This is a genomic window from Sheuella amnicola (assembly GCF_010499255.1).
Lineage (GTDB): Bacteria > Pseudomonadota > Gammaproteobacteria > Burkholderiales > Burkholderiaceae_B > Zwartia > Zwartia amnicola.
On record NZ_JAAGRN010000006.1, the window covers coordinates 57,672 to 172,667 of the forward strand.

Below are 114,996 nucleotides of genomic sequence, written 5' to 3' on the forward strand. Positions count from 1 at the left end.
TCATCAACCGTGCGATGCACATCATGAGTGAAGTCGCGTGGATTCCATGCATGCATGGACCACAGCTTTTGCGTATGCGCACGCCCGGTCACGCCAGAGTCGCGAACGATTCCGAACATATCGGGAAACAATGTCATGGCGTCGATACGCATGAGTTCAGGCCAGGAAAAGCTTAGTAATCCAGGGGCCAATTCGTTTCTATACGTCGTGCCGCGATATCAACATTGGGCACATGAGCTGAAACGAAAGGAATCAGAATATCCACAGGTCTACCCTTTGCGTCCAGCACTTCAGTGGCGGCAGCATCCTGATCAGGTTGCTTGAGCAGGTTGACCCGCAATAAAGCGTGGGCACCGTTGTCGACGACCTCAGACACCTGACCGTAAAGAATCAGGGAAGAATCGCTGGGAGAATCAGCAACGTCGTCGGAAATCATACCTGGGCCAAAAACCATGCAGCCCACCAGATCGATCCAATAGAACTCGTCCGACTTGGCTGCCGGAAAATCTTTGCGAGAGACATGTACTGTGAAGCCTCGCATGGCTTCAGCAATATCACGATCATCTACGCCGGACAGGCAGGCAACAACAGTCGCACCTTGGGGGCGAACCTGCTTAACAGGATATGCGTGGATGGTAGAAGCTCGTCCCGAAGACTTCCCGATTGAGGGAGGTGGCGCAGACGAGCAAAGCCACCATACGGGTGCAGCCCTTAAAACTTCAGCTTGAGCAGAATGAGGCTGCACCTTGATCCAACCCTTGACACCATAGGCTGATACGACACGACCCAGTTCAACCAGGTCATCAGGCGCTTTGTTCGCGCCAGCATCAGCCATGGATATCGGCCGGATCAATTAGGCTGCAACAGCAGCTTTTGCAGAGAACTCTTTAACCAGGCGAGCAACTGCTGGTGACAGTTGAGCACCAACACCAGTCCAGTAGCTAACTCGGTCAAGAGCGATACGCAGACCTTCTTCTTTTTCATTGGCGACAGGGTTGTAAAAACCAACTCGCTCGATGAAACGACCATCACGACGATCACGGGAATCGGTCGCAACGAGGTTGTAGAAAGGACGCTTTTTAGAGCCACCGCGGGCCAGGCGAATCACCACCATAATAGGTAATCCCTTGAAAATGTTCAGTAAAGCCGATGATTATAGCATCGTTTAAGAATATGGTCACATAGCCACTGCAAATCTTATGAAAAGCGGTTTAAAAAACGACAAACCGCGATCCTAAAGACGCTCTTCAGTAAGCACGACTCGCAAAAAAGTCGACTAAGAAATGCGAATGAACGAGAATGCGAATTAACGACGTCTCAGGTAGTGAAAAACCTTACCTTCTTGTTCTATCTGAGTTAAAAGCTCGTTACCGGTTTGCCGGCAAAACGCCTGAAAATCCCTGATCGCACCCCGATCAGTGGTGATAACCTGCAAAACCTCACCACTCTGTATAACGGCCAAGGCTTTTTTTGCACGCAAAATCGGCAACGGACACGCTAGTCCCGTTGCATCGACGGTATGATTGGACTCAGGATGGGTTTGGGCAGTCGAATCCATCTGTGCATCCGACTCCATATCAGGCTCGCCCTTCAACCCAGCTCTGAACACTAGCCAAAGCAGCCGGCAGCGCGGCAACATCCGTTCCGCCTCCCATGGCCATATCGGGACGACCGCCACCTTTGCCGCCAACCTGTCCTGCGACGAAACCAACCAGATCACCCGCCTTGACTTTAGCAGTCACGTCCGAAGTCACCCCGGCGACCAAGCTGATTTTTCCATCTGCAGCCTGCGCTGCCAGCAACACCACAGCAGACTTAAGACGATCTTTCAATTGATCCACCATGGAGCGCAAATCCTTGGGATCCACGCCTTTTACTTCAGTCACAAGCAGCTTGAAACCGGCCGATACCGCCACAGCCTGATCCGTAAGCGCTTGACCCGCACTCGAAGCAAGCTTGGCGCGCGCTTGCTCAAGTTCTTTTTCGAGTGACTTCATCTGCTCTTGCATTAAAGCAATACGTTCGGGCAACTCCGCAGGCAGGGTTTTCAATGCCGCAGCGGCGCGCTGAGCAGTCGCATTCAAGTTCTGCACCCAGGCCAAAGCATTTGTGCCGGTGACGGCCTCGATACGACGAACCCCTGCAGCCACGCCGCCCTCGGAAACCACTTTGAACAATCCGATATCCCCGGTGCGTGCAACGTGTGTACCACCGCACAACTCGCGAGAAAACCCGATGTCCAGCACACGAACCGTATCGCCATACTTTTCGCCGAATAACGCCATCGCCCCGCCCTTGACCGCATCGTCATAGGACATCACTTGAGCCTGTGTGGCGTGATTGGCGAGAATTTCTTCATTGACGATTTGCTCGACCTGCGCGATTTCCTGAGCCGAGAGCTGTGAATCATGGGCAAAGTCAAAACGGGTCTTATCCGGATCTACCAGCGATCCGCGCTGTTGTACATGACTGCCCAGCACCTGGCGCAATGCCTTGTGCATCAAGTGCGTAGCCGAATGATTCCGAATCGTGCGGGCGCGCAACCCGATATCGACAGCAGCTTTGACATGATCTCCCACGGACAGGGAGCCGGACTCAAGTTTGCCATGATGGCCAAACACGCCCGGTTGAATTTTCTGCGTATCCTGGACAACGAATTGGCCGGTCGATGCGGTTAATAAGCCCTGATCGCCAACCTGGCCACCGGATTCGGCATAAAAAGGAGTGACATCGAGAACAACAATGCCGTCCTGACCGGCTTGTAATCGATCAACCTGGCTACCCCCAACATACAGAGCAATAACTTTACCCTCGGCCTGCAGATGGTCGTAACCTTCAAATACGGTCTGGGGGCCGGAATAGGTCAAGCCTTCTGCCATCTTGAACTTGCCTGCCGCACGCGCCTGATCACGTTGCTTTTCCATTGCGGAATCGAATCCGGCCAGATCGACATCAACGTTGCGCTCCCGACAAATATCGGCAGTCAAGTCAACAGGGAATCCATAAGTGTCATACAGCGTGAACAGTGTCTGTCCGTCAAGAATCTGGCCCGAGCCGTCGGTCGACTTGGCGGCGGGTAACGCGGCAATCGCCGCATCCAGAATTTTCATGCCATGTTCGAGTGTTTCTCCAAAACGTTCTTCTTCCTGGCGCAGCACTTGTTCGACGCGCGCTGACGCTTTGACGAGCTCGGGATAGGCGTCACCCATTTCTTTCACCAGGTCGGCGACCAGGCGGTGAAAGAATGGCTTGGTCTGACCCAACTGGTAGCCGTGACGCAAGGCACGACGAATGATCCGGCGCAGCACATATCCCCTGCCCTCATTACTTGGAATCACGCCATCGACAATCAGGAAGCAGCAAGCGCGGATGTGGTCCGCGATCACTTTTAGCGAGTTGTTGCTCAGATCCTTGCATCCGGTTTCACGGGCAGCGGCTGCAATCAACGCTACAAACAAATCGATCTCGTAATTCGAATGAACGTGCTGCAAAACTGCAGCAATCCGCTCAAGTCCCATGCCGGTGTCAACGCAGGGCTTGGGTAGCGGTGTCATGTTGCCGGCTGCATCGCGCTCGAACTGCATGAACACGAGATTCCAGATCTCGATATAGCGATCACCATCTTCTTCTGGCGATCCGGGAGGGCCACCCCAGATATCGGGGCCATGGTCATAGAAAATCTCTGTACACGGGCCGCACGGACCGGTGTCGGCCATTTGCCAGAAGTTGTCGGATGCGTACCGGGCACCTTTATTGTCACCAATACGAATGATTCGTTCGGCCGGCACACCGATTTCGTTTTGCCAAATGCCATAGGCTTCGTCGTCTTCCTGGTAGACAGTAACCCAAAGCTTTTCTTTGGGAAGTCCGTACACTTCAGTCAGCAATGTCCAGGCAAAAGCAATGGCATCACGCTTGAAATAATCTCCGAAGCTGAAATTACCCAGCATTTCGAAAAAAGTATGGTGGCGCGCGGTATAGCCTACGTTCTCAAGATCGTTGTGTTTGCCGCCCGCGCGCACGCTGCGCTGGGAAGAAGTTGCCCGCGTATAGGGCCGGTTATCCTTGCCTGTAAAGACATCCTTGAACTGCACCATGCCAGAATTGGTAAACAGCAGCGTCGGATCGTTGGCGGGCACCAGCGACGACGAAGGCACGACGGTGTGCCCCTTGGACTGAAAATACTGCAGAAATTTCTGACGGATCTCGGACGTTTTCATCGTACTTTTCTTCGAGCGGTTAAATGGGCTTGTTAAGCAAGCCGATTAAATATGACTGGTTATCGGATTTGATCGAAACCCAGGCGAATTGCCGATTATAGTGTCTACGATGCCTTTGACGAGTCAGGTTCACTTCAGGCAGATAAACGTATGGACACGGTCATAGTCATCCATATATTGCTGCCAGCTTGAAACCTGCATGGGGCTATACCCCCTGGGGCAACTGCACCACCCGGTCAAGGGGTTAATCATTGCCACCTCTGTGCCCGAGTTCATGCAACCGTACATACCGTGCAGGATATAAGCGCCGCCGAAGCGTCCGCCCGGTGCGCTCCATCGCCCCTGGTTGCAGACGAGTAACTCTCCGTCCTCAGCCCGGGCGACCAATCCATCAGGCTGACATGCCGAAAATTCGCTCGCCTGCCCTTGAATTTGCAAATATTCGCCCGCCGATAAACGCCCCTTGACCGTTACCGATGTATCCAACTCGGTATGTCGCTTTTCATTTCGACGAACAAATTCGGTCGACACAGTTGAATCGTAAAAACTCTGCGTCACGATGCTCCCTGGCATTAAGGCAGGCATATCCGGCAAAGGCGGATTCGACACATCGATCTGCGCCCCCTTGATTCGTGAAGGCACAAGAGGATGGACGCTTGCACCCTGACCGTCCATCGCCATCAGAATCTTGCCAATCCTATTGAGATCCTGCGCATGCTCGGGCTTCATTCCGATCGGTTGCGCCAAAATCAAGGCTTCGAGTTTGCATCCATGGTCACGACACCCCTCTTGCGCCGGCAAGACGCGAATTCCGATTTCGAACTTTAATGGTGGTTGAAGCGTGAAATTTTTAGGTAAATGACCTGCTTCGATCAATTCGCCTACAGATGGTCGTCGCAAGTCTTGATAACGCGAACCGTCCGGACCGATATCGACAATGCCAGTCAACACATCAGCCTGTCCCTTCAGCATTTGATCCACAGCTTTTTTGACTGCATGGAGCCAAACGCCTGTTGCCTGGGCTGCCGCCTCGTCGATTTGCCGCATCCAGGTCGATGCACCCCAAATACCAATTAATGTAGTGATCATGATGACCAGCACAAGTTCGAATATGGCAAAACCACATTGCTGCTTAAATTGCTTCTTGCCCGACCTGTCGTGCAGCCTCTGAGGGCAACCCGGATTGTTTCGCATCCGATATCAGCGAATCGTAAAAACGAATGTATTGCGATCGCCCGAAGCACATTGCGCGTCAGCCAGAATCGAGTTGTAGGGCATAGGTGGTTCACTCGTTACGTTTTTGACTGTTGCCGGTCCAGACTGCCCCGATATCGTTACCGTTTCAGCGATACGTTGCAAGATGGAAGCCAATGCCGGACATGCGGCATGATTCACATCGTTGAAGGTCAGAGAAAAAGCAGATCCAATCGGTGCACCCAATGTTGATGAAGGTGAGGCTTCGATTACTCCGCGGCCATTTGTACCTATTCCTCCAAGCCCGTGAGCAACGCTTGCATCAGCCCCCTTCCCCGTCACAGACACCACACTCGAAGATCTCAGCGTGTTCACCAAGGTCGACGAATCAATTCCCGCATAGGGCATGGATCCAAATCCGTGGGTACTGGCTTTCAGCCTTGCGACAACGCGCTGAATTTCTTCAGCCACGCGAGGAACTTTGCTTTCGATCACATAGCCCTGAATTGCCGGAATTCCTACAATGGCTATCAACATCATGATAGTAGTAACGATTGATATTTCTATTAAAGAAAACCCGCGCTGGTTTGCGTACTGACATGCCTGCATAACAACTCCTTTGTGATTAACCGGCGTAATAAAGACTTAATCCCTGCCTGAGCTCTTCAAATACTCGGTAATGCCAAAAAGCAATCCCGAGCACGATTGCGATCGAAATGAACAGCATGCTCCATTGCAAAATCTGTGCTTGAGCGGCAAGCTTCTTGACGGTATGCACGGCCACCCTTTCGGCAGTGCGTTGCAATCCCACATCCAGGCCCAGCGTGCTGACCATATCGGTGAAGTACCACCAGAGTTGCGCATCCACCAATCCGGTATCCAGCGATTCTGTGACCCCCAATCCGAGATCGATGCGTTCCATCATGCAAGAGATGTGGTCGTTCATCCAGGGCGTTGATCCCACTTGCTGGATCAATAACGCGTCACGCAACCGTGCAGTCACATTGCCTCGAGGCTGAAGCAGGATCGCCAGCAAAGATAAAAATCTGATCGACTGAACAATCCGATACAAGCGCCAAATTCCCCATGTATCCAACCAGTTTCGTAATGGCCCGATCAGATTCGGCAATGACCAGAATCCGGACCAGGCAATGCCTGCCACCGCCGGCAACGCCATCCACCAAACATTTCGCAACACTGCAGCCGTCTTAAATAACCACTGAGACATCGGACCGTAATAATCCGGCGGCAATGAGGAAAACGCGCGTGTCAGTTGGTCGGCAGTAAAAAAGGGAATCAATAAAATCGCAACCAGTGCCACAAGCAGGCTCAGACCACCGGTCAGAACAGTTCGTAAAAATGTCCGCTGCGCCAGATCGGTTGCCCGGACCACTGCGGATAACTGCCGAAGGGTCTGCACCAGTGCGCCTGCGCCGGCATACTGTGCTGCCTGAATCGCAACCAGATCTTCCGTGGGAATGGTGCCGAACCACGTCGCGAATAAATCTCCCCCGGTTTGAGGAAACCTTTGCGCCCAGTGCCTGGATAAAACGCCTCTATTGTTGCTCGCGCCATACCGATCGGCATCGTCCTGAAATATCTGCAATAAGGTCTTTGCGCCACCGGTCACTGCAATGAGATCGGCAAGATAATCATAAAAATCGGCCCGTTGCGCCTTGAATCCCCGTGCAGCGACTGTCAACCTGAATTGATCAAACACTCGCACCACATCCTTGTCCGGAATTCAAGAATGAGCCGAATCTAATTTCCAGCTCGCGAGGATCAATCTGACCAATCAGCATTTTATAAATTGCAGCCTGGTGAACGGATTTTCCAGTCATGAGGGGATGGGACAAGGCGGTGCATTGCCTGGTGTTGAACCACCTGAGCAATCCCAAACCATTGTGTTTTTTAACGCCATCAAGGAATTCCATCTCCCGTTGCGGCTCGATCATTTCCGCCACCACCGTTCGACCGATTGTTCCGGGCAAAGCAAGCAATGATCGCGATTGACATGTATTGCAACCACTTGGGGAACGAAACCTCAATACCTGACGATCCGTCTGTGTCAAGGATTCGATTGCATCAAGCCAGCGATCAAGCCAATCCGCATCGCGTGTAAACCCCTCGAAGTCCCTTAGCTGTTGATGTGATTTCAAGCCTGAATAATCGATAGAACACATCGAACACAAGCGGGGCAGCAACATTTGATAAACCAGCAGCTTGAGAATGCCGGGCGTGGCGAGCAAATCGCGCGCGACTCCGATGAAGCTAGATGCCAGACGATCCGGAATCAACAAGACAGAACCAGCGTGCACCGTGGTGTACAAATTGACTCCGCATCCTGCAAGATCCATTAGCGCGCGTCCGCCCGCGGAGTCTCGGATTTCTCCAATCAGCAAATCATTCATTGCTGATCGCTTGATTGTCTTGAGCTTGATATCGAACGAGTTTCCGTCCCGATCGTCAAGCGTGCGACTAATCGTATTTTGCAACGCGTTGGGGATAGGATATTCGACCGGATCCTCGATCGTGATGACCTTACGGTCCGCTGGAATGTCGCGCATCAGCGTAGCGATTGTGGTTGACTTACCGGATCCGACCACCCCCGCCAAAATGACTGCACCACCTTGCAATGATCTTGCGCGATGCAAAGCATTTATCTGACAATCCAAATAACCTAGCGTGCGTAAATCGGGCGTCAACTCCAGTTGTTGGGACGCAAGCAAACGCAAACAAACAGAGGGTCCTGAATCAGTCGCCAATGAGGCCCAACGCAATGCTATCGATCGAGTGACGCCTGAAGATTCAACTAAATTCAGATTAAGCCTGCCCTGTTGCTCGATCATTGGATCGAAAACCGCCCCGTTACCACCTTGTACGCCCATCCAGGCAACGGATAACATTTCAAGCATGGTCGCAGTCGGAATATATCGATAGCGTTCCGGACATAGGTAGCGACCGCCAATCGTGAAATAAACCGATGAGTCCTGCTTGAACTTGTCGACATTTAAATGAACATCGCTTGCGGCATGCCGCACCGCCCAGGTGATCATTTCTTTAAACAATTCGCCAAGCGAGGAGCGTTGCGCAGGCGTATCCGACTGAACTGCGTATGAAGCGCCCTGTCGCTCCACATGATCGGTTCGATCAATTGCAATCAGAAGAGCCGAAGCAAGTACAAAAATGCTTGGCTCAACCAGTCGAAATCCCTTTTGCTCCAAAAGCTTCAATACGGCCTGCGTTTGATCGTCCTGACAATATTCAGCCACAACAAACACGCCTGCTCGACCATCCTCGAACAGAACGGGACAAACGCGTCCGGATAATGCCATCACGCCTAGCGAACGACTCAGGGTTCGGACAAAAGCAGGGTTCAAACGAGACAACTGCTCATGCGTATCGATCACTTGATGTGCGCGGGCGCGCCAACTCTGGTCGAGCGGCATGCGTTCGTACGCTGTCAGCTTCATGGGCGCACCTGCTGCAAACACAGAATTTCTTTTTGTTGATCTCTCTTGATATGCACGCAAGGGGGATCGATACGTTCCAACGTCAACGAATCATTTCCGCCACCTGATACGCGATGGTTGCGCTGACCAAGAACATGGACTTCTTGACCAAGCTGAACTTCCGCAGTCAGTGCGCGCCCTATTCCATAAATAGCTTGAACGACAGGCTTTGCGGATTGAGCCGAGGAATTGCTTGACGACATTTCGGCAGATGCACGAGAAGACATGCCTGGCGGGTTATCGAACTGATGCCGCCTGGCAAGACGTAATGCTGCCTGAGCGTCAAGCTGCATCAACTCCTCGACAGTCACGAGTCTGGGGTCCTGTTTGGTCATTTCGTTCTTGAGTTCCGATCCCGTTGCGAAAGTCGTGCAAAAAAACAGAATCAGACCCGAGAGCGATCTTGCGAGAATGCATGCATCAAGGTTTGGACGTTTCAAAAAGCTCCCCCGTCAATTCAAGATTCAATGCGGAATGACTTGCCGGTCCCTGACCTGAAAACGACCCGATCTCCAATCTGGCTCGTCGCCACCGAACAGGCACCTTTAACCCTTCAAGCATCACGACTGAACGCATAGGCCCTTTCACTGCAAAAGAGCGATAACGCCAGATCGGCAACTCTGTAGGCATGGGAATAACTCGTCCCTGAGAGTCCAAGGGAGCTTGAACGCCGAGCACGGCTCCGGTGCCGATACGAATATGATCAAAAGCCAAACTGATGCGCTGCAGATATGACATCCAGTCTTCTGGTTCGGATGCAACGACCCAATCATGAGGCGCTTGGCGATGCGGAACCTGCCAAATCCAGGAGGCACTTTCCAATGGCGAGGCATGCATAATCCACTGCGCGGGCAGATGACGTTCAAGGTCGCTGTTTAGGGAAAATTTATGCTGTCTGTCGAAATGGGCCGCACACTTCCAGCCCGGCATGGCCGCTTCGCATTCGATATTCCGAAGTTTCCAGCCTGCCGGATGCACCGGGACGTCATGCCATGTTCGAGTCAATTCAAGCAAACTTTGATAGTGATGGATCGGGATCTGTGAATCCAGTCGTCGCAAAGCTCTCTGCCACTCATGCCGAGCATCGGGCGCTTCCTGACGAGTCATGTCCGATGTATGGATTAAATATTTTTGCGAATAAATGCCTATGCATCCAAGTATCGAAAACAAAAAGATAGGGATAAAAAAATATTTTCGTAAGCGCTTGACCGGTTGCAATCGCGACAAAGGGGATAACTGTTCCAGCAACCAGGATGGCATCGCCTGATCTGTGAGAGTCGGCTCGGTTTGAATCTGTAGAAATGGAAATCGAGTTTGGATAGGCTCAATTGCCTCGTAGGCTGCGTTCAAGTCCGAAAACCAGCGATCCGTATTGGATAAAACCGCACCCGCATGACTTGCCACCATCCAGCATCCGTGACCTTCAAAAGGAATCAGACAGGCGAAAGCGCCTGCCGAATGCTTTTGCGCATAATGCGCAGCGGCTGAATGCATGCGCGACTTGCGCCCGGCCTGCTTCGATTTCAACCGAGTCATTCCCAGGGATCGCGCACCGACACCCGCAATGACGAAATGTGTCGCCCGCAACGCACGAGATTGTTTGATGCCTTGCTTATGCGGATTGATCCCCACCAATGGCGTCCAATCCAAACCGAACACAAGTTGTTGGCCTCCCGGATGAGTCAAAATCATTGCCGTTCTTGAATGATCCGGATGCAAACTTTGTTTTTTAACCGTGCCCATCGCGCGCTCAGAATCCATCTTCAGCTTGGGCAGTAATCATGATTAGCGTCGCGAGACGTGACTGGCCGGATTGATCCGATCCACCTAGCGCCAGAGGTAAATCAGGTGCCAGACGAGCTTTCCCCACTTCATCCTGTTTTCGTTCAAACCCCGAAATCAACATGGGCTGTCCGGGCTTGAGCGCGACTTGCTGAACCGAGCCATTTCCGTCAATCGTGATCTGCTGGATCTGAACACGTTGTCCCTGATCACCGAGCGTAATTGACTTGAGAGGCTGCGCAACTGTGTTGTCATACGCAATCGATAGCAAGATTTGTCCATCTTCTTGCGCATCCGGAACAAGAGTCAGAAAGGTTCCAACCGTCTCCTCCTTCTGACTCACCGACGAGGAGGCGAGTGATGAATTTGCATGTTTGGTCGAACCCGGCTCAAGCGCAGTCTTGATTTGATCGATATAGGTAAAAGTCGTACGCACCGCATGCGTGACAGGCCTTCGATTCAACGTCATGACAGGAACACTTGTGTGGCGCAAAACCGTACCGTATTGGGAAAGCGCTTTAAGAACGGCCTGACTGCCTTGGACTGCGCCATGCGATCCCGTCAGATTGATTCGGGCTGCATCCACCCCGACCCCAATCGCCGGACTCGCCAGGGATGCGGCTAGCGCCCCTTGATTCAAGACCGTTTCCCAATTTAGTCCGAGCTCGAGATTTTCTTTTGTTGCGAGCGTGATTTCCTCAAAAAGCAAGCGTACTCGCCTGGACATGATTCGATTTTCCTGCGCCAGGTATTGCGCAATCGCATTAAGTGCCTCCGGTGTATCGGTCACGACAATAGAAGTTAAGGCACCCGGCTGTGCAGCCACAATTGCCGCACGAGTCAGAAAGGGTTCGAGCCTGGCGCGAATGGCTTCGATTGAATGTTGCTGCGTCGAACTAAGCGAGGTACGTGAAGCATGATCGAATCCTCCCGCTTTATTTCCGGGAGATCTACCTAAATGCGCATCGGTCTGTGCCGTCAGCGTCAATACTTTGACATCGTAGATGCGAGTCTGCGTTCTGAAAAACTCGATGGCTTCATTGTGATAGCGCCAATAAATTCCCAGCCGTCTGGACAACGCATCAAGAACCTTGGACAAAGGTTGTGGTCCCTGAGCAAATGCCGCGGTCTGAGGCATGCTCGCAACGACCGCTTGACTGGAAACTGTCAATCTGGGCATGAAATTTTCAGCCGGCAATAATGCCTCGGGTTTGATGACTACCGGAATGCCTGTTGCCTGCGTAATGCGTTCAGCCAGAACAACAAGAGATTCCTTTGGTCCCCGGTACATCATTGTGGTGTCGACGTTTTTACGCAATGCCTGCGGCAATGTCGCCTCGCGCGCCAGCGGAACGGCGCGTCCTGCAAGCCACGGTTTGTTGACTCTTTGCGCATTACGTCTTACCTGGTCCCCGGTGATCGCTTGCCTGAAACCATGACGCGTGTCTTGAATGGCCTGATGTGTCCGCGATGCTTGATCCGACTGTTGCAACAAGCGGTCACGCAAGGAGCATCCATTCAGAAACGGCGCCGACAATGCCAGGAATAGGAACAAGACTCGCGACATCACGCCGGTGCTCCTGCCACTGCAGGTGTTGTCGTTCGGTCACAAGGCTCTGAAAGGGCAATAACGCGCAAAACCTGGTTAGCATAAAAGCACGGTTGCAAGGGCCGATCGGACAACTCGGTCGAACCGACCAGGCTCTGGACCGAAGTAATGAAGTCATCTCCGAACTTGGCACCACCGGCCAAAGGAATATCGACATCCACACCCCAATGCTCAGTCTGGAAATGCCAACCACTGATGCCTGCCCAACGCACCAATGTCTGACGTAAATTCTGATCTTCAGGCGTCACCGAGAATGTCACTGAACCGGATGTAAGACTGGCAGAATTCGCTTGATCAGTTTTCGGATTTTGATCAGCTGTCAATGTTGCAGCAATGGACTTTGAGTTCTGTGAAGCTGATGATGCTTTCACGCTTTCTTGCCCGGAGTCTTGTGTAGACTGGATATGTCGCGCCTGCGCTTTGAGCTGACCATGTCGAAAGGTCAGTCTGGGCCAGTGCCCGGCAATGATTGTGTATGGATTCTGTTGCGTGTAAGGCAGGACATGTTCACCTTCTTCATCTGTCGCCAGAATGATCGGTATAGTCTGCTGAGGTGACCATTGCAACCAAATCCGTGATGCGTCCGAAAACATCTGAACTGGTCCGATCGAACGTGCGCCGGATAGTTTCCAGCCGAAATCAAGCTTGCCGCTTGGACTCAATACGTTCGATTCATGCTCTCCGATTTTGGGGCGGCTCGATCCCGCGCATCCCTGAATCATCAGTCCACACAAAAGCAACCACGACACCCGTACGATCAACATAGATCATCAACCAAAAATCAAACGGCGATCATGTTGACGCGTGATCGTAGAGCAAACAATTGTGCCTACCACGCATGGATAAATCGGAAGCAAAAAAAACGGAGCCCGCTTGGGCTCCGTTATGTACTACGATCAAACTTCAATTCGATGCTTTGTCATTCGCATCGGATAATGAAAACTACTTCTTTCTGGCTGCGGGTGCGCTTTTTGCAGGAGCAGGATTCACCGGTGCCTTCGGATCTGTCATCAATGGCTTGGACTCTTCCATCGAAATGTTGAGTGCGGCAACCGGAGGCGTATTACCCTTGAGCGCAGAATTCAATTCACGATCCAGAATCGCCTCGACCTTCGGATAATTATTGATGCGGAAGCCTCGGCTATTTTTTTCAGTACCCGTGCTGAGGTCCTGGACAAGCTTGCGTGCCCCCGGAACACGATCATAGAAAGCCACATCGGCCGTGCGGAATGCCGCATCCGTCAAAGGTAGAAATCCTGTCTTCTGATGCCAGGCTGAAGCGATGACAGGCTTGGCAAGATAAGCCAGGAATGCAACCGTAGCTTTATTTTGCTCTTTGGAATGACCAGAGGCTGCCCACAAAGCCGAACCACTGACAAAAGGCTTACCCGGAACGCGGCTGACCTGCTCATAATGCGGCAGGCTTGCTACGGCAAATTTCAGGTCCCTTGTATTGAGCAACTGCCCGATCGAACCGGAGCCGGTGGTCAAAACAGCGCATTTTTTCTTGGCAAACATATCGTCGGCCGCATTGTCATTGGTATGGAATGTCAGCAGGTTCGATCGTGTCCAGCTCACCATGATCGACAAGTGGCGCATGTAGGTCGAATCAAAGTTCAACATAGGCTGCCTGACACTCACAAGGCCATTATCGGGCGTGACATATTGCGTGTCGTTCAGGGGAGCCAGGTTTTCGAGGTGAATCGTCACTTGCTGGCTAGTGGCATAAGGACAATCGAAAAAATCGGCCTTGTCGCGCACAGCGATCAGATCACCCTGAAGCGCAATCCACGTCACCGGGGGCTTGGCAGGATCAAGGCCTGCTTTTTTATATGCATCGGTGTTGTAAACCATCACCGGGATTTCGGCCATGAAGGGAAACGCCAAAAGACGCTGATTGCTGTCGCGCACGAAACCGGTTGCTGAAGGAAGGAACCACTTCTGGTCTGCGATCGGATATTGCTTCAACAGTTCATGCATTGGCATGAGCTCTTTATGTTGAGCCGTGTGTTCGGGTGAGCGGTTATCTTGCAACTGAATCAAATTAGGCTTGCGCGAGGCGGCTTGCGCACGGCCTTTCGGACCCGTCATGGCCTCTTGATTTTCGAATCGCTTCAAAACGACCCTGGTTTCATTTTGCTCATTGTTGAATTGTTTGGCGATCGATTCGAATTCTTTTGTATTCGAATCGTTCAATGTGTGCCAAACCTCGATTTCGACGGGATTGGCATGCGCCATGCCGGCCGCCATCAACGTTGAGGCCAATGCTGCGGAAATGCGATTGAAGTGTGACAAGCTGGCAGTCCTTTTAAAAATAGACATCATGAATTTTTTTGACCAAGAAAGGGAAATTCGGGCTCGGGTCGCACGCCGGAAATCAGGTCAGCCAGTGCTCTGGAAGAGCCGACTCCCATCGTCCAGCCAAGAGTGCCGTGACCGCTATTGAGATACAAATTCGAAATGGATGTTTGTCCGATCAGAGGAACGTTTGATGGCGTCGATGGGCGCAGCCCGGACCAGTACTGAACATTGTCAAAATCGAGGATATTGCCAAAAAGTTCACGTGCCTGCATCGTCATTGCTTCGCAGCGCGTGCGATTCAAGTCTCTGGAATATCCGGATAGCTCGGCAGTGCCCGCCATGCGAAGTACATTGCCAAGGCGAGTGTAAACAACCTTATGTCCACTGTCGGTGAGACTAACCGTTGGCGCGTCATCGGGATGCAAAATAGGGAAAGAAGCCGAATACCCTTTGGTCGGATAGATCAGGCAAGAAACACCCAGAGGATTCAGCAGCTTTGGAGAAAAACTTCCAAGTGCGACCACCACCGCATCGGCACGCATATTTCTATAGGCACCAGTCGGATCAATGACCTCCACACCCTTAGCCCGACCGGATTCAGTCAAGATCCTTGTAGCTTGACTTGAATACCTGAACTCGACGCCCGAAGATGCGGCCAACTTGGCAAGCTCGACGGTAAAGACATGTGCGTCACCGCTTTCGTCGTCAACAGTGTAGTCGCCTCCAACGATCGAAGATCGATGTGCGGCCAAAGCAGGTTCGATCGCGATGACTTCATCTGCCGAAACAATGCGACGATCAACACCAAAATCCCTCATCACATCAGCCGAGACCTGGGATGAGTCAAACTCTGCGTGATCGCGATAAAAATTCAAAATGCCGCGCTCGAGATGGTTATATTGAATGCCCAAATCCCGCCGCATCTGACGCAAAGTCGAATGGCTGTACTGCGCCATTCTGACCATCGCGCGAATGTTAGTCGTTAAGCGACCGGGCAAACATTCGCGCAGAAAAGCCGCGCCCCAGATCCATTGCCTCCAATCGAGCTGAGGCCTGAAGAGCAAAGGCGCGTCATCCTTGAACAACCATTTGAGAAGCTTGAGCGGGGCTTGCGGGTTGGCCCACGGCTCGGCGTAAGATACGGAAATCTGTCCACCATTGGCGAAACTGGTTTCCTGCGCCGGTCCGGTTGAGCGCTCGATCACAATCACCTCGTGCCCGGCCTGACTCAACCACCAAGCTGTCGAGACACCAATGACTCCTGCGCCGAGAACAATGATCTTCATGGTTAGGAAGTCCTATTCCATTATCCTTTGACCGCCACCGCATCTGCTTCGGATGTAAAGGAATCCGCAAAAAAAGCATCCGCAGGCAACTTGCATGATGCCGTGAATTCACGACGAGCGGAGTCGACCACAATCGGAGCTCCACATGCATAAACCTGATAACCGCTCAGGTCGCCATGATCTTGCATCACCGCTTTATGAACAAAGCCTGTTCGACCGGACCAACCATCCTCCGGTAACGCATCCGATATGACAGGTATGTATTTAAATCCGGACACAGTTTGCGACCATGACTGCGCCAGCTCGTGCATGTATAAATCCGCTGGCCTACGTCCGCCCCAGTAAAGCGTCACAGGGCGCTGGATACCCTGATGAATCATATGCTCAACGATTGACTTGATGGGAGCAAAACCGGTTCCGCTTGCCAGCATGATGATTGGCAAATCGCTGTCTTCCCTTAGATAGAAAGAGCCGTGTGGACCTTCGAGGCGAAGAATTTCCCGCTCTTTCATTTGCGTTGCACCGACCCCAAACACATGATCAGTGAACAAACCACCCGGTAAATGGCGAATATGCAATTCGAGCGCTTCGGCTGCGTGAGGCGGATTGGCCATCGAATAACTGCGGCGCTTGCCATCCTTCAGAAGAAGCTCGACGTACTGTCCGGCGTAAAAACGAAACGTTTCGGTGGCGGGCAATTGCAGTTTGAGCACGGCCACATCCGACGAAGGGCGTGTAATAGAGGTCACTCTTGAAGGCAGTTTCCGGATTTGGATGTCAGTAGCCAATCGCACGTCACGCGACTCAATCACCAGATCGGATGCCGCGTGCGCCTGGCAAAGAAGAGCGTAGCCCTGCTCGATTTCTTCAGGTGACAAGATTTGGGATGGCGCAGCACCTTCCTCAAGCTGACCCGATACGACTTTTGCCTTGCAAGTCGAGCAAGCTCCACTGCGGCAACTGTATGGCAACACGATTCCTGCTGCCAAAGCCGCATCCAGAACCGATTGATCCGGATTAGCCTGAAATTGATGCTGACTGGGTAAAACCGTGACCTGAAAAGACATGAAAACTGCCTGAAAAGAGTTAAAAATCAAGTAACTTCAACATTTTAACGTCAAAGTACGGGAGATAGAACGGGTTGTTTGGAGCGAACCGAAAGTTGTTTACCCTTGCGCGCGCGCTTGGAGATATAACCGGCCAGTTCGGAGCCGAACAAAATGTCTTCCACTTGCTTGTTGCGATAAGTTCCAGTCACACGCAGCCCTGCAACGGTAACCGGAACAGTCTGGGCCAGAACATCCGGAGGATCAATGCCCATCAGAATGGTGCCTCGTCCACCACCGGCCAGACTCTTGATCTCTTCGACCGGAATCACAAGAATGCGCTCTTTCGTTGTCAGGAAAGCAACATGTTTGGCATGATCGAACAAGGGTACCGGCCTGAGCAATCCGTCTTTATCTTCGATGGTTACAAACTGTTTACCAGCACGCTGACGGCTAGTCATATCGGAAATGCGGGCGGAGAAGCCGAATCCCTGACGCGTCGAAAGTAACCAGCGCGACGCCGGCGCCGCTGCAATCATGTGCTCGATACGCGAGCCCGGAGTCAGATCGATCATGGAAGTAATCGGTGCGCCATCCCCACGCGCAGAGGGCAATGAGGAAACCGCCACGGAGTAGACGCGACCGTTATCCCCGAATGCAATCAGGGTATCCGTGCTGCGGCATTCGAAAACGCCATAGCAGCCATCGCCCGCCTTGAACGAAAACTGGGTGGCATCATGTCCATGACCCTGTCTGGCACGCAGCCAACCCTTTTCCGAAACGATGACTGTCACAGGCTCATCAACTACGCGGACCTCCAGAACTGCGCGCTCTGCAGACTTGATCAACGTACGGCGATCATCGCCATATTGCTTGGCATCCGCTTCGATTTCCTTGACGATCAGGCGCTTGAGGGCGGCCGGCTGGTCGATCAGCTCTTGCAACTTGATCTGCTCTTGACGCTTGTCCGACAATTCCTGCTCGATTTTGATTCCTTCGAGTCGAGCCAGCTGGCGCAAACGCATTTCGAGGATATCGTCTGCCTGGCGCTCTGTCAGTTTGAAACGCTGCATTAAAGCTGCACGCGGTTCATCCGATTCGCGAATGGTGCGGATGACTTCGTCCACATTCAGATAGACCAGCATCCGGCCTTCGAGCACATGAATCCGGTCCGAAACCTTTTCGTGGCGATAGCGCGTACGACGCAACACCGTATCGGCCCTGAAACCGATCCACTCGATCAGGACATCGCGCAATCCTTTCTGACGCGGACGACTATCGGTTCCGATACACACCAGATTGATCGGAACACTGGTTTCCATGCTTGTTTGGGCCAACAGTGTGTTGACGAACTCATCACGGTCGATCTTGGATGTTTTCGGCTCGAACACCAATCGAACAGCAGCGTCCTTGCCCGACTCGTCCCGCACTGCATCAAGCAAAGCCAGCATCTGCGCTTTGGTTTGCTGCTGTTCGGGTGACAAACTTTTTTTGCCCGTCTTGATTTTGGGATTGGTCAAATCCTCGATTTCTTCAAGTACTTTTTGACAGGATGCTCCCGGGGGCAGCTCGTGCACCACCAGTTGCCACTGGCCTCGGGCCAACTCTTCGAATTGCCAGCGCGCGCGCGCTTTGAGTGAACCGCGACCTGACTGGTAAATATTCGCGATCTCTTCAGATGGGGTGATGATCTGGCCGCCACCGGCAAAATCCGGGCCCGGCACCATTGCATACAACTCTTCATCAGCCAAATTGGGCTGCTTGATCAGTGCGACACACGCGGCGGCAACTTCCCTGAGATTATGCGCGGGGATTTCAGTTGCCATGCCGACCGCGATTCCCGATGCACCATTGAGCAACATGACAGGCAGGCGCGCCGGCAGCATAGATGGCTCTTGGTGGCTGCCATCGTAATTAGGAATGAAATCGACCGTACCTTCATCCAGCTCATCAAGCAACAGACGCGCAAACGGTGTCAGGCGCGCTTCGGTGTAACGCATTGCAGCCGCATTATCGCCATCCCTGGATCCGAAGTTGCCTTGTCCGTCTATCAAGGGATAACGCAAACTAAACTGCTGAGCCATGCGAACCAATGCATCGTAGGCTGCCTGGTCTCCGTGAGGGTGATATTTACCGAGAACATCGCCGACCACCCGGGCCGACTTGACTGGTTTGGCCCCCGACTGCAGGCCCATCGCCTGCATCGCATAAAGAATGCGTCGTTGAACGGGTTTTTGACCATCGCCTACATCGGGAAGCGCACGACCACGCACCACCGAAACGGCATAATCAAGATAAGCCTGCTCGGCATAAAGCCCCAAAGTCAGCGAGGCATCACCGTCGCCTTGATCGAAAAGTCCCGGTTGTGAACTGTCAGACATATACTTTCACTTAAAAAATTATTTAGATATCGACTTCGGCAAGATTGCCCTTTTCTTCAAGCCATGTGCGACGCTGTCCGGACTCACCCTTACCCATCAGCATGTCGAACATTCGATTCGTCTGATCGGGATCCAGTTCTCCATACCCGACCGGCAACATCCTGCGCGTATCCGGATTCATGGTGGTTTCCCACAACTGCTCTGGACTCATTTCACCCAGACCTTTGAAACGGCTAATGTCCCACGATCCCTCCCGCACGCCTTCCTTGCGCAACTTATCCTGAATGACTTCAAGCTCCGCAGCATCCAGGCAGTAGATCTTGCGGGCAGGACGCTTGCCCAACGCAGGCACATCCACCCTGAATAAAGGTGGACGCGCGATATAAACATGACCGGATTCGACCAGCTTGGGGAAATGGCGGTAAAACAAGGTCAGCAATAGAACCTGGATGTGCGAGCCGTCCACATCCGCATCGGACAGGATACAGATTCGGCCATATCGCAGATTGGATAGGTCGGGTGCGTCATTCGGGCCATGTGGATCGACACCGATAGCGACCGAAATATCGTGAATCTCGTTATTGGCGAAAAGGCGGTCGCGATCGACTTCCCAAGAGTTGAGCACCTTGCCCCGCAAGGGTAAAACAGCCTGAAACTCTTTATCGCGCCCCATTTTGGCCGAACCACCGGCCGAATCGCCCTCAACCAGAAACACCTCGGTTCTGGCAGCGTCCGAAGACTCGCAATCGGTCAATTTGCCCGGCAAAACGGCGACGCCTGAGCTTTTACGCTTTTCGACCTTCTGGGCCGACCTTGCGCGCGCCTGAGCTTGCCGAATCGCAAGCTCGGCAAGTTTTTTACCGTACTCGACATGGGAGTTAAGCCAAAGATCAAGGGCCGACTTTACAAAACCACCCACCAAACGCACTGCATCGCGACTATTCAAACGCTCTTTGATCTGTCCCTGAAATTGGGGATCGAGCACTTTTGCCGAGAGTACAAAGCTGGTGCGCGCAAAAACGTCCTCGGGCAACAGCTTGACCCCTTTAGGCAGCAAACTGTGCATTTCGGCGAAACCTTTAACCGCGTTGAACAGTCCGTCACGTAATCCTGATTCGTGGGTGCCTCCCGCAGGCGTAGGAATCAGATTGACGTAGGATTCGCGTACGACATTACCTTCATCGTGCCATGCAACAACCCACTGGGCGCCTTCACCATCGGCAAAGCTTTCGTTGTCGGCGTTGGCAAATTGTTCACCCTCGAAAAGCGGGACCCGCAACTCTATGCCTTGCAGGGCTTCATTCAGATATCCCGCCAAGCCATCTTGATACTGCCAGGTGCGTGTATCGCCCGTTTTTTCATTGATTAGCGTCACCTTGACGCCCGCCATCAATACGGCCTTGCTACGCAGCAAGTGCATCAATTCGGCCTGAGGAATGACAGCCGAATCAAAGAACGAATGATCAGGCCATACACGAACCCGTGTTCCGGATTTTTTGCGGGATAACTCAGGGGCCTGGGCGAGCGGCTCGATCACATCCCCGTTGGCGAAAACCATTCGATGCGTGGCGCCTTCGCGCCAGACCACGAGTTCGAGCTTCTTGGCCAACGCATTGGTGACTGATACGCCGACACCATGCAGCCCCCCGGAAAATGCGTAGGCGCCACCGCCCTTTTTGTCGAACTTGCCTCCGGCGTGCAACCGCGTAAAAACCAGTTCGGCAACAGGCGCCTTTTCTTCGGGATGCATTCCGACCGGAATACCTCTGCCATCGTCTTCGACGGTGACACTGCCATCCGTGTTCAACGTCACCTGAATATGCTTGCCGAAGCCGGCAAGCGCCTCATCGGCTGCGTTGTCAATCACTTCCTGGATGATATGAAGCGGGTTTTCGGTTCGGGTATACATGCCCGGACGTTGTCTGACGGGCTCCAAGCCCTTCAGGACTCGGATGGAAGATTCGTTGTATGACTTAGTACTCAAGTTATCCCCAGCGGCTGTGGAAAAGATGGGCCATTTTACGGAAAATGCCAATATTGGCGCGGCAAGAGGTGCAAAGCGCAGAAATTGCGCATTCTACCTCCCCCCTAGCCCATGTATTGATGTTATGCTTTAATTCACTCAAGTGATCTCGCCCAAGGGGCCTGACACAATAACTACCGAGAAAAAAATGAGCGAACACATTAAAAACGTGAGCGATAGTAGCTTTGACGCGGACGTCATCAACTCGTCCACGCCTGTACTGGTTGATTACTGGGCCGCCTGGTGCGGTCCGTGCAAGCAGATTGCTCCCATGCTGGAAGAAGTTGCTGCCGAATATGCAGGCAAGGTCACAATCGCCAAGATGAACGTCGACGAAAACCAGGACATCCCTGTCAAGTACGGCATTCGCGGCATTCCTACCTTGATGCTTTTCAAAGACGGCAAAATCGCCGCGACCAAAGTGGGCGCGCTGTCTAAGGCACAGTTAACCTCTTTTCTCGATAGCGCAATCTGACCCGTTTCCACGCGCGGGCCCGTCCGTGGCCCGCCACTGGCACCTCTAGGCGCTAACGCTGCACAACCAGCAAAATTGCATAAATATCCCCTCCCTCCTGAAGTCACTTTTCTTTACAGACATCAATGCACCTGAACGAACTTAAGGCACTGCACGTTTCGCAGTTGCTCGAGATGGCCGCCGGCCTCGAAATAGAAAACGCCAACCGCTTACGCAAACAGGAACTGATGTTTGCGATCATGAAACGACGCGCCAAACAAGGCGAGCAGATTTTCGGGGATGGTGTACTCGAAGTATTACCCGATGGCTTCGGATTTTTGCGCTCTCCCGATACGTCCTATCTGGCCAGCACAGACGACATTTACATCTCGCCATCCCAGATCCGTCGCTTCAACTTGCACACCGGCGACTCCATCGAAGGCGAAGTACGTACACCTAAAGATGGCGAGCGCTATTTCGCTCTGGTGAAAGTGGACAAGGTCAATGGTTTTGCGCCTGAGGCGATCAAGCATCGCATCATGTTCGACAACCTGACCCCGTTGCATCCGGACAAAGTGATGCAGCTTGAGCGAGACATCAAAAGCGAAGAAAACCTGACCGGCAGAATCCTGGACATTTTCGCTCCGATCGGCAAAGGACAGCGCGGCCTGATCGTCGCCAGCCCCAAATCGGGTAAAACGGTGATGATGCAGCACATTGCCCATGCCATCACGACCAACTTTCCTGATGCGGTCATGATTGTGATGCTGGTGGACGAGCGTCCGGAAGAAGTGACCGAAATGCAACGCACCGTGCGCGGTGAGGTCGTGGCCTCGACATTTGATGAACCCGCCACACGTCACGTGCAGGTTGCCGAAATGGTGATCGAACGCGCGAAACGTCTGGTTGAAATGAAAAAAGATGTTGTCATTCTGCTCGACTCGATCACCCGGCTTGCGCGTGCCTACAACACGGTTGTTCCAACATCTGGCAAAGTGCTGACCGGTGGCGTGGATGCCAACGCATTGCAACGCCCGAAGCGATTCTTCGGCGCTGCCCGCAACCTTGAAGAAGGCGGCTCGCTCACCATCATCGGTACCGCCTTGATCGAAACCGGCAGTCGCATGGACGAGGTGATCTATGAAGAATTCAAGGGCACGGGCAACTCCGAAGTGCACCTCGAGCGCCGCCTGGCCGAAAAACGCGTCTATCCGGCCATCAATCTGAACAAGTCAGGCACACGTCGCGAAGAGCTTCTGATCAAGCCTGATGTATTACAAAAAGTCTGGGTGCTTCGCAAGTTCATCCACGACATGGATGAGATCGAATCGATGGAATTTATTCTGGACAAGATGCGTGCCACCAAGAATAACCACGAATTCTTCGACATGATGAAGAAGTAATATCTGCAGGTGATCGCCTAACTGGCGATCACCAATTTCAATTACCTCCGTTGGAAAACAGGCTTCCTTCTGGTGGGGCCGCTTTAGGTGCCTCAATAGGCTCAAGCGTAGGATCATCCCAAGGACCGCGCACCTGATATTTAACCGTCATCGCACGCTCGATCGGATTTCTCAATAGAAACTGCGTCACCAGAGCGCTCACACCGACAATGGGATTCACGACAAAGCCTGTCGCCACTGCTGTGCCACTCATATCAAAACGTGGCTTGACATCGGCATCCATGTTCCACGTTTTGTGATTAAGATCAGAGCTACCAACCATCGAAATCGTAGCCACAGGACTTGCAACAACCAGATTCGACGTACTGGCCACCCCTTCCTCGATTTCGAAAGACCCCGAAATTTCATTCCAGGGATAACCGTCTTTAAACGCATTGCCCGGACTGAAATTAAAGCTCAAGATGCGTTGTAAAGACTGCAAAGACAACAATTCGAGCAGGCGGGCACTGCGCGAATTGACATGCTCGAATACACCTTTCTCAAGATCAATCGTCGCCTTGCCATTCATCCCCTCATAGGAAAATACCCAAGGGAAATTGATCCAGTTGATTTGAGCCTTGATCGTACCTTTGCCGTCCCTCACTCGATCGACATGACCCATAAGCTCGGATAACTTGCCCAGGTCGGAGATGGCCAGATCGGCATCCAGATGAATGCCCCGATTGCCGCCCTTTAGTCTCCATTGCCCTTTAGCGTTCAGTTTTGCGAACGGATTTTTAATCTCCAGACTTTCAATGTTCCACGACTGTCCGCGCTGGATGTTGTCTCCGCGCAAATAAAGGCTACCTAAACGGCTGCCGTAAAGTTTGAAATCATCGATGATCAAATCAATGGCGGGGATGTCGGACCATTGGCTTTCGTTCATGTTTTGAATTTTGGGAGGCACTTCAGCCGATGTCGAAGGGGCGCCCAGTTCAAGCTTCGAAAATTTGGCCCTGACACGACCAGCCAATGCGCCGGAGGCGAGTTGCCAGCTAAATGAACCCTCAGTTTCTTCAGAGCGCAACAACACCTGCCACTGCCCGATGTCCGGTTGACTTCCCGATACGGTCAAATCGGAAAAAACCAACTCATCAAACACCAAACGCGGTGATTTGAGTGAAAAGCGATCAATTGGCGGAAAAATCGGAATGTTTGTAACACCGGATTTAGATTTTTTATCAGCCGAGACTCGATCAATCAAGTCGCTCCAGTCACTCCACTCTATAGGGCCCAAAGCCAGGTCGACCTTCATCCCCTTTGATGGTAATTCAGCCTGAGTCCCCATCGCGATGACTGCCTGGGAAAAATATGATTTACCCCGAAAACCGGCCGCCCTTTCAAGTCGGCCATTGATTAAATCACCTAAGGAGAAATAAATGGAGTGTCTGTAATCATTTTTCTGCTTTTGCGAAGACCAGCGGAAGGTCAGAGGCGCTTTGTCCGTCGCACCTTTACCCAAAGGTGCCGGCAAAGCAACAGCAAGCCCCTCTAACGACGTGGTGAGCGAAACATCGACACCTTCTTTATTGTTTTGCGCGATTTGAGCCCGGTATTTTGTTCGCCCTTTCAGAACACTTAAAGCCGGTAAGTTGGCATATTCGCGCATGCCATCAACAATCGCATTGCCTTCAATGATGATTTTCCCTCCGGGTTCACCAACGGCGCCGTCAATCACGATATCACCGCCAAGAAAGCGAGCGGCAATGTTGTTGGCCCGAAACACCGCATTCGAAAAATCCAATGTTCCTTGAATATTTTCTAGTTTGGGCAAGTCTTCACCGAAATTTACCGAGCTGCCGGCAAAAACAATCTGGCCTTTAGCTTTAGTTTCATCAGGCTTGTCTAGATCGATTTCAAGTTCGAGTGGAACCTTCCACAAGCCTGTAGCGCCCAACTTATCGAAAATATCGCCAATTGCGGCGTTCAGAGGCGTGTGACGCAGCACACCAAGATAATCCTCGGCTTGTCCCTCTGTCTGCGTGCTGATCGACAACACCGGCTTGAGCATCAGATCCGGAATTTTGGCCTGGATCGATTTGGCATACACTCTTTCGCCTTTCGTTCCGAGTAGCGTAGCCGAGTCGATATCCAGAGACAAGGCAAGCTTATTCAGGGCAATTCGTCCCGTTGCCTCGATCAAGGGCGGCCAACCAAGCTCTTTTGCCTGAGGTGGGCCGTAATCGATCGATAAATCCTGAAATCGACCTTGTATATCGAACACACCTGTTTGATCCGGTTGATTGAAAGGTACCTGACTTAATCCACCGTTCATAGTGAAAGTCAGTTGTTCGAACTGGCCCTTAGTCAACGCGTCCCTGAGCCAATGACGCGTTTCAATATCTATCACCGGGGTCAGATACTGATGCAAAGACTGGGCCGACAGCTTTGGAAATGAGGCCTTCAAATCAATCATCCCCAGATGATCCTGCGATGAGGCTTTCCAGGATCCGGCCAGGTTTAATTGCAGATCAGTTTGATCAATTTGCAATGAGTCGATTTTCAGATAGTCGATCGCATCACTCGATCTGAAAAGCTGCAAAGTGCTCTTAACACTGCCAAGCGCAAGTTTGGAGGGCTCAAAAAACGAACTTTCAATATTCAAGTCATTGAAAGAAACGGTAGTCTTGATCGGTTGCCCGCTCTGGCCGATCAATAAGTAGTCGCTGTTCGACTGCGGTAAAAAATCGGACAGCAAACCAGTCATTCGCAAATCGAATTTAGTGGCATCGAATCCTGTGAGCGATCCTGAAGTATCGTCCGGCATCAGGAATCCCGGCTTATTGCCTGACAGCTCGAATATGGTTTGACCGAGTTTGCCATCCGCCACATCGATCCATGTTCGCGCGGCAAAGCGCCCTTTTACTGCCGGTACATCCAGCCAGGGTGCAAGCGCCAAAGGCTCAAGATCCTGTATTTCTGCGTAGATTTCCGCTTCCCGTTTGTTTTTTGACGCAATCTGATTAAACAAATGATTAGTCTGAACAATCAGCTCGAACCGATTACCGACGTTGTCAGGTAATTTGGCATTCATCAGGAAACGATGAGTGAATAATCCATTGTTCAATGCAAAATCAACTTTGGTCAGAACGAATTCGGGTGCATTGCGCTGAGCGTCCGACCAACGGATGATCGCATCACTCACCTGAACCTTGCCTTGACTGAGTAACCAGTGAACTAAAGGTGTATCGGCATCGAATTTAATTTTGCTATTCGGATGCGACTCGATCTTGATTCCGGCTACCGAAAGAGCGCCCTGTGCATCCCTGGAAACAGACAAATCGATTCCATTGATTTCGAGACGTTGTAATCTCAAGTCCCAATTCATTAAGCTTTGCCATGATACGGAGGCAAAAGCATGAGGCACTCTGAGCAGGTCGGCGTCTTGCTCGTCGCGCATAGTCAGATCTTGGACAGTAAGCGTGGGGGATAACCCCGCCCACCCCGCAGCAAGGCTTCCGATTTTGACTTGCATGCCCAAGTCTGACGAAAGATGGTGCTCGATTGCCGGACGCCACTCGTCGATGCGAGGAATCACCCAAAAACGTACCGTAAGCATCACCACTGCCGCGGCGAAATACACCAACAGCAAGGTAGCCAACACCCAACGAAGCAATTTCTTGAAAAAACTCAAAGTCTTCAACAAACTAATCTAGTAATCTTGAATTATCGTTCAAAAATCGATCATCCTAACCTGTCACGTTACTCAGGCCGCGATTTAAATGTCCCAATCCTACCTCACTCATGCTCGTGAATGGTCATCAGCACTCCAACGCACCTTGAATGCCTCCGCAGCATTTGGCGAGTGGCTGGATAATGAAAGTCACCAGCCAATCACCTTAGAGCGTATAACCAAATGGTTCGAAGAATTGGCTGGGCAACCTAGAAGTCAAGCGCGCCTGGACTTGGCCACTTGTAAAAAAGTGCTCAGGACACTTCGGAAAAGAGTTTTCTATCTTGCGATGGTGAGGGATTTGGCGGGAATTGCGCCTCTGCTGGAGGTGGTGCAAGCCATGTCCGATCTGGCTGATCTTGCCGTGGAACAAGCCTATCGCACCATCATGGCGGAACTGGTCGAAGTACATGGAATTCCCCGAAACAGCGCCGGAATGCCTCAAGAAATGATTGTTATCGGCATGGGCAAACTGGGGGGACGTGAATTGAATGTCTCTTCCGATATAGATCTGGTGATGCTGTATGACGAGGAAGGTGAGACCGATGGGGGCAGGTGCATTTCCAATCACGAGTTCTACGCCAAACTGACTCAACGGATGATGCCCGTCATCTCGGAACAAAATGGCGATGGTCAAGTATTCAGAACCGATTTAAGGCTCAGACCCGACGGCGATTCGGGTCCTTTGGCCTGGAGCCTGGAGGCCTTCGAGAAGTATCTCTTCACCCAGGGAAGGGAGTGGGAGAGATATGCCTGGCTCAAGGGACGGGTTATGCCGACTAAAGCTTTTGAAGACAGCAATTCGACCGACACGATTCGTCATATCGAAAGCATGCGCCTGCCATTCGTATATCGTAAATATTTCGACTTTGACGCGTTGGATGCATTGCGAGTGCTGCGTGAACGCATCCGCCAGGACTGGCAACGCAAAGTTTTGGCTCGACGAGGACAAGAAAGTCAGAACAACATCAAACTGGGTGAAGGCGGTATACGCGAAATCGAATTTGTCGTCCAACTTTCCCAATTGATCAGGGGGGGCAGAATGCCCGCCTTGCAGCAACGCGGACTGCTGGATGCACTATCCGCGCAGCAGCGCGCCGGAATTATTGAACATCACACAGCGGAAAGACTCGCGGACGCATACTGTTTTTTAAGGCAAACCGAGCATGCTTTGCAATATTACGATGATGCGCAAACGCATATGCTGCCCAACGAGCCCCTTCGCAGACAAGCATTGGCGCAAGCAATGCGCTTAAGTCCGGAAGCGTTCGAACAAACACTCCGGGATCACAGGACTTTTGTGGCCGAGACATTTCGCAATGCTTTCAGAATGGCTGGTTTGCTGGACGATGCTTCGACACATGACGCAAAACAACCTGGAGAAACGTCGGATGAGAACGATGGCGAGGCATTGACCGAACTCGAAAAAACAATTTCTTCCTTCGGGCAACAGGCGCCGGAACTGACGCGCCGTGTCGAATCATTCTTAGAAAGCCACAGGATCAGGAGCCTTGCGACAGTCAGCCGCAATCGTGTCGATGCCGTATTGCCCAATGCGTTGCGCGCCGCATTGAAAACACCCGTTCCCATGGTTGCCGCGATCAAACTCATGGACTTGGTCGAGAGCATTGCCCAGCGCAGTGCCTATCTTGCGCTGCTTGCCGAATATCCCGAAACATTGGCGCGTGTCGCGAGAATGCTAGCGGCCAGTCCGACTGCCGCACAATACCTGATTCAACATCCTGTCGTACTTGATAGTTTGATTGCCTGGCGAACCTTGATGGAGCCGGTCGATTTCGAAAAGATTGCCCAAAGCTTGAGAGCCGATCTGGATGGTTGTGTTTTGCCGGACGGCACGCCGGATGTCGAACAGCAAATGAATCTGATGCGTGACTTGCAACGACAGATCAGTTTCCAATTGCTCGCGCAGGATATTGAAGGTCGATTGACTGTCGAAGCACTAGCGGATCAGTTATCCGCCTTGGCAGACATGATGCTCAACGAGACAATCCATCGCGTCTGGCCACTGGTTGCAAAACCTGAAAAAGATGCGCCGCTCAGACCGCCACTTTTTGCGGTGATTGCTTATGGACGGTTAGGCGGCAAAGAGTTGGGTTATGCCTCCGATCTTGATGTGGTCTATTTGTACGATGACCCATCGGAGGATGCGGCCGAACTTTACGCTAAGCTCGGCCGTCGCATGACCTCCTGGCTATCAACGATGACCTCATCCGGTCGACTCTATGAAATCGATTTGCGTCTGCGACCCAATGGCGATGCAGGTTTGTTGGCAGTGTCCGTCCAGGCGTTCGAAACCTATCAACTTGAGCATGCCTGGCCCTGGGAACACCAAGCCCTGACTCGCGCCCGCTTTGCTGCCGGCGACCCCGCTGTAGGCGTTGCATTCGAAAATGTACGCCGCAAGGTGTTGACTAAGCATCGCGACCAGATCGCGTTCAAAGCCGAAGTTTGTGCGATGCGCGACAAAATGTCCGCTGGCCATCCCAACAAAACGGAATTGTTCGACATCAAGCATGACAAAGGCGGCATGGTTGATCTGGAGTTCGTCACGCAATATCTTGTTCTCACGCACGCCGACAAATATCCTCAATTGATCGGAAATTTGGGCAACATCGCCCTTTTACGCATTGCAGGCGAAGTCGGATTAATAGACAAGGATCTTTCGGTACGCGCCGGTGATGCCTATCGAAACCTGCGCCGTCGGCAACATGCCGTAAGACTTCAAGGAGCCGAGCACGCCAGAGTCGAGCAAAGTGAGCTGATCCCTGAACGCGATACGGTTAAAACGCTATGGGCTCAAGTTCTTGGCTAAAATAAGGCCATGAAAGATCCCCTACGCCCCAGCCTCTCGCTTCCCGAAGGAAGCTCGAAAGTTCTCATGCACTCTTGCTGTGCGCCGTGCTCCGGCGAAGTGATGGAGGCAATGCTTGCATCCGGAATCAACTATTCGATTTTCTTCTACAACCCGAATATTCATCCCGTCAAAGAGTATGAAATTCGTAAAAACGAAAACATCCGTTTTGCCGAGGCCAATGGAATTGAATTCATCGATGCCGATTACGACGTCGACAACTGGTTCGATCGGGTAAAAGGTCTCGAAAACTCACCGGAACGCGGCGAGCGCTGCACAAAATGCTTCGATATGCGTTTTGAGCGCACCGCACTCTATGCACACGAGCATGGCTTCGACACGATTACGAGCTCCCTGGGCATATCACGCTGGAAAGATATGAATCAGATCAATGGCTGTGGCGAGCGCGCGGCGGCTCGCTACGATGATCTGACTTACTGGACTTACAACTGGCGCAAACATGGCGGATCGGCCAGGATGATCGAGATCAGTAAACGCGAAGAGTTTTATCAGCAAGAATATTGCGGGTGCGTTTACTCGTTAAGGGACACCAATAGGCATCGTCGAGACCAAGGGCGCGACCGCATCAAAATCGGAATCAAGTATTACGGTCGCGATAATGTGATCGAAGAAATCAGGCGTCCGGTTACCGACCCCACAGAGCCGATCGAAAATTCGCCAACAAGTACTGCAGGGTCAGACACAAAGTTCTAACCTGCGCATCAATCCATCTCGGACATCCGTTTAATCACGAGCTGATGCTGATCCAGCAATAGCGTAAATAGCTCGCTGGACAGCACCCGGAATTCTTCGACCCGATCCTGGCCGAACGCATCCCCCTGGCTAACATACTTTGCCGGATGCGCCATGATTAATGTCCCGTGTTGAGCCTTGGAAAACCAGGCATCCAGCATGGTCGCATACATGGGGTGTGGCTTGGTGAAATCATATGCACCCATGAAATCACGATTAAAGCGCATACCGCTCTGCTCTGCCATACGCGTAAATGCACGCGCACCCAGAACACCAATCACGCCTGCCTTGAATCTCTGCATAAAAGGTAACGCAGTAGACAGCGCTCCGGGCCATGTATTACGTACCCATGGCCGACGATGGCTATACCGCAGAGTCAGCTGTTTGATCAAAGCGCCTCGAATCACCGGAAACTGATGCACGTGCAAATGTCCATCGATAAAATCCGGAGCACGTCCAAGTTGATTTTCGAATGCATCGAGCTGACGACCTATTTGTGCCTCCACTTCTTCAGAGTCAAGTTGCTGCAAATAGGATTTCAGAATCAACCTGGGTAAAGGAAGGTAAATACCGGGAGATCCGAGAAATTCGGTGAAATTCAGGTGAACACCCAGATCGACCTGCAAAGTCTTAAGCCCTTGGGCACGGTCGGTAAATCCATTTGCTGTTGTCAGGCAACTGGTGGCGCTTAAGCGCCCTTTTTGAGACAACTCGATAATTGCCTCGTCGACACCCGGTTCGATTCCGAAATCATCGGCACAGATCGAAATGGGGATCAGTGGCGTACCTTGCCCCATCAGTCCGAACGCTCTGTAATGGAAGGCATGCCCGTTGCAACAGGCTGGTGCGAATGGCCGGTCGACTGCCTGACAATATAAAGGGGGCGCCCTTTGACTTCATCGAAAATGCGAGCAATGTACTCGCCGACAATACCGAGTGAAATCAAATTAATTCCGGAGAAAAACAGCAAAATCGTGACTATGGTGGGCCACCCGTCAACGGGGTTTCGGAACAACAAATATTCGATCACGATGTAAATACCGTAACTGAATGAACATAAAGAAACCAGAAATCCGACCAGACTCACCGCACGCAATGGCCAAGTCGTAAAAGCGGTCAGTCCGGCAAAAGCCAGACGCAGCAACTTCAGCGCGCTGAAATGACTTTGTCCGAAAGGCCTGCTGTCGGGGGTATATTGAATCGCCTCGGAACTGAATCCCACCCAGGCATACAGCCCCTTCATGAAACGATTTCTTTCCGGCATCTGCAGCAACGCATTCACCACGGCACGATCCATCAGGCGGAAGTCTCCTGCATGTGCAGGCACTTCAACTCCACGCGTACCGCATAAAAGCGAATAAAACAATTTAGTGCCCAGGCGCTTGCCAAAACTTTCATCATCGCGATTTTCACGAACGGCATAAACCATATCGACACCGGCCTGCCACCTGGCGATCATCTGAGGTAGAAAATCAGGTGGGTGTTGCAGATCAGCATCCATGATGATGACTGCATCGCCTCGAGCGGCCTCAAGTCCGGCGGTAATCGCGGGTTCTTTTCCAAAGTTGCGCGAAAGTTGAACATACCTAAAACCCGGAATTTGCGTCCAGGTCGACATCAGAACCGATGTAGGATCCCGACTGCCATCATCCACAACCACGACTTCCCAATTCTGACAGGCTTGCGTCAATACTGCTTGCAAGCGCGGCAGCAACAAACCGAGATTTTCATGTTCATTGAACGCCGGAACCACGCATGAAATCATGGCTTGAGGTGCACAACGGGCATCAGGCCGGAGCGGAATCGAAGCGGATGGGTAACTTTGGTCTAAAGTCGTCATGCGTAACATACAACCAATTGGAATTACGACATCATAACTTTGCTTAAAGGGAGAAGCATGTATTTAATTGATACGATTGTTAATTCTGTTTCCGCACTGCAAAACTGGCACTGATAATAGCCAGAATCATGATGGTTCCACCTGCAATTGTTCTCAAACCCGGGACTTGAGAAAATAAAATCCAAGCAAAAACAATGGCATAGACCGGTTCAAGGGCAACGACCAAACCAGCCGTCCTGGCATGCAAATGCCGCAATCCTGATACAAACAGGAGATGAGCCAATCCGGTACAGACAACGCCCAGCAATAAAATCCAGAACCAACTCTGTACGCTCACAGCCCCCAGATGGGGAATCGCCCATGGACTGAGCAAGAAAAACACGATCAAATTCTGCAACCCTGCCACTTGAAACGCATCAATCGAGGCAAGATATCGGCGATTCAGCACTGCCAAAACACCGAAACTTGCCCCTGACAATACTCCCCAAATCAACCCCTCTGTCACGGAATCCGTCAGGTCTATTGAGGGCGTAACCAGCACCAGACCGAATGTGACACAAATCAATCTGATCCATTCGGCCCTGGCCACACGCTCACGTAGCACACTCCACTCGATCAGAGTAATGAAAGCCGGAAATGTTGCAAAACCAAGCGTAGCAACTGCAATGCCCCCTACTTTGACCGAGACGAAAAACGTTACCCAATGAATCGAAAGCATGGCTCCGGAAAAAAGCAAGGCAAGCCAGCGCCCATGTTGAAACATTCCGGAAAAGCTCATTGATTGCGGTGTTGACCGACCCGCGACCCAAAATCCTCCGATGGTTAGGGCGATGACCGCAAACATCGCGCGCCCCCAGGTAATCACATCGGCTCCGGCCTGAATCAATTCGCCAAGAATTCCGCAGGTGCCGAACAGGACTGCAACAAGATGAACAGAGAATAAGGCCTGCTTTCTGGTCATGCTCCGGGCCAACCCAGCGGTGCGGCCCAGCCTGTATAGACTTTAGGCAATGGTTCGGCATAGTCACCATGTTTGCTGGTGCCCAACCCCAGATAAGCAAGCGTTTCGGCAAACTTGACTGCAACCGCGACACCATCGATAACCGGTACACCAAGACGCTGGGTCAAGGTATTGCATAAACCCGTCATTCCGGCGCAACCCAGCACAATTGCCGAGCTTCGATCCCTGCTAAGCGCCTGGCGCGCGGTGTCTTCGATCTGGTCGGCGATGTGTGTACCTGTTTCCTCCAGCGCTAAAACCGGAATGTCAGTTCCATGCACGCCGCGGCATTGATGTTCAAAGCCGTAACGCTGGACAAGCCTTTCGGCAATGATGCATGTACGCGTCATGGTCGTCACGACCGAAAAACCCGTAGAAATCATCGAAGCTGCGTGAAAGGCCGCCTCCGCAATGCCCAAAACCGGTGCACGGGTCGCTTCGCGGGCCGCTTCCAACCCAGGGTCGCCGAAGCAGGCAATCACGACTGCACTTGGATTCAAGCTTGAGGACAGCTTGACCTGCTCAGCCACCCCCGCTGCCGCGAACGCTTCGTCATAATGTCCTTCTATCGATAATGGTCCAAAACTGGGCTGGACTGGCACAATTTCGGTGCCTGCGGCCGCAACCAAACGAGCCCCTTTCGCGATCGCCTGGGTCATGGAAGTCGATGTATTAGGGTTTATGAGAAGTAGTTTCATCATGGTGGATTGGTTTAGATTGTGGGGACACAAGTTTTATAAATATTAAAAAACACTACTGGCACAATTTTTGCTTAGGTGTTGAGACAGCGCAATGACTCGGTTTTTGTTTTTAAGCGTTACAACTGCTTTCAGACATGACAGATCATTATTGATAAATTTGATACGCTTAGTATTGCATCCAAACCTTTTTTGTTGGAGAACTCATGAAACAGCATAAGTCGTTTACCCGTCTGATGTCCAAACCATTGGCACTATCGCTCGTTTATACCGCAATCGCCTTAGGTAGCGCCACACCTGCCGCTGCCCAGGAAAAAGTTCTTCGAATCGGCATGACGGCTGCTGACATTCCTCGCACGCTCGGTCAACCGGACCAGGGCTTTGAAGGGAATCGATTCACCGGGATCCCAATGTATGACTCACTGACCCAGTGGGATTTGTCCAAGGCTGATGTACCCAGTGTGGTCATTCCGGGACTGGCCACGTCATGGTCAATCAATCCAGATGACAAGACAAAATGGATTTTCAAGCTACGCCCCGGCGTCAAATTCCATGATGGTTCGGATGTCAATGCTGATGCAATCGTTTGGAACGTGCAGAAAGTACTCGATAAGGATGCCCCTCATTTCGACCCATCCCAGGTTGGCGTGACCGCTTCGCGTATGCCCACATTGCGCAGCGCTAAGAAAATCGACGATATGACGGTTGAACTGACCACCAGCGAACCCGATGCCTTCCTTCCGATCAACCTGACCAATCTCTTCATCGCCTCGCCCAAGCACTGGGAAGCCAAATTGGCTGCCGTTCCCGCCTCTGTTACTGCACCTGCTGAACGCGCAAAAGCAGCTTGGACGGCTTTTGCTGCCGATGCCTCAGGCAGCGGCCCATTCAAGATGGCGCGATTTGTTCCGCGCGAACGCCTCGAAATGGTCGCAAACAAGTCTTACTGGGATCCGAAACGGATGGCCAAAATTGACCGAGTTGTTTTGCTGCCCATTCCTGAGGCCAATGCACGCACCGCTGCCTTGCTTTCGGGCCAGGTCGACTGGATTGAAGCACCTGCCCCGGACTCCCTGCCCCAAATCAAACAACGTGGCTTCACCCTCTACAGCAACCCTCAGCCCCACGTCTGGCCATGGCAACTCTCATTTGCCGAGGGCTCACCCTGGCTGGACAAGCGGGTGCGCCATGCTGCCAACCTCTGCGTGGACCGTGCCGGCCTAAAAACACTGCTCGGCGACCTGATGGGTATTCCAAAGGGTACGATGGCGGCGGACCATCCCTGGTTCGGCAAACCAACCTTCGACATCAAATACGATGTGGATAGCGCCAAGAAACTCATGACCGAAGCCGGCTATTCCGCAGCCAAACCACTGAAGACGAAGGTACAGATTTCTGCGTCAGGTTCGGGCCAGATGATGCCATTACCCATGAACGAATTCGTTCAGCAGTCGTTAAAACAGTGTTTCTTCGATATTGACTTTGACGTGATCGAATGGAACACCCTGTTCAACAACTGGCGCAAAGGAGCAAAGGATCCTTCTGCCAACGGCGCGACAGCGACCAACGTCAGCTTCTCGTCCATGGATCCGTTCTTTGGTCTGGTTCGATTTACCAGCACCAAGACCTTCCCGCCCGTTTCGAATAACTGGGGTTTGTTCGGCAATCCCGAGTTCGATCAGTTGATTCAGAATGCCCGTACGACATTTGATGATAAGCCTCGCGATGAAGCGCTTGCAAAACTGCATACCCGCATTGTCGAAGAAGCTCCATTCATCTGGGTGGCACATGACGTGGGTCCCCGCGCGATGAGCCCTAAGGTCAAGGGCGTAGTTCAGCCCAAGAACTGGTTCATCGATATCGCACCGATGTCAATTCAGTAATGTTGTATCAGCAGGCTGCGTCCTCTCGGGCGCAGCCTGTCTCATTTTGTGCATCGCACTTCAATGCGGTTGATGCGCTATTCAATAATTTGCGAGATTTGATTGCATGCTGAGTTTTTTGCTGCGACGTTTGATTTATACCTTGCCCATCATGCTGGGCGTGGCTCTGGTGTGTTTTGCTTTAGTGCATCTTGCCCCGGGCGATCCACTTGTCTCCATCCTCCCTCCGGATGCATCCCAAGAGTTGCAGAAACAACTCATGGAGCTTTATGGCTTTAACCGCTCATACCCAGAGCAGTTTGTCAGCTGGGTCTGGCGTGCGCTTCATGGCGACCTGGGCACTTCGATCGCAACCGGTCGACCTGTCACTGAAGAAGTATTCAAAGCAGTTGGAAATACCTTGCGTCTTTCTGTTTTTGCGACGTTGATCGGTTTTATTTTCGGATGCCTATTCGGCTTTGTCGCAGGCTACTTCCAAAACTCATGGGTGGATAAGGCGGCATCGCTTACCTCGGTTTTAGGCGTAAGCGTTCCGCATTACTGGCTGGGCATGGTTTTGGTCATCATATTCAGCTCGACGCTAATGTGGTTGCCACCTAGCGGCGCCGGTCCCGGTGGCTCGAGTGAATGGGCCTGGGACTGGGAACACGTCAAACACCTGATTCTTCCGGCAGTCACAATGAGCGTGATACCAATGGGGATCATTTCGCGCACAGTACGCGCGCTGGTTGCCGACATTCTTGCCCAAGAGTTTATCGTCGGGCTACGTGCAAAAGGAATGACTAATCTGGGAATTTTCCTGCATGTCGTCAAAAATGCCGCACCAACCGCATTGGCTGTCATGGGTCTTCAACTTGGTTATCTGCTTGGCGGATCCATTTTGATCGAAACCGTCTTCTCCTGGCCCGGTACAGGATTTCTGTTGAACGCGGCGATTTTCCAGCGCGACTTACCCTTGCTCCAAGGAACCATACTAGTGCTTGCCATGTTCTTTGTGATTCTGAACATGATCGTAGACGTCATCCAGACGCTGCTTGATCCACGAATCGCACGTAGCTGAGGAACATATCCATGTTGAATGTTGCTGTTAATCCGGCCAAAGTGCCTACCCTTCCGGTGGAAAAATCCACTGGCTACTGGAAGAACGTTGGTCAGCGCTTTATGCGCGATCGAGTCGCCGTCTTTGCCGCCATAGTCATTCTGCTATTGTTGGCGATGGCTGTTTTTGGTTCATATATCGCACCTTATGATCCATTTGCCTCATCGATCATGAAACGCCTCAAACCAATCGGCTTTACCGGCCATATTTTAGGCACGGACGAACTTGGTCGAGACATGCTTTCACGCCTGATTGTCGGCACAAAGCTATCGTTGTTCATGGGGATCACTCCTGTTGTTTGCGCCTTTGTGATTGGCTCGGTGATCGGCATCGTGGCAGGTTACGCAGGCGGTGCGGTGAATACAGTGATCATGCGCACGATCGACGTTTTCTACGCCTTCCCTTCTGTCCTGCTCGCCATTGCACTATCGGGGGTCCTGGGAGCCGGCATTACCAACTCCCTGATATCGCTCACGATAGTGTTCATTCCACCGATTGCCCGTGTCGCCGAAAGTGTGACCACGCAAATTCGTAGCCGAGATTATGTGGATGCGGCAAGGGCTTCTGGCGCGGATGCCTTTACGATCGTTCGCGTACATGTATTGGGTAACGTGCTTGGCCCAATTTTCGTCTACGCAACAAGCCTCATCGCCGTGTCGATGATTTTGGCTTCGGGACTGAGCTTTCTCGGACTTGGCGTCAAACCACCTGAACCCGAGTGGGGTTTGATGCTCAACACCTTGCGCACGGCAATCTATGTTCAGCCTTGGATTGCGGCATTGCCGGGCGTAATGATTTTTGTGACCTCGATCGCGTTCAATCTGCTTTCGGATGGCCTGCGTACTGCGATGGAAATCAAGAACTGATGGATAAGTTAAACACTCAAAATAGTCATGACGTAGGGGGGACAGCTCAACCCCTGCTCATGGTCAAGAATCTGATCAAGCACTTTGCGCTGAAAAAAGACTTATGGGGTCGCGGTGGTGGAGTGGTTCGCGCTGTCGATGGCATCGACTTCATGGTTCGTAAGGGAGAAACGCTGGGTGTAGTCGGTGAATCCGGTTGCGGCAAATCCACTACCGCGCGTTTATTGATGAACCTGACCACGCCGGACAATGGCGATATTATTTTCGACGGTCAGTCCGTCGGATCACGCGAACTCACTTTGAAGGAGTTTCGACGTCAAGCCCAAATGGTGTTTCAGGATAGCTATGCTTCCCTCAATCCCAGATTAACGATTGAAGATTCAATCGCGTTCGCCCCACAAGTGCATGGAGTAAAAAAAGACGAAGCGATCGAGCGTGCAAGGGATTTGCTTGCCAAGGTCGGTTTGGATCCAAGGCGTTTTGCAGAACGTTATCCGCATGAGCTATCCGGGGGGCAGCGCCAACGCGTCAATATCGCACGTGCGCTTGCATTGCAGCCACGCCTGATCATTCTGGATGAAGCCGTGTCGGCACTGGATAAATCGGTCGAAGCGCAAGTACTGAATTTGCTTCTGGATTTAAAACAGGAATTCGGACTGACATATGTTTTCATCAGTCACGACTTGAATGTTGTCCGATATATTTCTGATCGTGTAATGGTGATGTATCTGGGTGAGGTCGTAGAAATCGGAGACTGCGAAAAACTGTTCAGCGATCCGAAACATCCCTATACCCGCGCCCTGCTATCCTCGGTTCCATCAATGGATCCGGATCATCGTACCGAAAAACCACCGCTGACAGGTGATCCGCCCAATCCGATCAATCCGCCCACCGGATGCCGTTTTCATACGAGATGCTCGCATGTTCAGGCTGTTTGCAAAACCACTGCCCCTGCTTTGGTGACAAACCGTGAAGGCGATGGCGTAGCATGTCTAATGCATGTGGCCGGCAGCGGTCACACTGAGGCACCTATCTCCTTGCCAAAATCAACCAAGGAGGCCGCATGAGCACTCTGCATAACGACGCATTTCTGGACATTCAGAATTTGAATGTCACCTTTACCGGTGGTCGTAAGCCCGTACGAGCTGTGTCGGGGGTGAATCTTCGCGTCAAGAAAGGTGAAGTGGTCGCTCTCATTGGCGAATCTGGTTCCGGCAAAAGCGTAACCTTGCGTTCAATTTTGCGTCTACACCCGCCAGGCCGATCAAAGATCGAAGGCAAGATTCTTGTTGATGGGCGTGATGTTGTATCCATGCCAAACGCCGAACTTACAAACTTTAGGGGCAAAGTTGCTTCGATGATTTTCCAGGAGCCATTGTTGGCTCTGGATCCGGTTTATACCGTTGGCGAGCAAATAATCGAGGCGATCAGACGACACGAGAACATCAGCAAAGATGAGGCCCGAAAACGCGCCCTATCGCTATTTGAACGTGTCCGCATTCCTAGTCCCGAGCGTAGGCTGGATGCCTATCCTCATGAAATGTCAGGCGGTATGCGTCAGCGCGCCATGATTTCATTGGCACTTGCCAGCGAGCCAAAACTGCTGTTGGCTGACGAACCTACAACGGCATTGGATGCTACGGTACAAATTCAGATCTTGTTGCTGCTACGTGAATTACAGCGTGAGTTGGGACTGTCTGTTGTATTCGTCACCCATGATCTGGGCGCAGCCGTTGAAGTTGCCGACAGGATTGCGGTGATGTATGCAGGACGCATCGTAGAAGAAGGCAGCACACGCACTTTGATGAGGTCGCCTCGCCACCCTTATACCCGTGCCCTTCTCAAGAGCCTGGCACATGGATCGGTATCGAAGGGAACCCGGCTTGAAACTATTCCGGGTTCGCCGCCGGATCTCAGTGCCTTGCCCCCGGGATGTACATTTGCAGATAGATGTTCACTGGCGCAAGATGCTTGCCGGGAATCCATACCCGAAATATCTCAAATCAATCCTGAACATAGCGCACGTTGTTTCAGGCTGGAGCAAACGACCGAGGCAATCTGACATACAAAAGCCCTTGCCGTAACAAGGCGGCAAGGGCTTTAAATGTCAAAAGCTATTACTGCAGAACCCTTTCGAACACGAATTGACCATCTCGGTAATCGACAGGTACAACATCTCTGGGACCGAATTTGCCTTCGAGAATCAGCTTGGCGATCGGGTTTTCGAGCAACTGCTGAATAGACCGCTTAAGTGGTCTCGCCCCGAATACCGGATCAAAACCGGTGCGAGCCAGTTCAGCCAATGCTGCATCCGAAACTTCCAGAACCATTTCCTGCTGTGCCATACGCTTGGCAAGGCGCTTGATCTGCACGCCGGCAATCTTTTCGATATGAGCGTTCTGCAAGGCGTGGAACACAACCACTTCATCGATTCGGTTCAAAAACTCGGGACGGAAATGAGTCTTGAGTTCATCCCACACCACTTCCTTGATCGCCTCATAGGGTTTACCGACCATGGCCTGTATGTGCTGCGACCCCAGGTTTGAAGTCATGACAATCACAGTATTACGGAAATCAACCGTGCGACCCTGACCGTCCGTCAAGCGCCCATCATCAAGCACCTGCAACAACACGTTGAAAACATCCGGATGCGCCTTTTCGACTTCATCAAGCAGTACGACGCTGTAAGGCTTGCGACGAACCGCCTCGGTGAGATAACCACCCTCTTCATAACCGACATATCCAGGAGGCGCACCAATGAGGCGTGCAACGGAATGCTTCTCCATGAATTCGCTCATGTCGATACGAATCAGATGCTCATCCGAGTCGAACAGGAAATCAGCCAGCGCTTTGGTTAACTCGGTCTTACCCACACCGGTTGGTCCAAGGAACAGGAACGACCCGTATGGGCGCGATTCATCGGACAAGCCTGCACGCGAACGACGTATTGCATCTGCAACCAGACCGACCGCTTCATCCTGTCCGACCACACGTTGATGCAGACGATCTTCCATGTGCAACAGTTTGTCGCGCTCGCCTTGCATCATCTTGGATACCGGAATGCCGGTCGCACGCGAAACCACCTCTGCAATCTCTTCGGCACCGACTTGAGTGCGCAACAAGCGAGGCTTTTCTGTCGTCTTGTCACCCGCGCCTTCAGCGGCTTTCAAACGAGACTCGAGCTCAGGTAGCTTGCCGTACTGAAGTTCGGCAAGCTTATCGAACTGACCTTTACGCTGCAATTCGGCCATCTCGGCGCGCGCACGCTCGATCTCTTCCTTGATCGATTGCGTACCCTGCACGGCGGCTTTCTCGCTTTTCCAGATCACCTCGAAATCGTTGTACTCGCGCTGAAGCTTCTCGAGCTCTTCTTCAATAATCTGCAAGCGACGTTTCGAAGCTTCGTCATTTTCTTTCTTGACCGCTTCACGCTCGATTTTGAGCTGGATGATGCGTCTGTCTAGCTTGTCCATGACTTCAGGCTTGGAGTCGATCTCCATCCGGATGCGGGCAGCCGCTTCGTCAATCAGATCAATAGCCTTGTCCGGTAAAAAACGATCCGTAATATAGCGATTCGATAATTCAGCAGCAGCAACAATCGCAGGATCGGTAATTTCAACCCCATGATGAAGCTCATAACGCTCTTGCAAACCGCGCAAGATTGCAATGGTCGACTCGACATCGGGCTCATCGACCATGACTTTCTGGAAACGACGCTCCAAGGCGGCATCTTTCTCGATGTACTTACGGTATTCATCCAGCGTAGTTGCGCCGATGCAATGCAACTCGCCACGCGCAAGCGCGGGCTTGAGCATATTGCCCGCATCCATGGCACCTTCGGCTTTACCTGCACCGACCATCGTGTGAATTTCGTCGATGAAGAGAATGATGCCACCATCATCCTGAGCGAGCTCCTTAAGGACAGCCTTCAGGCGCTCCTCGAACTCGCCGCGAAACTTTGCACCGGCCAATAAGCTTGCCAAATCAAGGGATAAGACCTTTTTGCCGCGCAAAGTTTCAGGCACCTCGTCATTGACGATTCGCTGCGCCAAGCCTTCTACGATCGCAGTCTTGCCCACGCCGGGCTCACCGATCAATACCGGATTATTTTTTGTGCGTCGCTGCAAGATCTGAATCGCACGACGGATTTCGTCATCACGACCGATGACTGGGTCAAGTTTGCCCGAGCGCGCACGCTCAGTCAGATCCAGCGTATATTTACTTAACGCTTCGCGATTGGACTCGCCTTCCTGATCGTTCACAGTTGAACCTCCGCGCACCGCATCAATCGCGGCTTCAAGAGCCTGACGCTGCAAGCCGGCCTCCTTGAGGGCACGACCGGCATCGCCTTTGTCTTCAGCCAAAGCCAGCAAAAAAAGCTCACTCGGGATGTATGTGTCGCCGCGCTTGGCAGCCTCTTTGTCCGTACGATTGAAGACGGACTGCAAGTCACGACTGACCTGAATGTTGTCTTCCGCGCCTTGCACCTGAGGCAGTCCCTTCAGGATTGTCTGCAAAGAGGCTTGAAGTTTGTTAACCGCAACACCCGCACGCGAAAGTAAGCTACCGGAGCCACTTTCGGCATCGGCCAATAAAGCCGACAAAACGTGTACGGGTTCTATATAGGGATTGTCATTACGCGCCGCCAGACTTTGGGCGTCGGCAATCGCTTGCTGAAACTTGGTCGTCAGTTTGTCAAAACGCATGGTGTGGTTCCTGATAGGTTGGCGTGGCCGCCTAAATTTTGATAGCTACTAAATGTGGGCACTTAGTGACTTTTCAATACCTGAAACCCGAAATTAATTCAGCTTGCCGTCAGAATGGGACGTTTTGAGCCTCCGCAAGTTCATCTTCGCATTTTTTGTTGTAACACGTTGTTTTTAAATCTCTTTTATTTGATTTGCATCAAATCAGACCATATTAGGGTTAATAGGGATACAATTAGAGGCTGATGTACTAGTGAATTCTTAGCAAAGGTAGCTGAATAAACATGCAAAAAAGAGTTCCGGTCGGAATCGAGTCGGCGCATTGCTCAAACTGCATGATGGGCCACGTATGTTTACCAGTGGGCATGCCTAGTCACGAAGTCGAACAACTGGATACGCTGGTCAAAGAGCGCATTCGTGTCGAAAAAGGCGATGCCCTTTATCGGCACGGCGATAAATTGGATGCGCTATATGGACTTCGCCTGGGATCGATGAAATCCCTGCTCGAAGACGAAAATGGTCAGCATCAGATTACCGGTTTCTATTTACCCGGCGAAATCATCGGACTAGACGGTATGGTTGAAGGCTTACACAGCTCGACAGCTATCGCGATGGAAGACACCGAAGTATGCGTCGTTCGCCTACAAGATATCGACGAAATCAGCCGGTATGTTCCGTCTCTTCAGCACCAGGTTCGACGTCTGATGAGTAAGGAAATAGCGCGATCGCACCAGGTGCTTCTCGCGCTGGGGTCGATGCGATCAGAACAGCGCCTTGCTTCTTTTTTGATCAATATGTCGCAACGCCTGTCAGCACTGGGATATTCGCCAACCGACTTCATTATGCGCATGGGGCGCGAAGAGATCGGCAACTATCTGGGCCTGACGATCGAAACTGTCAGCAGGCTATTTTCGAGATTCGCGCGTGAGGGGCTCATCAGAGTCAGCCAGCGCGAGGTCAAAATCCTCGATCTGGCTGCCTTGCACGAACTAGTTGACAAGCCCTGCGGCTAACCCGCATGTTCAAACGCTTGATTCGGCAAAAAGCCCGGTTCGTATAAAGTCGACGGAAGATTTGCCTGAATCAAGAGCATTTCTACCCAAAACACCAGCCCAGTACTGGCTGCCTCCTCCGGCACGGGCCCACTCTTGCAAACGACGAGTGTAAAGGTGCAGATCGAACTCATAAGTCACCCCGATCGCGCCGTGCACGGCGTGCGCAACAGATGTCACGCGGGCAACAACAGCACTGGTTTGTGACTTCGCCAAAGCGCACAGCATCGCCTGTGGTTGCCAACCACTACTTTGACATGACATTTCCGCAGCCATGCGAGCTCCGAAAACCAGCTCAGCCACTTCGCTGATCTGCTGCTGAAGAGCCTGAAACTTGCCGATTGGCTTACCAAACTGCGAACGCTGGTTAGCATAATCAAGCGTCATCTCGAATACGCGATCCAGGCCACCGGCGATCAAGATGCTCAGAGACAACGCCAGCAAGTCTTTTAATGGTGTGGAGGCAGGCGTGGCAACAAATGAAGATTGCGCAACGCTTGCAGGCCAAGTCAAATCGGCATCCAGAGACCCATAGCCGCCGGATCCCTGCACATGCGCTAACTTTGTGTCCAACAACCAAACGCGATCCTCGGATTGGGCAAGCACCCAGGATGCCGTCCTGCCGAAGTTGACCGCACGGGCCGTCAACCCTTGGGCATCGCTTGTCACCTGAAATGATGCAATCGTAATCGGCCCTTCAGGCAACGCTTGACCAGCCTGATGCAGCCAGGCACGGGCAAGCAAGGTATGGGCATAAGGCACAGGCAGGGCGTGGCGTCCCATACAAAACAAAATGGGCCAGACATCGGAAAGCGTCAAACCTGCGCCATCAGCGTCCTCGGGAAGCAAAGCATCGGAAAATCCGGCCTCAACCAGGGTCTTCCACATAGCGTCACGATCACGCCCTTGCTCAACCTGACGAATCAATGCAGGCGTACATTCTTGCGCAAACAATTTATCGGCTGAATCATATAAAGAATTTTGCATCTCAATCTCACCTTAATCCCAGACCGCGGGCAATTATGCCTCGCAAGATTTCACGGGTACCGCCCCTCAGTGTGAACGTTGCGCACATTTGCTCCAGATAGGCGAGCGTTTGCAACATATCAGCAGGAATCACAACATCCGGGCGCGAACCAATCCATGCGCCGATTTGTCTGATCAACTTTTGCTCATAATCAGTGCCGTAATCCTTCACGACCGAAGCATCGGTTGCGGGACTTTCACCATCCACCAGTTTTTGTGTCACCGCCAAAGACAAGGCGCGAAGAACTGCCATCTCGGCAATCAGACTTCCAAGCAGAGCCAGGGAAGCTTCGTCCTGAATGGACTGATCGCGCAACAACTTGATCCAGCATTCGAGCAACGCGATGCTGGAGTAAATCCGTTCAGGACCGCTGCGCTCAAACGCCAGTTCGGCGTTGACTTGCTCCCAGCCCTGCCCTTCAGATCCGACCAGGGCATCAGAAGACAGTTGAACATTATCGAAAAAGACTTCATTAAAGTGGGCATCGCCAGCCATATCGACGATCGGCCTGACTGTCACACCAGGCAAACTCAGGTCGACAATGAGTTGCGACAATCCTTTTTGCCGATCGGAGGATTCGCCCGAAGTGCGCACCAGAGCGATCATGTACTGACAGTGCTGGGCATTGGTTGTCCATATTTTGCTGCCATTGAGCAACCAGCCTTGATCGTTTCGGGTAGCGCGCGTGCGGATACTGGCTAAATCAGAACCCGAATTGGGTTCGCTCATGCCTATGCAAAAGAAAGCTTCGCCGCGACAGATGCGAGGGATATAAAAATTGCGCTGCGCATCCGTGCCATAGCGCAAAATCAACGGCCCGCTTTGACGGTCGGCAATCCAATGCGCCGCAACCGGCGCACCCGATGCAAGAAGCTCTTCGGATAAAACGAAACGAGGGAAAAAACCCTTTCCCGAACCACCATACTCTTTAGGTATCGTGAGTCCAAGCCACCCTCGGGCAGCAAGTTTACGACTGAAGGATTCGTCAGATCCCATCCAGGATCGCGCCCGGACATGAGAAGGAACATCCTTAAGCGCCTCGTTCAGAAAAGCCCGAATTTCAAGGCGAAACGAATGCTCATCGGCCGGGACTTGCGTATATTCAAGTGCTGTCAACATATTGATTGTTTCCTGACGTTCGCAGTCAAGCAATGCCCCCGACATGGTAACGTCTTGTTAGTTATTGGTCTTATTGATTCATATCCATTGAATACTTTACCAGTCTTAGTACAACTTTTCTTTTTGCCATTTAAACATTCAAAAATCCATGCAAACCAGTACAAAGCCCACCAGCCAGCCCCAGACATCCTCCGCCTTGGAAGGCATCAAAATACTGGACCTGACTTCAGTGGTGTTCGGGCCCTACGCCAGTCAGATTCTGGCCGATTATGGTGCCGAGGTCATCAAGGTTGAATCTCCCGAGGGGGATTCAACGCGTAACACCGGCCCACGCCTAGAAGAAGGCTTATCCGCAATATTTCTGGGGGTTAATCGAAATAAAAAAAGCATCTGCTTAAATCTGAAAGATCCACAAGCCCGTGATGCTTTGCTCAAACTAGCCGATACAGCCGATGTGCTTATGCATAGCGTGAGGCCGCAAAAAATGGCTGCGCTCGGGCTGGATCACGAAACCCTGCTTGCCCGCAATCCGAAGTTAATCTACGCGGGCTTGCATGGATTCGGCAATGGCGGAGCCTATGCAGGCCGACCCGCATACGATGACATTATCCAGGGACTGTCAGGCATTGCCGACATCATGACGATCCAATCCGGCACACCACGCTATCTGCCGACCATTGCGGCGGATAAAACCTGTGGCGTCGCGGCCGCCCACGCTATTTTGGCGGCCTTGTTTCAACGCGAAAGAACCGGACGCGGGCAATTCATAGAAATTCCGATGTTCGAAACGATGACATCCTATGTGCTAGTCGAACACCTGTATGGACACCACCTGCCGGGCCACTCGGATGAAATAGGCTATCCGCGGGTGTTGACCGAATGGCGCAAACCCTACCGCACCTCCGATGGGTTTGTCTGCATGATGCCTTACACGGATAAACATTGGAGAACTTTTTTCAGCCAAAGCGGGTATCCGCAACACGCTGCCGATGAGCGATTTACCTCGATCAGCATGCGCACGCGCCATATCGCCGAACTTTACGAACTGGCAGGTCAAATTGTCTCAAAGCACCCCACTGCTCACTGGCTGGATTTTTGCGATACGCATGAAATTCCTGCAGCTGCCGCAAACAAGCTGGCCGACCTTGAGTCCGACCCACATTTGAAAAGTGTCGATTTCTTTACCGATATCCAAAATGATGCCGGACACCGCTATCGCTTCACCCGAAGTCCGATTCGCATGGAGCACTCGCGCGTCGATCCGGTCATGGCGCCTCGACTCGGGGAGCACACCAGGGCTGAACTGATCCGCGCAGGCCTATCGGTGGAGATCGTGGATAAAATGCTGTCAAGCGGGGCCGCAAAACAGCATGCGGGATCTTCAGATAAAAATTAATTTCTTTTCAGGAGGCAGTCCATGTCGCAAGCCAAACTTCTCGGCCAAGGCTACATCTGGCAAGAGTTGTCGGTCGGCGATCGTTTTCAGACGTTTCGCCGCACAATCACCGAAACAGATTTAGTTAACTTTGTTAGTGTCACAGGCATGCTGGAAGCGATCTTCATCGACAAGACCTTTTCGCACGGCGCTATGAAAGGACGCCCCGTTCCAGGTGCATTGACCTATACAATCATCGAAGGTTTTGTGTTGCAGGGCATGGCGCAAAATACCGGGCTGGCATTACTTGAAGTACATCAAAAGATTTTGGCTCCCGTTGTGACGGGGGACACGATCTGGGCCGAAGTCGAAATCACCGCGATACGTCCGACGTCCAAGAATAATCGTGCCATTGTCACATCGCGCATTGATGTCAAAAATCAGGACAATGTGGATGTCATGACGTACACCGCAGTGCGTATGCTTGCTGGCGATCGACACTAATATCATTCAATCTGACTATTTGAACCTATGAAAAATAAAATATTCTTGTCTCTGCGCATTGCCTCTGTGGCTTTGCTCGCCTGCGTTGCAACGCATCAAGCCTTAGCGCAAAAAGCACCTCAGAATGCCGAAAAAACAATTGACTGGCCTACTCGTCCCGTGACGCTAGTCGTTCCGTTTCCTCCGGGTGGTCCAACAGATCTGATCGCTCGGGTACTGGCAAAACAATTGACCGAACAACTTGGACAATCTTTTCTGATCGACAACAAAGGTGGCGCCAATGGAAACATCGGGGGGCAATTTGTTGCGCAAGCCAAGCCCGACGGATACACCGCGCTTTACAACACCTCCTCGCTTGCCTTGAGTCCCAGCCTCTACAAAGACATGTCGTTTAATCCCCAAAAGGATTTCACGCCGGTGACCACGACTGCTGTCGTGCCTCTTGTTTTGCTTGTCAATCCAAAGCTGCCAGTTAAAAGCATTCAGGAATTCATCGATTACGCCAAAAAGAATCCCGGCAAATTATCCTATGCCTCTTCCGGAAACGGAAACATCACACATCTTGGGGCGTTTCTGCTAAATCAGGCAACCGGCATCGATGCCGTTCACGTTCCCTACCGCGGCAGCGCACCAGCCATGACTGACCTGGTTGGGGGGCAGGTTCATTACGACACCAACACATTGAATGATTCTGTTCAATATGTGAAAGACAATCGCCTGCGTGCGCTGGCCGTGACCAGCGCCAAGCGCAGCCCCGTTCTACCCGATGTACCAACCGTTGCAGAGACGGTGGTCCCCGGATTTGATATGGGTGCATGGCAGGGCATCGTCATGCCGGCCAAAACCAATCCGGCGATCGTTAAAAAATTCAATGCCGAGGTTTTGAAAGCGCTTCAATCGCCGGAAGTTCTTAAGCAACTCGAAGCACAAGGTGCTCAGGTGCTGGGTTCATCGCCCGAAGAATACAAAGCCTATCTTGATAGCGAAATCAAGCGATTTGCAAAAATCGTCAAAGATGCCGGCGTCACGCTGAACTGACCTCAAAAAACGACGTATGGCCTGATCCGCTGGGGTCAGGCCTCAATGGGCACTGCCCAATCATCCTCTCAAATTAAAAAAGATTGACAACGCATTTCACTTGATATTAAATAATAATATATAATTTTATATATTATCTATAAATATACTAAGGTGGTGCGAAATGAATCAATCAGTCCATCCTCTCTCCCCGAAACCATTTTGGCCCCCTCTGATTTCAGGTCTGTTGCTCGGTGCGGTATTGCTGGCAACTTTTGTCATCACAGGGCATGGGCTGGGTGCGACTGGTTTCACCACCAGACTAACCGCGTGGATCGGCATGGAAATCGCGCCGGTGGCGACCTCCGCCAATGATTACCTGGGTGGTCTGATTGAAGACGGTCAACCGTTGAGTTCATGGATCACTTGGCAAGTCATCGGGGTAGCAATTGGTGCCCTGATATCTGCTTGGTTGGCACACCGTATCCGCTTCCAAATGGACGGTCGACACATTCTGGGAGGCAGCCAACGACCAATCACTGCCTTGACTGGGGGGATTCTGGCTGGATTCGGGGCACGCGTCGCAGCCGGATGTACAAGCGGAATGGGGCTGTCGGGTGCAGCTACGCTCAGTTTGGCGGGATTTGTTTTTCTAATCACATTTTTTAGTGCCGGACTTATCGCAAGTCGCCTATTCAAAAATCAAAAAGGGAATTCATCATGCTGAACACAATACTTTCCGGACTTTTGTTGGGAGCCGGTTTCGGGTTTGTTCTCGAGCGTGCGGGTTTTGGCAGTCCCTGCAAGCTGACTGCTCAATTTCGTTTATCTGATTGGTCCGTATTCAAAGTGATGTTTACAGCAATTGTCTTCACAGCTGTAGGTCTCATGATTCTGGAAAAAACCGGTGTCATTCAAGCGGAAAATCTTTTCGTGCCACCCGCCTTTCTGGGAGCTGCCGCTTTGGGTGGGGCACTGGTTGGAATCGGATTTGCGGTTGGAGGCTACTGTCCGGGCACCTCAGTCGTCGGCTTTGTCTCAGGTCGGCTTGATGCGGGGATATTTTTAATCGGCCTTTTGATCGGTACATGGATTTTTGCCGGGTTATTCGATCAGACAGAGTTCCTCACCACTATGGGCGAATACGTCAAAGCCGAAACGCTACCCGAGGCTTTCAATGCATCGGATTTAACTATAAACACTGTGATGATTCTTGCAGCAGTTGGCGTTTTCTTGCTGGGTTCCTATATGGAAAAACACTCACGAGGCCCTGTTACCGCAGAAGAAGCCGTTAACGGTCCCAAAAGCTAACCTGATCTATTCATTGAAAATCAATTCAATTACTGGAGATTGAAATGTCCAAAAAATCGACTATTGCAGCCTTTGCTCTTGCCATGTCAACTATCGCAGGCGCACCATCGGCGCAGCCTGCCGATACAACTGCGACCCAACAAAGTGGCTCTGGCTCGAACCAAATGGCCCCCTCTTCAAACGCAAACGCCGCGTCCAAAACTCCGGGGGATGCCGGCAAACAACAACCCGCAAATCCATGCGGCCCTTCAAAGAAAAAGAAGGCCAGCAATCCATGCGGTCCTTCCAATCCCTGCGGCCCAAAGAAGCGTGGATCCGCGGATTAACCTGAACACCTAAAGATCCGGTGAATATCGACCATGAAAGCAACTCTTGCAGATCAGATTGAATACGCATCCAGCGTTTTGATGCAAATTCAAACCGAATACGCCAGCAAGGGATTTACCCTTTGCCAGGCAGCGTTAGGCGGATCTCGAGAGTTCATTGCATGGAAACACTACCCGGAACAAGACTATGTTGATTCTGTATCCGGATATGAATTTTATTATCACGCTCATGATGGATTTGAAATGCCTGAAGGCGAGCATGGACACTTCCATCTGTTCAAGCGTAGTGACAGGCATCCAAAAAAATTCATGCATCTGATCGGCGTTGCACTTGATTCAAAAGGGTTGCCTGTGCGTCTTTTCACCACAAACCAGTGGGTGACGGGTGAAACCATGGCTCAAGGTAAACATGTCATCCGCGAGTTGACCGGATTCACCATTCGTGCCAGGGGTCGATTGGCCCCCATCGCTAAATGGCTTAAAGCGTTGCTAATCATCTATGCGGATGAAATAGCTTCACTTATAGCCAGACGCGATCAGTGGATTAGCCGAAATATTGATCTCGGGACACACAAATCGATTTTGTTGCAAGACCGGAATCATCATGTTCTGAGCGAATGTCCGATCAATCTGATAGAAAAACTCTCATTTATTTCAATAAATAACCGCAAGGGAACGTCATCATGAAATTCAAGCAAGTCGCAGTCGCAATTTCTCTGAGCGCACTCGCTACGCTGGCGCAAGCGATCACCTTACCCGGATCTGTTGTCAATGCCGATTGGCTGTCGAAACATCAATCCGAAGTACAAGTCATAGAGGTGACCAGTGACGTTGCCTCTTTCACGCGACAGCCTGAGATTGAAACAAACGCTAAAACAGGCAAAAAAGTTTTAACCGAAATAGGTGGTCATATTGAGGGATCTGGCTTGATTGACTTCACCAAAGTTCGAGCTGAGCGAATGATTGATGGAAAAAAAGTTAAATACCTGATTCCTGAAAAGGTCGACTTCGAAAAACTGGTTCAAGCTGCGGGAGTCAAGCGCGATCAACCGATTGTTCTGGTGCCGATTGGCCTGGACATCGCGGATGTCGATGAAGCTTTAAGAGTATTGTGGCAATTCAAGGTTTATGGAGAGTCCAATATTGCGGTTCTGGACGGAGGATTGGCAGGATGGATCATGGATGGAAAAACATTTTCCACAGCTAAAGCCGAAAAGCCTATCGGCAATTGGATTGCCAAAGGAGAACGCAAAGATCTGATCGCCTCCTCTAGTGATGTCGAGCAGGCATCGAAATCTGGTAAGACGACATTGATAGATTCACGCCCTCCCTCACAGTATTTCGGAATTTCCAAGCGAGATTATGTCGGTGACTACGGACATATTGCCGGTGCCAAAAATTTTGCTCCAGAATTATTAACTCGATCGCAAAACGGGGCGCTCTACTTTCTGAGCAAAAAGTCTTATGAAGAATTGTTGACACAAAACGGCATCATGCCCGCAACACCCGCAATCAGCTATTGCAACAGCGGACACTTCGCAGCAGGCTCGTGGTTTGTCGCTTCGGAAATAGTCGGCAACCCTGCGGTAAAGCTATATGATGGCTCATTGCATCTGTGGACGATAGAAGGACGCCCGCTTGTAAGCGTTACCCGTTAATTCGACACTTGGGGATTGGCTCTGATGGATGGTAAAAAATCCCACTGGGAAAACGTATATGAGACCAAACCGGCAGACTCGGTCAGCTGGTTTCAGCCTCATGCGGACCAATCGCTCAAAATCATCGAATCTTCCGGGCTTGGAAAAAAGGTAAGTTTGATTGATGTGGGAGGCGGGGCATCTACGCTTGTGGATGATTTGCTTGACCGCGGTTACGATGATGTATCAGTTCTCGATCTATCTGCATCGGCGTTGAAGGTCGCGCAAACACGACTCGGCACCAAAGCGGATAAAGTAAAGTGGTTAGTCGGCGATATAACAAGTATCGAATTACCGGCCAACGCTTATGACATCTGGCATGATCGAGCAGTATTTCACTTCTTAACGGATGAAAAAGATCGTCATGCCTACGTTGAACAAGTCATGCGAAGCGTACGGCCCAATGGTCTGGTTATCGTTGCCACCTTTGCTGAAGATGGACCCGAAAAATGCAGTGGTTTGCCTGTCATGCGTTACAACGCCGAAACTTTGCATCATGAATTCGGCGATGAGTTCGAGTTATTAGGAAAAGAAAAAGAAGTCCATCACACCCCGTTTGGAACCGATCAGCAATTTATTTATTGTTATTGCCGTAAACCCTGACGGGGACTTAAAACCCGATATCGTTGCGATCATCGCCCGGCTGCGGAACGATGTATAACGACAGCAAGCTGGACAAAGCGCAAATAAACCAGAAAAAGAAAAAGCCCGCAGCGTAGAGAACTTCGCGTTGCGGACGCAGGTAACCGAAAATCGCAACATCCAGCGGGTCGATTAAGGCGAACACCACTGCGCTTGCCATACCGGCCATCAAAAAAGATGGCCATAAAATCCACATCAATGAACGCCATTTCATGTGGCTGCCCCTTTTATCGCGTGACGGATTCAGAAGTTGGCTTGGTTAGATTCTTTTCAACCACAAGTCCACGCTTCATGCCGCCATCCAACAAGGGTTGATCGGAAAAATTCTTGAATGCGAATGAAATTGTAATGGCACAGCCAATGATGGCAATCACCGGTCCCGCCATCAATATCCAAGGCCAAGGCTGGCGATACCATGGGCCGTTATCAAGTTGCGACTCCGTTTTCAATTGTTTGTCCACAGTGTCTCCTTAATTGGGAAAGATAAAACTGGATGCTTCCTGCACGACCGATTCGATCGTGCCATCCGGTTTGATGGAAGTCGTAACGATACGAATCGGTTGGGATCCGGGCTTACCGGATTCGACAGGTGCGCGAACAACGACAGGCAACATTCTATTCGAGGCGGCGGGGACTTCTATCCGCGATGAATCCCAAGGCGTTGAATGAGCAGACTGAGCCTGATCTTGCTGACGAATGCCTAATTGATCCGCAACCTTCATCGTGATGCCAGGCAGTCCTTCAGCCTTGAACGACAGGGTCAAAGGATGTTCGGATGCATTCATAATCTGCAACCGATAAACGTTTTCTATCATGCCGCCTGCAACCTCGCGACTCAACACGCCTCGATCCCGGATGACATCGACGCGCAAGGTTTCCCTTGTTGCGAGCGCACCAATGAAAATGGAAACCAGAATCAGCATGATCAAGCTGTATATCAAGACACGAGGCCTGAACAAATGCCTACGCACTTGCGAAACCGAAAGTCGCTCGAGCATGCCACGCTCGGATGTATAACGAATCAAACCACGCGGATAAGATACCTTATCCATGACCTCGTTACAGGCATCGACACAGGCTCCGCAGCCAATGCACATGTACTGCAATCCCTGTCGGATATCAATACCGGTCGGACAAACCTGAACGCAAATGCTGCAATCGATGCAATCCCCCAATCCGGCGGCTTTATGATCGATTTTGCGTGAGCGTCCGCCACGCGGCTCTCCGCGCACGGTATCGTATGTCACGATCAAGGTGTCGCGATCGACCATCACGCTTTGAAAGCGTGCGTAGGGGCACATGTATTTGCAAACCTGCTCGCGCAAGAAGCCGGCATTACCCCAAGTTGCAAAACTGTAAAAAATTAACCAGAACCACTGCCACGGGCCAAGCGTTAACGCAATCAGATCCGCGCCAAGACTACGTATTGGGGAGAAAAATCCCACGAACGTAAAACCTGTCCAGCAGGCAACAATCAACCACAAAACGTGCTTAGTGGTCTTAATGCGCAACTTGCGAAATGAGAATGGAGACTCGTCCAGACGAATCCGCGCCACTCGATCACCTTCCACACGGCGCTCGATCCACATGAAGATTTCGGTATAGACGGTCTGAGGACATGCATAACCGCAAAACAAACGACCAGCGACTGCGGTAAACAGAAAAAGTCCCAGCGCGGAGATGATTAGCAACAGGGTCAGATAAATCACATCCTGTGGCCAAAGCACCATGCCGAAAATATAAAACTTACGCGCCCCAAGATCGAACAGAACTGCCTGGCGATCGTTCCAATTCAACCAGGGCAAGCCGTAAAACAATAACTGCGTCAGAGCAACAAAAACAATACGCCAGCTGGCGAACCATCCTTTGACTGATCTCGAATAGATTTTTTGCCTAACATCGACAATCTGTTCTTCGATCGTTTCGGCGCCGGCAGGCACAACTTTCGCCCCGGCCGGTCGCCATGCTGGAGGTTCCGATGAAGAACCTCCCTGATCAGACTTTGAATGAATCGCCATTCAGATTACTCGCTTACTTTGCTACATTCGTAGTTGAAGACGCCACATCTTTACCGCCGGTCAGACCCCACACCCAAGCCGTCAACATTCTGATCTGCTCGGGAGTCAATTTCTGGGCCTGCGCGGGCATACGGTTATTACGGCCGTTCAGAATGCCATTGACGATCTCGTTTTCTGAACTACCGTACAACCAAACGTCATCGGTCAGGTTTGGCGCGCCAAGCGCCTTGTTACCCTTGCCTTCTGCGCCGTGACAAGCCACACAGAAGTTCTGATATTCGCGTTTGCCGCGGATCGCTCTAATCGAATCGCTGGCAAGACCTGACATCGAACGAACATACTGGGCGATATCACCGGCAACCTGAGGAGACATGGACTCCTTGAATCCGGGCATCACACCGTTACGGCCATTCGTGATGGTTTCTTGAATAACAGCGGGTTCGCGTCCATACATCGAGTCACCTTCGACCAGATTGGGAAACGATTTGCTGCCCCTGGCATCCGAACCATGGCACTGTGCGCAGTTGTTCAAAAACAGACGCTGGCCGATCACTTGTGCATCCTTGTCCGCTGCGATGGCTGGGATGTCCATGGCAGCATACTTTGCAAACACAGGCTTGACTGCGGCATCATGGGCCGACTGATCCTGCTGGATTTCCTGCTGGGTCGTATAGCCAAGCTTGCCGGCGTAAAAGCCAAGTCCCGGATAAAGAATCAGGTAGCCCAGACCGAAGATACACATACCCACATACATGATGGTCCACCAACGCGGAACTGGATTGTTCAACTCGCGCAGATTGCCATCCCATACGTGGCCAGTATCCTCAACTTTAACCGTGCGGGATCCCAGCCACTTGCGCTGCGAAAAAATCAGCCACAAGCACCAGATAATGCCAAGCACCGCAATGCTGCCAACGTAATAGCCCCAAAAGCCGTCAACGAAATCGCTCATGGCTGTATGTCCTTTTTAATTTGCGAATATTCAATCCCTTCATCAGGCAAAGCGAAGGGCAGCATGGCTGCTTCTTTGTTCGCCTGCTTGCGGCCACTGGAGAATGCCCACCAGATGATGCCGAAAAAAGTGATCATCGCTAAAACTGTCGAAAACGCGTTCAGATAGGCCAACATTATTTTTTGCCTCCAGCTGCAGCGGCTGCGTCTTTCGCATCCTTGATCTGAGCCTTGCGTGCGGCCGAAACCAAGCTCTGCAAATAAGCAACCAGAGCATCTTCTTCGGTCTTGCCCTTCAGGAGTGCAGGTGCTGCGGCGATCTCGTCATCCTTGTACGGCACGCCGACAACACGCAAAGCACGCATGCGGTCACCAATGTCGTTGGTTTGAACCGGAGTTTTTTCAAGCCATGGATAGCCAGGCATATTGGATTCAGGAACAACCGTGCGAGGATTACGCAAATGGATGCGATGCCAGTCGTCTGAATAACGCTCACCCACGCGTGCCAGATCAGGACCTGTACGCTTTGAGCCCCACTGGAACGGGTGGTCATACACCGACTCGCCGGCGATGGAGTAATCGCCGTAACGTTGAACCTCGGCGCGCAGCATGCGAACTTGCTGGGAATGGCAGTTGTAGCAACCTTCGCGGATATAAATATCGCGCCCGATCAGTTGCAGGGCACCATAAGGTTCAACGCCTTTAGGTGCCTCGGTCGTCGAGTGTTGGAAGAACAACGGAACGATCTGAACCAGGCCGGCGAACAGCACGACCAGGATACTGCAGATGATCATCAAACCGATATTCTTCTCAAGGGTTTGATGCGAGAAGAAAGAATGCTTTTCATTTGCCATGACGATCTCCTCAGGCGTGTGCCGACGTGGCGGTTGATGACTGGACAACAGCGGGAATCTCTGGATTCACCACTTTATTGCCCACCACGGTCTTGAACACGTTGTATCCCATCAGCACTATTCCGCCGAGGTACAAGGTGCCGCCCAACAAGCGAATCGCGTAGAACGGATAGGTCGACTTCACGGATTCAACGAAGCTATACACCAACGAACCGTCAGCTTCGGTTGCGCGCCACATCAAGCCTTGCATGACACCCGCAATCCACATCGAAGCGATGTAGAGTACGACGCCGATCGTCGCGACCCAGAAATGCACTTCAACCAAACGGGTGCTGTACATTTTGTCGCGTCCCCACAAACGAGGGATCAGGTAGTACAGCATACCGAATGTGATCATCGCGACCCAACCAAGGGCGCCAGAATGCACGTGTCCAACCGTCCAGTCGGTATAGTGCGACAAGGCGTTCACAGTACGGATCGACATCATCGACCCTTCGAAAGTCGACATACCGTAGAAGGAAAGCGATACGACCATGAACTTCAGGATCGGATCGGTGCGAAGCTTGTTCCATGCTCCGGACAAGGTCATGATGCCGTTGATCATGCCACCCCATGAAGGCGCCAGCAAAATCAGCGAAAACACCATACCGAGCGACTGAGTCCAGTCAGGCAGGGAGGTATACAGGAGATGGTGCGGACCAGCCCACATATAGGTGAAAGCCAAAGCCCAGAAGTGAACGATCGACAGGCGATACGAGTAAATGGGGCGATCGGCCTGTTTAGGAATGAAGTAATACATCATGCCCAAAAAGCTGGTAGTCAGGAAAAAACCGACAGCGTTGTGGCCATACCACCACTGAACCATCGCATCCTGGACGCCGGCGTAAGCCGAGTATGACTTGAAAGGTCCCCAGGGAATTTCGATGTTATTTACGATATGCAAAACGGCGATCGTCAAAATGTACGAACCGAAAAACCAATTGGCGACGTAAATATGCTTGACGCGACGCTTGACGATGGTCCCGAAGAACACGATGGCGTAGGCAACCCAGACCAGTGTAATCAGAATGTCGATGGGCCATTCAAGTTCTGCGTATTCTTTACCGGAGGTAAACCCCAGCGGCAATGAAACGGCGGCACCGACAATGATCAGTTGCCACCCCCAGAATGTAAACGCAGCCAACCAACCGGCAAATAAACGTGCCTGACAAGTACGCTGCACCACGTAGTAGGAAGCAGCAAACAAGGCGCTACCGCCAAAAGCAAAAATCACCGCATTGGTATGCAATGGACGCAGGCGACCATATGTCAGCCATGGAATATCAAAATTCAATTGCGGCCACAGCAATTGCGCTGCGATCACAACACCGACGAGCATGCCAACGATTCCCCATACGACCGTCATGATGGCGAATTGCCTCACAACGGTGTAGTTGAAAGTATCGGCTTTTGCAACAGGCGAACTAGCCATGATGTGCGTTCCTTTTTTCAAACGTTTTTCTATAGGCGTATCATGCCGTCATAGTGGAAAACCCCACTTGATCTGGATCAAGTGGCGAGCGGATGGTTGGAACTTTTAGTACTTAACACGGGAATGTTGCAAAATCGCTCTAATCGTCGTCTTCGAGAATCGATCTGGCAGCCTGGTCCGGATCATCGTACTGACCGGAAAATACGGCCCACCACAAGACAGCGCCGATTCCGGCCACGACGACCAGACTTAGCGGTAGAAGCAGGTAAAGGATTTCCACGGATTAGGTTTAACGGCTTAAACGGGTTCACCCGCACGCACAGGTGCGGAGCAAGCTGACCCATCGTCCCGAACGTCATGCGGAATCCGATATAAGCGCCAGGCATTGAAAACCACGGCCGCGGAGGACAGAAACATCGCTAGCGCAGCAACCCAGGGGGTCACAAGGCCGACCGCGGCAACGGGCATGGTCAAAACATGCCAGATCAGTGAACCATACAGATTCTGGCGGGTAACCTTGCGCGTCTGCTCAAACAATGCAAGCCTTTGCCCCCCGGTCATGGAAGGATAAGCTGCAATAGTGGCGTGAGCGGCGGCGAGCGAAATCGGAGCGGCTAGGGACAATGCGCAAGGGCAACTCATCACCAGCATGGAAACAAGAACAGTCAGGGCATGATCAGGACTCAATTTGAACCAAACCATTCCAATCATCAGGGAAAAAGCCAATTGAACAAGAATGAACAGGGTCGCAACACGATCGGATCGATTCAGCAACGGATCGCATAGTTGGGATTGCATTTGGCCGGACTCTATCAGGTCGACGGACTGGCGGGCACGTGTCTCGAAATAGCGCGCGGTCAGCAAGAAGGCCACAAACATGGTGACGGAATCGAAATAAACCTCGCCGGATCCGGTCATGGTCGCGATCGCGCTAGGGACAAAGGCTGCGATGATACTAATGGTGACAGGCACATCCATATTGATGCGGCGCTGGGATATTGCCTTGGCCAAGCCCCGCCACATCGGCCACGCCGCATACAGCACTACCGGCACTGTCATGACGAAACTGGCCCAATTCATCAGGAAAATCGCCCAATCGAGGACTTCGAGACTGTCATTTGGACCGGCATCGACACGCAAATAACCCGGCAAGGCAAACATCATGACTTGCATCATGGCCAGCCAAGCCAGCCCCAACCGCACTAGCGTGCGACGCCTTTCGACCAATTCCTGGGGCGTGAGGGGTCGATTGAGCGCAAAGATGGATTTAGCCATAATGAGGCAAATGATATGTCAATAACGAAAAATCGGACTTGATAAAAGTCAATTTTGCAGGGATTCGATAAAATTTGTCATCATTCTCGGATCGACTCATGACAGACTTCCTGCAACATGCCCCTCTTGGGCAGACAGTACTTTATCCATCTCAATACGATGCTGGTCTGCTGTTTCCGATCCCGCGTGCCGAGGCGCGAAGCCAGATAGGGATCGCGGACTCGGCCCTGCCCTTTACGGGATGGGATTTGTGGAATGCCTATGAAATGTCGTGGCTAAACGCAAAAGGACTGCCCCAGGTAGGTATCCTTCGTGCACGCGTGCCGCTCGACAGCGCCAATATTATCGAATCCAAGTCATTCAAGCTTTATCTAAACAGTTTTAATCAAACCCGGTTCGATCACCCACAAGCTGTTATCGATCTTCTAACAAAAGATTTATCAGATGCCGCTGCCGGCACGGTCGAAATCGACTTGATTGGACCCGAACGGTTTGGCCTTGAAATTTTTGGCGAGTTCGATGGTATCAATCTGGATTTGCAGGACGTCGAAATCGATCAATATCAAACCGATCCGACCCTGCTTGAGCTAGATAGGCATCCCAAGTCGAATGAGGCAGGCCACGTCACGGAACAATTATTTTCCAGACTACTGAAATCGAACTGTCCCGTAACCGGCCAACCCGACTGGGCTTGTGTGCAAATTATTTACTCGGGCAAACCGATCGATCACGCCGGCTTATTGAAGTACATCGTCTCTTTCAGGATGCACAGCGGATTTCATGAAAATTGTGTTGAAAGAATTTTTTCAGACATCATGAACCGATGCGCGCCTGCCACTCTGTCGGTTTTCGCTCGCTACACCCGTCGAGGCGGTCTGGACATCAATCCATGGCGTGCCACCCCCGGAATGCCGGCTCCACAGTGGCGCCGTAGCGCCCGCCAGTAGTGATTCACGCATCAAATCGCTTTTTCGCGAATGATCGGCCAGGCTTTGCGAAGGTAATACAACATCGACCATACTGTCAGGACGGCGGCGATCAGGATCAGCAACTGACCAATCGGCTTAAGATTAATGCCAAAGAGGCTTTGGCTGTATAGCAGACAAGGGATCGCGACCATTTGAGCCGCTGTTTTGACTTTACCCAGGGAATGAACAGCGACGCTTGCGCTTGCGCCCAGCTTGGCCATCCATTCACGCAAGGCCGAAATGGTGATCTCCCGACCGATAATGATCAAGGCAATAGCGGCATCCACCCTGCCGAGCTCAAGCAAGATCAACAGGGCGGCGGACACCATCAATTTGTCCGCGACCGGATCCAGAAACGCACCAAAAGAGGAAGTCTGATTCAAGCGACGCGCCAACCAGCCATCAAACCAGTCGGTCAGGGCGGCGATGATGAAGGCAAGCGCAGCCCAGAGATCACGGCTAGAGGTCGAAAGCCAGGAGTCCGGCAAATAAAACAGCCCGACAACGAGCGGGATCATGGCTATGCGCAGCCAAGTCAGGAAGATGGGAAGATTAAATGGCATACCCGTATGCTAACTCAGATCAAGCGAAATATTTCTGTCATGAAACACGCTGGAATTCGAAACAAACCGATCGAATCGTACGCGCTACCGTAAAGCAAAATAAATCCGCTCGGCCAGCTCGGGAGAAATACCCTCTACGGACGCAAGATCTTCTATGCCTGCGTTAGCAACACCGGAAAACCCTCCAAAGCGTGCCAGCAGGCGCTGACGCCGTTTCGCCCCCACTCCGTCGATGTCTTCGAGCCTGGAGACGTTTCGCGTTTTGGCACGCTTGGCGCGCATTCCGGTAATTGCAAACCGGTGGGCTTCATCGCGGATTTGGGCAATCAGCATCAACGCTGCGGACTCCTGCCCTAAAACCAGCGGTTTGCGCTCGTCGGCAAAAATCAGGGTTTCTAGTCCGACTTTGCGGTTTTCGCCCTTAGCCACCCCCACCAAAACGGCGATATCCAAGCCTAGCTCGGAGAATACCTGGCGGGCAATCTCGACTTGCCCTTTCCCGCCATCAATCAGCACCAATCCGGGCAAAGTCGCCTGACCATCGGCCACTTTGCCAAAGCGACGCGTCAATACCTGTCTCATGGCGGCATAGTCGTCGCCCGGAGTGATTCCGGCTATGTTGTAGCGGCGATAAAGTGAAGGTTGCATCGCATGGTGGGAATACACCACACAGGAAGCCTGAGTCGCCTCGCCGGCTGTGTGGCTAATGTCGAAACACTCGATCTGCAGCGCCTCGAGCGCCAGCGGGTCGCAATCCAGGTCAAGCACCTCGGCCAAAGCCAACGTGCGTGCACTTCGGGCCCCTGATTCGGACAAAGCGTTAGCCAATGCCATCTCGGCGTTACGAACCGCTTGCTCAAGCCACGCCCTGCGCATGCCTTGAGGCCGACTGACGTAGTTTGCCTTGGCACCACGTGATTCGCTCAGCAATGAAATCAACTCATCATCGGGCAAAGGATGCGAGCCAATAATCGAGGCCGGCAGAGGATTGTCGAGATAGTGCTGGGCAATGAACACCTCAAGTACCTCGGCTGGGGAGTCTCCATCGGTGTGGGTTGGAAAAAAGGCGCGATCCCCTAAATGGCGACCACCACGCACCATTGCAAGATTGACACACACTTTGCCTCCTGATGAAGCGACGGCGATGATGTCTGTGTCCCGACTATCTGCATCCTCCATGGTCTGCTGATGCAGTACTTTGGCAAGCGCACCCATCTGATCCCTCAAGGCGGCCGCCTGTTCGAACTCGAGCGCCTCGGATGCAGCCAGCATGCGTGATTCGATATCACCCATGATTTCCTGCGTTTCGCCATTCAGAAAACGAGCTGCACGTTGCGCATCTTCGGCGTAATCCTCAAGAGCAATTTCCTTGACGCACGGTGCCGAGCAACGACCGATCTGAAACAACAGACAGGGGCGAGAGCGATTTGCATACACTGTATCTTCGCAGGTGCGAAGCCGAAAAACTTTTTGCAGAATCTGAATGGTTTCCCGTACCGCCCAGGCACTCGGGTAGGGTCCGAAAAATTGTCCTTTTTTCTGAGTCGAGCCCCTGTAGTATGCAATGCGAGGTGCGGCATGCGCCGACAACATCAAATACGGATAAGACTTGTCATCGCGAAACAGAATGTTGTAGCGCGGACGCAGACTTTTAATGAGATTATTTTCAAGAATCAGCGCTTCGGCTTCGGAGCGCGTGACAGTCACTTCGATTTTGACAACCCGGGCCACCATGTGTCCGATGCGCGGACTGGAAATGGTCTTCTGAAAATACGAGGAGACACGCTTTTTAAGGTCGCGCGCTTTGCCAACATAGAGAACCTCACCATCGGCATCGATGTGGCGGTACACACCCGGCAAATGGGGCAGCCGGGCCAGGTACGATTTAATATCGAATATCGGTGATTCAGGGTCGTTCATTGAGCTCGCGCACCGACTTGAGCGCTTGCCGATAAGCCAGCGAGGCTTGCAAGGCCTTCCATCTCAACGGTTTGTTTTTTGGCATCAAGCGCTCTATTCGCGCAGCAGAAACCGGGTCAGCTTTGTGTTGCAAGCGACCCAGCAGGTCGTCAGCCAAATCCGAACGATTGCACACCAGCGCCATATCGCAGCCTGCACCGAGCGCAGCTTTGGCTCGGGCCAGAATGTCACCGGCAACCGAGGCGCCTTCCATCGTGAGGTCATCGGAGAACACCACGCCGTCGTAGGACAGTTTCGTGCGTAGGATTTCCTGTATCCACTTTTCCGAAAAACCAGCCGGCTTGCTATCGACTTTCGGGTAAATCACATGCGCAGGCATGACCGATGCAATCACCTGGTCGCCCAACCATTCATATGGTGCGGCATCTTCACGCAAAATTCGTGTCAGTGTGCGCGGGTCGCGGGGAATTTCATGATGCGAATCGGCTGCAACTGCACCATGGCCCGGAAAATGCTTGCCACAAGACGACATGCCGGCGAGTGACAAGCCTTGCGATAACGCTCTGGCCAACATGGCTACAACTCGCGGATCACGGTGAAAAGATCGATCACCTATGACGCGGCTCACGCCATAGTCCAAGTCGAGAACAGGCGTGAAACTGAGATCGACACCACATGCCCTGAGCTCGGAACCAAGCACATAACCTACATCTGTTGCCATCCGCATCGCAAGCATCGGATCATTCATCCAGGCTTCGCCAATTTTGCGCATAGATGGCAGGACGGTAAAACCATCAGTGCGAAAACGTTGCACCCGCCCGCCTTCGTGGTCCACCGCGATCAACAATCTGGGGCTGCGTAACTTATGAATTTTGCGCGTCAAATCGACCAACTGCTCGCGGCTCTCGAAGTTTCGGGCAAACAGAATAACTGCTCCGACCAAAGGGTGACGCAGCCGTTGTTTTTCATCATCAGTCAACGTACACCCAGCCACATCAACCATCAAAGGACCACGAGTGACGATTTCATTTTTTTTGCTAGACACGATCAACGCGCTCCTTGAGATTCCACTACAACATAGGCGGCACCGTATTCCAACTCATCCGTTATCGATACGTGCGCCGCTCCAAAACGATTTTCATACCACTCGGCCAGCGGGGAAGACAACACAACGCGAGGCCGCCCACCGGGCGCATTTAAAGTTTGCATGCGGGTCCACCACATAGGCGCGTGCATGCCAAGTCCGATCGCCTTCGAAAAAGCCTCTTTGGCGGCAAAACGCGTCGCCAGGTAACGCACCCCGCGCAAGCGATCCCGTGCCGCACGTGCGCGAAACACCTTAAGCTCGTCCTGTCCGAGTATTTTTTCGGGAAATCTTTCGGGATGGCGTTGCCAGGCGCGATCTATACGATCCATCTTGATCAGGTCGATGCCTATTCCCGCTATCGCATCCATCAAAGCAACCTCAATCTTGTCGCGGCGAAAGCAATGCGCCCCGGTCTGCCTGCAATGAGGCTTGAACCATGCGGGCCTTCATATTACGGATCGTCTGCTCCCAACCATCGAAAACAGCCTGAGCGACCAATGCATGTCCGATATTGAGCTCGGAAATTCCCTCCATGGCGGCAATCGGGTCAACATTATCGAAATGCAGCCCATGGCCGGCATTGACTCGCAGTCCTTGGCCCACTGCAAAAGCCGTCGCGCGACGCAAACGCATGAGCTCGTGCTCGACTTGATCTGCAGGCGCTTCGGCGTAAGCACCAGTATGCAGTTCGATCACCCGCGCACCGCAATCGACCGCGGCACGAATCTGTGACTCTTCGGGATCGATGAAGAGAGAGACGCGGATTGCGTTCGATTCGAGTTGACGAACCGCAGCTTGAACCGCTGCAAATCCACCAATGACATCCAAGCCACCCTCGGTAGTCAATTCGGTGCGCTTTTCCGGCACCAGGCACACATCCTGAGGCTGCACTTTGCATGCAATATCCAGCATTTCAGCGGTGACGGCGCACTCTAGATTCATGCGGGTACGCAACAACGGCCTCAACTTGAACACATCGGCATCCTGGATGTGACGTCGATCTTCACGCAGATGCAAAGTGATCAGGTCCGCCCCCGCGTCCTCGGCGCGCAATGCAGCGACGATCGGATCGGGATAGGTTGTATGGCGCTGCTGACGCAAGGTCGCAACGTGATCGATATTAACGCCGAGATCTATCATGTATTCACACCGCAGTTGACTTCGAAACTTTGCCCGCTGAAACTTTGATTCAATCGCGCATATCCAGCAGATTATCACGGCCTCGCGATCGTTAACGGAGGATTTCCCCCGCGCTTTTGATTAATGCATCTGAAACCACAACTCCCTGCTTTTGCGCAGCGTTCAGGTTAAGCATCAAAAGAGGTCTGGCGATCTCCGGCTTGATATTGACCGGAGTTGTTCCGCGCAAAATTCTTGTCAGCATTTTGCCCGCCTGAACACCCAGATCCCTATCCGTGACGACAATCGCCGCCGTGGCACCTTGACGCACACCATTCACGTTGGAGGCGATCAAGGGCAGCTTCGCATCATTCGCAACCTTGACCAAAGCGGCGTAGGACTTTGTCACGTTGACGTCATCAAACGAATAAAAGGCATCCACCCGGCTAATCAGGCTTCGTGCGGCTGCGCCGACATCCCCCGGACGAGCTGCGGAAGCGTCCAATAGCGCCAAACCGAGTTTAGCCATTTGCTCCTGCAACTCTTTGATTTTAGATACTGAAGCTGGATCGTTGGGGTTGTAAACCACTCCAACTTTACGTGCACCGGGAACCAATTGCTTGATGACCGCAATCTGACGGGCGATCGGAACATTACTTGTTAATCCGGTGACATTGGAAGCATTTGTATCCTCGGGACTGAATGTAATCGCATCAACTGAATCGGCAACATTTATGTATACAACGGGATAGTGACGTGTAGTCGACACCGCAGCCTGAATTGCCGAAGGCGCGATCGCAACAATTGCGTCGGGTTTTGACGTTATGGCCTTGCTCATGATCATTTTCAGACGCTCGGGTTCGGCTTCTTCAAAGGTTAACTTGAATGCCTTGCCTTCAAAGAAGCCCCCCCATTTGAGCCCTTCGCGCAATCCATCCCGGATGTCGTCATTCGCAGCGACATCCTGCACGCCTAGAACAAAAACACTTTTTTGCTGCGCAAATGCCGTAGATTGGGACAACGCAATCCAAACAAGCAAAAACCCGGACAGCGCATATCCGGCGATCGATATCAAATAGCGCGACAGGCGCTGAATCCAATTCACGTGCTTGATTCCACAAACTTGATGATTTTTAGTCAAACGATTCGATTACGCTTAAGTGGCGAGATCGCATAGCATCCCATTTTAGATGGACAGCACTCCATTGGTTGCGCGCCCTGCAAATGAGCGTACCCAGCGTCTGGCCGGCAAGCGATATATCGACTCGACCTGTTCGGCCCGTTCAAGAAGCTGGTTCAAGGAAACCTCGATCGCCGGACCTTTGAAGGCGAGCACCACCTGGTTGCCGGCATCAATTTGCGGCAAACACAGGATGCGCCCATCGAAAGCCTTGCCCAAATTTCTGATGTTGCGCGCAAAACTTTCATGAGCTCCGAACAAATTGACAGTCAAGACCCCCACCTCTTCGAGTGCGTTGCGGCAACCCTCATAAAAAGCCAACGAGTCTCGCACAGGGCCCTGCGCTTGAGCATCGTAGAGATCAACCATCAATATGGACTGGGTTGCATGATTTCCGGGATCTTGGACCCACAGGCCGGCATCTTCATGCGTGACGCTCAGTCTGGCCGGGCTTGGCAACTTGAAATACATCCGGCACGCGGCAGTCACCTGAGGATTCCACTCGACAACTTGCAAGAAATTCTGAGTATTTTTCAGGCAAAATCTGGCCAGTGATCCGGCACCAAGGCCCAGCATCCCGATCGACTTACTGCGTGAAGGCTCCAGAAACAGCAGCCAAGCCATCATCTGGGCGGTGTATTCAATCACGAGATCCGCCGGACGCTTCACGCTCATCGCCCCCTGTACCCACTCGGTGCCGAAGTGAAGGTAGCGCACACCCGAAAACTCCGAAATCGTCGGGCAGTCCTCCACTGATGGGGCATGGCCCGATTTTCGCGACTTTGAGGGTTTGGACAAGAATATTCTCCATTTGAAGGGGGAATTATCGCCGGTATTGCGGTAAACCCATAGTCACTGTAGAATAACGGGTTGATCTGGATACGTGGCAGATGTCTAAACCAATACTGCTCTAATTGGTATTGGGCGTTAACTAACCTACGCTGCTGGCGACCCGAGTAACCTAAAGGATAAATGATGAAAGAAGGCATTCACCCCGAATATCGCGATGTTGTATTCGTTGACCTGCAAACCGGCAACAAATTCATTACTCGCTCCACCCTGAACAGCCGCGAAACGATTGAAATGGATGGCAAGACCTATCCTTTGTTCAAGTGTGACGTTACTTCGGAATCACACCCCTTCTATACCGGCGCTCAGACACGTATCGTCGAGACTGGTCGCGTCGAAAAGTTCCGCGCCCGTTTTGCCCGTACGACCGGTACCAAAAAGGCTTAACGCACACTATTCATACCGAATCGCTTTCCAATTCGGATATGATCCAAGGCAGCCTTTGGCTGCCTTTTTTGTGCCTTTTTTTGTACCTGTTTCATCTTTGATGGTCGCCTGCGAAACGTGTCTCCCAACTCTCAGTCCACCCCCGCCCGCCTGACAGCTCCGGCCACGGTCAAATTGCCGCGCCTGATGTTGTTCGTGTTGGCCTTTGCCTACATTGTGGCCGGACTTTTTGGACGCGATCCATGGAAGACTGATGACGTGGTCGGACTGGCAACCATGCTGACCGCATTCAATGCGCAGGGGCATTCCTGGTTACTCCCCCATATCGGTTCCTTCGAATTAACTCAGGACGGACCTTTGGTGATGTGGGTCGGTGCGGCCATGATCAGGATATTCGGCCCCATGATTGGCGTCATCCACGCAGCTCAATTGGCAACGACACTCTGGTTCGCCATGACACTGGGATTTGTCTGGTACGGCACCTACCTGCTTGGTCGGCGTGCGGAAGCGCAACCGCTCGCGCTTCCCTTTGGCGGCGAGCCCACCGTCAAGGATTACGGTCGTCTGATTGCTGATGCGGCGAGCCTGCTGTTGATCGCAACTGCAGGCGTTTTGCTGCGTCTGCATGAAACTTCTTTCGTGCCTGCCCTAATTGCCTGCTACTCCCTTGGTTTTTATGCCATGGCGCGCATGTTGGACAAGCCTCTTGTCGGATCGACCATGCTCGGAATCGCGCTGGCTGGCGCATTTCTGACTCGTGCCTGGCCAGGCGTACTGGCGCTGTTGTTCGCCATTCCAATCGCTTTTCTTCCCCGCGGTGCGCTTTGGGTCAGGCGATTCTGGCTGATCTGGACTTTGCTGCTTGCAATTGGTCTTGGAATGGGATGGTGGCTAGCAGGCATGCATATCGATCCCGACTGGATGAGCGAATGGATGCACTGGAATCGTCAGGCATTCGGCTTGCCGGACTCGAGTGTCGCCCTGCGTCCCTTTAGCGACTTACCCTGGTTTTTATGGCCGATCTGGCCTCTTGCGATTCTGGCCTTGTGGCAATGGCGCCGCTGGATGACGGCCCCGCACATTTTGATTCCGGCCTCTCTCGTTTTGGGATTATTTTTGTTGTTACCCATTTTGAGCGAATCTGGCGAACACGAATTTGTGTTGCTAGTCGCACCGATGGCGGTTCTTGCATCCTTTGCCCTGCCTACGATGCGTCGTGGCGTCATCAACACGCTGGACTGGTTTGCCCTGATGTGTTTTTCGGTGACGGCTGTTTGCGCCTGGATCGGCTGGGTCGCTTTGCATTTCGGAATTCCGCACGGAATTCAATTAAACATCCAACGCCAGACGGCTGGATTCGAACCGGTACTGGAATGGTGGCGTGTCATCGCAGCCGTATTTGTCACCATGATCTGGGTGGGAATGGTCATCTGGCGATTGCGCCGCCACCCCAGCGTGCTGTGGAGGGGTGCGGTACTCTGCGCCGCAGGGATCACGACGACTTGGCTGCTGCTTGTCCTGCTATGGATGCCTGCAGTGGATTACGTACGCAGCTACCGCCCCATGTCCGCGCAAATCAAAACCGTCCTGGACAAGATTTCAAATAACGGGGGGCCGAATTGTGTGCGCGCCCAGGGCCTATCATTGGGACCACAGGCTTCACTATACGTATTCGACAACATCAACTTCACCTACGACTCGTCTTGTCCCTTTGTCCTGCAGCAAACCACGCGCAAACAGCTCGAAAACGATACTGCCGGCTACAGCGATGGCGCCACGGTACTTTGGATAGGCTCCCGGGGTGCGGATCGGTTTGATCGGTACCGCCTGTTGCGAGTCAAAAATAAATGAGCATTGTCGACACGTCACCACGCACAATCGGCGGCACATTGCGACACATCCTGAAACACGCCTGGCCGATCCTGATCAGTCAGTGGGCCAGCATGGCCTTCGGCGTGGTGGATACCGCGATGACGGGACATTCGAGCCCTGCAGACCTTGCAACGATGGCTTTGTCCATATCAATCTACATCACGGTTTTTGTCGGTTTAATGGGTGTCATGCACGCATTGATACCGATCCAAGCACAATACGTCGGGGCCGGTGATCTTAAACGAGTTGGCCAGTCCTGGGGGCAAGGGATATGGGTTGCCTTGATTCTTTCAATCCTGGGCGGCGCCGTGATGGTGAACCCGGATATGTGGCTACGCTTTTCCGGCGACATCTCTCCCGAAGTCAGAGTCAAGGTAGGTGATTATCTGCTTGCCCTGACTTTTGCGTTGCCGGCCGGACTCATGTTCAGAACAGTCTATGCCCTATCGAACGCCGTATCGCGGCCCAAGCTGATCATGATGATCAATCTGGTCGGCATTGCCTTGAAAGTATTCTTCAACTGGTTACTGATTTTCGGACACTGGGGATTACCTGCGATGGGCGCAACGGGCGCGGGCATCTCTTCGGCAATCGTAACCTGGATTACGCTGGGAGCCGGTCTCTGGGTTGTGCTGCGCAATCCGTCCTACAAACCCTTCGAACTCAGGATCGGGCGCCCGGATCTGAAAGCAATCTGGAGCATTCTCAGGCTGGGATTGCCCATGGGTGGGTCTTATCTAATCGAAGTCAGCGCTTTCACATTCATGGCGTTGCTAGTCGCGCAAGAGGGCACGGCAGTCATCGGCGGACATCAAATCATGTCAAACCTTGCAGCGCTCGCTTACATGATGCCGATGTCGATCGGGGTGGCCACTTCGGCGCTGGCCGCGCAGTCTATCGGGGCTCAAAATATGCAGCAAGCGCATCGCACCAGCATGATGGGGCTTGTGATCGGACTATGCGGCGCGGTGATTACTGCACTGTTGCTGTTTTTCGGTCGAGAGTTGATTGTGGCTACCTACACAAACAATCCCGAAGTCGCCGCGGTCGCCTTGTCTTTACTCGTGCTATTACCGTTTTTTCATATTGTCGACACGATGCAATGCATCAACAGCTATTTGCTTCGCGCCCACAAAGTCGCGATGGTTCCTATGCTGTTGCAAATTTTTGCGCTGATGCTGATCGGGCTGGGCGGTGGCTGGTTCATGGGATTCGGCCCCGGACGCGTACTGATGGAGCCTTTGCGCAACTACCTTTTGGCCGGATCGCCCGTTGGGGCCGGCAGCATGTGGATGATGGCAACAATCGGTTTATCCGTCTCTGCCGCCTTATTACATAGCTGGTATCGCTATATCACCCAAAAAGAAAGAGCCTGAGGCGGTTACAACTCAGGCTCTTGTAATCACGCATTCGCGACTCAACGTTGACGCTTATCAATCACGCGTCGGGCTTTGCCTGTCAACGACCTTTCCACCTTACCCGAGTCAGTCACGCGAATCGCAGCCGAGACTCCGATAAACGATTTGACCGCATGGCGCAGTTGCCCGGCAATCTGCTCGCGCTCGGAAGCATTCAGATAATCAAACTCAGGACGGACTTCAGTCATGATTTCCACCTCGTCGAGATTGCCGCTTCGCGTTAAAACAATCTGGTAATGGGGGCCAAGCTGAGCGATCTTCAACACAAGTTCTTCAACCTGGGCGGGGAAGACGTTGACACCGCGAATGATCAACATGTCATCGCTTCGACCCGTGATCTTGTCCATTCTGCGCATGCTACGCGAGGTTGGAGGCAACAGGCGCGTCAGATCCCGCGTGCGATATCGGATGACCGGAAACGCCTCTTTGGCCAGTGAGGTGAACACCAACTCACCCTGCTCTCCGTCGGGCAGAACCTCACCAGTCTCCGGATTAATAATTTCCGGATAGAAATAATCCTCCCAGATCACCGGACCGTCTTTGGTCTCGACGCATTCACAAGCAACACCAGGCCCCATGACTTCGGACAAACCATAAATATCAACAGCGTCCACCCCCGAATTGGCTTCGATGTCAGCCCGCATCTGCCCGGTCCAGGGTTCTGCCCCGAAAATACCGATTCGCAAAGAACTCTGGCGCGGGTCGATACCCTGGCGCTTCATCTCATCCAAAATATTGCAGAAGTAAGATGGGGTCACCATGATGATATCGGGACGAAAATCCTGAATCAATTGAACTTGCTTTTCGGTCTGGCCCCCAGACATCGGTATCACGGTACAACCCAAGCGCTCGGCACCGTAGTGCGCGCCTAGGCCCCCCGTGAACAAACCATAACCATAGGCAACGTGCACGATATCGCCCGGCCGACCACCCGCAGCGCGAATCGATCGTGCGACCAAATTTGCCCAATTGTCCAAATCCTTAAGCGTGTAACCAACCACAGTCGGCTTACCGGTGGTACCCGAACTTGCATGAATACGCGCCACATCTTTACGCGGAACGGCAAACATTCCGAACGGATAGTTGTCTCGCAAATCGGATTTGGTCGTGAATGGAAACTTGGAAAGGTCGGACAACTGTTTCAAATCATCCGGATGAACCCCGGCAGCATCGAAAGACTTCCGATAATGCGGAACGTTTTCATATGCATGCTTTAAGGACCACTTCATGCGTTCAAGCTGCAGAGCCTGAATCTCATCGCGACTTGCATGCTCGATCGGTTCGAGTCCGGCGCCTTGTTGGTTCATTATCATCGGATCGTCTCCTGTATCTTTAAAATATGCCTAAAAGTGGTATGCCTAGAAAGTCAGACTTCCGGGGTTTGACCAATCACCTGGCCCTTGATGCGATACGAACGTCCCCTGAACAAGGCGATCGACTTGCCCGCCTCATTGGTAATGGTCACGTCATATATTCCGGTGCGCCCAGCCAGCGAACGCTCTTTCGCATGCGAGGTTAAAACCTCGCCTTCAAATGCCGGAGCCAGATAATCGATCGTGCAACCCGATGCAACCGTATTGAGGTTTCGGGAATTGCATGCGAATGCGAACGTACTATCGGCAAACGCAAATAGAAATCCCCCGTGACATGTTTGATGTCCATTCAACATGTCTCGACGCACTTTCATGGTCATCTTGCATTCGCCTGGAGTAATCGACACCATCTCGATCCCCATCGCTTGCGAAGCAGGATCCACGCTGTACATGCTTTGACCAACCGCTTCGGCCAATGCTTGCGGGTCGGCCGGCGGATCGATCAAAAGTAAAGCTGAACGAGGCATGCTTACTCTCCCTTGAAAACAGGTGGACGTTTAGCCAGGAACGCAGCCACGCCTTCGGCGTAATCCTTAGTACGCCCAAGCTCGCGCATCAGATCGCGCTCGAGATCAAGTTGCTCATCCAGCTGATTGGTAAAGCTTGCGTTGATGGCTTGCTTGGTAAAAGCAAGACCGCGCGTGGGAGCCTGCGCGAAATGTCGCGCCAGGCGATCAAGTTCAGCGTCGAAAGCATCATCGGCCACGCATTGCCAGATCAACCCCCAATCCTGGGCCTGGCGTGCGGTTAGCTTGTCCCCAAGCAGTGACAAGCCCATCGCTCGCGCATGCCCAACCAAGCGGGGCAAAATATAAGTACCGCCCGTATCGGGCAACAACCCTAGCCGACAAAATGCTTGAATGAAAGAAGCCGACTCCTTAGCGATTACGATGTCGCCTGCCAATGCGATGTTCGCACCCGCCCCGGCCGCCACGCCGTTGACACCAACAACGATAGGACAGGCCAACGCACGCATGCGCATGACCAGTGGCGCGTAATAGCGTTCGATCGTTTCCCCAAGATCGGGGGGGGCATCCTCGGTCGACATCTGTCTGTCGTTCAAGTCCTGTCCGGCGCAAAACCCACGACCGGCTCCGGTCAAAACAAGCACGCGCGCATTGTTTTCGGCAACCTGAATCAGCGCATCAGCCAATTCGCCATGCATTTGAGCGGTAAAGCTATTGAGTTTCTCGGGGCGATTGAGCGTGATTCGCGCAATACCGGCGTCAAGAGAAAAAAGTATGTCTTGATATGACATGATGAATCGCCTCAGACGTGATAGCGGGTTTGCACGACTCGGAAACGATTCGCGACAAATGCGGAATCCGACAAAGCCGCATTGGCCGCCGGATTAGCTCCCGTTCCATGAAAGTCACTAAAGGCGGCAGTCTGATTCACGAAAACCGCACCGGTCAAATTGAGCGACAACGCAACGCCAGCAAACTCGGCCGCATCCTGAAGCTGTTTTAGAACGGTCGGATTTGTTGAATAAGCTCCGAACGACAACGCACCATGTTTCTGAACAAAATCCGTTGCTAACGCAATCGAGTGGTCGGTCGATTCGGTCGCAACAACAAAAGCAATAGGACCAAACCACTCCTTTTGAATGGCAGGTTCAGTCGCATCGGCTCGCAACACCAATGGACTACGCACATTGGCCTGAGCGAATTGAGGATGCACTAACGCGACACTATCGGCAAGGATAGGTAAACCCAGGGCACGGGCCTGTTCGATTCTGGCTTCAGTCACACTGTTCTGGATCGCTCCGGTGATTTCGACTGCTTTGGACGGATCCGCCGTGAGTTTTTGAACCGCAGTGGCAATAGCGGTAGCGACCTCATCAAATGAAACATGTCCGGCGGAAGTTTCGATCCCGCCGGCAGGGACATAAATATTTTGAGGTGCCGTACACATCTGACCGGAGTAAAGCGCCAGCGAAAAGGCGATATTTCGTGCAACACCTTTCAAATCATCTGCCGAATCAATCACGATCTGATTGACACCGGACTTTTCTGTATAGACCTGCGCCTGTCTTGCGTGATTTTCAAGCCACGTTCCATTGGCATTGCTGCCGGTAAAGTCAATGATCTTGACCTCTGGGCGAAGCGCCAACTCCTGAGCAGTGGCCTCGTTGGCATCATGCACGGCAAGGGTGACGACATCCGGATTGAATCCTGCTTCGCGCAATACTTCGCGCGCAATGCGAACGGTGATCGCAAGCGGCAAAATCGCACCAGGGTGCGGCTTGACGATCACCGCATTGCCAGTGGCCAGACTGGCAAACATACCGGGGTAGCTATTCCAGGTTGGAAACGTAGAACATCCAATCATCAGAGACAACCCGCGCGGCACAATCGAAAAGTGCTTGTGCATGCTAATCGGGTCGTTTTTGCCTTGAGGCTTGACCCACTGAACATCCGTTGGAATGCGCGACATTTCCTGCCACGCGTAGGCAACAGCTTCCACGCCACGATCCTGTGCATGTGGACCACCCGCCTGAAAGGCCATCATGAACCCTTGGCCTGTCGTGAAATGAATCGCGTAGGCGATTTCAAAACTGGCGCGATTCAGGCGAGACAAAATCTCGAGTGACACGCCAACCCATGTCTTGGGGCCGGCGCGACGCCAGTCCTGCCATGCATTACCTGCTGCTTGTACGACCTGATCAACGGTGAGTTTCGGGTACGTCACACCTAGCGCGCCATCCAGGGGCGAGATTTCAGCCCCACCCATGACTTTGTTATCGACGCCTTCAAGAATGAATGGCTTGTTACGCTGCGCGTCGAAAGCGGCCCGACCATCATCATTTGCGGTTTCGCCATACGCGCGCGGGCTGGGCATTTCGGTAAATGGGCTCCAGTAACCGCGTGTGGCTGCAGCAGCCACGGCCTGGTTCAACAACGCTTCATGACGCGCAAAAAAATCAGCAGACACTTGTGAAATCTCCGTTTAATTTATGTTTCCTGATCGAAATCGATCACGACTTTATCGGTTACCGGATAGCTTTGGCAGGTCAATACAAACCCGCGGGCAACTTCATAATCTTCAAGCGCGAAATTGATATCCATATCAACTTCGCCTTCAGTCACTTTACAACGGCATGTCGAACAAACGCCACCCTTACATGAATAGGGCAATTCAAGCCCTTGGGCCAAAGCGGCATCAAGCAGGTTTTCGCTATTTTTCTCGACCATCAGCGTACGGCTATGGCCATCCTGAATGACTGTCAGTTCGCACTGCCCTTTGCCTGGCGCGGTACGGGCATCATGTCCGGTTCGAACGGCGCGAGGCCCCTTTGGAGCGCCAAACAATTCGAACTTGATATGGTCTTTCGCAATACCCTTGTCTTCCAAAGCCTTGACCACATCCTCCGTCATGGTCTGGGGCCCGCAAACAAAAGCGTAATCGATATCCTGCGGATCCATCCAGACGGATAAAAGCTGGTTCACCTTGGAGCCATCGAGACGACCATTGAACAACTCGATGTCCTGGTTTTCGCGACTCATGATGAACACGGCCGAAAACCTGTTCATGTAAAGATTTTTCAAGTCTTCGATTTCTTCTCGAAACAGCACTGCGGATGAAGCCCGATTACCGAAAAACAGCGTAAAACTGCTTTCAGGCTCGGTGCCGAGGGCGGATTTAATCAGGGAAAAAATCGGGGTGATACCACTGCCAACAGCGAAGGCAACATAGTGACGGCGATTGGAAGGCGCAAAATCGATCGTGAAATTACCGGCAGGCGGCATGACATCAAGCTTTTGCCCGGACTCGAGGGACTGATTGGCCCAGGTGGAAAATGCGCCATCATCCAATCGCTTGATGGCCACGCGCAACACACCGTCGCTTGGCGCCGAACAGATGGAATACGAACGTCGCAACTCTTCACCGGCAATCTGTGTGCGCAAGGTTAAATACTGACCCGGACGAAAAGAAAATGCCTCTTTAAGATTAGTCGGCACGTCAAAGGTCACCACCACGGCATCGCGAGTATTGCGGGCGACGGAAGAAACATTTAAAGAATGAAATTGACTCATGCATGCACCTTGTCGTTAGCGCTTGAAGCTAGTGCGTTTTAAAGTAGTCGAAGGGTTCGCGGCAACTGCTGCATCGGTAAAGTGCCTTGCAGGAAGTAGAGCCGAAATCACTGATTAATCTGGTTGATGCCGACCCGCAATGGGGGCACGCAACAGCCGGGGCCCGATGGTTGCGGCTGATACCTGATATGTCGATCGCGGCTTGGGCGGGTGGCGCAATGCCGTAGCCCTTGAGCGCATTGCGACCCCGCTCAGTCATCCAGTCTGTCGTCCACGCCGGTGCCAATCGAGTATCGACGCGATAGGATTCGATTCCGTGCTGCTCAAGGCATGTCCCGATCGCATTCGTGATTTCGTACATCGCAGGGCATCCCGAATAGGTCGGCGTAATCGTCACAACGCATACACCATCTTGCCAGGACACTTCACGAACCACCCCTAGATCAACCACCGACAAAACAGGAATTTCGGGATCGGCGACTGACTGTAGCCAGTCCATGACGACCTCAGGAGCCACCAGCAGCGAACTCACCAGGAGGCTCCGGGATAGGCGCGGGGCAGGAATTGCATTTCTGCAAGCAGATACCCTAGTTGCTCGGTGTGACGGCCGCTACGGCCACCTCTGAAAGCTTGATGCATCGCCCCTTCCAGAGGCGGCAATTTGAGCGTAGCCTCGGCGAACACTTGCTCGACATGCGATAACCAGGATGTCTGCAATGAAGAAGGCAGCGGCCCCCAGCCCTGTTTGTTCCATTCCTGATCGATCGCATCATCCACAAACATTTCGCCCACATAGGGCCAGAACAACTCGATGGCGTCTTGCATGCGCTGATGGCTTTCATCGGTACCATCGCCCAGACGCACCACCATATCGGATGATCTTCTCACGTGGTAAGCAACTTCCTTGATGGACTTGGAGGCGATCGCGGCAATATCCGCATCAGTGGATTGCGATAGTCGCTCCAGCAGAAAATAGTGCCAAACATCGAATAGAAACTGCCTCACCATTGTCTGAGCGTAATCATCATCCGCACGCTCGACCAGAAGCAAATTGCGAAAATGGTGGGAGTCGCGCAGATAGGCCAGCGCATCTTCATCGCGCCCCTGCCCTTCGATACGACCGGCCAGGCTGAACCACATGCGCGCCTGTCCAAGCAGGTCAAGCGCGGTATTGGTCAAAGCCATGTCTTCCTCGATAACGGGACCATGGCCGCACCAAGCCGACAAGCGCTGGGACAAAATCAGAGCGTTGTCGCCTAGTCTCAACAGACCGTCCACCAAAGGTGTGGCGGCAGAGGCAAGTTGATTCGCGGTGGGAGGTGTCATTTGTGCAGCAGTCATCTATCCCACCTTACATGTGTTTGACTTCTTCGGGCATCGGAAAAAAGGTCGGGTGACGATAGACCTTGCTGTTAGATGGTTCGAATAATGAATCCTTATCCGATGGGCTGCTTGCGGTGATATCCGCCGCGCGCACCACCCAGATGCTTAACCCTTCATTGCGGCGCGTGTACACATCACGCGCATGGTTGACCGCCATCTCGGCATCGGACGCATGCAGGCTGCCGACATGCTTGTGTGCCAGTCCATGCTGGCTGCGGATGAAAACTTCCCAGAGTGGCCAATTTTTGTTCGACATATTGTTCTCGCATCAAAATGTGTTGAATAAGCGCGCTTACGCTGCTGCGCGTGCTTCTTTTTTGGCTGCATAGGCGGACAAAGCATCGCGCACCCAAGCTCCTTTTGCGTGAGCGTCGCGACGCGCCTTTAAACGGTCTCGATTGCAAGGGCCATTGCCCTTCAGAACCTCCTGAAACTCCGACCAGTCGATCTTGCCGAAATCGTAATGACCGCGCTGTGGATTCCATTTGAGATCCGGATCAGGCAAGGTCAAACCGAGATATTCCGCCTGCGGAACGGTTTGATCGACCATTTTTTGGCGCAAATCATCGTTGGAAAACAATTTGATTTTCCACGCCATAGACTGGGCACTGTTAACCGATTCGGCATCCGAAGGACCGAACATCATCAACGCCGGCCACCACCAGCGATTAATGGCGTCCTGACACATCTCTTTCTGTTCAGGCGTGCCATCCTTGCACATGGCCAGCAACAAGTCGTATCCCTGTCGCTGATGAAACGACTCTTCCTTGCAAACGCGAACCATCGCTCGCGCGTAGGGGCCATAGGAGCAACGGCATAGCGGAATCTGATTGATGATGGCCGAACCGTCGACCAACCAACCAATCATCCCGATATCGGCCCAGTTCAACGTTGGATAGTTGAAGATGCTTGAATATTTAGCTTTACCAGCCAGCAAATCGTCGACCAGGTCATCACGCGATACCCCAAGCGTTTCGGCCGCGCTATAGAGGTACAAGCCATGCCCGCCCTCATCCTGAATTTTGGCCAGCAAGATGGCCTTGCGTTTCAGGGAGGGGGCACGCGTCACCCAGTTGCCTTCGGGCAGCATGCCGACGATTTCGGAATGGGCGTGTTGCGAAATCTGACGCACCAGCGTTTTGCGGTAGGCCTCGGGCATCCAGTCTTTGGGTTCGATTTTGATTCCGTCATCGATGCGGCGCTGAAAAGCCTGATCGGCACCCGATAGTTGCTCGGCGCTTTTGACCTGGGTCACACCCGTCTCGACCAATTGAGCGTACATGGAATGTCTCCGAAAAATTGACGAAGTTTTGCGATGGATCAAATTGATCATGCATTATTTAATACAAAAAAATGCATGTCAACACAATTTCTGTATCGTTTTCCATTATATGTATCATGTGGGTTACGTCGATTACGGCCACTCATCAATTCTTATTGTTTGCATGAAAACAAGTCTTTCGCCCTCTTTCGAATCACATTTGCAATCACTGCTTACTCTGGACCCTCCCCGCGCTAAATCCTTGTGCGTGACGATTTTGGGCGATGCAATCGGCCCTCATGGCGGCGTTGCCTGGCTGGGTGACCTGATCACCCTGCTTGAACCACTGGGCATCAACGAAAGGCTGTTGCGCACAAGCGTTTTCAGGCTGGTAGCACAGGGATGGCTTAAATCCGAGCGACTAGGTCGTCGATCAAGATACGAATTGGCCGAGCAAGGCCTCAAGCTCACGGCTCGGGCTTCTAAACGCATTTATGTCGGACCGCCGACTCAGTGGGACGGATCGTGGACAGTCGTAATCCTGCCTAAAATCGGCAACCATGGGTTGGCCGAGCGCAACGCGCTGCGCGATCAACTCGTCTGGGAAGGGTTCGGCGTCCTCGCACAAGGCGTATTCGCCCATCCTCACGCCAATCCACAAATTGCGCACGATATTCTCGGCAAGCTCGGCATTGCGGATTTAGCTTTGGTTTTGCACGCAACCGACAATGCGATTGCCGGCGGCCTACCGATTGCAAGCCTGGCGGATCAATGCTGGAACCTGAACGAACTATCCGCCCAATACGAATTGTTTTTTAACCGCTTCGCCCCATTCGAATCTTTTGTTCAAAAAGGTATCGAACCTAAGCAGGCTTTTGCGCTCAGGGCGTTGATGGTGCATGCATGGCGGCGGGTCGTTCTTCACGACCCCCAACTGCCTAGCGCCATGTTGCCGGCAAACTGGCCGGGACAAAGCTCGCGTGCGCTTTGCGAACGCTTGTATTGGCAGATTTTCGATCTCAGCGAAGCTTACATGAAAGAGCAACTGGAGCCGGATCCCGCTGCAATCCATACGCTCGACCCATCCGTGTTCGAACGCTTTGGCGGCGCGCCTGACAAAATCGCCAAACAAGCTGTGATCAAACCTTGATGAAATGCTCGCGGTAGTACTTGAGCTCTTCTATAGACTCCATGATATCGGCCAGCGCTTCATGTTTGCTGTGCTTTTCGAACCCCTTGAGCAAAGCAGGATTCCAGCGCCGGGCAAGCTCCTTGATCGTACTGACGTCAATCGTGCGATAGTGAAAAAACTGTTCAAGTCTTGGCATGTACTTGAACATGAACCGGCGATCCTGACTGACGGTGTTTCCGCACAGAGGTGATTTACCTGCGGGAACGTACTTAAGCATAAAAGCAATCAGCTCGTCCTGTGCCTGTTCCTCTGTCGTCGTTGAAGCCCTGACTTTATCGATCAGACCACTTTTGCCGTGGGTGCCGCGATTCCAGCTATCCATCGCGTCCAGAATCGCATCGGGTTGATGGATCACCAGGACCGGGCCTTCGGCCACAACGGTCAAATCGGGCTCAGTGATGACAATCGCCACTTCGATGATGCGTTCCTTTTCCGGATCAAGCCCGGTCATCTCCATGTCAAGCCAGACCAGGCGAAACTCATTGGTGGTGGTCGGAACCGATGCCGAGCCAGGGCTTGAGTCATTTAAAGAAGCGTCGGCGCTAGTGTTAGCCATATAATCCATCCAGTTAAAACACGATTTTCTCATATGCGGCTGACAAGCCGACACAGGGTCTATGCTCACCATTCTTTTTGTCGTCTTTTTGTTGTCCTCACTCATGGTTCGCCTCTGGCTGGCTTATCGTCAGACCAATCATGTTTTTTGGAACCGAACCCAGGTGCCCGTGGAGTTCGAGGAAAAAATCGGATTGGCCAGTCATCAGCGCGCAGCCAACTACACCATCGCAAAAGTCAGGCTGGCAGTATTCGAAACCATTTTCGATGCGGCCGTTCTTGCGGGCCTGACATTGATGGGGGGGCTGCAACTGTTAGACACCTGGGTCGGCAGCTTGACCTCCAACGACTTGTTGCGCCAAATGCTGCTAATCGTATCCGTAGTGCTGGTGCTAGGCATTCTTGGCATGCCTTTTTCGATTTACAGACAATTCGTGCTGGAAGCTAAATTCGGCTTCAACCGGATGACACCCGGGCTATTTGTCATGGATACGATCAAAGGCCTGATTCTGGGCGCTCTGCTCGGGTTACCTCTGATGGCCGCCGTTCTCTGGCTGATGGCCGAAGCGGGTGCCTATTGGTGGCTGTGGGCCTGGGGATTGCTGTCGCTTTTTTCCCTTCTGATTCAATACATCTACCCCACATGGATTTCACCACTATTCAACAAATTCAAGCCGCTTGAAGATGAAGATTTAGCCCAAAGCATTCAGGCTCTTGCCAATCGCTGCGACTTCACTTTGTCGGGCCTGCTCGTGATGGATGGATCGAAGCGCTCTGCTCACGGCAATGCCTACTTTACAGGGTTCGGACGCAATCGCCGCATTGTCTTTTTCGATACTTTGCTTTCGCGACTGACCAAAGACGAAATCATCGCCGTGCTCGCGCATGAGCTCGGTCATTTCAAACACCACCACGTCACCAAGCGGTTGATCATGAGTTTCACCGGTTCGCTGATCTTTTTCGCGATTCTGGGCTGGCTGGCTCAACAGGTCTGGTTTTACACTGATCTGGGCGTCGAACCCAGACTGGGTTCGCGCAACGATGCGATGGCATTATTGCTGTTTTTCATGGTGATGCCTGTATTTACCTTTGCGCTCACGCCGTTCTTCAGCTGGATGTCGCGTAAAGACGAATTCGAAGCAGACAGGTTTGCAGCTAAACAAAGTTCGGCAGATGATCTGGTTTCCGCGTTGGTCAAGCTTTATAACGACAACGCATCCACACTCACTCCCGATCCTGTTCATTCCGCGTTTTACGATAGCCATCCGCCCGCATCGATTCGTATCCGTCACTTAAAGCGGGCAGTATGAGCCAACTCGCCCAGGGACGCGTCATTGCGGCACATGGACGACATTACACGGTCGAGTTGCCTACGGGAGAGCTGATCAAATGCTTTCCGCGCGGCAAAAAAAACGATGCCGCCGTAGGCGATCGTGTCGAGATCTCACGGCAAGGACAGGATGAAGGCGCGCTTGAAAAAATCCTGCCGCGTAAAAACCTGCTCTACAGATCGGACGAGAACCGAAGCAAGCAATTTGCGGCTAACGTAGATCAATTGTTATTTGTCGTGGCAGTGGAGCCTGCGTTTTCTGAGGATTTATTGGGACGGGCACTGACCGGTGCTTGGTCGGCCGACATTACACCGATCATCCTTTTGAACAAAGTCGATATTGCTTCGGGGTTGGAAGCGGCTCGCGAAAAGCTAGCCCCTTTTCGCAATCTGGGCGTGCGCATCATCGATATTTGCGCCCACGATAAAAAGCAGGTGCAAGAGCGCATCCTGCCGTTATTGAAAGATAAAACGTCCCTGCTGCTCGGACAAAGCGCGATGGGCAAGTCTACCCTGCTCAATACGCTGGTGCCGCTGGCATTAGCTGCAACACAAGAACACTCCGTTGCATTGGGTGCCGGCAAACACACCACAACCAGTACACGGCTTTATCATTTACCGAATGAAGGTGGCGACCTGATCGACTCGCCCGGATTTCAGGCTTTCGGTCTGCTGCATCTGACGCGTGAAGAAATAGAGCGCGGATTTCCCGAGTTTCGGGATCACGTTGCGAAATGTCGTTTTTACAACTGCACCCACCAGCATGAACCAAGCTGCGGAATACTCGCCGCGCTTGAGCGCCATGAAATCGACGCAGCCAGGCATGCTTTATATGTCAGGCTAATCCAGGCAAAAGCTGCGCACGATTCCTACAGCTGAGCCGACTCCGACAGCACCTGACTCAAGCCTAACAGCATGGCTGCCGTCGCCCCCCATATGAAGTACTGATTCCAGGGCGCGGAGTAATATTGTCTGGTCGAGCCATCCGCAAGCGTTGCCCGATGCAGGCGATAGTGCACGGGGTTTGTCAGAAAGCTCAGCGGCACTTCGAAGACTTCGGCAACTTCAAAGGAGTCCGGATTCAATTCAAAATCCGGCTTGACCAGTGCCGTAATCGGATTGATTGCAAAACCCGTGGCGGTAAGGTAGCGCGGCAATGTGCCCAGCACTTCGATGTATTGATGCATCAATCCCGTTTCTTCTTCTGTTTCGCGAATTGCGGCAGCGACGGCATCAGCGTCGGAGGCTTCGATCCGTCCACCGGGAAAACTGATCTGCCCTGCATGGTCATTCAAGTGAGCAGTGCGTTGGGTCAATAACACCGTCACACCTTGAGGCCGCATGACAAAGGGAACCAGCACGGCAGCCTCGACAGGCGTGCCCTCGCGGCCGGGATATCGCCTAACCGACTCGTCCGGAATATCAACTCTGCCTTTGATGTCGGAAGTCAGAACCTGCCGCAACCAGGCCGGCTGAAGAATCGACTCAGGCACAGCCTCAAACGCATGCGTTGTACTGATGATCGGTTGGATAAAAGGATCGAATGCCGCTTTAACGGGGGGGCGTCGGGTACGTGTTTCAGGAGGAGAACTGGCGGACATATGGTAATGATTTACATCAGACAGCCTCCTTTTTAACCGAAACTTCGCCACATTGTGGAATAATCATCATCAATTTAAGATCACTAAATACAACTAAAGACAAAATGACCTCCATACTGATTCAAGGTGGAAACGTCCTGGACGTTGATTCGCTTACCTTTACTGCAGCTGACGTTCTGATCGAAAATGGACTGATCTCCCGAGTGGGCCCGAACCTGTCGGCTCCCGCAGGTGCCGAAACAATCCAGGCCAAAGGGCTAACCGTGATGCCCGGGATGATCGACTGCCACACTCATGTGGTTGCCTCCCAACTCAACCTGGGACAAAACGCGATCTTGCCCAATGCTTTGGCCACGCTTCGCGCAGTCCCTATTCTGTCGGGCATTCTGATGCGCGGATTCACGACGGTTCGCGATGCCGGTGGCGCGGACTTCAGTCTGGCCGAAGCGATTCGTACCGATGTGATCGATGGTCCGCGCATCTTTCCTGCCGGACATGCCTTATCCCAAACAGGTGGCCATGGAGACTTTCGCCAGCGTAACGACCTGATCGAACCTTGTGCTTGCTCCCTGAAAGTCGGCAATATCGGCCGGGTGGTCGATGGCGAAGATGATGTGCGCCTGGCAATTCGCGAAGAAATCATGAAGGGCGCCACGCAGATCAAAATCATGGCTTCGGGTGGCGTAGCATCGCCTAACGACCCTATTCATTTTCTCGGTTTTTCCGAAAAGGAAATCCGTGCAGCTGTCGAAGAAGCCGGCAACGCAGGCACCTACGTCATGGCGCATGCCTATACGCCACGCGCAATCAGCCGTGCGGTCCAATGTGGTGTTCGCACTATCGAGCATGGCAACTTGGTGGATGCGACAACCGCTCAGATCATGAAAGAACACAATGCTTTCATGGTACCGACCCTGATCACCTACGAAGCGCTTGCCAATGAGGGTGCGGGCCTCGGATTTCCGGCCGAGTCTGTCGCCAAAATCGAAGCTGTTCGCGGAGATGGTAAAAAAGCCCTCGAGATTCTGGCCAAGGCTGGAGTCAAAATGGGCCTGGGCACAGATCTACTGGGCGCGCTGCATCGCCATCAATCCGAAGAACTCAAGCTGCGTGCCGATATCCTGGGTAACGGGATGACACTGCAGCAAGCCACCCTTGTCGGCGCAGAAATCATTGGCATGACCGACAAGCTCGGCATCATCAAGGCTGGCGCGATCGCCGACGTTTTATTGGTCGATGGCAATCCTTTAACCGACATCTCGTGCCTGCTCGGACAAGGTGAACACATTCGCACCATCATCAAAGATGGCAAAACCTATAAAAACTAACCCTGGAGAACCATGCAATGAACCGCAGAAATCTATTTAAACTGTCCGCAGCCACAGCCGCGTTGCAAATGTTGCCGGGCTTTGTGCTCGCTCAGCAAAGCGGCGTGTTTCGCGTGGGTTCATTGTGCCCGGTGACCGGTGCGGGTAGCCCATACGGCCCCGGCATGCAGCAAGCGATCCGCATGGCGGTTGACGAAGTCAACGCGGCTGGCGGGGCTGGCGGCGTCAAGCTTGAGTTGTTCTCAGAAGATAGTCAGACCAAACCGGATGCAGCTGTTCTGGCTGCCAAAAAGCTGATCGAAGTCAACAAGGTACAAGCCTTGCTCGGCACATGGGCCTCAGGCGTGACACTTGCCGTCATGCCACTGACCGATGCGGCCGGTATCATCGAAATGAATACCTCGGGTGCTCCCGCCATTTCGACTCAGGACACCAAGGATCTGGTTTGGCGCTATCAGGCAACCAATGACCGCTTTGGCCAGGCTTTTGCTGAAATCTGCAAAAAGAACGGCTGGAAACGCCCTGCCACCATGGCTTTCAACAACGCCTCCGGTCTGGGCAACACCCAGGGCTTTACCAAAGCATGGGAAGCGGCTGGCGGCAAAGTAGTGGCGCACGTCACATACGAACCCAATCGCCCCAGTTACCGTAGCGAACTGCAGAAAATCCTGGATGCCAAGCCCGACGTCATCGTGACAGGCTCATACTTGCCGGATACCACCATCATCCTGAGAGAATGGTTCCAGTCCGGCGTACCGGTCAAGTGGGTGATGCCCGGATGGGCAGCCAGCCCCGATCTGGTCAAGGCGCTTGGTCCGGAAGTCACGGAAGGCATCATTTCGGTCGACAGTATCTCGAATGAAAAGAGCAAGTCCTATGAGCATTTCGATGCCATGTACAAAAAGGCCACTGGAAAGGATGGCTCAACCAACGTTTACGCCGCCATGACCTATGACATGGTTGTGGTGCTGGCTTTGGCAATTGAGGCCGCAGGTCCGGGCGCCACCGTGGCCCAAGTCAATGCGAAGATACGCGAAGTCGGTAACCCTGCAGGCACGCCGGTCTTCACATTTGCCGAAGGCAAAGCGCTTCTAGCCAAGAAACAAAAGATCAATTACGAAGGTGCTTCAAGCAAACTGGATTTCGACAAGTACGGCGATGTCACCCCGGACTTCGGCGTATATGTCATCGAAAAAGGACAACTTGTCCGCCGTGATGTGGTTTCGATTCCTCCGGGTGTCTAAATCATTATTCTGTTGTAGTTCTTATTAAACCCTGCGCCGGTTTCCCACCGGCGCGGTGTTTTTAAGACAAGCGAGATTTATCGAGATCATTTAACCAACGCCTGTTCATTTTGATTCAAATTATTAATCTTCTGATCAATGGGATCACCGAGGGGTTGGTCGTCGCCCTTCCCGCTCTTGCAATGACTCTGGTCATGGGCGTAAACCGGTTTCCCAATGCAGCGACCGGTGATTTCATGACGACCGGTGCCTATCTTGCGATTGCGTCACAACTGATGGGATTGCAGTCTCTGGTCCTCGCAACAATCTCCGGGATGATTTTGACTGCAATTCTTTCCGCGGCATCATATGAGTTGATATTCAAGAAGCTGGCACGCCAGCCCATGATCGCTTCGCTGCTTGCCGCAATCGGCCTTGGCTTTCTGATGCGCAGCGTACTATCTTTTTTTGCAGGACACGATCAGCGCACATTCAATTTGCCGCTAGTGCGCGCATGGAATTTCGACGGCATTCGCATACTGCCGACCGATCTGTGGCTCGCACTGACCGCGCTTGGCTGTCTATTCGTCGTTTTTGTTCTGCTTTACCGCACGAGTTTTGGCAGACAGCTGCGAGCCGTGTCGGACAATCCCGATCTGGCGCGCGCAAGCGGAATTCGCGCACGCGCACTCATGATTGGTCTCTGGCTACTTGTTGGCGCATTAAGTGCCATTGGTGGCGTATTGCTCGGAATGAAAGCCGTTGTCATGCCGGAACTGGGTTGGGATCATCTTATACCTGCCTTCGCTGCGATGGTTCTAGGTGGAATCGGCAGTCCAGTGGGAGCAGTCATCGGTGCATTGCTTATGTCGATCGCTCAAGAGCTCTCCGTTCCCCTTCTCGGCCCTTCATATAAGCTGGTGCTCTCATTTGCCGTGCTCGCGCTCGTGCTGCTTGTGCGCCCCTCCGGCCTGATGGGCCGCAAAGATCTGATCAGGTAGACACATGACCGCTTATCTTATTGCCATCGGCATTGTTGCTTTGATCTATGCGCTACTCGCGCTCGGTTTGAACTTGCAATTCGGCCTGACCAAGTTAGTCAACTTCGGAATTGTCGCTTTTTTTGCGATCGGCGCTTATACATCCGCCCTGATGTCATTAAACGGTGTTCCGATCGTCTTTGGTTTCGTGGCGGCGACCTTATTGGCAGGCTGTTGCGCCCTACCCCTTGGCCTGCTGTCACTTCGACTGCGTGAGGACTATCTCGCCATCGTGACGCTGGGATTCTCCGAGGCGGTTCGCATCACAATTCAGCAGGAAGAATGGCTAACCAAGGGTGTGCAAGGATTGCCCGGCATCCCCAAACTCTTTGCATCATTTGGTCCGGCCACATCGGATACCCTTCTATTTTTTGTCCTGATCATCATCACCGCGCTCGTTGCCTGGGGGACGGTGCGTCTCACCCGCAGTCCGCTCGGGCGGTTATTGAGGGCGATCGGCGATGACGAGCCCGCGCTGATGGCATTGGGAAAAAATCCGACTCGCTTCAAAGTTCAAATCTTTATGGTGGGTGCGGCGTTAGCCGGCTTGGCGGGTGCCTTTTACGCACACTTCATCACCTTCATCAGTCCCGAGCAATTTATTCCCCTCGTGACCTTTTATGTCTGGATGGGGTTGATCATGGGAGGATCGGGAACCGTTCGCGGCGCACTTGGCGGTGCGGTGCTATTGATGATTTTCCTCGAAGGTTCGCGTTTCATGAAGGACTGGATTCCGGGCGTATCCGAAGTGCAGATGGCCAGCGTACGTTTGGCCGTTGTGGGCCTCGCACTGATTCTGGTTACGCTTTATCGCCCCAACGGCGTGTTTAACCGGAGTACTTCGACATGATGCTTGCAGTTGAAAACGTCAGCTGTCGATATGGTGGATTTACTGCTGTCGACTCAGTCAGCCTAACATTGCATCCAGGTGAAATCCTGGGAATCGCCGGAACAAATGGTGCAGGTAAAAGTACTCTTTTTGCTGCAATCGCGGGTCAGCAACAAGCTAGCACGGGCAAAATCGTGTTCAATGACTCGGACATCACTCACGATGCGCCCTACATCCGGGCCAAGCGTGGACTCGTTCGTACATTTCAAGTGCCGCGTGAATTCAAGTCCCTGACTGTGCTGGAAAATTTACTGGCGGCCGCCCCCAACCCAGAGGGCGAACAAATGCTTGCCGCTCTGGTCAATACTTTTTCCCGACGCCGCAAAGAGCGGGAGCTTATCGAAAAGGCTGATCACATTCTGTCTTTTCTGAACCTGGCAAAAGTGCGCGATACACAGGCGCATAATTTATCCGGCGGCCAAAAGAAACTTCTTGAGCTTGGACGCGTGCTCATGCTTGATCCACAATGCATTTTGTTGGATGAACCCTTTGCCGGCGTCAATCCTGTGTTGATCGAAGAAATCTGTGAGCATGTTCAAACATTGAATGCGCAAGGGATTGCGTTCATCGTCATAGAACACCATTTGCAAGCTCTTAAATCACTCACCAAACGATTGATCGTGATGGATCGCGGCATTGTTCTAGCTGAGGGAGATCCTCAATCCGTTCTGGATGATCCGCGCGTACAAGAAGCGTACATGGGAGGCGTCGCATGAGTCTGCTTAAACTTTCCGGTATTCGTGGCGGATACAGCGATGTAGACATCATTCACGGCATCAACCTTGAAGTAAATTCCGGAGAAATCGTCACGATCGCAGGTACAAACGGCGCCGGAAAATCGACGCTTGTGAAGGCATTGCTAGGATTGTTGCCTAGAGTCAATGGTGCGATTTCGCTGGATGGTCGTGATCTCTCAAAACTTGCGGCGGAAGACCGCTTTTATGCAGGCCTAGCCTATGTTCCCCAGGTCGCCAACGTCTTCGGATCATTAACGGTGCGGGAAAACCTGCAAGTTGTCCGTGGTGTTAAAAATATTCACATGCGAATGCAGAATGTGCTTGAAGCGTTTCCCGCATTGACCGAAAAACTGTCGCAACGCGCAGGAAATCTATCGGGTGGTGAGCGCCAACAGCTCGCTTTTGCACGCGCGCTCATGCCATCCCCAAAATTGATGGTACTTGACGAACCCACTGCGGCCCTGGCGCCGCTATTGGTTGAAAAAGTCTTTGAACTGGTTGCAGATTTGCCCAAGTCGGGTGTAGCGGTATTAATGGTAGAGCAACGTGCCCGTCAAGCGCTTGAGATCAGTGATCAGGGATATATTCTGGATCAGGGACGTTGCGTGCTATCGGGTCAGGCTCAGGCCTTGTTATCCGATAGCAAGATGACGCAGTTGTATTTGGGTAACCACTAGCACCGTGTCCAGCTCGTGGACAAACACTGTATTGATGGCTAGTGTTAAGCGAATTGATCAGTGAATGTTGCGTGCAATCCAGTAAACAATACCGACAAGAGCTGATCCAGCGCCTACTCCAAAGCCTATCAGTCTCATGCTCAAGGCATGCAACTCGCGATGAAGATCCTCCTTGGTGGCAAAGGTGTCCAACCGTGTCTCTATCCGGGTTAACTGGTCACGCGTTTCGATAGCAAAATTTTCGAGTGCGGTGACTCTTGCTTCCATAAGTTCCTGCCTAATCAAATATTAAAAACGCAGAAATTATCTCAAGGTAAACAATACCAAACAAGCATAAAACCACTAAAATAATCTTTGAAATTGTAAGTAAAAGAGTCAAAAAAAATGCACCCTTTCGGGTGCATTTTTGCCAGCCACGTTAAGTGAATTAAGCGGCAGCAACGTTCTTGCGAACGAGTTTTTCTTTAATACGTGCAGACTTACCTGAACGATTACGCAGATAGTAAAGCTTGGCACGACGCACATCACCACGACGCTTGACTTCAATCGAAGCGATCTGTGGCGAGTACAGTTGGAACGTACGCTCAACAGCTTCGCCTGAAGAAATCTTGCGAACTGTAAAAGCCGAGTTCAGACCACGATTGCGGCGAGCAATCACAACGCCTTCAAAAGCTTGGGCGCGCTTACGTGTGCCTTCGACAACGTTAACGCTGACAACGACCGTATCGCCAGGTGCGAATTCAACAACAGGCTTGCCGCCGGTCAGACGGGCGATTTCTTCTTGCTCAAGAATGGCAATCAGGTTCATAACAACTCCAAATCATCTTGCTCTCGGTTCGGATCGGCTTTAACTTCGCTATGACAACAAAATCGTCATCAACAATGTTTGACCATCCGGGTTAATTTTTTTGCACACGACTGACCAATTCAGAAGGTACCACCGGGCAGAGGATGAAAACGTTAGCCCATGATTCTACTACATTTTTGTAGTTAGAGGGCAATCCGAATCATAGATGTAAATCTCAAGCCTGCGGCTTAAAACTTCATCAGAAACCTGCAGCGGCACCCAGCCACAGTACGGCCGGAACCATGGCACCCCAGAAAGCGATCACCAGGACATCATTGCATAGGCTGCAACCGTTTGACCCGGTGGTGTTGCCAGTTTCGGCAAAATGCTTGTTTTCAGACATATTTGCAAAGGACAATGAGTAGGTGTGACGAAGTTCGCGTTGCATGGTGTGGCTCCCTTTGTTCATTTATCGTGCTTTTGTTAGACCCACCTCTCCCCGAAGGGAAGGAGGTGGTTAGTCGGACCCTAAACCGACAAAACTTTTTGGATGAACTGTATCCATAAACAGTACTGTACATGGATACAGTACTGTTTGCAAGCACAGTCTCTGTTTTGTTGTTTTTTAAGACCATATTGCTACGCCCACAGGGGCATCGACCTCGCGAACGTGCTATTTTTAGCCTTCAAAAAATAACGATCTCAGAGGCAGCGTTCAATGAAAAACTACACTTCCAGCCATGCTCTTTTTCAGGTTTTCGCCGATCACGGCATGGACAGGGTGTTTCTAGTTCCGGGGGAAAGTTATCTGGGACTGCTCGATGCAGTCGTGGACTTTCCGCAAATCGATGTGGTGACCTGCCGCCATGAAGGGGGCGCAGGCTATATGGCTGTTGCGGATGGGCGTCTGACGCGCCGTCCGGGCGTTGCCCTGGTCAGTCGCGGACCGGGTGCTTCAAATGCGGCGATTGCTGTTCATACCGCCCAGCAAGACGCGGTACCCATGATTTTGATCGTCGGTCAGATTGCCGCTCGCGATCTGCGACGCGAAGCGTTTCAGGAAATCGATTACCAAAAAATGTTCGGCTCGATCGCAAAGTGGGTTTTCGAATGTCGGACCCCTGATGAACTGGGTGAGGCCGCATTTAAAGCCATCCGCATGGCAACTTCAGGCACCCCGGGACCGGTCGTGCTTGTGATTCCCGAAGACATTCAACAGCAAACCGTCGAAAAACCCGCTTTCAAGAATCATCCCCAGGTCTGTGGCCTGCCTAATGCATCTGTCATGGCCGACATTACGCTGCGCCTGGCCCGCGCAAACAAACCGGTAGTCATCGCCGGTGGGATGTTCGACCGTCCTGGTGGCCGTGAAGCGCTTAAGGCCTTTGCGCATCACTGGAACTTACCCGTTCTTGTTTCCTTCCGTCGCCATGATATTTACGACAACCAAGACCCACTTTTCGTAGGCGATCTGGGGCTGTCGAATCCAGGCGCGCAAATGAAGACGCTCGCCGAAAGCGATTTCATCATTGCTTTAGGAACACGACTGGGTGACATCACGACGCAAAACTATTCGTTTCCACAATACGCCCAAACCACGCAACCATTTTTGCATTGTTATCCGGATTCGCGCATCGTCAATTTCGATACCGTAGCCGATTACCCTCTGGTTTGCGACCCTGTCGAGCTGGTTGAAGCACTGACCGTAACTGCGGCGCCCGCACTGTCGAACGCGAGAGCGCAATGGATCGCCACACTGCGCCAGCATGCGCAAACCTGGGCAGCCTGGCCAAACAAAGAACCTAAAAAAGGCGTCAACTTTACCGAGGTGGTTCGTTCGGTGGCGAACCTTGCGTCAAGCGGGACGACGATTTGCCTGGATGCGGGCACTTTCGCCGCACCAGTTTATCGTCACTTCGGTTTCAAAACCGGTCAGCGCCTGATGGCACCGCTTGCGGGCGCCATGGGTTACGGCACGCCTGCCGCACTGGCTTGCGCAATGCGCGAGCCTTCACGAAAAACGGTTTGCATGGTCGGGGATGGCGGCTTTCTGATGACTGGCAACGAAATGATTCTCGCCGTCGAACGACAGTTACCGATTGTTTTCATTGTTTCGAACAATGGTTCTTATGGATCGATCCGGTTACATCAGGAAAGAGGCTATCCGGGTCGCGTCAGCGGCACAAGCTTGTTCAATCCGGATTTTCACGACATGGCACGCAGCTTCGGAATGGAGTCCGTACGCATCACAAATAAAGATCACATCGATCAGATCATTCGGTCAGCTCTGGCAAGCGACAAGCCTGTACTGATCGAAGTGAATTCGAGCCTGGACGCCATACTGCCTTGATCAGACAGTCGGACTTGCTTGGCCGCAAGTCCGATGTCCAAACCGAATCAGTTATTAGGCTGAGGCGTGATGCGCAAGTATGGGCGAATTTCCTTGTAGCCTTTCGGAAACTTCTTGCTGATGATCGCCTCGTCTTTAAGAGATGGGACGATGATGACATCGTCGCCGTCTTCCCAATTGACTGGTGTGGCGACTGAATAATGGTCGGTCAATTGCAGAGAATCGATCACACGCAGGATTTCGTTGAAATTGCGACCGGTACTGGCAGGATAGGTCAATGTCAGGCGAACCTTTTTGGAAGGGTCGATGATGAACACCGAGCGAACCGTCAATGTTGCATTGGCATTGGGGTGAATCATGTCGTAAAGCGTGGAAACTTTACGGTCCTCATCAGCCAGAATCGGAAAATGAACTTCCGTATGCTGGGTTTCGTTGATATCGGGGATCCACTTGTTATGCGAAGCTGCGCTATCGACGGACAAGGCAATAACCTTGACGTTACGTTGCGCAAACTCATTGGACAACTTGGCGGTCATCCCCAACTCGGTCGTGCATACAGGGGTGAAATCGGCAGGATGCGAAAACAGTACACCCCAGCTATCCCCTAGCCATTCATGAAAACGAATGCGGCCAACGGAAGAATCCTGTTCAAAATCAGGGGCGGTATCGCCCAAACGAAGTGTTGCCATGGTTATCTCCAGCTAAGAATCGGTATATCCGATTTTGTCATGTATTCAAGGCAAAATCATTTTGCTTTAAGACTCTTTAATCATATGCTTATTTTTCGATTTTGGGCCAATTACTCAACCCGCCACCAGGTCGGAATGTGTCGCAAACTGCATCACCATGGCACCAGCCTGCATTGCGGCAAGTTGCGCCTGCACTCTGGGCAAAATATGGCCGGCATAAAAAACAGCCGTTGCGAGCTTATTCTGCATGAATCCGTCTGATACGTTTGCAGGATCAACACAGACCAAGGCGGCTCGTGCCATATGCCAGCCGCCCAAAACATAACCGGTCAGCATCAAATTAGGCACACTGCCCGCAAAGACCGCGCGCGTATCGGATTTGGTATTCTCGAGAACATAACGCACAGCGGTACGATACGAGCCCAAAGCCAGCGACAACTGAGTCTTGATCAAATCGATGGCCGCTTGATGCTCCTGATTCGCAGTCGCCATGGCAGTGGACAACTGGTCAATCGTCTCCTGAATCGAGTCGGCCAGGAAACCTGCAACCGCACCGCCATCACGCACCGTTTTGCGTCCAATCAAATCATTGGCCTGAATCGCCGTTGTGCCTTCATAGATCGTCAAAATTCGAGCATCGCGATAAAACTGGGCAGCACCTGTTTCTTCTATAAAGCCCATGCCGCCGTGCACTTGCACGCCCAGTGAGGACACTTCAAGCGAGCATTCGGTCGAGAAACCTTTCACAATTGGAACGAGGTATTCGTAAAGCGCTTGATTGCTTTTACGAACGTGCGCATCTGGGTGGTCTTCAGCCAGATCGCCCACCTGCGCGGCTACACAGGCAATTGAACGCGTCGCTTCAGTCAAGGATCGCATGGTCAAGAGCATGCGCTGAACATCGGGATGCTGAGCAATCGCAACCGGGCCCGAGGACCCCTCGACCGCACGGCTCTGTATACGATCGCGCGCGTAAGCCAGCGCCTTTTGCGTAGCGGCTTCACTGACGCCGATGCCCTGCACTCCTACGGCAAAGCGCGCGGCGTTCATCATGATGAACATATACTCCAGCCCGCGGTTCTCCTCGCCAACCAGGGTGCCGATCGCCCCCGCCCCGACCTCGCCCTTGTCATCACCAAACAGCAGCACCGCAGTCGGACTGCCATGTATGCCAAGCTTATGTTCGAGTGAAGCGCAAAACACGTCGTTTCGGGCCCCGAGAGAACCGTCTTCATTCACCAAAAACTTGGGCACGACAAATAGAGACAAGCCTTTAACGCCTTCAGGGGCACCCGCCGTACGCGCCAGCACCAGATGAACGATGTTTTCCGCCAGATCATGCTCGCCAAACGTAATAAAAATTTTCTGTCCAAAAACACGGTAGGTGCCATCGAGTTGCGGCACGGCCCGCGCTTTGACCATGGACAGATCGGAACCCGCCTGAGATTCAGTCAGATTCATTGTCCCGGTCCATTGTCCCGAAACCAGTTGCTCGATATAGCGCTGCTTAACCTGATCAGAACCGGACAAAAGCAAAGCCTCAATCACACCATCAGTCAGCATGGGACAAAGTGAGAAGGCCACGTTCGCTGCGTACAGATTTTCGGTTGTAGCGGTTGCTAGTAATCGGGGCAATCCCTGACCACCCCATTTCTCCGGATGACGCAGGCCTTGCCAGCCACCCTCGACGAAATGTCCGAAGGCTTTATGAATCTCTTCGGGCATCTGAACAGTGCCATTGTCATACTTGGGCGAATTGAGATCTGAAATCCGGTTAGTTGGCGCAACGACTTCAGAGGTGAATCGTGCGTTTTCTTCCAGCACTGCGTCTATCAGATCCGACTCAATAGAGGAAAATGCAGGCAGCTTCAGCAAATCAGGCATACCTGCAATATGTTCGAAAACAAATCTGAAATCGGGTACAGGGGCGCGATAGGTCATGGTTTTAAATTTGAATGGTTAATCTGAATATCGATTCGGAGGATTCAATCGCTTAATCGTACTACCTGCAACATACAAAACACTGACATCCGGATGACAAAATACAAACCCCCTGATACTGGACGTCAAGATCCAAAATCAGGGGGTTTGCCATACCCGGTGAGCGCGTTACGCTCTCATCAGGGATTTAAAGCGCGGATACGAGCTCGGGTACAGTCGTGAACAAATCTGCCACGAGACCATAATCGGCCACACCGAAAATCGGTGCCTCTGCGTCCTTGTTAACTGCAACGATGACTTTAGAGTCCTTCATGCCGGCCAAATGCTGAATAGCGCCGGAAATACCGATTGCCACATACAACTGGGGAGCAACGATCTTGCCGGTCTGGCCGACCTGCCAGTCATTGGGCGCATAGCCTGCATCAACAGCCGCACGCGATGCACCCAACGCTGCACCCAGCTTGTCAGCCAAAGGATCCAGAATTTTGAAATTCTCGGCACTACCCATTCCACGGCCACCAGACACGACTACGCGTGCGCCTGCCAACTCGGGACGATCACTCTTGGCGACTTCGCGACCCACAAAGGTCGACAAGCCGGCGCCGGCAACCGCAGTCACAGCCTCGACTGCAGCGCTACCGCCATCGGCAGCAGCGTCAAAACCAGTCGTACGGACAGTAATCACCTTGACGGGATCTGTCGACTGGACCGTGGCGATAGCGTTGCCTGCATAAATCGGACGCTGGAACGTATCGGGCGCGTCGACGGCAACGATTTCAGAGATTTGTGCAACATCCAGGCGTGCGGCTACACGTGGAGATACGTTTTTACCCGAGGCAGTTGCCGCAAACAAAATATGGCTGTAACCACCGGCCAGCGCGAGGACCTGGTCCGCAACGTTTTCGGCCAGACCGTCAGCAAGGACTGGAGAGTCGGCAAGCAATACTTTCGACACACCGGCAATTTTAGCGGCCTCGTCCGCGGCTGCACGAGCGTTCGCTCCTGCAACCAGCACATGGATATCACCACCGATACGTGCAGCGGCTGCCACAACGTTACGGGTTGCGCCCTTGAGCTGGGCGTTATCGTGTTCTGCAATGACAAGTACTGACATGGTTAGACCACCTTCGCTTCGTTCTTGAGTTTATCGACCAATGCCGCGACATCAGGCACCTTCACACCGGCCGAGCGTGCTGCAGGCTCGGCAACCTTCAGCGTCTTCAGGCGCGGGGTGACGTCCACACCTAAATCAGCAGGCGATACCGTATCGAGCGGTTTTTTCTTGGCTTTCATGATGTTGGGCAACGTCACATAGCGCGGCTCGTTCAGGCGCAAATCCGTAGTGATGATCGCAGGCAGTTTGAGTTCAAGGGTTTCCAGGCCGCCATCGACTTCACGCGTCACGCGCGCGACGCCATCGCCCAGTTCGACCTTGCTTGCGAATGTCGCTTGCGACCAGCCCAGCAAGGCAGCCAACATCTGACCGGTCTGGTTGGCATCGTCATCGATCGCCTGCTTGCCCAAAATGATCAACTGGGGCTGCTCTTTCTCGGCCAAAACCTTCAGTAACTTGGCAACGGCAAGCGGCTGAAGATCGACATCGGTCTGAACCAGAATACCGCGATCGGCACCAATGGCCATCGCCGTACGCAAGGTTTCCTGGCATTGGGCTACGCCGCAAGATACTGCAATCACTTCCGTGGCCGAACCCTTCTCTTTGAGACGGGTAGCCTCTTCCACAGCGATTTCATCAAACGGGTTCATCGACATCTTGACGTTTGCGATATCCACACCCGACTGATCCGACTTGACGCGCACTTTCACGTTGTAATCAACGACGCGCTTAACAGGCACAAGCACCTTCATCCAGCGATCTCCAAATATAAAAAAAGCTCGACCCCTGAGGAATCGACCCATATCAAAAAATCTTCAATACGCCATTCTACCTCTCCGAGAAAATTTCGTTCGCTCAGAGGCTAATTGACATCAAAAATCCCTAAATTCAGGGAATTCATCACTAAAGTTGCGATAGTGCCCTGATGTGGGCCACAACACTCCTGCCTAATGCGGAGAGGTTGTAACCGCCTTCGAGAGTGCTCACGACACGACCGCCCGCATATTTGTCGGCGATTTGCACCAGCTGCTCGGTAATCCAGGCGTAATCCGACTCAACCAGTCTGAGTTGAGCAATATCGTCTTCGCGATGGGCATCGAACCCAGCCGAAATCAGAATCAACTCGGGTCGATGCGCCTCAAGTTTGGGGATCCACCGGTTGCGCACCAGGTCACGGATGGCCTCTCCATCCGTATACGAGGGGACCGGCACGTTGACCATATTATCGGAGCGCGATTGCGCACCGGTATTGGGAAACAACGGGTGCTGAAAAAAACTGCACATCAATACACCCGGATTGTCGGCAAACATCGCTTCGGTTCCGTTGCCATGATGGACATCGAAGTCAATAATCGCCAATCGTTTGATTCCATAAACAGTCATCGCGTGCGCCGCAGCGATTCCAATGTTGTTCAAAAAACAAAACCCCATTGCATGATCCGGCATTGCGTGATGTCCCGGAGGCCTCACACTGCAAAACACGGTTTTCGCTTCCTGTTGCATCACCGCATCCACTCCGGCAATCACTGCACCCGCCGCATGCTTGGCTGCCTCCAACGTATGCGAGTTCATCAAGGTGTCTGGATCGATCTCATGCATACCGGATACCGGAGAATCATTCTCGAGGCTATCCAGATATGCCTCTGTATGCACGCGAGTCAACGCCTCACGGGATGCAGGCTTGAAATGATTCAATTCGTGCACGAACTGGGCAATGCCGCTAGACAGCATCTGATCCGAAATGGCATCCAGACGATCCGGCGACTCGGGATGCCAATTTCCCATTTCGTGCAATCGGCACGTCGGGTGGGTAATATAGAGTGTCTGCATAGGAAAAATTATGTCACTCCGTTGGCGTTTTGTACAAATCATTCTTGCAAGCTCAATGCTCGCGGCTTGCTCAACCACATCCGATTCTGCGTCCGGAAGCGCGACCGGCGCATCCGGCTCAACATCAACACCACCGGCCACGAATCAATCCAAATCAAAGGATGCGGGCAGCAACGCTAAAAACACCGTTTCGACAGATTCTAAATCGACCGGACAAGGTCTCGCACCCAAGCGCGAAGCAATCGAACAGTTCGGTCATGATTTGGCAGTTTCGCGCAAACTGAACGAGGCCGAGGTACAAAAACTGTTGGCTGAAGCCCGCTACAACCCGACTGTCTATAGACTGCTCGCACCGCCCGCCCCGGGACAAAAGCGTCCCCTGCGCAGTTGGCAAACCTATCGTGGACGGGTTGTCGAACCTGTGCGGATTTCTCAAGGTAAACAATTCATGCAAGAGTACGAGGCTGAGCTGAATCGCGCATCCGCCCGATATGGCGTGCCCAAAGAAATCATTGCCGCCATTATCGGCGTCGAAACGGGATTTGGACGAAACCAGGGAAACTTCCGGGTACTGGATGCCCTGACAACGCTGGCCTTTGATTATCCCGACCCGAATCGCCCGGATCGAATCGAAATGTTTCGCAATCAACTGGCCGATCTGATCGAGCTGGACCAGAAAGGCAAGGTCGACGCGCGCACATTGAAAGGATCTTTTGCAGGTGCTGTCGGTATTCCGCAATTCATGCCAACGAGCATCAAGTTATTTGCCGTCAGCGCACAAGGCCGCAACAATGTCGACCTGAATAACAACTTTGATGATGCAATTCTGTCCGTTGCAAATTTTCTGGTCGAGCATGGCTGGCAACCGGGCATTCCGGTGTTTGCTCCTGTCAAATTACCGTCGAATCCCGGCAAACTGGTCGATGGTGGCTTGAAGCCAACTCTGGACTGGACGCAGCTAAAAGCTGCCGGATCAAGCGTGATCGACTCCGGATCCCAGCCCAAGTCCCGTTCTGCAGACAAACCACCCTCATGGATGTACATGGGGCTAGGTGTGATCGATCTGCCTGAAGAGGCCGCAGGCACAACTGAATTCAGAGTCGCCACGCCTAACTTCTTCACGATCACGCAATACAACCGCAGCTACTTTTATGCAGCATCGGTCGCCGATCTCGCAGCGGCACTTTCCAAGCGGAATTAACGTTCGTCAAACAGTCCGGTCGAGAGGTAGCGATCACCTCGATCGCATACGATGAAGGCGATCGTTGCATTGCTCACCGTCTGCGCAATACGCATTGCGGCAACCAATGCGCCGGCCGCAGACACTCCCGCGCATATTCCTTCTTCGGCGGCTAACCTACGAGCCATGTTTTCGGCATCCTTCTGGTCAATCAATTCGATTTGGTCAACTAGACTCGGATCATAAATCGACGGCAAATAAGCCTCGGGCCACTTACGGATCCCTGCGATTTGAGAGCCTTCAGTCGGTTGTGCACCGATGATTCGAATATCCGGATTGCGCGACTTCAAATAGCGTGACACACCCGTGATGGTTCCCGTAGTCCCCATTGCGCTGACAAAATGCGTGATTCGCCCTTGTGTCTGATCCCAGAGTTCAGGACCCGTTGTCTTGAAATGTGCCAGAGGATTATCCGGATTGGAGAACTGATCCAGCACCTTGCCTTCACCGCGGGCCTGCATAGCGGTCGCAAGGTCTCGGGCATATTCCATGCCGCCTTGGCTTGCAGGGGTCAAAATCAATTTTGCGCCATAGGCCGCCATCGAGGCGCGACGCTCTACCGATAAATTGTCCGGCATGATCAGAATCATCTTATAGCCGCGAATCGCTGCTACCATCGCCAACGCAATCCCGGTATTACCGCTGGTGGCTTCGATCAGCGTGTCACCCGGCTTGATCTCGCCGCGGGACTCGGCACCCAGAATCATGGCAAGCGCAGGACGATCCTTGACCGAACCTGCGGGATTATTGCCTTCGAGCTTTCCGAGAATGACGTTTCCGCGAGGCGCGCCAACAGCGCCCGGCAGGCGCTGCAAGCGCACAAGAGGCGTGTTTCCGACTGTATCCTGCAGTGTTTTATATGTATCCATAACTGAAGATCATACTAAAAAGAGCCGGCATTTGTCGGTTAGCAGTCACTAAACCCTAGACATTCAAGGGATTTCATTTAAATTTCGAAAGACGAAATCTCAGCGAAGCATGTTCAATCCACATCCGTCACAATCGGATCTACTCGCTCCAACGCTGGCGTCCCCTTGACTTGCGGGGCTCGATTTCGCTGACCCGGCTTCACATTCACCGCAAGGCCGGCTTGTTGCATCGCTTGGAGTTTTTTAAGACCAATGCCGCGAACACGCTCAGACAGATCTTGCAGCGATTCGAAATTTCCGGCTCGCTGGCGCTCTTGCACAATGATCTGGGCGGTGCGAGGCCCCACTCCTTTGATCGTTTGCAATTCCGACTGCGTTGCGACGTTCACATCAAGCGCTTGCGCCGAAAATGAACTCATCCCGGCAGCGGCCACTAAAGCAATCACCCCAGCCCGACGTGACTTGACACGATGTGACAATAAAGCCAAACCGGACTCGGACAAGGGCTTGGCGACGGTATCGTAAAGAAATGGATTCATAGCGCTCCTGCGAAGATGACGACTCGGCCCTCACCGGATGGCAAGGGTCATCGTAAGCGCTATGTTGAAGATTATGGTGTCGCGTGCACAGGACGGCGCAACGGAAGATCCACTCGCAACTTTACGAGTGGATTGAACAGGCTATTTTGAATGCAGTGCGCGGACGTATTCGGACACGCCCGTTTGAACATCACGCATTCGATTGGTGAACCCCGCCGCACGCAACTGAGTGACGTCAGCCTGCGTGTAACTTTGATAGCGACCTTTCAGATCATCCGGAAACTGGATGTAACGCAGCAATCCCTGCGCCACCAATTCGGGCAAGGACAATGTCGATTCACCGCGCAAGCTGCGCATGGTGTTGACAACCGATGCCGCGACATCATTGAACGGTTGTGCTCGACCCGTTCCGCAATTGAAAATTCCCGACGTCCCGGGATGATCCAGAAAGTGAAGGTTGACATCAACTACATCATCCACGTGAATGAAGTCGCGCGTCTGACCGCCATCTGCATAACCATCCCAACCGCCAAACAGTCTGACATGGCCTTCGGCGATAAACTGATTCATGTTATGAAAAGCAACCGATGCCATCCGACCCTTGTGTTGCTCATGGGGTCCGTAGACATTGAAATAACGCAGTCCCACTACCTGGGCGGTAAGCGAGCCCATGCGGGCGCGCAAAACCTGGTCGAATAAAAACTTCGAATAGCCATAAACATTCAATGGATTTTCGTTAACAAGATTTTCGACATAGACTGGGCCCGGGCCATACACCGCTGCAGACGAGGCATAGATCAGAGGGACCTTTTTAGACTGACAGAATTCGAACAGCTCAAGCGTCACACGATAGTTGTTATCCATCATGAAGTGTCCGTTGCGTTCAGTCGTATCCGAACAGGCACCTTGATGAAACACCGCCCGCACTGAATTAAGCGACCCCGCAAGCACGCGTGCGCGAAACTCGTCCTTATGCATGTAATCGGCGATTTGCGCACCCACCAGATTAATGAATTTGTCGCCATCAGTCAGATCATCCACGGCGAGAATATCGTTGATGCCGCGACGATTCAAACCGCGAACAATGTTACTGCCGATAAAGCCGGCTGCTCCGGTCACGATAATCATGCCAATTCCTCCTGTGTCACGATGGATGTTCCTAGTTTACCCACTACGATACCCCCAGCGCGATTGGCCCAGCGCATCGCTTGCGGCCAATCCATACCGCATGCGCGCATCACCGCTAAAGTCGCAAGCACCGTATCGCCCGCCCCGGAAACATCAAACACTTCATGCGCCTGTGCGTCCACATGGTCTCGACCATGGCCGGTGAACAATGTCATGCCTTGTTCGGACCTTGTCACCAGCAACGCTTCGAGACTCAGTTGATCGCGAAGCTTCTGCGCTCGCGATTGCAAATCGTCCTCGCTTTGCCATTGACCAACTGCCTGCTGCATTTCGCTGCGATTGGGGGTGACGAGTGTCGCGCCACGGTACCGTCCATAATGACTGCCTTTGGGATCAACCAGAACGGGGAGATTTTTGGCTCGAGCCATTTCAATCAAATCTTCAACCTTGGCTAAAGCGCCCTTTGCGTAATCGGACAACACAACAACATCATGTTGATCCAAAAGTGGCGAGATTTCATCGCGCATTCTGTCTATCAAAGTCGTATCGGGCTTTTCTTCAAAATCGATTCGCAACAATTGTTGCTGACGACCCAACACGCGCATTTTCAATGTGGTCGGATGATGGGGATCCGCAACCAAATGCGTTTGCACGCCGGCTTGAGTCAATAGTTCGCGAACCTTAGCGCCAGCCTCGTCTTGACCGACGACACCGGCCAGAGTGACTTTCGCGCCAAGTGACACCACATTACGCGCAACGTTTGCCGCTCCGCCGAGCCGATCTTCCCGCTTGGCCACATGGACGACCGGTACAGGCGCTTCGGGCGAAATGCGCTCGACCTCGCCAAACCAATAACGATCAAGCATGACATCGCCCACAACCAATACGCGGGCCTTGGAAACGGCTTCTTTAGGAAAAGTACTCATTCAAGTTCTTCTAATCGACGTGGCTTGTATGTTTCCCAGGCATTGCAACCCGGACACTGCCAATAAAAACGACGCGCCTGAAATCCACAAGCACGGCAGGAATAGCGATCCAATCGCTGCGTATGCTTTTGAATCAATCGACGCAACAAACCCATGTCATCCGCACTTAAAGGGCGCTCAACCTGAGCCTGACCTTCTGCGGCTTGCGCAAGCTCAACCTCCAGCAATCGATCCAAACCCAGCAAAGACGGATGAGACTGCAATGCGCTACGCGCAAAACTCCAGGCAAAAGCCGTTCCCCTCTGAGTTCGTGCGGCACGAAACACCACATTGAACAAGTCAAGCGAGGGGTGTTGCTCGTAATGTCCAAGCAAAATCTCAAGGCCTTCTTCGGATTGTCCGGCCTGTATAAAGTTGTTCAACAAATCATTGGCAACCAGGCCAACAAACTCGGGAGCCTCAGTCAACACTGATAAGAGTTGCTTGCGCTGAGCGTCAAAATCCTGCTGGGAGGCTGCAATCATCGCACTTAACATCGCAACCCGCACATGAGACGCACCTGCTTGGACGCCCTGTTGAGCATTAGCCGCACGCTTGGCAACCGACAAAGCCTGCTTGGCGCGCTCGATGTCGGGAGTCTTTGCCGACATGGCCGACTGGGCAAGCTCACAGTAATAATGCACAAGCTGGGGCACTGGCTCATCGATAAGTTTGCGCAAACTATCCACTGCCTCAATGGCACGCGGCCAATCATGCTCCGACTCATAAATCCGAATCAAAGCACGCAATGCAGGCAAGGCAAAGCTCGTATCCTTTAGTAAAGCAAACGTTTCTTCTGCACGGTCGAGCATACCGGCTTTGAGATAGTCCTGCGCCAACTCATGCTGAGCATGTTCACGCTGAGCCACCGGTAAATCTGCGCGTGAAAGCAAACTTAAATGAACGCGTATCGCTCTCTCCATCTCTCCGCGACGACGGAACAAACTACCGAGGGCGAAGTGCAGCTCGGTCGTTTCGGGATCAAGCTTGGCGACCTCGACAAATGCGTCGATCGCGCGATCGGGTTGCTCATTGAGCAGAAAATTCAATCCCCGAAAGTACGAATCAGGCAAATTGCGCGTTTCGGAAAGCATCTGTTTAATGTCAAAACGGGCGGCAATCCACCCCAGACCGAACAGCAAAGGCAAAAATATCAACCACCAGGACTCAAAATCCACGTGCGTCTATTCCGAAAAAACAAATCAAAGGGGTGACAGCGGAACAACCGCCTCAGCGGCCGCCAGTTTCGCCGCGGCTCCGGGATTGACCGCCTCTTGGATTCGATCAATCTCTTTGCGCAATCTGGCGACTTCGCGGCGTCGCTTTAACGATGCAGGCACAGTAAGCAACAAGCCAAACAAAGTACCCAGGACAAAAGTCGACAACATCACGACGATCAGGGGTACGTTATCTATTCCTTTATCCGCGTAGAAAACGACCTTAACGGCTTCGGTGTTTTTAAGCGCAAACATCAAAACAACGACAAAGACGATCAGTCGTAATGCCCAGACAAGATAACGCATGAATTCTCTCCCGTATGCAAAAGAAGATTGTAAGCGGTCTGGCCCGATCCTCCATAAAAAAACCGCCATTGAAGGCGGTTTATATCAAAGCAAGAGGATTTTAGCCCACTGCCCGATTCACGACTTGCTCACTTTCGTCAGCGTTCAAATCCACACGTTCGCGCAACTCTTTGCCGGCTTTGAAGTGAGGCACCTGTTTGCCGGGCACCATCACTTGCTCACCAGACTTGGGATTGCGACCGATACGCGGCGCACGTTCAGACAACGAAAAACTGCCAAAACCGCGAATTTCGATGCGTTGACCTTCGGCAAGTGCCTGGGTCATTGCATCAAGAACGGTCTTGACGGCATAGTCGGTGTCACGGGCGGTCAGCTGAGAGTAGCGCGCCGCCAGTGCAGCAATCAGTTCAGACTTGGTCACCGTGATTATTCAGTGTCACGAGCCTGATCGAGCTTGGCCTTGAGCAAAGCGCCCAAATTGGTTGTGCCCGACGAAGCGCTGGCTTCGGAAAGACGTGCCATCGAATCTGCGGTCTCGGCATTGTCACGTGCCTTGATCGACAACTGGATCGAGCGCGCTTTGCGATCGACGTTGATGATCATGGCTTCGATATTGTCACCGACCTTGATTGCAGTGGTTGCATCTTCAACGCGACCCGAAGAAATTTCGGATGCGCGCAGATAGCCTTCAACGTCCAGCGACAGGGTCACGACAGCACCCTTGGGCTCGACCGACTTGACGGTACCGGGAACAACAGCGCCCTTGTCGTAAGTGGCAACGAAGTTATTGAACGGATCACCTTCGAGTTGCTTGACACCGAGCGAAATACGCTCTTTGTCGGTATCGATACCGAGAACGACCGCGTCGAGTTCGTCACCCTTTTTGAAGTTGCGAACGGCCTCTTCACCGGTTTCGGTCCAGGACAAGTCAGACAGATGAACCAGGCCATCGATGCCACCAGCCAAGCCGACAAACACGCCAAAGTCGGTGATCGACTTGATCGCACCACGGACTTTATCGCCACGCTTGAAGTTGGCGGCAAACTCTTCCCATGGATTCTGGCGGCACTGCTTCATGCCCAACGAAATGCGGCGACGGTCTTCGTCGATCTCGAGGACCATGACTTCGACTTCTTCACCCAAAGTCACGACCTTGCGTGGATCAACGTTCTTGTTGGTCCAGTCCATTTCGGACACGTGAACCAAACCTTCAATACCGGCTTCGACTTCAACGAATGAACCGTAATCGGTCAGGTTGGTAACTTTACCGAACAGGCGAGTGCCCTGTGGGTAGCGACGTGCGAGACCCACCCATGGATCTTCGCCCAGTTGCTTGACGCCCAGAGAGACGCGGCTCTTCTCTTGATCGAACTTCAGAACCTTGGCTTCGACTTCCTGGCCAACCGTCAGAACTTCGGATGGATGACGTACACGGCGCCATGCCATGTCGGTGATGTGCAACAGGCCATCGATGCCGCCGAGGTCGACGAACGCACCGTAATCGGTGATGTTCTTGACTACGCCGCGAACAACCGAACCTTCCTGCAGGTTTTCGAGCAACTTCTGGCGCTCTTCACCCATGCTGGCTTCAAGCACTGCACGACGCGACAATACGACGTTGTTGCGCTTGCGATCAAGCTTGATGACCTTGAATTCCATGGTCTTGCCTTCGAACGGGGTCGTATCCTTGACAGGACGCAAATCGACCAGCGAGCCGGGCAAGAAAGCACGGATACCGGCTGTCATGACGGTCAAACCGCCCTTGACTTTGCCTGTGATCGTGCCGGTGACGAGTTCGTTCTTTTCGAGCGACTGTTCAAGTGACAGCCAAGCCGACAAGCGCTTGGCGCGATCGCGGGACAGCACGGTGTCACCGTAGCCGTTTTCGAGCGAATCAATTGCAACCGAGACGAAATCGCCCGGCTGGACTTCAAGCTCGCCCTGATCGTTCAGGAATTCTTCGAGGGGAATGAGGGCTTCTGATTTCAGACCTGCATTCACAACCACAAAATTGTGGTCGATACGGACGACTTCGGCGGAAATAACCTCGCCGGATTTCATGTCCTGTTTTTCGATACTTTCTGCAAACAGCGCGGCAAAGCTTTCGCCGGCTTGGGTTGAAGTTTGTTGAGTTGACATGTAAAGAAGATCCAAATGGCTCAAAGAGCCGGGTAACACACCATCCGCCAGCAAGGACATCAGGTGGAGTTTAAAAAACCTGCATTCAAATCATTTGATTGACAGGCACCTATCAAAACGACGCACGCCAGAGATCCAGTATGGCCTGAACAGTTTGATCTATGGTCAGGTTGGAAGAATCTACTGTGTGGGCGCCTTGCGCCGGAACAAGTGGTGCGACGGCACGCCGCGTATCACGCGCGTCCCGCTCACGCATATCGCGAAGCAAGTCTGCTAGATTAGCAGAAATTCCCTTTTCGATCAATTGGTTACATCTTCGCTGCGCGCGCGCCTCCGCACTGGCAACTAAGAATATTTTTAATTTCGCATCCGGAAAGACAATCGTACCCATATCACGACCATCCGCCACCAGTCCGGGAAATCGCCTGAAAGCGCGTTGCCTATCGAGCAGAGCAGCCCGCAAGGCCGGATTAGGAGCTATCCGAGAAGCCAGATTGCCGACTTGCTCCTGACGAATCAGCTCGGACACCTCTTGCCCAGCCAATCGCACGCCGTTCTGATGAAACTCGACCTGCAGGACTTGAGCGGCACCTGCAACAGCATTTGCATCGTCAGGGTCAATCTGCTGATTCAGTATCGATAACGCGGTCAGTCTGTATAGTGCTCCACTATCCAGCACACTAAATCCAAGTGCGGAGGCGACGCGGTGTGCCACCGTACCCTTGCCTGATGCAGTTGGACCATCAATCGTAATAACCGGGGCAAGTTGCGTCATTTGGTCAAATCCCGATACACATCGAAATATGTCGGAAAGGTTTTGCTGACGCAGTCTGGATCCATAATTCTGACCGAAGCTGATCCAAAAGCGGCCAACGAGAAGCACATCGCCATGCGATGATCATCATATGTATCGATCACAGCGTCGTGCCACTGCCCCTTGGCAATAGGCGAAACACGAAGCCAATCCGGTCCGCTTGAAACCTCGGCTCCCAATTTACGCAATTCGGTCTGCATCGCGTGAATGCGATCAGTTTCTTTGACGCGCCAACTTGCGATGTTGCGAAGGGTGCACGGCCCGTCGGCAAATAATGCAAGTGCTGCCGCAGTCATGGCGGCGTCAGGGATGAGGTTGAAATCCGCATCAAAAGACTTCAGTCTTTGTCCTTCAGAAACATTTATCCCAGTGACTTCGATAGATGAACCGTCGCGCTTGACCTGGGCGCCCATTGCTTCGATCGTATCGGCAAAAGCCACGTCGCCCTGGATGCTCTGATCCCCTACACCAATCACTTTTACAGGGCCACCACCGATCGCACCAAGCGCCAGGAAATACGATGCAGATGAAGCATCTCCTTCAACGAAGATTCTCCCTGGTGATACATATCGGCTATCCGAAGCGACGATAAATTTCTGCCAGCCATGTCGTTCAACCCGCACTCCAAATCGCATCATCAGATTCAGAGTGATGTCAATGTAGGGTTTGGAAATCAAATCGCCAACAACGTCAATCGTCAAGGCGCGCCCAGTCTTGGCCACAACGAGCGGCGCGGACATCAACACGGCAGTCAGAAACTGACTGGAGACAGAGCCCTGAACGCTGACGCGATCCATTAAGGCTTTAGCAGGACTGATTTGCAAAGGCGGATAGCCGTTTTGGCCAAGGTAATCGATCTGAGCGCCCATTTCGCGCAACCCGTCGACCAGATCACCTATCGGTCGCTCGTGCATGCGCGGCACACCGCTCAACTTGTAATGACCACCCATGACTGTCAACGCCGCAGTCAATGGGCGAATCGCCGTGGCGGCATTGCCCATAAAAAGATCTGCCTGCTTGACAGGGAATGATTCGACTCCGCTCACCGTAACCGAATCACTGGCATGTCGTTCAATCTGAACACCCAGCGTCTGCAAAGCGGCAAGCATCACTTTTGTGTCATCCGACTGCAGCAAGCCGTCGATGCGAGTCTGTCCCGCCGCTAACGCCGAGAGTAGTAAGACGCGATTGGAAATACTTTTAGAACCCGGCAGCGTCACTGTCCCGTTTGCCCGGGTGACTGCGGGCAAGTCCAAAAATGGCACATGGCTCATGACTGGTTTCCCGTCCAATTGGCGCGCGCATGCGCCGAAGTTTCGAGCATATCCATCAGCCAGGCTTCATCGCTTTCTTGCAAAGCCTGTTCAGCACGATCCAGCACCTTGCGAAAGGCTGCGATCTCGGAGAGCATCGCGGGGCGATTGGCGATGAAAATATCACGCCACATTTCACCCGAACCCTGCGCGACACGTGTGAAATCTCGAAAACCGGTCCCGGCGGTTTGCAGCTTGGTCTCGACATCCTCGCTTTGGATAATGTGCTGCATGAACAGTGCGGCAAAGCTTTCGCCGGCTTGGGTTGAAGTTTGTTGAGTTGACATGTAAAGAAGATCCAAATGGCTCAAAGAGCCGGGTAACACACCATCCGCCAGCAAGGACATCAGGTGGAGTTTAAAAAACCTGCATTCAAATCATTTGATTGACAGGCACCTATCAAAACGACGCACGCCAGAGATCCAGTATGGCCTGAACAGTTTGATCTATGGTCAGGTTGGAAGAATCTACTGTGTGGGCGCCTTGCGCCGGAACAAGTGGTGCGACGGCACGCCGCGTATCACGCGCGTCCCGCTCACGCATATCGCGAAGCAAGTCTGCTAGATTAGCAGAAATTCCCTTTTCGATCAATTGGTTACATCTTCGCTGCGCGCGCGCCTCCGCACTGGCAACTAAGAATATTTTTAATTTCGCATCCGGAAAGACAATCGTACCCATATCACGACCATCCGCCACCAGTCCGGGAAATCGCCTGAAAGCGCGTTGCCTATCGAGCAGAGCAGCCCGCAAGGCCGGATTAGGAGCTATCCGAGAAGCCAGATTGCCGACTTGCTCCTGACGAATCAGCTCGGACACCTCTTGCCCAGCCAATCGCACGCCGTTCTGATGAAACTCGACCTGCAGGACTTGAGCGGCACCTGCAACAGCATTTGCATCGTCAGGGTCAATCTGCTGATTCAGTATCGATAACGCGGTCAGTCTGTATAGTGCTCCACTATCCAGCACACTAAATCCAAGTGCGGAGGCGACGCGGTGTGCCACCGTACCCTTGCCTGATGCAGTTGGACCATCAATCGTAATAACCGGGGCAAGTTGCGTCATTTGGTCAAATCCCGATACACATCGAAATATGTCGGAAAGGTTTTGCTGACGCAGTCTGGATCCATAATTCTGACCGAAGCTGATCCAAAAGCGGCCAACGAGAAGCACATCGCCATGCGATGATCATCATATGTATCGATCACAGCGTCGTGCCACTGCCCCTTGGCAATAGGCGAAACACGAAGCCAATCCGGTCCGCTTGAAACCTCGGCTCCCAATTTACGCAATTCGGTCTGCATCGCGTGAATGCGATCAGTTTCTTTGACGCGCCAACTTGCGATGTTGCGAAGGGTGCACGGCCCGTCGGCAAATAATGCAAGTGCTGCCGCAGTCATGGCGGCGTCAGGGATGAGGTTGAAATCCGCATCAAAAGACTTCAGTCTTTGTCCTTCAGAAACATTTATCCCAGTGACTTCGATAGATGAACCGTCGCGCTTGACCTGGGCGCCCATTGCTTCGATCGTATCGGCAAAAGCCACGTCGCCCTGGATGCTCTGATCCCCTACACCAATCACTTTTACAGGGCCACCACCGATCGCACCAAGCGCCAGGAAATACGATGCAGATGAAGCATCTCCTTCAACGAAGATTCTCCCTGGTGATACATATCGGCTATCCGAAGCGACGATAAATTTCTGCCAGCCATGTCGTTCAACCCGCACTCCAAATCGCATCATCAGATTCAGAGTGATGTCAATGTAGGGTTTGGAAATCAAATCGCCAACAACGTCAATCGTCAAGGCGCGCCCAGTCTTGGCCACAACGAGCGGCGCGGACATCAACACGGCAGTCAGAAACTGACTGGAGACAGAGCCCTGAACGCTGACGCGATCCATTAAGGCTTTAGCAGGACTGATTTGCAAAGGCGGATAGCCGTTTTGGCCAAGGTAATCGATCTGAGCGCCCATTTCGCGCAACCCGTCGACCAGATCACCTATCGGTCGCTCGTGCATGCGCGGCACACCGCTCAACTTGTAATGACCACCCATGACTGTCAACGCCGCAGTCAATGGGCGAATCGCCGTGGCGGCATTGCCCATAAAAAGATCTGCCTGCTTGACAGGGAATGATTCGACTCCGCTCACCGTAACCGAATCACTGGCATGTCGTTCAATCTGAACACCCAGCGTCTGCAAAGCGGCAAGCATCACTTTTGTGTCATCCGACTGCAGCAAGCCGTCGATGCGAGTCTGTCCCGCCGCTAACGCCGAGAGTAGCAAGACGCGATTGGAAATACTTTTAGAACCCGGCAGCGTCACCGTCCCGTTAGCCCGGGTGACTGCGGGCAAGTCCAAAAATGGCAGATGGCTCATGACTGGTTTCCCGTCCAATTGGCACGCGCATGCGCCGAAGTTTCGAGCATATCCATCAGCCAGGCTTCATCGCTTTCTTGCAAAGCCTGTTCGGCACGATCCAGCACCTTGCGAAAGGCTGCGATCTCGGAGAGCATCGCCGAGCGATTGGCGATGAAAATATCACGCCACATTTCACCCGAGCCTTGCGCGACACGCGTGAAATCTCGAAAACCGGTCCCGGCGGTTTGCAGCTTGGTCTCGACATCTTCGCTCTGGATAATGTGCTGCATGAACAGTGCGGCAATCCAGTGGGGCATATGACTGACGGCAGCTACCGCTTTGTCATGCTGGGCAGGCTCAAGTGAGACAACTTTGGCTCCGCAACCTTGCCAGATGTTTCTGATCAATTCGACGCTTTTGGAGTCATTTTCAGGCAAAGGGGTCAAGATCACGCGCCGCCCCTTATATAAATTGGCATCTGCTGCTTGCGGCCCCTTTTCATGCGATCCTGCCATAGGATGCGAGGGAACAAACTGACCAATGCGATCCTTCAATCCCAGCCGCGCGGCATCGACAACATTTTGTTTAGTGCTGCCGCCATCGGTCAATAAACTGCCGGCCTTCAACCAAGGGGCAAGTTCGCTGAAAATTGTCGCAAAAGCGCCAACGGGAGCTGCGATGAAAATCAGATCAGCTCGCTCGGCAGCCTCTTTCAAACTCACTGCCTCGTCGATCAATCCAAGTTCTACAGCAGTAGCCAGGGTTTCGGGACGACGTCCCGCGCCCAGAATGCGCTTGACCAGACCCGCCTCGCGGCAAGCCGCAGCAAATGAACCACCGATCAACCCAACGCCGACAATGGCTAATGTGTCGACATGTGCGATGGGGCGTTGGGACTGCGCGCTCATTTATGAGACGTTTTCAAAATTGCAGTCAACGCATCGATGAATTTCTGATTTTCCTCAGGCAATCCGATCGATACACGCAACCACTCAGGCAATCCGTCGCCTGCAACAGGACGCACGATCACGCCACGCTTGAGCAATTCGAGATTGATGCGAGCGGCATCACCCACATGCACCAAAACGAAATTCGCAAAGCTAGGCACAAACTTCAGGCCTAATTGAGTGAAGGCATTCTGCAATTGTTTTTTGCCGTCGCGATTCACCGCAAAACTGCGTGCAAGAAAATCCTGATCTTTCAAAGCTGCAATCGCAGCTGCCTGAGCCAAAGAGTTCACGTTAAAAGGCTGACGCACACGATTAAGCAAGTCGGTCAGTACCGGCTGGGCAACGGCAAAACCCACACGCAAACCGGCTAGTCCATATGCCTTCGAAAATGAACGTGACACCAACAGATTCGGATATTTTTTGACAAGTCCGATGCTATCGACACGCAGTTCAGGTTCGAGAAATTCGTTGTATGCCTCATCCAGAACAACCGTCACTCGTGTGCCATGACGCTTGGCAACCTCTGCCAAAAATGACTCGAGTGCTGCATTGGACAAGTAAGTACCGGTGGGATTGTTCGGATTCGCGATAAAGACCAGGCGAGTTGTATCATCAATCGCTTCAAGCATCGCCGAAAGGTCATGACCATACTCGCGAGCCGGCACAACAATATGGCGGGCGCCACGCGCCTGAGTCGACAACTTGTAGACAACAAAAGCATGCTGCGAATACACGCAGGAAGTACCCGGTTCGAGCAAGGCCATCGCGACAAGCTCGAGAATATCGTTTGAACCGTTACCCAATGTCAACCAGGATTGAGGGACGTCATAGCGATCCGATAAAGCCTGCTTCAGTTCAAAGCCGGCAGGATCGGGATAGCGGCCTAAACCATTAATCGCCGCAGTCACCGCCTTTTGAGCAGAGGGTGGCATCCCAAGCGGATTCTCATTCGAAGCAAGCTTCACGATTTCAGCGGGATCGATACCGAACTCGCGCGCCAGCTCCTCGATGGGCTTGCCCGCCTGATACGGAGCGATAGCGGAGATGTGCGAGGGCGCGACTAGGGCCGAATGATTTGATGACATAGTTGAAAACCTTATTGCGAATTACTGCGCAGGGTAAGAGCCCAAGACCTTGAAGAATGCACACTTCTGTTCGAGTGCGGTCAACGCATTCTTAACGCGCGCATCTTCGCAATGTCCTTCGATATCGACGTAGAAGTAGTATTCCCATTGCCCGGTGCGTGCGGGACGCGATTCGAACCGCGTCATCGACACTCCGTTTTCGGATAAGGGGGAAAGCATCTCGTACACTGCCCCGGCGCGATTGGGCACAGCCAAAATCAAACTGGTCTTGTCGCGACCACTCGGCAATGTCGGGATATGGCCAATGGCAAGGAATCTGGTGCGGTTTTGCGGATCATCCTGAATACCGGCGGCAATCATGTTCAGGCCCCAGGTTTCAGCTGCGGCATCGCTTGCGATCGCAGCGACGGTCGGATCCTGAGACGCGATTCGTGCGGCTTCGGAATTGCTGGATACGGGTTCACGCGGCAGATTGGGATGATTGCGACTAAGCCATCCCTGACACTGAGCCAAAGCCTGAGGATGCGCAAGCACACGCGTCACGCCATTCAAATCAGGATTCAATGCCAACAGGCAATGACGAATCGGAATCGAACGCTCACCGATGATTTTCAGGGGCGATCCCAACAGCAGATCCAGCGTGCGGTTGACAGCACCTTCAGTGGAATTTTCGACGGGCACCATACCGACATTTGCGGCTCCGGCTTCGACAGAACGGAAAACCTCATCAAACGAAGGACATGGCACGCCCGTCACGGCATGCCCAAAATGAAGCAAAGCAGCCTGCTCGGAGAACGAACCGACCGGACCGAGAAATGCAACAGCCAACGCCTGCTCAAGACCGCGACATCCGGATATGATTTGCGTCCAGACAGCCTCTACCCCTTCAGACGGAAAAGGTCCGCGATTTTTTGCCTGTAACTGACGAATCACCTGAGATTCACGCTCAGGGCGCAACACCGGCCCCTCGGCATGAAAAGCATGCTTGACCTCGCCGACTTGCTGCGCAGTTTTGGCGCGCTGATTCAGCAGATCAAGAATTTCAGCATCAATCTGATCGATACGATCCCGCAAAGGGATCAACTTTGCTTGTAATGACTCATCCATGCGTACGCTCGAAATCTTTGAGGTAATCAATCAATGCCTGGACACCAGCCATCGGCATCGCATTGTAAATGGAGGCGCGCATTCCACCGACACTCTTATGCCCCTTTAACTGCATCAAGCCTCGCGCTTCGGCTCCTTTAAGAAACTCGGCATCCAGCGATGCGTCATTCAAAAAGAAAGGAGCATTCATGCGCGAGCGGGCAGACACTTCGACAGGAACTCGATAAAAATCGCTACGATCAAAAAAGCCATACAACGCTTGCGCCTTGGCGATATTCTGCTTTTCGAGAGCCGCCACTCCTCCCTGTTGCAATACCCACTTGAATACCAATCCGGCGATATAAATCGCATAGGCGGGTGGCGTATTGAACATGGAGCGTTCGGCAGCCACATTGGCATAGTTAAACGCAGAGGGGCAAATCGGCAAAGCATGTCCGATCAAGTCACGGCGTACGATCACAATCGTCACGCCTGCCGGGCCGGCATTTTTCTGCGCACCGGCAAAAATCATTCCGGTTTTGGATACATCCATAGGGCGCGACAAAAAATGTGAAGAGGCGTCTACCACCAATGGCACGCCGGGCGCGCCTAAATCAGCCGTGTTCGGCCAATCCATGGTTTCGACGCCACCGATGGTTTCATTACTGCAGATATGCAAATAAGATGCGTCTTTGCGCACTTGCCAAGACGATAACGGCGGGACCCACGTCCAGGGGTCGTACTGTTTGCCATTGATTTGCGTCGTTTCACCACCGGATGCGGCAATGTGAGCATCACCATATCGCAAACATTCTTTCTGTGACTTGACCGACCAAATTCCGGTCAACACAAAATCAGCCTTGTGCTGCGGGTTTAAACCCAACAGATTCATCGGAATGATGGCATTTTCTGCAGATGCGCCACCTTGCATGAACAACACCGCATAATCATCCGAAATCCCCACCAGACGACGTAAATCGTCTTCAGCCTCAGTGCAGATCTGAACAAA

Annotated in this window: 112 protein-coding genes (2 of these 112 running past the window's edge); 34 read left to right on the top strand and 78 right to left on the bottom strand. The window is 52.5% G+C overall.

From position 1 onward, the window contains the following. The 18 genes from trmD to parE all read right to left on the bottom strand — a co-directional run. Positions 1–152 carry the start of a tRNA (guanosine(37)-N1)-methyltransferase TrmD gene (gene trmD / locus G3I67_RS10040; RefSeq protein ID WP_163654900.1) on the bottom strand. 637 nt of this gene lie to the left of the window's left edge, so only the first 152 of its 789 coding nucleotides appear in the window; it begins with the start codon at positions 150–152; the stop codon falls past the left edge of the window. 20 nt (positions 153–172) lie between these two features. Beyond that, the gene (rimM, locus tag G3I67_RS10045) at positions 173–835 is read right to left on the bottom strand and encodes a ribosome maturation factor RimM (protein WP_163654903.1); all 663 of its coding nucleotides are present in this window, start codon (positions 833–835) and stop codon (positions 173–175) included. An 18-nt stretch (positions 836–853) separates the two neighbouring features. Beyond that, a complete protein-coding gene (gene rpsP / locus G3I67_RS10050; protein ID WP_163654905.1) occupies positions 854–1,114 on the bottom strand; it encodes a 30S ribosomal protein S16 in 261 nt (86 codons plus the stop codon). Positions 1,115–1,306: 192 nt separating this feature from the next. After that, entirely contained in the window at positions 1,307–1,558 is a 252-nt protein-coding gene (locus G3I67_RS10055; protein ID WP_163654907.1) for a sulfurtransferase TusA family protein, read from the bottom strand. A 19-nt stretch (positions 1,559–1,577) separates the two neighbouring features. Continuing rightward, positions 1,578–4,220: an alanine--tRNA ligase gene (gene alaS / locus G3I67_RS10060; protein WP_163654909.1), complete on the bottom strand. Its 2,643-nt coding sequence runs from the start codon at positions 4,218–4,220 to the stop codon at positions 1,578–1,580. A gap of 129 nt (positions 4,221–4,349) precedes the next feature. Then, positions 4,350–5,414, bottom strand: a complete 1,065-nt coding sequence (locus G3I67_RS10065; protein ID WP_163654911.1) for a hypothetical protein — start codon at positions 5,412–5,414, stop codon at positions 4,350–4,352. Positions 5,415–5,420: 6 nt separating this feature from the next. Then, a complete protein-coding gene (locus tag G3I67_RS10070; protein WP_163654913.1) occupies positions 5,421–6,023 on the bottom strand; it encodes a type 4 pilus major pilin in 603 nt (200 codons plus the stop codon). A 16-nt stretch (positions 6,024–6,039) separates the two neighbouring features. Next, complete coding sequence (locus tag G3I67_RS10075; protein ID WP_163654915.1) at positions 6,040–7,134, bottom strand: type II secretion system F family protein; 1,095 nt, start codon at positions 7,132–7,134, stop codon at positions 6,040–6,042. Then, positions 7,127–8,887 carry an ATPase, T2SS/T4P/T4SS family gene (locus tag G3I67_RS10080; protein ID WP_235931852.1) on the bottom strand — a complete coding sequence of 587 codons (1,761 nt, stop codon included), beginning with the start codon at positions 8,885–8,887 and terminating at the stop codon, positions 7,127–7,129. The genes G3I67_RS10075 and G3I67_RS10080 overlap by 8 nt, the downstream gene beginning before the upstream one ends. Further along, positions 8,884–9,366 (bottom strand): hypothetical protein, encoded by a 483-nt coding sequence (locus G3I67_RS10085; protein ID WP_163654917.1) that lies wholly within the window; start codon positions 9,364–9,366, stop codon positions 8,884–8,886. The genes G3I67_RS10080 and G3I67_RS10085 overlap by 4 nt, the downstream gene beginning before the upstream one ends. After that, positions 9,347–10,687 carry a type IV pilus inner membrane component PilO gene (locus tag G3I67_RS10090; RefSeq protein WP_163654919.1) on the bottom strand — a complete coding sequence of 447 codons (1,341 nt, stop codon included), beginning with the start codon at positions 10,685–10,687 and terminating at the stop codon, positions 9,347–9,349. The genes G3I67_RS10085 and G3I67_RS10090 overlap by 20 nt, the downstream gene beginning before the upstream one ends. Further along, positions 10,677–12,275 (bottom strand): type II secretion system protein GspD, encoded by a 1,599-nt coding sequence (locus G3I67_RS10095; RefSeq protein WP_163655200.1) that lies wholly within the window; start codon positions 12,273–12,275, stop codon positions 10,677–10,679. The genes G3I67_RS10090 and G3I67_RS10095 overlap by 11 nt, the downstream gene beginning before the upstream one ends. Beyond that, a complete protein-coding gene (locus G3I67_RS10100; RefSeq protein ID WP_163654921.1) occupies positions 12,275–13,081 on the bottom strand; it encodes a toxin co-regulated pilus biosynthesis Q family protein in 807 nt (268 codons plus the stop codon). The genes G3I67_RS10095 and G3I67_RS10100 overlap by 1 nt, the downstream gene beginning before the upstream one ends. Positions 13,082–13,259: 178 nt before the next feature. After that, positions 13,260–14,642: an extracellular solute-binding protein gene (locus tag G3I67_RS10105; protein WP_375539314.1), complete on the bottom strand. Its 1,383-nt coding sequence runs from the start codon at positions 14,640–14,642 to the stop codon at positions 13,260–13,262. Beyond that, positions 14,639–15,904, bottom strand: coding sequence for a D-amino acid dehydrogenase (locus G3I67_RS10110; protein ID WP_163654923.1), 1,266 nt, complete (start codon positions 15,902–15,904; stop codon positions 14,639–14,641). Before G3I67_RS10110 ends, G3I67_RS10105 begins: the two co-directional genes overlap by 4 nt. A gap of 20 nt (positions 15,905–15,924) precedes the next feature. Beyond that, on the bottom strand, positions 15,925–16,971 hold the full coding sequence (locus G3I67_RS10115) for a CDP-6-deoxy-delta-3,4-glucoseen reductase (RefSeq protein ID WP_163654926.1): 1,047 nt from the start codon (positions 16,969–16,971) through the stop codon (positions 15,925–15,927). A 50-nt stretch (positions 16,972–17,021) separates the two neighbouring features. Then, on the bottom strand, positions 17,022–19,331 hold the full coding sequence (parC, locus tag G3I67_RS10120) for a DNA topoisomerase IV subunit A (RefSeq protein WP_163654927.1): 2,310 nt from the start codon (positions 19,329–19,331) through the stop codon (positions 17,022–17,024). Between the two features lie 22 nt (positions 19,332–19,353). Further along, complete coding sequence (gene parE, locus G3I67_RS10125; RefSeq protein ID WP_163654930.1) at positions 19,354–21,315, bottom strand: DNA topoisomerase IV subunit B; 1,962 nt, start codon at positions 21,313–21,315, stop codon at positions 19,354–19,356. Positions 21,316–21,502: 187 nt separating this feature from the next. Here parE and trxA point away from each other — a divergent pair, with 187 nt between their 5' ends. Both trxA and rho read left to right on the top strand, forming a co-directional pair. Beyond that, complete coding sequence (gene trxA, locus G3I67_RS10130) at positions 21,503–21,829, top strand: thioredoxin TrxA (RefSeq protein ID WP_163654932.1); 327 nt, start codon at positions 21,503–21,505, stop codon at positions 21,827–21,829. A 125-nt stretch (positions 21,830–21,954) separates the two neighbouring features. Next, the gene (rho, locus tag G3I67_RS10135; protein WP_163654934.1) at positions 21,955–23,211 is read left to right on the top strand and encodes a transcription termination factor Rho; all 1,257 of its coding nucleotides are present in this window, start codon (positions 21,955–21,957) and stop codon (positions 23,209–23,211) included. Between the two features lie 37 nt (positions 23,212–23,248). On the opposite strand, the gene G3I67_RS10140 is transcribed toward rho, so the two are convergent. Beyond that, entirely contained in the window at positions 23,249–26,884 is a 3,636-nt protein-coding gene (locus tag G3I67_RS10140; RefSeq protein ID WP_163654936.1) for a YhdP family protein, read from the bottom strand. A gap of 88 nt (positions 26,885–26,972) precedes the next feature. On the opposite strand from G3I67_RS10140, the gene glnE reads away from it, so the two are divergent. Next, positions 26,973–29,756 (top strand): bifunctional [glutamate--ammonia ligase]-adenylyl-L-tyrosine phosphorylase/[glutamate--ammonia-ligase] adenylyltransferase, encoded by a 2,784-nt coding sequence (glnE, locus tag G3I67_RS10145; RefSeq protein ID WP_163654938.1) that lies wholly within the window; start codon positions 26,973–26,975, stop codon positions 29,754–29,756. Positions 29,757–29,765: 9 nt separating this feature from the next. Further along, on the top strand, positions 29,766–30,509 hold the full coding sequence (locus tag G3I67_RS10150; protein ID WP_163654940.1) for an epoxyqueuosine reductase QueH: 744 nt from the start codon (positions 29,766–29,768) through the stop codon (positions 30,507–30,509). A gap of 8 nt (positions 30,510–30,517) precedes the next feature. Here G3I67_RS10150 and G3I67_RS10155 read toward each other — a convergent pair whose 3' ends face one another. The 4 genes from G3I67_RS10155 to G3I67_RS10170 form a co-directional block, all read right to left on the bottom strand. Then, positions 30,518–31,345: a ChbG/HpnK family deacetylase gene (locus G3I67_RS10155; RefSeq protein ID WP_163654942.1), complete on the bottom strand. Its 828-nt coding sequence runs from the start codon at positions 31,343–31,345 to the stop codon at positions 30,518–30,520. Further along, positions 31,345–32,388, bottom strand: a complete 1,044-nt coding sequence (locus G3I67_RS10160; protein ID WP_235931856.1) for a glycosyltransferase family 2 protein — start codon at positions 32,386–32,388, stop codon at positions 31,345–31,347. The genes G3I67_RS10155 and G3I67_RS10160 overlap by 1 nt, the downstream gene beginning before the upstream one ends. Positions 32,389–32,467: 79 nt before the next feature. Continuing rightward, positions 32,468–33,349 carry a DMT family transporter gene (locus tag G3I67_RS10165; protein ID WP_163654946.1) on the bottom strand — a complete coding sequence of 294 codons (882 nt, stop codon included), beginning with the start codon at positions 33,347–33,349 and terminating at the stop codon, positions 32,468–32,470. Then, a complete protein-coding gene (locus G3I67_RS10170) occupies positions 33,346–34,086 on the bottom strand; it encodes an aspartate/glutamate racemase family protein (protein ID WP_163655204.1) in 741 nt (246 codons plus the stop codon). Before G3I67_RS10170 ends, G3I67_RS10165 begins: the two co-directional genes overlap by 4 nt. Before the next feature lie 206 nt (positions 34,087–34,292). Between G3I67_RS10170 and G3I67_RS10175 the strand changes: the two genes are divergently transcribed. The 5 genes from G3I67_RS10175 (at position 34,293) to G3I67_RS10195 (ending at position 39,996) form a co-directional block, all read left to right on the top strand. Continuing rightward, positions 34,293–35,969, top strand: a complete 1,677-nt coding sequence (locus G3I67_RS10175; protein WP_375539315.1) for an ABC transporter substrate-binding protein — start codon at positions 34,293–34,295, stop codon at positions 35,967–35,969. Between the two features lie 106 nt (positions 35,970–36,075). After that, positions 36,076–37,029, top strand: a complete 954-nt coding sequence (locus G3I67_RS10180) for an ABC transporter permease (protein WP_163654948.1) — start codon at positions 36,076–36,078, stop codon at positions 37,027–37,029. A gap of 11 nt (positions 37,030–37,040) precedes the next feature. Then, positions 37,041–37,934 (top strand): ABC transporter permease, encoded by an 894-nt coding sequence (locus G3I67_RS10185; protein ID WP_163654950.1) that lies wholly within the window; start codon positions 37,041–37,043, stop codon positions 37,932–37,934. Beyond that, positions 37,934–39,001: an ABC transporter ATP-binding protein gene (locus tag G3I67_RS10190; protein WP_163654952.1), complete on the top strand. Its 1,068-nt coding sequence runs from the start codon at positions 37,934–37,936 to the stop codon at positions 38,999–39,001. The genes G3I67_RS10185 and G3I67_RS10190 overlap by 1 nt, the downstream gene beginning before the upstream one ends. Then, positions 38,998–39,996 (top strand): ABC transporter ATP-binding protein, encoded by a 999-nt coding sequence (locus G3I67_RS10195; RefSeq protein ID WP_163654954.1) that lies wholly within the window; start codon positions 38,998–39,000, stop codon positions 39,994–39,996. Before G3I67_RS10190 ends, G3I67_RS10195 begins: the two co-directional genes overlap by 4 nt. A gap of 55 nt (positions 39,997–40,051) precedes the next feature. Here G3I67_RS10195 and clpB read toward each other — a convergent pair whose 3' ends face one another. Continuing rightward, entirely contained in the window at positions 40,052–42,640 is a 2,589-nt protein-coding gene (gene clpB / locus G3I67_RS10200; protein ID WP_163654957.1) for an ATP-dependent chaperone ClpB, read from the bottom strand. Positions 42,641–42,924: 284 nt separating this feature from the next. Between clpB and fnr the strand changes: the two genes are divergently transcribed. Continuing rightward, positions 42,925–43,653: a fumarate/nitrate reduction transcriptional regulator Fnr gene (gene fnr, locus G3I67_RS10205; RefSeq protein ID WP_163654959.1), complete on the top strand. Its 729-nt coding sequence runs from the start codon at positions 42,925–42,927 to the stop codon at positions 43,651–43,653. A 9-nt stretch (positions 43,654–43,662) separates the two neighbouring features. Here fnr and G3I67_RS10210 read toward each other — a convergent pair whose 3' ends face one another. Both G3I67_RS10210 and G3I67_RS10215 read right to left on the bottom strand, forming a co-directional pair. Then, positions 43,663–44,679, bottom strand: a complete 1,017-nt coding sequence (locus G3I67_RS10210) for an acyl-CoA dehydrogenase family protein (RefSeq protein WP_163654961.1) — start codon at positions 44,677–44,679, stop codon at positions 43,663–43,665. 7 nt (positions 44,680–44,686) lie between these two features. Beyond that, complete coding sequence (locus G3I67_RS10215; protein WP_163654963.1) at positions 44,687–45,838, bottom strand: acyl-CoA dehydrogenase family protein; 1,152 nt, start codon at positions 45,836–45,838, stop codon at positions 44,687–44,689. A 148-nt stretch (positions 45,839–45,986) separates the two neighbouring features. Between G3I67_RS10215 and G3I67_RS10220 the strand changes: the two genes are divergently transcribed. The 9 genes from G3I67_RS10220 to G3I67_RS10260 all read left to right on the top strand — a co-directional run bounded on the left by G3I67_RS10220 (position 45,987) and on the right by G3I67_RS10260 (position 52,671). Continuing rightward, positions 45,987–47,234, top strand: a complete 1,248-nt coding sequence (locus G3I67_RS10220) for a CaiB/BaiF CoA transferase family protein (RefSeq protein ID WP_163654965.1) — start codon at positions 45,987–45,989, stop codon at positions 47,232–47,234. Between the two features lie 21 nt (positions 47,235–47,255). After that, positions 47,256–47,717, top strand: coding sequence for a MaoC family dehydratase (locus G3I67_RS10225; RefSeq protein WP_163654967.1), 462 nt, complete (start codon positions 47,256–47,258; stop codon positions 47,715–47,717). A 27-nt stretch (positions 47,718–47,744) separates the two neighbouring features. After that, positions 47,745–48,755 (top strand): Bug family tripartite tricarboxylate transporter substrate binding protein, encoded by a 1,011-nt coding sequence (locus tag G3I67_RS10230; protein ID WP_163654969.1) that lies wholly within the window; start codon positions 47,745–47,747, stop codon positions 48,753–48,755. Positions 48,756–48,918: 163 nt separating this feature from the next. Then, entirely contained in the window at positions 48,919–49,461 is a 543-nt protein-coding gene (locus G3I67_RS10235) for a YeeE/YedE thiosulfate transporter family protein (protein WP_163654971.1), read from the top strand. Beyond that, complete coding sequence (locus tag G3I67_RS10240; RefSeq protein ID WP_163654973.1) at positions 49,455–50,045, top strand: YeeE/YedE thiosulfate transporter family protein; 591 nt, start codon at positions 49,455–49,457, stop codon at positions 50,043–50,045. Before G3I67_RS10235 ends, G3I67_RS10240 begins: the two co-directional genes overlap by 7 nt. A 44-nt stretch (positions 50,046–50,089) precedes the next feature. Further along, positions 50,090–50,371: a hypothetical protein gene (locus tag G3I67_RS10245; protein WP_163654975.1), complete on the top strand. Its 282-nt coding sequence runs from the start codon at positions 50,090–50,092 to the stop codon at positions 50,369–50,371. Between the two features lie 33 nt (positions 50,372–50,404). Then, positions 50,405–51,058, top strand: a complete 654-nt coding sequence (locus G3I67_RS10250; RefSeq protein WP_163654977.1) for a DUF6969 family protein — start codon at positions 50,405–50,407, stop codon at positions 51,056–51,058. Continuing rightward, complete coding sequence (locus G3I67_RS10255; protein WP_163654979.1) at positions 51,055–52,029, top strand: sulfurtransferase; 975 nt, start codon at positions 51,055–51,057, stop codon at positions 52,027–52,029. The genes G3I67_RS10250 and G3I67_RS10255 overlap by 4 nt, the downstream gene beginning before the upstream one ends. A 24-nt stretch (positions 52,030–52,053) precedes the next feature. Continuing rightward, positions 52,054–52,671, top strand: a complete 618-nt coding sequence (locus tag G3I67_RS10260) for a class I SAM-dependent methyltransferase (RefSeq protein ID WP_163654980.1) — start codon at positions 52,054–52,056, stop codon at positions 52,669–52,671. 7 nt (positions 52,672–52,678) lie between these two features. Here the strand turns inward: G3I67_RS10260 and G3I67_RS10265 are convergent, their stop codons facing one another. The 9 genes from G3I67_RS10265 to G3I67_RS10305 form a co-directional block, all read right to left on the bottom strand. Then, the gene (locus G3I67_RS10265; RefSeq protein WP_163654982.1) at positions 52,679–52,924 is read right to left on the bottom strand and encodes a hypothetical protein; all 246 of its coding nucleotides are present in this window, start codon (positions 52,922–52,924) and stop codon (positions 52,679–52,681) included. A gap of 13 nt (positions 52,925–52,937) precedes the next feature. Next, positions 52,938–53,096: a lipoprotein gene (locus G3I67_RS10270; protein ID WP_163655208.1), complete on the bottom strand. Its 159-nt coding sequence runs from the start codon at positions 53,094–53,096 to the stop codon at positions 52,938–52,940. A gap of 84 nt (positions 53,097–53,180) precedes the next feature. Beyond that, positions 53,181–54,728 (bottom strand): cytochrome c oxidase accessory protein CcoG, encoded by a 1,548-nt coding sequence (ccoG, locus tag G3I67_RS10275; protein WP_163654984.1) that lies wholly within the window; start codon positions 54,726–54,728, stop codon positions 53,181–53,183. 13 nt (positions 54,729–54,741) lie between these two features. Continuing rightward, entirely contained in the window at positions 54,742–55,680 is a 939-nt protein-coding gene (gene ccoP / locus G3I67_RS10280) for a cytochrome-c oxidase, cbb3-type subunit III (protein ID WP_163654986.1), read from the bottom strand. Continuing rightward, entirely contained in the window at positions 55,677–55,856 is a 180-nt protein-coding gene (locus tag G3I67_RS10285) for a cbb3-type cytochrome oxidase subunit 3 (RefSeq protein WP_163654989.1), read from the bottom strand. The genes ccoP and G3I67_RS10285 overlap by 4 nt, the downstream gene beginning before the upstream one ends. Then, entirely contained in the window at positions 55,856–56,533 is a 678-nt protein-coding gene (gene ccoO, locus G3I67_RS10290; protein ID WP_163654991.1) for a cytochrome-c oxidase, cbb3-type subunit II, read from the bottom strand. Before ccoO ends, G3I67_RS10285 begins: the two co-directional genes overlap by 1 nt. Positions 56,534–56,543: 10 nt before the next feature. After that, entirely contained in the window at positions 56,544–58,004 is a 1,461-nt protein-coding gene (gene ccoN, locus G3I67_RS10295; RefSeq protein WP_163654993.1) for a cytochrome-c oxidase, cbb3-type subunit I, read from the bottom strand. Between the two features lie 139 nt (positions 58,005–58,143). Continuing rightward, a complete protein-coding gene (ccoS, locus tag G3I67_RS10300) occupies positions 58,144–58,284 on the bottom strand; it encodes a cbb3-type cytochrome oxidase assembly protein CcoS (protein ID WP_163654995.1) in 141 nt (46 codons plus the stop codon). A 17-nt stretch (positions 58,285–58,301) separates the two neighbouring features. After that, positions 58,302–59,282, bottom strand: a complete 981-nt coding sequence (locus G3I67_RS10305; RefSeq protein ID WP_375539317.1) for a P-type ATPase actuator domain-containing protein — start codon at positions 59,280–59,282, stop codon at positions 58,302–58,304. A 95-nt stretch (positions 59,283–59,377) separates the two neighbouring features. Here G3I67_RS10305 and queF point away from each other — a divergent pair, with 95 nt between their 5' ends. Then, positions 59,378–60,226, top strand: a complete 849-nt coding sequence (gene queF / locus G3I67_RS10310) for an NADPH-dependent 7-cyano-7-deazaguanine reductase QueF (protein WP_163654999.1) — start codon at positions 59,378–59,380, stop codon at positions 60,224–60,226. Between the two features lie 11 nt (positions 60,227–60,237). Here the strand turns inward: queF and pgsA are convergent, their stop codons facing one another. From pgsA to G3I67_RS10345, 7 genes are all read right to left on the bottom strand, one after another. Beyond that, positions 60,238–60,810 carry a CDP-diacylglycerol--glycerol-3-phosphate 3-phosphatidyltransferase gene (gene pgsA / locus G3I67_RS10315; protein WP_163655001.1) on the bottom strand — a complete coding sequence of 191 codons (573 nt, stop codon included), beginning with the start codon at positions 60,808–60,810 and terminating at the stop codon, positions 60,238–60,240. Between the two features lie 84 nt (positions 60,811–60,894). Next, the gene (gene uvrC / locus G3I67_RS10320) at positions 60,895–62,730 is read right to left on the bottom strand and encodes an excinuclease ABC subunit UvrC (protein ID WP_163655003.1); all 1,836 of its coding nucleotides are present in this window, start codon (positions 62,728–62,730) and stop codon (positions 60,895–60,897) included. Beyond that, positions 62,717–63,775 (bottom strand): beta-N-acetylhexosaminidase, encoded by a 1,059-nt coding sequence (nagZ, locus tag G3I67_RS10325; RefSeq protein ID WP_311197086.1) that lies wholly within the window; start codon positions 63,773–63,775, stop codon positions 62,717–62,719. Before nagZ ends, uvrC begins: the two co-directional genes overlap by 14 nt. Positions 63,776–63,777: 2 nt before the next feature. After that, positions 63,778–64,185, bottom strand: a complete 408-nt coding sequence (acpS, locus tag G3I67_RS10330; protein ID WP_163655005.1) for a holo-ACP synthase — start codon at positions 64,183–64,185, stop codon at positions 63,778–63,780. Positions 64,186–64,195: 10 nt separating this feature from the next. Continuing rightward, positions 64,196–64,957, bottom strand: coding sequence for a pyridoxine 5'-phosphate synthase (locus G3I67_RS10335; RefSeq protein ID WP_163655007.1), 762 nt, complete (start codon positions 64,955–64,957; stop codon positions 64,196–64,198). Between the two features lie 91 nt (positions 64,958–65,048). Continuing rightward, positions 65,049–66,041, bottom strand: coding sequence for an ABC transporter substrate-binding protein (locus G3I67_RS10340; RefSeq protein ID WP_163655009.1), 993 nt, complete (start codon positions 66,039–66,041; stop codon positions 65,049–65,051). A gap of 81 nt (positions 66,042–66,122) precedes the next feature. Then, positions 66,123–66,914, bottom strand: a complete 792-nt coding sequence (locus G3I67_RS10345) for a class I SAM-dependent methyltransferase (RefSeq protein WP_163655011.1) — start codon at positions 66,912–66,914, stop codon at positions 66,123–66,125. Between the two features lie 177 nt (positions 66,915–67,091). On the opposite strand from G3I67_RS10345, the gene G3I67_RS10350 reads away from it, so the two are divergent. The 3 genes from G3I67_RS10350 (at position 67,092) to G3I67_RS10360 (ending at position 70,600) form a co-directional block, all read left to right on the top strand. Then, a complete protein-coding gene (locus G3I67_RS10350) occupies positions 67,092–67,352 on the top strand; it encodes a type B 50S ribosomal protein L31 (RefSeq protein ID WP_163655213.1) in 261 nt (86 codons plus the stop codon). 117 nt (positions 67,353–67,469) lie between these two features. Continuing rightward, positions 67,470–69,203 (top strand): ArnT family glycosyltransferase, encoded by a 1,734-nt coding sequence (locus G3I67_RS10355; protein WP_163655013.1) that lies wholly within the window; start codon positions 67,470–67,472, stop codon positions 69,201–69,203. Continuing rightward, the gene (locus G3I67_RS10360; protein ID WP_203583609.1) at positions 69,200–70,600 is read left to right on the top strand and encodes an MATE family efflux transporter; all 1,401 of its coding nucleotides are present in this window, start codon (positions 69,200–69,202) and stop codon (positions 70,598–70,600) included. The genes G3I67_RS10355 and G3I67_RS10360 overlap by 4 nt, the downstream gene beginning before the upstream one ends. Before the next feature lie 41 nt (positions 70,601–70,641). Here G3I67_RS10360 and paaK read toward each other — a convergent pair whose 3' ends face one another. From paaK to paaA, 9 genes are read right to left on the bottom strand one after another with little or no spacing between them, the layout of a single operon-like run. Beyond that, positions 70,642–71,949, bottom strand: coding sequence for a phenylacetate--CoA ligase PaaK (gene paaK, locus G3I67_RS10365; RefSeq protein ID WP_235931857.1), 1,308 nt, complete (start codon positions 71,947–71,949; stop codon positions 70,642–70,644). Between the two features lie 59 nt (positions 71,950–72,008). Continuing rightward, positions 72,009–72,482: a hydroxyphenylacetyl-CoA thioesterase PaaI gene (paaI, locus tag G3I67_RS10370; protein ID WP_163655017.1), complete on the bottom strand. Its 474-nt coding sequence runs from the start codon at positions 72,480–72,482 to the stop codon at positions 72,009–72,011. A 2-nt stretch (positions 72,483–72,484) separates the two neighbouring features. Further along, positions 72,485–73,273, bottom strand: a complete 789-nt coding sequence (gene paaG / locus G3I67_RS10375; protein WP_163655019.1) for a 2-(1,2-epoxy-1,2-dihydrophenyl)acetyl-CoA isomerase PaaG — start codon at positions 73,271–73,273, stop codon at positions 72,485–72,487. 11 nt (positions 73,274–73,284) lie between these two features. Then, positions 73,285–74,949: a phenylacetic acid degradation protein PaaN gene (gene paaN / locus G3I67_RS10380; protein WP_163655021.1), complete on the bottom strand. Its 1,665-nt coding sequence runs from the start codon at positions 74,947–74,949 to the stop codon at positions 73,285–73,287. A gap of 20 nt (positions 74,950–74,969) precedes the next feature. Beyond that, positions 74,970–76,052 carry a 1,2-phenylacetyl-CoA epoxidase subunit PaaE gene (paaE, locus tag G3I67_RS10385; protein ID WP_163655023.1) on the bottom strand — a complete coding sequence of 361 codons (1,083 nt, stop codon included), beginning with the start codon at positions 76,050–76,052 and terminating at the stop codon, positions 74,970–74,972. A gap of 28 nt (positions 76,053–76,080) precedes the next feature. Then, the gene (gene paaD, locus G3I67_RS10390; protein WP_163655217.1) at positions 76,081–76,551 is read right to left on the bottom strand and encodes a 1,2-phenylacetyl-CoA epoxidase subunit PaaD; all 471 of its coding nucleotides are present in this window, start codon (positions 76,549–76,551) and stop codon (positions 76,081–76,083) included. Between the two features lie 29 nt (positions 76,552–76,580). Next, positions 76,581–77,393, bottom strand: a complete 813-nt coding sequence (gene paaC, locus G3I67_RS10395; protein WP_163655025.1) for a 1,2-phenylacetyl-CoA epoxidase subunit PaaC — start codon at positions 77,391–77,393, stop codon at positions 76,581–76,583. Positions 77,394–77,403: 10 nt separating this feature from the next. Beyond that, entirely contained in the window at positions 77,404–77,691 is a 288-nt protein-coding gene (gene paaB, locus G3I67_RS10400) for a 1,2-phenylacetyl-CoA epoxidase subunit PaaB (protein WP_163655027.1), read from the bottom strand. Between the two features lie 36 nt (positions 77,692–77,727). Beyond that, positions 77,728–78,717: a 1,2-phenylacetyl-CoA epoxidase subunit PaaA gene (paaA, locus tag G3I67_RS10405; RefSeq protein ID WP_163655029.1), complete on the bottom strand. Its 990-nt coding sequence runs from the start codon at positions 78,715–78,717 to the stop codon at positions 77,728–77,730. Between the two features lie 163 nt (positions 78,718–78,880). On the opposite strand from paaA, the gene paaX reads away from it, so the two are divergent. Continuing rightward, positions 78,881–79,846: a phenylacetic acid degradation operon negative regulatory protein PaaX gene (gene paaX, locus G3I67_RS10410; protein WP_163655032.1), complete on the top strand. Its 966-nt coding sequence runs from the start codon at positions 78,881–78,883 to the stop codon at positions 79,844–79,846. Here the strand turns inward: paaX and orn are convergent. Next, complete coding sequence (gene orn / locus G3I67_RS10415; protein WP_235931866.1) at positions 79,836–80,345, bottom strand: oligoribonuclease; 510 nt, start codon at positions 80,343–80,345, stop codon at positions 79,836–79,838. The two genes, paaX and orn, sit on opposite strands and share 11 nt — an antisense overlap. A gap of 160 nt (positions 80,346–80,505) precedes the next feature. Here orn and G3I67_RS10420 point away from each other — a divergent pair, with 160 nt between their 5' ends. Continuing rightward, a complete protein-coding gene (locus G3I67_RS10420) occupies positions 80,506–81,753 on the top strand; it encodes a M48 family metallopeptidase (protein WP_163655036.1) in 1,248 nt (415 codons plus the stop codon). Next, positions 81,750–82,652: a ribosome small subunit-dependent GTPase A gene (rsgA, locus tag G3I67_RS10425; RefSeq protein ID WP_163655038.1), complete on the top strand. Its 903-nt coding sequence runs from the start codon at positions 81,750–81,752 to the stop codon at positions 82,650–82,652. The genes G3I67_RS10420 and rsgA overlap by 4 nt, the downstream gene beginning before the upstream one ends. Here rsgA and G3I67_RS10430 read toward each other — a convergent pair. Then, entirely contained in the window at positions 82,643–83,374 is a 732-nt protein-coding gene (locus G3I67_RS10430) for a CoA pyrophosphatase (protein WP_163655040.1), read from the bottom strand. The genes rsgA and G3I67_RS10430 overlap by 10 nt on opposite strands. A gap of 104 nt (positions 83,375–83,478) precedes the next feature. On the opposite strand from G3I67_RS10430, the gene G3I67_RS10435 reads away from it, so the two are divergent. The 6 genes from G3I67_RS10435 to G3I67_RS10460 all read left to right on the top strand — a co-directional run bounded on the left by G3I67_RS10435 (position 83,479) and on the right by G3I67_RS10460 (position 89,268). Continuing rightward, the gene (locus tag G3I67_RS10435; protein ID WP_163655042.1) at positions 83,479–84,702 is read left to right on the top strand and encodes a metal-dependent hydrolase family protein; all 1,224 of its coding nucleotides are present in this window, start codon (positions 83,479–83,481) and stop codon (positions 84,700–84,702) included. A gap of 17 nt (positions 84,703–84,719) precedes the next feature. Next, positions 84,720–85,946, top strand: coding sequence for an ABC transporter substrate-binding protein (locus G3I67_RS10440; RefSeq protein ID WP_163655044.1), 1,227 nt, complete (start codon positions 84,720–84,722; stop codon positions 85,944–85,946). Between the two features lie 110 nt (positions 85,947–86,056). Next, positions 86,057–86,926, top strand: a complete 870-nt coding sequence (locus tag G3I67_RS10445) for a branched-chain amino acid ABC transporter permease (protein WP_203583610.1) — start codon at positions 86,057–86,059, stop codon at positions 86,924–86,926. Between the two features lie 4 nt (positions 86,927–86,930). Beyond that, entirely contained in the window at positions 86,931–87,815 is an 885-nt protein-coding gene (locus tag G3I67_RS10450; protein ID WP_163655046.1) for a branched-chain amino acid ABC transporter permease, read from the top strand. Then, complete coding sequence (locus G3I67_RS10455; protein ID WP_163655048.1) at positions 87,812–88,570, top strand: ABC transporter ATP-binding protein; 759 nt, start codon at positions 87,812–87,814, stop codon at positions 88,568–88,570. The genes G3I67_RS10450 and G3I67_RS10455 overlap by 4 nt, the downstream gene beginning before the upstream one ends. Next, positions 88,567–89,268 (top strand): ABC transporter ATP-binding protein, encoded by a 702-nt coding sequence (locus tag G3I67_RS10460; protein ID WP_163655050.1) that lies wholly within the window; start codon positions 88,567–88,569, stop codon positions 89,266–89,268. The genes G3I67_RS10455 and G3I67_RS10460 overlap by 4 nt, the downstream gene beginning before the upstream one ends. A 57-nt stretch (positions 89,269–89,325) precedes the next feature. On the opposite strand, the gene G3I67_RS10465 is transcribed toward G3I67_RS10460, so the two are convergent. From G3I67_RS10465 to G3I67_RS10475, 3 genes are all read right to left on the bottom strand, one after another. Then, positions 89,326–89,535, bottom strand: a complete 210-nt coding sequence (locus tag G3I67_RS10465; protein ID WP_163655052.1) for a hypothetical protein — start codon at positions 89,533–89,535, stop codon at positions 89,326–89,328. A gap of 160 nt (positions 89,536–89,695) precedes the next feature. Then, positions 89,696–90,076: a 50S ribosomal protein L19 gene (gene rplS, locus G3I67_RS10470; protein ID WP_163655055.1), complete on the bottom strand. Its 381-nt coding sequence runs from the start codon at positions 90,074–90,076 to the stop codon at positions 89,696–89,698. Between the two features lie 238 nt (positions 90,077–90,314). Further along, the gene (locus tag G3I67_RS10475) at positions 90,315–90,503 is read right to left on the bottom strand and encodes a hypothetical protein (protein ID WP_163655057.1); all 189 of its coding nucleotides are present in this window, start codon (positions 90,501–90,503) and stop codon (positions 90,315–90,317) included. Between the two features lie 270 nt (positions 90,504–90,773). Here G3I67_RS10475 and G3I67_RS10480 point away from each other — a divergent pair, with 270 nt between their 5' ends. Beyond that, entirely contained in the window at positions 90,774–92,405 is a 1,632-nt protein-coding gene (locus G3I67_RS10480; protein ID WP_163655058.1) for a thiamine pyrophosphate-dependent enzyme, read from the top strand. A gap of 47 nt (positions 92,406–92,452) precedes the next feature. Here G3I67_RS10480 and G3I67_RS10485 read toward each other — a convergent pair whose 3' ends face one another. From G3I67_RS10485 to G3I67_RS10505, 5 genes are all read right to left on the bottom strand, one after another. Then, a complete protein-coding gene (locus tag G3I67_RS10485) occupies positions 92,453–93,094 on the bottom strand; it encodes a peroxiredoxin (RefSeq protein WP_163655060.1) in 642 nt (213 codons plus the stop codon). A gap of 114 nt (positions 93,095–93,208) precedes the next feature. Then, complete coding sequence (locus G3I67_RS10490; RefSeq protein WP_163655062.1) at positions 93,209–95,035, bottom strand: acyl-CoA dehydrogenase; 1,827 nt, start codon at positions 95,033–95,035, stop codon at positions 93,209–93,211. A 187-nt stretch (positions 95,036–95,222) separates the two neighbouring features. Continuing rightward, entirely contained in the window at positions 95,223–96,149 is a 927-nt protein-coding gene (locus G3I67_RS10495; RefSeq protein ID WP_163655064.1) for an electron transfer flavoprotein subunit alpha/FixB family protein, read from the bottom strand. A 2-nt stretch (positions 96,150–96,151) separates the two neighbouring features. Then, positions 96,152–96,901: an electron transfer flavoprotein subunit beta/FixA family protein gene (locus G3I67_RS10500; RefSeq protein ID WP_163655066.1), complete on the bottom strand. Its 750-nt coding sequence runs from the start codon at positions 96,899–96,901 to the stop codon at positions 96,152–96,154. 151 nt (positions 96,902–97,052) lie between these two features. Then, complete coding sequence (locus G3I67_RS10505; RefSeq protein ID WP_163655068.1) at positions 97,053–97,979, bottom strand: histone deacetylase family protein; 927 nt, start codon at positions 97,977–97,979, stop codon at positions 97,053–97,055. A 10-nt stretch (positions 97,980–97,989) separates the two neighbouring features. Between G3I67_RS10505 and mltB the strand changes: the two genes are divergently transcribed. Next, positions 97,990–99,180, top strand: coding sequence for a lytic murein transglycosylase B (gene mltB / locus G3I67_RS10510; protein WP_163655070.1), 1,191 nt, complete (start codon positions 97,990–97,992; stop codon positions 99,178–99,180). On the opposite strand, the gene cysM is transcribed toward mltB, so the two are convergent. The 17 genes from cysM to serC form a co-directional block, all read right to left on the bottom strand. Beyond that, positions 99,177–100,088 carry a cysteine synthase CysM gene (gene cysM, locus G3I67_RS10515; RefSeq protein WP_163655072.1) on the bottom strand — a complete coding sequence of 304 codons (912 nt, stop codon included), beginning with the start codon at positions 100,086–100,088 and terminating at the stop codon, positions 99,177–99,179. The two genes, mltB and cysM, sit on opposite strands and share 4 nt — an antisense overlap. Positions 100,089–100,201: 113 nt before the next feature. After that, the gene (locus tag G3I67_RS10520; protein WP_163655074.1) at positions 100,202–100,627 is read right to left on the bottom strand and encodes a ComEA family DNA-binding protein; all 426 of its coding nucleotides are present in this window, start codon (positions 100,625–100,627) and stop codon (positions 100,202–100,204) included. Between the two features lie 141 nt (positions 100,628–100,768). Continuing rightward, entirely contained in the window at positions 100,769–101,755 is a 987-nt protein-coding gene (gene rfaD, locus G3I67_RS10525; protein WP_163655077.1) for an ADP-glyceromanno-heptose 6-epimerase, read from the bottom strand. Continuing rightward, a complete protein-coding gene (gene rfaE1 / locus G3I67_RS10530; protein WP_163655079.1) occupies positions 101,752–102,681 on the bottom strand; it encodes a D-glycero-beta-D-manno-heptose-7-phosphate kinase in 930 nt (309 codons plus the stop codon). Before rfaE1 ends, rfaD begins: the two co-directional genes overlap by 4 nt. Next, positions 102,678–103,898: a lipopolysaccharide assembly protein LapB gene (gene lapB / locus G3I67_RS10535; protein WP_163655081.1), complete on the bottom strand. Its 1,221-nt coding sequence runs from the start codon at positions 103,896–103,898 to the stop codon at positions 102,678–102,680. Before lapB ends, rfaE1 begins: the two co-directional genes overlap by 4 nt. Positions 103,899–103,922: 24 nt before the next feature. Then, entirely contained in the window at positions 103,923–104,243 is a 321-nt protein-coding gene (locus tag G3I67_RS10540; protein WP_163655083.1) for a LapA family protein, read from the bottom strand. A gap of 100 nt (positions 104,244–104,343) precedes the next feature. Next, positions 104,344–104,664, bottom strand: coding sequence for an integration host factor subunit beta (locus G3I67_RS10545; RefSeq protein WP_163655085.1), 321 nt, complete (start codon positions 104,662–104,664; stop codon positions 104,344–104,346). A 5-nt stretch (positions 104,665–104,669) separates the two neighbouring features. Further along, on the bottom strand, positions 104,670–106,382 hold the full coding sequence (rpsA, locus tag G3I67_RS10550; RefSeq protein ID WP_163655087.1) for a 30S ribosomal protein S1: 1,713 nt from the start codon (positions 106,380–106,382) through the stop codon (positions 104,670–104,672). Between the two features lie 112 nt (positions 106,383–106,494). After that, positions 106,495–107,157, bottom strand: a complete 663-nt coding sequence (gene cmk, locus G3I67_RS10555) for a (d)CMP kinase (protein WP_163655089.1) — start codon at positions 107,155–107,157, stop codon at positions 106,495–106,497. Next, entirely contained in the window at positions 107,154–108,470 is a 1,317-nt protein-coding gene (gene aroA / locus G3I67_RS10560) for a 3-phosphoshikimate 1-carboxyvinyltransferase (RefSeq protein WP_163655091.1), read from the bottom strand. Before aroA (G3I67_RS10560) ends, cmk (G3I67_RS10555) begins: the two co-directional genes overlap by 4 nt. Then, positions 108,467–108,796, bottom strand: a complete 330-nt coding sequence (locus G3I67_RS10565; RefSeq protein ID WP_203583611.1) for a prephenate dehydrogenase dimerization domain-containing protein — start codon at positions 108,794–108,796, stop codon at positions 108,467–108,469. The genes aroA (G3I67_RS10560) and G3I67_RS10565 overlap by 4 nt, the downstream gene beginning before the upstream one ends. A gap of 112 nt (positions 108,797–108,908) precedes the next feature. Then, the gene (gene cmk, locus G3I67_RS10570; RefSeq protein WP_163655089.1) at positions 108,909–109,571 is read right to left on the bottom strand and encodes a (d)CMP kinase; all 663 of its coding nucleotides are present in this window, start codon (positions 109,569–109,571) and stop codon (positions 108,909–108,911) included. Then, entirely contained in the window at positions 109,568–110,884 is a 1,317-nt protein-coding gene (gene aroA / locus G3I67_RS10575; RefSeq protein ID WP_163655095.1) for a 3-phosphoshikimate 1-carboxyvinyltransferase, read from the bottom strand. The genes cmk (G3I67_RS10570) and aroA (G3I67_RS10575) overlap by 4 nt, the downstream gene beginning before the upstream one ends. Continuing rightward, positions 110,881–111,774, bottom strand: coding sequence for a prephenate dehydrogenase (locus tag G3I67_RS10580; protein ID WP_163655097.1), 894 nt, complete (start codon positions 111,772–111,774; stop codon positions 110,881–110,883). Before G3I67_RS10580 ends, aroA (G3I67_RS10575) begins: the two co-directional genes overlap by 4 nt. After that, positions 111,771–112,901 (bottom strand): histidinol-phosphate transaminase, encoded by a 1,131-nt coding sequence (gene hisC / locus G3I67_RS10585; RefSeq protein ID WP_163655099.1) that lies wholly within the window; start codon positions 112,899–112,901, stop codon positions 111,771–111,773. The genes G3I67_RS10580 and hisC overlap by 4 nt, the downstream gene beginning before the upstream one ends. A gap of 21 nt (positions 112,902–112,922) precedes the next feature. After that, a complete protein-coding gene (pheA, locus tag G3I67_RS10590) occupies positions 112,923–114,008 on the bottom strand; it encodes a prephenate dehydratase (RefSeq protein WP_163655101.1) in 1,086 nt (361 codons plus the stop codon). After that, positions 114,001–114,996, bottom strand: the 3' portion of a protein-coding gene (gene serC / locus G3I67_RS10595) for a 3-phosphoserine/phosphohydroxythreonine transaminase (protein ID WP_163655103.1). It continues 138 nt past the right edge of the window; only the last 996 of its 1,134 coding nucleotides appear in the window; the start codon falls outside the window, past its right edge; its stop codon occupies positions 114,001–114,003. Before serC ends, pheA begins: the two co-directional genes overlap by 8 nt.

What these genes read in the sequence shown, in the direction of transcription:
- rimM (WP_163654903.1), bottom strand. Translation starts at nt 835, where the DNA reads ATGGCTGATGCTGGCGCGAACAAAGCGCCTGATGACCTGGTTGAACTG.
- rpsP (WP_163654905.1), bottom strand. Translation starts at nt 1,114, where the DNA reads ATGGTGGTGATTCGCCTGGCCCGCGGTGGCTCTAAAAAGCGTCCTTTC.
- G3I67_RS10055 (WP_163654907.1), bottom strand. Translation starts at nt 1,558, where the DNA reads ATGGATTCGACTGCCCAAACCCATCCTGAGTCCAATCATACCGTCGAT.
- alaS (WP_163654909.1), bottom strand. Translation starts at nt 4,220, where the DNA reads ATGAAAACGTCCGAGATCCGTCAGAAATTTCTGCAGTATTTTCAGTCC.
- G3I67_RS10065 (WP_163654911.1), bottom strand. Translation starts at nt 5,414, where the DNA reads ATGCGAAACAATCCGGGTTGCCCTCAGAGGCTGCACGACAGGTCGGGC.
- G3I67_RS10070 (WP_163654913.1), bottom strand. Translation starts at nt 6,023, where the DNA reads ATGCAGGCATGTCAGTACGCAAACCAGCGCGGGTTTTCTTTAATAGAA.
- G3I67_RS10080 (WP_235931852.1), bottom strand. Translation starts at nt 8,887, where the DNA reads ATGAAGCTGACAGCGTACGAACGCATGCCGCTCGACCAGAGTTGGCGC.
- G3I67_RS10090 (WP_163654919.1), bottom strand. Translation starts at nt 10,687, where the DNA reads ATGGATTCTGAGCGCGCGATGGGCACGGTTAAAAAACAAAGTTTGCAT.
- G3I67_RS10095 (WP_163655200.1), bottom strand. Translation starts at nt 12,275, where the DNA reads ATGTCGCGAGTCTTGTTCCTATTCCTGGCATTGTCGGCGCCGTTTCTG.
- G3I67_RS10100 (WP_163654921.1), bottom strand. Translation starts at nt 13,081, where the DNA reads ATGTTGATCGTACGGGTGTCGTGGTTGCTTTTGTGTGGACTGATGATT.
- G3I67_RS10105 (WP_375539314.1), bottom strand. Translation starts at nt 14,642, where the DNA reads ATGATGTCTATTTTTAAAAGGACTGCCAGCTTGTCACACTTCAATCGC.
- G3I67_RS10110 (WP_163654923.1), bottom strand. Translation starts at nt 15,904, where the DNA reads ATGAAGATCATTGTTCTCGGCGCAGGAGTCATTGGTGTCTCGACAGCT.
- G3I67_RS10115 (WP_163654926.1), bottom strand. Translation starts at nt 16,971, where the DNA reads ATGTCTTTTCAGGTCACGGTTTTACCCAGTCAGCATCAATTTCAGGCT.
- parC (WP_163654927.1), bottom strand. Translation starts at nt 19,331, where the DNA reads ATGTCTGACAGTTCACAACCGGGACTTTTCGATCAAGGCGACGGTGAT.
- trxA (WP_163654932.1), top strand. Translation starts at nt 21,503, where the DNA reads ATGAGCGAACACATTAAAAACGTGAGCGATAGTAGCTTTGACGCGGAC.
- rho (WP_163654934.1), top strand. Translation starts at nt 21,955, where the DNA reads ATGCACCTGAACGAACTTAAGGCACTGCACGTTTCGCAGTTGCTCGAG.
- glnE (WP_163654938.1), top strand. Translation starts at nt 26,973, where the DNA reads ATGTCCCAATCCTACCTCACTCATGCTCGTGAATGGTCATCAGCACTC.
- G3I67_RS10150 (WP_163654940.1), top strand. Translation starts at nt 29,766, where the DNA reads ATGAAAGATCCCCTACGCCCCAGCCTCTCGCTTCCCGAAGGAAGCTCG.
- G3I67_RS10155 (WP_163654942.1), bottom strand. Translation starts at nt 31,345, where the DNA reads ATGGGGCAAGGTACGCCACTGATCCCCATTTCGATCTGTGCCGATGAT.
- G3I67_RS10160 (WP_235931856.1), bottom strand. Translation starts at nt 32,388, where the DNA reads ATGACGACTTTAGACCAAAGTTACCCATCCGCTTCGATTCCGCTCCGG.
- G3I67_RS10165 (WP_163654946.1), bottom strand. Translation starts at nt 33,349, where the DNA reads ATGACCAGAAAGCAGGCCTTATTCTCTGTTCATCTTGTTGCAGTCCTG.
- G3I67_RS10170 (WP_163655204.1), bottom strand. Translation starts at nt 34,086, where the DNA reads ATGAAACTACTTCTCATAAACCCTAATACATCGACTTCCATGACCCAG.
- G3I67_RS10175 (WP_375539315.1), top strand. Translation starts at nt 34,293, where the DNA reads ATGAAACAGCATAAGTCGTTTACCCGTCTGATGTCCAAACCATTGGCA.
- G3I67_RS10180 (WP_163654948.1), top strand. Translation starts at nt 36,076, where the DNA reads ATGCTGAGTTTTTTGCTGCGACGTTTGATTTATACCTTGCCCATCATG.
- G3I67_RS10185 (WP_163654950.1), top strand. Translation starts at nt 37,041, where the DNA reads ATGTTGAATGTTGCTGTTAATCCGGCCAAAGTGCCTACCCTTCCGGTG.
- G3I67_RS10190 (WP_163654952.1), top strand. Translation starts at nt 37,934, where the DNA reads ATGGATAAGTTAAACACTCAAAATAGTCATGACGTAGGGGGGACAGCT.
- G3I67_RS10195 (WP_163654954.1), top strand. Translation starts at nt 38,998, where the DNA reads ATGAGCACTCTGCATAACGACGCATTTCTGGACATTCAGAATTTGAAT.
- clpB (WP_163654957.1), bottom strand. Translation starts at nt 42,640, where the DNA reads ATGCGTTTTGACAAACTGACGACCAAGTTTCAGCAAGCGATTGCCGAC.
- fnr (WP_163654959.1), top strand. Translation starts at nt 42,925, where the DNA reads ATGCAAAAAAGAGTTCCGGTCGGAATCGAGTCGGCGCATTGCTCAAAC.
- G3I67_RS10210 (WP_163654961.1), bottom strand. Translation starts at nt 44,679, where the DNA reads ATGCAAAATTCTTTATATGATTCAGCCGATAAATTGTTTGCGCAAGAA.
- G3I67_RS10215 (WP_163654963.1), bottom strand. Translation starts at nt 45,838, where the DNA reads ATGTTGACAGCACTTGAATATACGCAAGTCCCGGCCGATGAGCATTCG.
- G3I67_RS10220 (WP_163654965.1), top strand. Translation starts at nt 45,987, where the DNA reads ATGCAAACCAGTACAAAGCCCACCAGCCAGCCCCAGACATCCTCCGCC.
- G3I67_RS10225 (WP_163654967.1), top strand. Translation starts at nt 47,256, where the DNA reads ATGTCGCAAGCCAAACTTCTCGGCCAAGGCTACATCTGGCAAGAGTTG.
- G3I67_RS10230 (WP_163654969.1), top strand. Translation starts at nt 47,745, where the DNA reads ATGAAAAATAAAATATTCTTGTCTCTGCGCATTGCCTCTGTGGCTTTG.
- G3I67_RS10235 (WP_163654971.1), top strand. Translation starts at nt 48,919, where the DNA reads ATGAATCAATCAGTCCATCCTCTCTCCCCGAAACCATTTTGGCCCCCT.
- G3I67_RS10240 (WP_163654973.1), top strand. Translation starts at nt 49,455, where the DNA reads ATGCTGAACACAATACTTTCCGGACTTTTGTTGGGAGCCGGTTTCGGG.
- G3I67_RS10245 (WP_163654975.1), top strand. Translation starts at nt 50,090, where the DNA reads ATGTCCAAAAAATCGACTATTGCAGCCTTTGCTCTTGCCATGTCAACT.
- G3I67_RS10250 (WP_163654977.1), top strand. Translation starts at nt 50,405, where the DNA reads ATGAAAGCAACTCTTGCAGATCAGATTGAATACGCATCCAGCGTTTTG.
- G3I67_RS10255 (WP_163654979.1), top strand. Translation starts at nt 51,055, where the DNA reads ATGAAATTCAAGCAAGTCGCAGTCGCAATTTCTCTGAGCGCACTCGCT.
- G3I67_RS10260 (WP_163654980.1), top strand. Translation starts at nt 52,054, where the DNA reads ATGGATGGTAAAAAATCCCACTGGGAAAACGTATATGAGACCAAACCG.
- G3I67_RS10265 (WP_163654982.1), bottom strand. Translation starts at nt 52,924, where the DNA reads ATGAAATGGCGTTCATTGATGTGGATTTTATGGCCATCTTTTTTGATG.
- G3I67_RS10270 (WP_163655208.1), bottom strand. Translation starts at nt 53,096, where the DNA reads ATGGCGGGACCGGTGATTGCCATCATTGGCTGTGCCATTACAATTTCA.
- ccoG (WP_163654984.1), bottom strand. Translation starts at nt 54,728, where the DNA reads ATGGCGATTCATTCAAAGTCTGATCAGGGAGGTTCTTCATCGGAACCT.
- ccoP (WP_163654986.1), bottom strand. Translation starts at nt 55,680, where the DNA reads ATGAGCGATTTCGTTGACGGCTTTTGGGGCTATTACGTTGGCAGCATT.
- G3I67_RS10285 (WP_163654989.1), bottom strand. Translation starts at nt 55,856, where the DNA reads ATGTTGGCCTATCTGAACGCGTTTTCGACAGTTTTAGCGATGATCACT.
- ccoO (WP_163654991.1), bottom strand. Translation starts at nt 56,533, where the DNA reads ATGGCAAATGAAAAGCATTCTTTCTTCTCGCATCAAACCCTTGAGAAG.
- ccoN (WP_163654993.1), bottom strand. Translation starts at nt 58,004, where the DNA reads ATGGCTAGTTCGCCTGTTGCAAAAGCCGATACTTTCAACTACACCGTT.
- queF (WP_163654999.1), top strand. Translation starts at nt 59,378, where the DNA reads ATGACAGACTTCCTGCAACATGCCCCTCTTGGGCAGACAGTACTTTAT.
- pgsA (WP_163655001.1), bottom strand. Translation starts at nt 60,810, where the DNA reads ATGCCATTTAATCTTCCCATCTTCCTGACTTGGCTGCGCATAGCCATG.
- uvrC (WP_163655003.1), bottom strand. Translation starts at nt 62,730, where the DNA reads ATGAACGACCCTGAATCACCGATATTCGATATTAAATCGTACCTGGCC.
- acpS (WP_163655005.1), bottom strand. Translation starts at nt 64,185, where the DNA reads ATGGATGCGATAGCGGGAATAGGCATCGACCTGATCAAGATGGATCGT.
- G3I67_RS10335 (WP_163655007.1), bottom strand. Translation starts at nt 64,957, where the DNA reads ATGATAGATCTCGGCGTTAATATCGATCACGTTGCGACCTTGCGTCAG.
- G3I67_RS10350 (WP_163655213.1), top strand. Translation starts at nt 67,092, where the DNA reads ATGAAAGAAGGCATTCACCCCGAATATCGCGATGTTGTATTCGTTGAC.
- G3I67_RS10360 (WP_203583609.1), top strand. Translation starts at nt 69,200, where the DNA reads ATGAGCATTGTCGACACGTCACCACGCACAATCGGCGGCACATTGCGA.
- paaK (WP_235931857.1), bottom strand. Translation starts at nt 71,949, where the DNA reads ATGAACCAACAAGGCGCCGGACTCGAACCGATCGAGCATGCAAGTCGC.
- paaI (WP_163655017.1), bottom strand. Translation starts at nt 72,482, where the DNA reads ATGCCTCGTTCAGCTTTACTTTTGATCGATCCGCCGGCCGACCCGCAA.
- paaG (WP_163655019.1), bottom strand. Translation starts at nt 73,273, where the DNA reads ATGTCATATCAAGACATACTTTTTTCTCTTGACGCCGGTATTGCGCGA.
- paaE (WP_163655023.1), bottom strand. Translation starts at nt 76,052, where the DNA reads ATGAGTCAATTTCATTCTTTAAATGTTTCTTCCGTCGCCCGCAATACT.
- paaD (WP_163655217.1), bottom strand. Translation starts at nt 76,551, where the DNA reads ATGGACTGGCTACAGTCAGTCGCCGATCCCGAAATTCCTGTTTTGTCG.
- paaC (WP_163655025.1), bottom strand. Translation starts at nt 77,393, where the DNA reads ATGACTGCTGCACAAATGACACCTCCCACCGCGAATCAACTTGCCTCT.
- paaB (WP_163655027.1), bottom strand. Translation starts at nt 77,691, where the DNA reads ATGTCGAACAAAAATTGGCCACTCTGGGAAGTTTTCATCCGCAGCCAG.
- paaA (WP_163655029.1), bottom strand. Translation starts at nt 78,717, where the DNA reads ATGTACGCTCAATTGGTCGAGACGGGTGTGACCCAGGTCAAAAGCGCC.
- paaX (WP_163655032.1), top strand. Translation starts at nt 78,881, where the DNA reads ATGAAAACAAGTCTTTCGCCCTCTTTCGAATCACATTTGCAATCACTG.
- orn (WP_235931866.1), bottom strand. Translation starts at nt 80,345, where the DNA reads ATGGAGATGACCGGGCTTGATCCGGAAAAGGAACGCATCATCGAAGTG.
- G3I67_RS10420 (WP_163655036.1), top strand. Translation starts at nt 80,506, where the DNA reads ATGCTCACCATTCTTTTTGTCGTCTTTTTGTTGTCCTCACTCATGGTT.
- rsgA (WP_163655038.1), top strand. Translation starts at nt 81,750, where the DNA reads ATGAGCCAACTCGCCCAGGGACGCGTCATTGCGGCACATGGACGACAT.
- G3I67_RS10430 (WP_163655040.1), bottom strand. Translation starts at nt 83,374, where the DNA reads ATGTCCGCCAGTTCTCCTCCTGAAACACGTACCCGACGCCCCCCCGTT.
- G3I67_RS10435 (WP_163655042.1), top strand. Translation starts at nt 83,479, where the DNA reads ATGACCTCCATACTGATTCAAGGTGGAAACGTCCTGGACGTTGATTCG.
- G3I67_RS10440 (WP_163655044.1), top strand. Translation starts at nt 84,720, where the DNA reads ATGAACCGCAGAAATCTATTTAAACTGTCCGCAGCCACAGCCGCGTTG.
- G3I67_RS10450 (WP_163655046.1), top strand. Translation starts at nt 86,931, where the DNA reads ATGACCGCTTATCTTATTGCCATCGGCATTGTTGCTTTGATCTATGCG.
- G3I67_RS10455 (WP_163655048.1), top strand. Translation starts at nt 87,812, where the DNA reads ATGATGCTTGCAGTTGAAAACGTCAGCTGTCGATATGGTGGATTTACT.
- G3I67_RS10460 (WP_163655050.1), top strand. Translation starts at nt 88,567, where the DNA reads ATGAGTCTGCTTAAACTTTCCGGTATTCGTGGCGGATACAGCGATGTA.
- G3I67_RS10465 (WP_163655052.1), bottom strand. Translation starts at nt 89,535, where the DNA reads ATGGAAGCAAGAGTCACCGCACTCGAAAATTTTGCTATCGAAACGCGT.
- rplS (WP_163655055.1), bottom strand. Translation starts at nt 90,076, where the DNA reads ATGAACCTGATTGCCATTCTTGAGCAAGAAGAAATCGCCCGTCTGACC.
- G3I67_RS10475 (WP_163655057.1), bottom strand. Translation starts at nt 90,503, where the DNA reads ATGCAACGCGAACTTCGTCACACCTACTCATTGTCCTTTGCAAATATG.
- G3I67_RS10480 (WP_163655058.1), top strand. Translation starts at nt 90,774, where the DNA reads ATGAAAAACTACACTTCCAGCCATGCTCTTTTTCAGGTTTTCGCCGAT.
- G3I67_RS10485 (WP_163655060.1), bottom strand. Translation starts at nt 93,094, where the DNA reads ATGGCAACACTTCGTTTGGGCGATACCGCCCCTGATTTTGAACAGGAT.
- G3I67_RS10490 (WP_163655062.1), bottom strand. Translation starts at nt 95,035, where the DNA reads ATGACCTATCGCGCCCCTGTACCCGATTTCAGATTTGTTTTCGAACAT.
- G3I67_RS10495 (WP_163655064.1), bottom strand. Translation starts at nt 96,149, where the DNA reads ATGTCAGTACTTGTCATTGCAGAACACGATAACGCCCAGCTCAAGGGC.
- G3I67_RS10500 (WP_163655066.1), bottom strand. Translation starts at nt 96,901, where the DNA reads ATGAAGGTGCTTGTGCCTGTTAAGCGCGTCGTTGATTACAACGTGAAA.
- G3I67_RS10505 (WP_163655068.1), bottom strand. Translation starts at nt 97,979, where the DNA reads ATGCAGACACTCTATATTACCCACCCGACGTGCCGATTGCACGAAATG.
- mltB (WP_163655070.1), top strand. Translation starts at nt 97,990, where the DNA reads ATGTCACTCCGTTGGCGTTTTGTACAAATCATTCTTGCAAGCTCAATG.
- cysM (WP_163655072.1), bottom strand. Translation starts at nt 100,088, where the DNA reads ATGGATACATATAAAACACTGCAGGATACAGTCGGAAACACGCCTCTT.
- G3I67_RS10520 (WP_163655074.1), bottom strand. Translation starts at nt 100,627, where the DNA reads ATGAATCCATTTCTTTACGATACCGTCGCCAAGCCCTTGTCCGAGTCC.
- rfaD (WP_163655077.1), bottom strand. Translation starts at nt 101,755, where the DNA reads ATGATTATCGTGACCGGAGCAGCCGGCTTTATCGGCAGTAACATTGTT.
- rfaE1 (WP_163655079.1), bottom strand. Translation starts at nt 102,681, where the DNA reads ATGAGTACTTTTCCTAAAGAAGCCGTTTCCAAGGCCCGCGTATTGGTT.
- G3I67_RS10540 (WP_163655083.1), bottom strand. Translation starts at nt 104,243, where the DNA reads ATGCGTTATCTTGTCTGGGCATTACGACTGATCGTCTTTGTCGTTGTT.
- rpsA (WP_163655087.1), bottom strand. Translation starts at nt 106,382, where the DNA reads ATGTCAACTCAACAAACTTCAACCCAAGCCGGCGAAAGCTTTGCCGCG.
- cmk (WP_163655089.1), bottom strand. Translation starts at nt 107,157, where the DNA reads ATGACGCAACTTGCCCCGGTTATTACGATTGATGGTCCAACTGCATCA.
- aroA (WP_163655091.1), bottom strand. Translation starts at nt 108,470, where the DNA reads ATGAGCCATGTGCCATTTTTGGACTTGCCCGCAGTCACCCGGGCAAAC.
- G3I67_RS10565 (WP_203583611.1), bottom strand. Translation starts at nt 108,796, where the DNA reads ATGTCAACTCAACAAACTTCAACCCAAGCCGGCGAAAGCTTTGCCGCA.
- cmk (WP_163655089.1), bottom strand. Translation starts at nt 109,571, where the DNA reads ATGACGCAACTTGCCCCGGTTATTACGATTGATGGTCCAACTGCATCA.
- aroA (WP_163655095.1), bottom strand. Translation starts at nt 110,884, where the DNA reads ATGAGCCATCTGCCATTTTTGGACTTGCCCGCAGTCACCCGGGCTAAC.
- G3I67_RS10580 (WP_163655097.1), bottom strand. Translation starts at nt 111,774, where the DNA reads ATGAGCGCGCAGTCCCAACGCCCCATCGCACATGTCGACACATTAGCC.
- hisC (WP_163655099.1), bottom strand. Translation starts at nt 112,901, where the DNA reads ATGTCATCAAATCATTCGGCCCTAGTCGCGCCCTCGCACATCTCCGCT.
- pheA (WP_163655101.1), bottom strand. Translation starts at nt 114,008, where the DNA reads ATGGATGAGTCATTACAAGCAAAGTTGATCCCTTTGCGGGATCGTATC.